We start from the raw sequence: 114,456 nt of genomic DNA, 5'->3' as shown, positions 1-114,456 counted from the left end.
GCCCGCGGGTGAGCGCTCGAAGATCAAGGGCTATCTGAACTTCGACATGATCGGCTCCCCGAACCCGGGCTACTTCGTCTACGACGACGACCCCACGATCGAGAAGACCTTCAAGGACTACTACGGCGGCCTCGACCTCGCCACGGAGCCCGACGAGGAGGGCGACGGCCGCTCGGACCACGCGCCGTTCAAGGACGCGGGCGTGCCGGTCGGCGGACTGTTCAGCGGCGCCGACTACAAGAAGACCGCCGAGCAGGCCCGGAACTGGGGCGGCACGGCCGGTGAGCCGTTCGACAAGTGCTACCACTCCGCGTGCGACTCGGAGTCGAACATCGACGGGACGGCCCTCGACAACAACAGCGACGCGGTGGCGTACGCGGTGTGGGGGCTGTCCGCCTAGGAGGCCCGGTACGCCTCCCCCGTAACCCCCTGGACGCAATTACCTGCGCGTGCATATAGTGCAGGCGCAGGTAATTGCACGGTCCTCGCGGCCGTGCGCCGCCACGCCACACACCCAGGGGGCCCACCATGACCCGCTCGTTCCTCTTCGTTCTCGGCAGCGCCCGTCCCGAGGGCAACACGGAGACACTGGCCCGCAAGGCCGCCGAACAGCTCCCGGCCGACGTGGAGCAGCGCTGGCTGAACCTCGCGGAGCACCCGCTGCCCGACTTCGAGGACCTGCGCCACGACAGCACACGCCCGCGTGCCCGCCCCCGGCCGTCCGGCGACAACGAGGCGCTGCTCCTGGACGCCACCCTCGACGCCACGGACATCGTCATCGTGTCGCCCCTGTACTGGTACTCCCTTTCGGCCACCACCAAGCGCTACCTCGACTACTGGGACGCGTGGCTGGAGGTTCCGGAGGTCGACTTCAAGGCCACCATGAAGGGCCGCACCCTGTGGGGCGTGACGGCGCTCGCCCACAGCGAGGAGGAGGTCGCGGAGCCACTGATCGGCACGCTGAACCACGTGGCCGCCTTCTTCCCGCTGCACTTCGGCGGCGTCCTGCTCGGCAACGGGTCGCGGCCCGGCAACGTGCTCGACGACACCGAGGCCCTCGCCCGCGCCAAGACGTTCTTCGCGCAGGAGCCGCCGCTCGCCCGCTACCCGTACGAGAGCTGACGCGCGCCCCGACGCCCTACACGCCCTACGCCGTGATGTCCTTCGCCCCAAACCTCGCCCATGCCGCCGAGCCGAACAGGGCCGCGTACAGGCCCTGGAGGCCGAGGTTCTTGACCAGCTCGTCCCAGTAGACGGGCTCGCGCATCAGGTCCGCGAAGGACAGCCAGTAGTGCGAGAAGAAGTACGGCTGGATGGCGTGCAGTTGGGGTATCTGGTCGAGGATCTGGATGGTGATCAGCAGGCCTACCGTCGTCGCCATCGCCGCGATGCCGCTGCTGGTCAGCGTCGACACGAAGAGACCGAGCGCCGCCACCCCGATCAGTGACGCGGCGACCACAAGGGCGATGAGCAGGGCACGCAGCAGCCCTTCGCCGAAGCCGATCCGGGTGCCGGAGATCGTGGTGACCTCGCCGACCGGGAAGAGCAGCGCCCCGACGGCGAGCGCGGAGACGGCCACGACGAGGGTCGCGACCAGGCAGAACGTCATCGCTGTCGCGTACTTGGCGAGCAGCAGGCGGGTGCGTCCCGCAGGGGCGACGAGCAGATAGCGCAGCGTCCCCGCGCTCGACTCGCCCGCGATGGAGTCACCCGCGACGACGCCGACCGCCATCGGCAGGAAGAAGGGGAGGGTCGCGGCGAGCGCGGTGAAGACCAGGAACAGGCCGTTGTTGGTCACCTGCGCGATGAACGCCGGGCCCCCCGCCTCACCGCCGCCCCCACCGAGCGTCGAGCCGTCGCTGGTCTCGATCTTGACGGCGACGCCCACGAGGATCGGCACGGCGGCGAGGACGGCAAGCAGCGCGAGGGTCCGCCAGCGGCGGAAGGTGATCCCCAGTTCGCTGCGGAAGAGCCCGAAGGTCCAGATCCGCCGTACTTCTCGCGGCCCACTCACCTCGCGTACATCGTCCCGTACGTCGTCCCCTACCTCGCCCATCTCAGCCCGCGACATCGAACCCCTCCCCCGTCAGCGCCACGAACGCGTCCTCGAGCGAGGCCCGTTCGACGCCGAATCCCCGTACGCGGACGCCCGCACCGACCAGGGCGGCGTTCAGCTCAGCCAGGTCCGTGCCGCTCTCCGCACCCGGCGGTTCGCCCGTCACGCGGTCCTCCGTCACGACGAGATCCGTCACGCCGAGCTCCTTCAGGACACGCACCGCGTCACCCGTGTCCGGCGTCGTGACGACCAGCCGCCCGCGCGCACCCGCGGCGAGTTCGGCGACCGGACCCTGGGTGATCAGCCGGCCCTGGGCCATCACCGCGGCGTGCGTGCAGACCTGCTCGATCTCGTCCAGGAGGTGCGAGGAGAGGAACACGGTCGTGCCCTCCGACGCCAATTCCCTCACCAGCGCCCGGATCTCGCGCATGCCCTGCGGATCGAGGCCGTTGGTCGGCTCGTCGAGCACGAGCAGTCTGCGCGGCTGGAGCAGCGCCGCGGCGAGCCCGAGGCGCTGTTTCATCCCGAGCGAGTACGCCTTCGCCTTCTTGCCCGCGGCAGCCGTCAACCCCACCCGGTCAAGGGCGGAATCGGCGCGGGCACGGCGGGTGCGCGGATCGGCGGTCGGGTCGGCGGCGTCGTACCGCAGGAGGTTGTCGCGGCCGGAGAGGAAGCCGTAGAGCGCGGGGCCTTCGATGAGCGCTCCCACGTGCGGGAGCACGGCGCGGGTCTCGCGCGGCATCGGGCGGCCAAGGACCCGGGCCCGGCCGGAAGTCGGCTCGATCAGGCCCATCAGCATCCGGATGGTGGTCGTCTTACCCGAGCCGTTCGGCCCGAGGAACCCGAAGACGCTGCCCGCGGGGACGGTGAGGCTCAGCTGGTCCACGGCCAGTTGCCTGCCGTAGCGCTTGGTCAGCCCGGAGGTCTCGATGACGCTTTGCGTCGGACTGCCGTCTGTGCGGGGCATTCGTCCTCCCTCACCGGTGCGGCGGGCTCAGGGTTCGTACCCTGAGCCCGCCGCCTGTTCATCTGCTGCGAGTGCTTCGTGGCTGATCGCGCAGTTCCCCGCGCCCCTGAAGGGGCGCTCTAGTTCGCGGCGTCCGCTGCCTTCACCAAAGCTTCCTTGGTCACCGCGCCCGCGTAGACCTTGCCGTCCTCGGTGATGAGGGCGTTGATCAGGCGCGTCTTGAAGACCGTGCCCGAGCCGAAGTCGCCCGACACCTTGTCGCCGAGCGAGTCGAGGAAGCCCTGCGCGTCCTGCGGGATGTCCCCGGAGGCGCCCGTCGGGAGGCCCTGGCCACCCGGCAGTTCGAGCTCGGCGATGGAGTTCCAGCCCTTGCCGATGACGTTCAGACCGTTCAGGTCCTCGCCGCCCTTGAACTCCTTGCCGGCCTTGAACTCCTTGCCGCCGAACTCCTTGCCGCCGTCCTTGAAGCCGTGCTTCTCGGCCTTGGCGTCATCGCCCTCCGTGACCTTCGCGCCCTTGGGCGGCGTGAAGTCGAAGGTCGAAGCGGCCGGCTTGCCGAAGTCGACCTTGGTGAAGCCCGCGTCGACGACCGCGCTGCCGCCGCCGGACGGGGTGAGCGTGAACTTCAGCGGCGTGCCGGTCTCGGAGTCCACGGCGACCGTGATCTGGCCGATCGTCGAGCCCGACTGCTTGGGCTTGATGACCAGGCGGTAGGCGTCGCGGCCGGCGACCTGCGCGGTGCCGTCCACCTTCACCGACGTCGTGTCGTCGACCGCCTTGAGCGCTTCTTCGGCCAGCTCCTTGGGCGTGGACGGGACACCCTTGGGGAGGTCCTTGTCCCCGGAATCCCCGGAATCCTTGGAATCCTTACCGGCGTCCTTGGCCGCCGACTTGGAGTGATACGCCTCGTTCGACTTGCTGTCGTACGCCCACACGTCGTCGCCGTTGTGGATCAGGCTGTACTCGGCGGCGTCGTCCAGGATCGACAGCTTCTGCTTGTCGGGGCCGTCGGCGGCGACGCGCAGCGTGTGCGTGCCGGTCGCCAGCTCCATCAGCTTCGCCTGCGGGTCCGCGGCCGAGCCCTTACCGTCCCCGCTCCCGCCGCCCGAGCCGCCACCAGGGGCGAAGCCACCGGCCATGCCGCCGCCGAGGGACGGGAGGCCGAGGTCGGTGCTGATCTTCACGGTGCCGGAGAGCTGCTCCGTGTCCGACGCGGCGATCTTCTCGATGAGTTCCTGGGCGGTGACGTCGGGCAGCTTGGGGTCGCCCGACGTGGCGAGCGCCGGGACGAGCCCGATGGTCGCCGCCGCCACCCCCGCCACCGCGACGGGGACCACGTAACGCGCCGCCTTGCGACGGCCCGCGCGCAGCTCCCCGCTCTCGCTGGTGTTCTGCTCCGGTTCGTACGGTGCCATTGTGTGCCCTACCTCCGTGGTCGGCGGCGGCCTTCCCAGTACGTGCGTGCGTCCACTCCTCGCCGCCATTCTCACCCGAACAGGTCAGGAGTGGTTGTTCTTGCCGGACCTTGCTTGTCTCCATACGACCAAATCAGCCGACAAGAAGCGTCAGACCCCGGGAGCAACTCCACGTACTGCTGTGGGATGACAAAAAGAGGCGACGCCTCCCCCGACCAGTAGGGGAAGCGCCGCCCGAGCACTCAGGGTTCAGCGCTGCACGAACACGTAGTCCGCCTTGTACGGCACCTCCGCGATGGCGCCCTGTTCGCAGTCTCCCGCCGGTGCGACCCCGCCCACCGTGTTCAGGCGCAGGATCTCCGCGGTGCCGGCGAGCAGCCCGCGCGGCTTGCCCGTCTGCGTGGCCGCCAGGTCGAGTTCGGGGATGTTCTTCTCGCCGTTCGGGGTCCTGGAGATCAGCTTGCCGGTGACCTGGCTGCGGTCGGGGGCGGTCCAGCGCGGAGTGCCCGAGTTGGGGGCGACGAAGTCGTGCGCGATGCCGCCGCCGAGCCTCGCGCGCACGTCACGCTGCGCGAAGGCGAACTTTCCGGAACCGTCCTCGGTCTTCTTGCACTCGTAGATCTGCTTGCCCTTGAGCACCGAGGCCTGGAAGTGGGCCGCCACGTCGCGGAAGTCGACGTCCGTGGTCACCTTGTGGAGCTGTCCGCGGACCGCGCCGCCGGGGAACTCGGTGGTGTGCAGATTGGCGTAGAAGCTGTTCGGGTCGGCCTTCAACTGCCCGAGCAGCGCCGCGTCGTCGACCTTGACCGTGCCCGTGACGCGATGGCCCTTGCTCGTGCCGAGCAGCCCGGTGAAGTCGATCTTGACGCCGCCGTTGGTGCCCTTGGCGCCCTGGTGGATGTGGAGGGCGGTCGGCCTGTCCGTGCCGCGCCACTTGACGCTGACCGACACCCGGTCGCCCTCGACCTCGACGAATTCGAGCGCCCTGCCGTCCTTGTCGCCCACCGCGGGGCCGCCCTGCACCGGCACCTCGTTCGCGCCGTTCATGCTCGCCGCGAAGACGGCTCCCGCACTGCTGGTGCCGCTGCTCGCGTTACTGCTGCCGCTGCTCGCGCTGCCGCTGCCGTCGTGCGCCGCCGCGGTCGGTGCCGCGACCGCCACGCCTCCCGCGGCGGCGACGGCCACACCGGCGGCGAGCAGAGCCCGGCGGCGGCGCGTGAACATGCCGGAAGTACCAAAAGTACCCATGATCAGAAATCTCCCCCGTACCCGAGCCGACGCCCCACTGCGTCAGCTTCCGGACATAGGTACGGATTGGATCCGATCCCGGACTCAATCCAGGGCCGACCCGAAAGTGTGACCTAGGTCACGCACATCGCGCGCGGCGGGAGACTCAGCCCGCCCGGTGCACCACCAGATCGCAGAGCTCGACGAGCGAGGTCTTCGCGTCGCAGTCCCGCAGCGGCGCGAGGGTGTCCCGCGCCTCCTCCGCGAACCGCACGGTGTCCTTGCGCGCCTGCTCCAGGGCCGGGTGGACCCGCAGCCGGGCCAGCGCCTCGGCGTGCCGCGCGTCGTCCGTCAGATCCGAGTCCAGGAGCTCAGACAGGGCGATGTCCTCGGGCAGCCCGAGCTTCTCCACCCGCTCGCGCAGGCGCAGGACCGGAAGGGTGGGGATGCCTTCCCGGAGGTCCGTGCCCGGCGTCTTGCCGGACTCGTGCGAGTCGGAAGCGATGTCCAGTACGTCGTCGGCGAGCTGGAAGGCGACGCCGAGCCGCTCCCCGTACTGGGTCAGGACGTCCACGACGGTCTCGTCGGCGCCGGACATCATGGCGCCGAAACGGCACGCCACGGCGACGAGCGAGCCGGTCTTGCCACCGAGCACGTCGAGGTAGTGGTCGATCGGGTCGCGGCCCTCGGTCGGGCCCGCCGTCTCCAGGATCTGGCCGGTGACCAGGCGTTCGAAGGCCTCCGCCTGGATGCGGACGGCGTCCGGGCCGAGGTCGGCCAGGATGTACGAGGCGCGGGCGAAGAGGAAGTCACCCGTGAGGACGGCGACGGAGTTGCCCCAACGCTGGTTGGCGCTCTCGACGCCGCGGCGCACGTCCGCCTCGTCCATCACGTCGTCGTGGTAGAGCGTCGCGAGGTGCGTGAGCTCGACGACGACGGCGGAGGGCACGACACCCGGCGCGTACGGATCCCCGAACTGCGAGGCGAGCATCACGAGGAGCGGCCTGAACCGCTTGCCGCCCGCGCGCACCAGATGCTGCGCGGCCTCCGTGATGAAGGGGACCCCGCTTTTGGTGGCGTCGAGCAGACCTTCCTCGACGGCCGCCAATCCGGCCTGGACATCGGCTTCGAGAGCCTGGTCCCGCACGCTGAGGCCGAAGGGCCCGACGACGGTCACGAGGGGTTCTCCTGTCTGCTGACGATCACAAGTCGGTCACTCGGTCGATCATCACTCGGTCGATCTTTGCGCGATGACGGGGTCGATGACACGGTTTGTCGATGTGTCGCTGCCCTCGCACAAGTCAGCGTATCCGGTCGCCTTTCGATCACAGTGGGCACCCGCCTGTGCAATGCCGCCCAGGCGGCATGCGAACACCACCGGTATGTTCTTGATCAGCTGATACGCCCCACAAAACCCGATCGCCCCGTAATCCTCGTAATCCACGAAAGCCCCATGCACCACAGAACTACCGGGAGCACAACCTTTGTCCCGCACTGAGGCCGACACCGAACCGCCCGCGGAGCCGCCGACGGAGCCGCCGCCCGGCGACGACCACGCCTTCTTCGGGCAGCCGCGCGGTCTGCTCACCCTGTCGGGTCTCGAGGTCTGGGAGCGCTTCTCGTTCCTCGGCATGCAGGCCATCCTCGTCCTGTACTTCGCGGACTCCGTCGCGAACGACGGAATGGGCATGGATTCCGGGACCGCGGCCTCGGTGTCGGCGGCGTACGGAACACTCGTCTATCTCGTGTCGGTGGCCGGCGGCTGGCTCGCCGACCGCATCTTCGGCTCGTACCGCGCGGTCCTGTGGGGCGGCATCCTCATCGCCTGCGGCCACTACTCGATGGCCGTGCCGACGGCGACGATGACCTGGGTCGGACTTGGCCTGATCAGCGCGGGCACCGGCCTGCTCAAGCCGAACGTCGCCTCGATGGTCGGCAAGCTCTACCGCACCGACGACGACCGGCGTGACGCGGGCTTCGCGCTGTACTACATGGGCATCAACATCGGCGCCTTCGCGGGCCCCCTGATCACCGGCTGGCTCGGCGACCACAAGGGCTGGCACTGGGGCTTCTCGGCGGCCGCCATCGGCATGACGTTCGGCCTGGTCCAGTACGTGCTCGGGCGCCGTCATCTCGCCGGACGCAAGGCGTCGGCGGAATTCGCGCTCCCCAAGGACGCGATGCGCCGCGCGATCGTCCTGATCGTCGTGGGCGTCCTCGTGTTCGCCGCCCTCGCGGGTGTGCTCGCCGCCGTCGGCTGGCTGACGATGGACCGCTTCGTCGACCTGCTCACCGTCATCTCGGTGATCGCGCCGATCGTCTACTTCGCGGTCATGTTCCGCAGCCCACGGGTGACGCCCGAGGAGCGCGGCCGCCTCAAGCCGTACGTGGTGCTCTTCCTCGCCTCGGTCGTCTTCAACTTCATCCTCTTCCAGGCCTACTCGACGATGATCCTGCTCGCGTCGACGAACGCCGAGACCTCGATCCTCGGCTTCACCTTCCCCGCCAGCTGGTACGCCTCCGCGCTCGGCGCCTTCGAGGTCGCGCTCGCCCCCGTCGTCGCCGCGGTCTGGGCCCGGATGGGCCACCGTCAGCCGCACGCCTCCAACAAGATCGCGTTCGGTGTGATCCTGGGCGGCCTGTCGTTCCTGCTGATGGTGCTCCCCACCTCCGGGCACGGCGACGACACGTACAAGATGGCGGTCTGGTGGATCGTCGGCTCGTACCTGCTGCTCGGTCTCGGCGACATCCTCGTGGAGACCTCGGGCATGTCGGCCACGACGAAGCTCGCGCCCCGGGCCTTCGCCAGTCAGACCATGGCTCTCTGGTTCCTCTCGCTCGCCCTCGCCAACGGCATCCAGGCCCAGATCGTGAAGCTGTACGGAGAGGTCTCCAACCCGGCGTACTTCGGCGTGAACGGGGCGATCGCGGTGGCCGCCGGTGTCGCCGTCATCCTGCTCGCCCCGTGGCTCCGCCGCACCATGCACCCCGTCCACTGAGGACACTGAGGTTCCCCCCATGCAGATTCGCCAGTCCTTCCCGTACGAGACCACCCGCGAGGACGTCCAGGTACCCCTCCCGGACGGGACCAAGCTCTACGCGCGCATCTGGCGCCCGGTGACGGACGAACCCGTCCCCGTGCTCCTGGAGTACCTCCCCTACCGGCTGAGCGACTGGACGGCGCCACGCGACTTCCAGCGCCACCCCTGGTACGCGGGCCATGGCTACGCCTCCGTGCGCGTGGACGTCCGCGGTCACGGCAACTCGGAGGGCATGCCGACCGACGAGTACTCCCCGGTCGAGCTGGCCGACGGGGTCGAGGTCGTCAACTGGCTCGCCGCGCAGCCCTGGTGCTCCGGCAAGGTCGGCATGTTCGGCATCTCCTGGGGCGGCTTCAACTCCCTCCAGATCGCGGCCCTCGCGCCCGAGCCGCTCAAGGCGATCGTCACGGTCTGCTCCGCGGACGACCGCTATGACAACGACGTGCACTACATGGGTGGTTCCGTCCTCGCGGTGGACATGCACGCGTGGGCGGCGACCATGCTCGCTTTCGTCTCCCGCCCGCCGGACCCGCTGTTCGTCGGCGACCGCTGGCGGGAGATGTGGCTGAGCCGCCTCGAAGCCGTGGACCCCTTCATCCACACCTGGCTCGACCACCAGACGCGGGACGCCTACTGGCAGCACGGCAGCGTCTGCGAGGACTACGCGGCGATCGGCGCGGCCGTACTCGCGGTGGGCGGCTTCCACGACCCCTACCGGGACACCGTCCTGCGTCTGGTCGAGCATCTTCCGGGCGACGTACGGGGTTTGATCGGCCCGTGGTCGCACCAGTACCCGGATCGGGGTCTTCCGCCGGGTCCGGCGATCGGCTTCCTCCAGGAGACCCTGCGCTGGTGGGACCACCACCTCAAGGGCATCGACACCGGGGTGATGGCCGAACCGAAGCTCCGCTCCTGGATCAGCGAATCCCACCCGCCGGCCACGGTGTACGCCGAGCTGCCGGGCGGCTGGGTCGGCGATCCCTCCTGGCCCTCGCCGAACGTCACCCCGACCCCGTACGCCCTCCAGGGCGCGCCGGTGATCGTGAACTCCCCCCAGCACACGGGCCTGGACGCGGGGCGCTACTTCCCCTTCGGCAACGACGCCGACCTGCCGCCGGACCAGCGGGACGAGGACGCCAGGTCGGCGTGCTTCGAGTTCGAGGTCCCCTCGGCCGTACGCATCCTGGGCCGGCCCAAGGTGAAGCTGCGCCTGGCGCTGGACACCCCGTCCGGCCAGGCGATCGCGCGGGTGTGCGACGTGGCACCGGACGGCTCGTCGACGCTGGTCACGCGCGGCGTTCTGAACCTCTCCGCCCGCAACGGCAGGGACCGGGTGGACCCGTGGCCGGTGGGCGAGACGGAAGACGTCACCTTCGAGCTGAACGCGATCGGCCACACGTTCCCGCCCGGCCACAAGATCAGGCTCGCGGTGTCGTCCGCGTACTGGCCGTGGATCTGGCCGCAGGCGGACACGGCGGGCTTCGTCCTCGACCCGGCGGGCAGCGCCCTTGAACTCCCGGTACGGGAGGGCGACCTGGACCCGACGATCACTTTCGAGGCGCCCGAGCAGTCGGAGCCGCTCGGAGTGGTGTACCCGGCGACACTCGACGAGCCGCGCCCCGAGCGCCTGGTCGTACGCGATGTGGCGAAGGGCGAGTGGCGCCTTGAGGTGGACCCGCGCTACGGCGGTACGCGCGTCTACCCGGACGGCCTCGAATTCACCGAGGACGCGGTGGAGGCGTACACGATCAACGAGTCCGATCCGCTCTCCGCCCGCACCCGCTCCGACTGGTTCATCCGGTTGCACCGCCCCGAGCTCGGCTGGGACGCGACGGTCGAGTCACGCTCCGAGATCACGTGCGACGCGACGGACTTCATCACGTCGAACGAGGTGGTGTGCAAGGACGGCGGCGAGGTCGTCTTCCACCGCACGTGGGAGAAGCGGATCCCGCGGACGGCGGGCTAGCGGGCCCCCATAGGACGGCGGGCTAGCGGGCACCCTGAGGGCGGCGGCCCCGCTCCCCCGCACGGAGCAAGCGCTCGAGCACGACGGCCACCCCGTCCTCCTCGTTGGAGCAAGTCACCTCGTCGGCGGCCGACTTGAGGTCGGGGTGGGCGTTGGCCATGGCGATGCCGCGGGCCGCCCACACGAACATCGGCACGTCGTTGGGCATGTCCCCGAAGGCGATGGTGTCCTCGGAGGCCATCCCGAGCCGCTCGGCGGCGAGGGCGAGCCCGGTCGCCTTGGTCACCCCGCGCGGCTGGAGCTCGACGGTGCCGGGCCCTGACATGGTGACGGTGGCAAGCGACCCGACGGCGTCACGGGCGACGGCGGCCAACTCGTCGTCGGTCAGCTCGGGATGGCGCAGGAGGACCTTGCTGATGGGTTCGGCCCAGAGCGCGTCACGCTTGTGGACGCGCACGGCGGGCAACGTGGGGTGCGGCATCAGATACCCGGGCTCGATGAGGGTGAGCCCGTCCACGCCGTCCTGGTCGACGGCGGCGTACACCTCCCCCACCTCGGCCTCGATCTTCCCGAGCGCGGCCTCGGCCAGCTCACGGTCGAGCGTCACGGACCAGATCATGCGGTCGGCCCCGGAGTCGTACAACTGCGCCCCCTGACCGCAGACGGCGAGGCCGCCGTTGCCCAGGTCGTCGAGGAGCGGCTTCACCCGGGGCGCCGGCCGCCCGGTCACCACCAGGTGATGCGCCCCCACCGCGGCCGCCGCCGACAGCGCGGCCAACGACCGGTCGGAGACGGTGTCGTCGCCGCGCAGCAGCGTTCCGTCCAGGTCAGTGGCGATGAGTGAATATGCGAGGGGTGCAGCCATGATCCAGAGAATACGGATCCCGGGCGATGCCGAAAGCAACGTCACAAGAGCTGTGACGAGCGGAGTGCGCTGGTCGCACAACCGGCGCTCGCGGGATTCACCGAGACGTGTCGCCGCGAACCGTCCCTAAGGTATGACTTGGCCCGGAACGCACACCGGAGACGCCATGACGCACGAGTCGACGCACAAACCCACCCAGGAGCGTCCGCACACGCCCCGCACGCCCCGCGCGCCCCTGCCGAGATCAGCATTCGTGACGGAGGGGGCGTCGCCGCCCGTTCAGCCGTGCGCCCGCGCCAGATGCCCCGCCAGCCGCGGTGACGCGAACTCCGTGCCGCACACGAAGCGCATCACCGGGCCGTACGACGCCGCCGCCGGGAGGCCCGTGAAGTACAGGCCCGGGACCGACGAGACGTAGCCCGCGCCCAGCTTGGGGGTGCCTCGGCTCACCGCAAGGCGGGCGCGGAGGGCGGGGCCGAGGAAGTCCATCGCTTCGATGTCCACGCGGTAGCCCGTCGCCGCTATGACGTGATCCGCGGAGAGTTCGCGGATGCGGCCGCCCAGGGTCTCCACCCGCAGGACGGGGCTGCTGTCCCGGACGTCCGCCGACATGACGCGGCGGACCTCGCGCTTGTCGACCTTGCCCTCGAAGCGCTCGCGCAGCCACCACGCGCCCAGCGGCCCGAGTATGCGGCGGACCAGGTAGTGCCGGGCCTGCGGGGGCAGATAGCGGTAGGGGTGGGGGTAGTAGCTGATCGCGTAGAGCGACCAGGCGCGGCCGAACGGCGACTCGGGGCGCAGCTTCGGCTGCTCCCACGGGGGCGACCCGAAGGCCACCGAACTCCTGCCGCGCGCCACCACCTTGACGCTCGCGCCCGCCTCGGCGGCGAGCGCGGCCGTCTCCAGGGCCGACTGCCCCGCGCCGACCACGATCAGCTCGCGCCCCGCGAACCGTGACAGGTCGCCGTGCTGCGAGCTGTGCGAGACGGGCCCGGCGGGGGACGGCCCGTCCGGCACGGCGGCGGCGAGCGCCGGCGGCAGCTGCGCGAGCCCCGAGAGGCCGCTCGCGACCACGACCGCGCGGGCCGTGAACTGCTCGCCGGAGTCCAGCTTCAGGTCGAAGCCCGCCGTGCCCTTGCGGTCCACGGAGACCACCCGCACCTGCTCCAGGTCGGGCACGAGTCTCTCCTTGAACCACTCCCCGTAGGCGACGAAGGTCTCGATCGGGATGATGTCCTCGTCGGTGACCAGACGCCGGACGCCCGCCGCGTCGCAGTAGTCGACGAGGTCGTGGCCGCGCTGCGGCGCGTCGATGTTCGAGGCCGCGGGGGTCGATTTCAGGAGCATGCCCGCGGGCATGTGCGCCCGCCAGCTCACCATCGGGTCGCCGAAGACCCGCACCGGAATCCCGCGGGCCCGCAGATGGGCCGCGGTGGACAGGCCGAACGGCCCCGCCCCGATCACTGCTACCGGATGGATCACGAAGTCCCTCCCCAGGACGTCACTTACCGCGTGTGCCTACTTCGTGGGTGGTGAACGGGCCCGACCGGTCGGCCAGGGCCCGCGTGCCGTGTCTAACTCGTGCTGCTGCCACGGCGGTTGGTCCGCCACAGTTGGTAGAGGTGCTTCGCCCCGGGCCGCACGAAACGCGCGAGCATCGTGAAGAACGGCTTCATGTCGTCCGCCGCGAGCCACGCCAGTTCCGTGCCACTCGCGCGTGGGGGCGCGTGCGGAGTCGTATAGCCGCTGCGGCGGTAGGCGAGGAGGGCGGGCAGGTCGATGTTCTCCACGACATACCGGTGCCCGGCGCGCTGTTCCCCCTTGGGAACCGGGCGCCCCGTCAGGTGCAGATGCATGGCGCGAACCACATCGATCCCGGACTCGCTCTCGAAGAGCCGGAATTGCGCACCCATACGGGGGTTGAAGTCGAGCAGCTTGTACTGACCGTCACGCCGATCGAAGCGAAGGTCGAGGTCGATGACGCCGGTAAAGCCGATCTGCTTGATGAAACGTGCGGCGAGGTCCGCGAGTTCCGGATTGTCGACGACGTACGCATGCGCCGTCATCCCCGCGTGCGGCGGCCAGGAGCGCACCTTGACGCCCGTGAACATCGCGCGCGGCGCCGAGTCCGCGTCGAAGTACGCGTGCACGATCCAGTCCTCGGCCTGCTCCCGCGGCAGATACTCCTGGAGGATCACCCCGGGCCGCTCGCCCCAGCCACGGGCGAGGCAGAGCAGACCCTCCGGGGTCTCGATGCGCGTCGTCCCGTTCACCGCGGGCCGGGAGCGGCGCGTGAACGCCTCGCGGTTCTTGGCGACCACCGGGAAGAGCGCCTGGGCGGCGAACTCCTCGATGTCCCGGTAGCTCTCGGGGAAGGACGCGGCCGGCGAGGCGATGCCGTGCTCCACGCACAGCTCGTGCAGGCCCTGCTTGCTGGCGAGGCGCCGGGGCAACCGCGGCTCCACGCGCGGGAAAAGGAAGCCCGCCGCGGACAGCGGCTCCTGGTGCTCGGCGATGAGCACGGCCGCTTCCTCGTCGGTCGGGATCAGGACCGTGGGTCTGCCGATCCGGCGCGCGATGCGCAGCATCCCCTCGACGAGCCGCCGCGGCTCCTCCAGGCCGGTGGTCGGCCAGGGAAACGCGCCGGTCAGATGGCGGGAGGCCGCCGCCGGTGTGTAACGGTCCTCCGTGATCGCGTACATGGGCACGCCGAGCCGTCCGAGGCTGCGGATCGCGCCGACGCCGCCGTGGTGCAGCGGATAGTTTCCGAACTTCACGATCAGGCCGGGCACCTCACGGTCCACCGCGAAGGACACGCTGTCATTCCTCATGGCCACGGGTCCCCCCACGTGTCCCTCCGTATGACCCGGACCCACCCCGTCCGCGTCCCCCCAAAGGACGCTAAGCCGGAACTGACCACTCCAGCAAGGTTTATTCGGACATTGCGAACTCTTTAGACACTGCCCCAACCGGGGGTTCCCACGTAACGTGTGGCACACCCATATGGAAAGCGAGGCAGGTACGCATGTCCGAGCACACCCCGCTCGATCCGGCCGGGAGCGACCCTTCCGTCCGCTCCGTAGGCGACCCCTTCGCTCTCGCGGAGGGTGATCCCTTCGGGCCGCACAACCTCCCGTACGGCGTGTTCTCCCTGGCCACAGACGCGGGAAGCACGTCCGCGGCCGGAGAGCGCCGCGTCGGCGTACGGCTCGGCGATCACGTCCTCGACGCGGGCGCGGCGGCCGCCGCGCTCGGCTCGCCCTATGTCTCGCTGCTCGCCGGACCCACTCTCAATCCACTGCTCGCCGCGGGCCGCACGGCCTGGTCGGACGTACGGCGCGCGCTCACGGCCTGGGTGACGATCCCGGCGCACCGCGAGGTCGTGCGCCCCCTCATGTACCCCCTGTCCGACGTCTCGCTGCACCTCCCGTTCGAGGTCGCCGACTACGTGGACTTCTACGCGTCCGAGCACCACGCGACACACCTGGGCCAGATCTTCCGTCCGGACGCGCCGTCCCCGCTGACCCCCAACTGGAAGCACCTCCCCATCGGTTACCACGGCCGGTCCGGCACCGTTGTGGTCTCCGGCACCGAGGTGGTACGCCCCTCGGGACAGCGCAAGGCTCCCGCGGAGACGGCCCCGGTCTTCGGGCCCTCCGTCCGTCTCGACATCGAGGCCGAGGTCGGCTTCGTCGTGGGTACGCCGTCGGACCTCGGCACGCCGGTGCCGCTCGCGGACTTCCGGGAGCACGTCTTCGGGCTGACCCTCCTCAACGACTGGTCGGCGCGCGACATCCAGGCGTGGGAGTACGTTCCGCTCGGGCCTTTCCTCGGCAAGTCCTTCTGCACCTCGGTCTCGGCGTGGATCACCCCCCTCGAGGCCCTGGACGCGGCGCGGGTCGCCCCGCCGGAGCGCACGCATGAACTCCTGCCCTACCTGGACGACTCGGCGGAGTCCGTCGCCGACGAACCCTGCGGCTACGACCTCCGCATCACCGTGACCCTGAACGGCCACGTCATCTCCGAACCGCCCTTCTCCACCGTCTACTGGACGGCCGCCCAGCAGCTGGCCCACATGACGGCGAACGGCGCGTCCCTGCGGACGGGCGACCTGTACGGCTCGGGCACCGTGAGCGGGCCCTCCGAGGGGCAGTACGGCTCCCTGATCGAGATCACCTGGAACGGCCGCGACGCCCTTGTCCTTCCGGACGGGAAGCGGACGTTCCTCGAGGACGGGGACGAGGTGACCCTCTCGGCGTGGGCCCCGGGCCCGGACGGAACCCGGGTGGGCCTCGGTGAGGTTTCTGGCAGGGTCGCCTCAGCGCGGTGAGATTCTGGCCGGGGGTGGGGTCACCCCCGGCTCCCTGCGCTCCGGATTCGTCTGCGGCGCCATCGTGGCTGGGTGCGCAGTTCCCCGCGCCCCCAAGGGGCCCGGCTAGCTGCTCAGAAGTCCTCCGGCGGCTCCGGCCACTCCTCCTCCGGGGGCTCCGAGGCCTGCGGGGGCACCGGAGCCGCCGCCGGTGCCGGAGCTGCCGAGCCGCCGAGCCCCGCCAGGACCTCCAGCACGCCCTCCCCGTACGTCGCCAGCTTCTTCTCACCGAGCCCGCTGATGCCGCCGAGCTCCGACAGGAACGAGGGCCGCAGCGTGGCGATCTCCCGCAGCGTGGCGTCGTGGAAGATCACGTACGCAGGCAGGCCCAGCTCCTTGGCCTGCGCACCGCGCCACGCCCGCAGCGCCTCGAACACCGGCACCGCTTCCTGAGGCAGCTCGGCCACGGCGGCCGCCGTCTTCGCCTTCCGCTCCCCCTTCGAGGCCCGGGCGGCAGCCGCGCGCTTCGGCTCCTTGCGCAACCGCACCTCCCGCTCCCGGCCGAGGACCGAACCGCTCTCCTCGGTCAGGACCAGCGTGCCGTACTCCCCCTCGACCGCGAGGAGCCCCTGAGCCAGCAACTGCCGCACCACGCCGCGCCATTCGGCCTCCGCGAGCTCCTCGCCGATGCCGAAGACCGAGAGCTGGTCGTGGTCGAACTGGATGACCTTGGCGGTCTTCTTGCCGAGCAGGATGTCGATGATCTGGCCCGCGCCGAACTTCTGGTTGCGCTCGCGCTGGAGCCGCACGATCGTGGAGAGGACCTTCTGGGCCGGGACCGTGCCGTCCCAGGTCTCCGGGGGCGTCAGGCACGTGTCGCAGTTGCCGCAGGACGGGGCGTCCGCGTCCTGGCCGAAGTACGTGAGGAGTTGGGCCCGGCGGCACTGGGCCGTCTCGCACAGGGCCAGCATCGAGTCCAGATGCGAGGCAGCCCGGCGGCGGAACGCCTCGTCGCCCTCGCTGCCCTGGATCATCTTCCGCTGCTGGACGACGTCCTGCAGGCCGTACGCCATCCAGGCCGTGGAGGGCAGTCCGTCGCGGCCCGCGCGGCCCGTCTCCTGGTAGTACCCCTCGACCGACTTCGGCAGGTCCAGGTGGGCGACGAACCGGACGTCCGGCTTGTCGATGCCCATGCCGAAGGCGATCGTGGCGCAGACGACCAGGCCCTCCTCCCGGAGGAAGCGGGACTGGTGCCTCGCGCGCGTCCCGCCGTCCAGGCCCGCGTGGTACGGAACGGCCTCGATGCCGTTCTTGCACAGGAACTCGGCGGTCTTCTCCACCGAATTGCGCGAGAGGCAGTAGACGATGCCCGCGTCGCCCGCGTGCTCCTCTTTGAGGAAAGCCAGGAGCTGCTTCTTCGGCTCGGCCTTCGGCACGATGCGGTACTGGATGTTGGGCCGGTCGAAGCTCGCCACGAAGTGCTTGGCGTCCGGCATGCCGAGCCGCTCGGTGATCTCCCGGTGCGTGGCGTGCGTCGCCGTGGCCGTCAGCGCGATCCGCGGCACGTCCGGCCAGCGCTCGCCGAGGAGGGAGAGTGCCAGGTAGTCGGGGCGGAAGTCGTGGCCCCACTGCGCGACGCAGTGCGCCTCGTCGATCGCGAAGACAGAGATCTTGGCGCGGGAGAGCAGATCGAGCGTCCCCTCCAGGCGCAGCCGCTCCGGCGCCAGATACAGCACGTCGAGCTCCCCCGCGAGGAACTCGGCCTCCATCACGCGCCGCTCGTCGAAGTCCTGCGTGGAGTTGATGAACCCGGCCCGCACGCCGAGGGCCCGCAGCGCGTCCACCTGGTCCTGCATGAGCGCGATGAGGGGGGAGATGACGACGCCGGTGCCGGGCCGCACCAGGGCCGGGATCTGATAGCAGAGCGACTTGCCGCCACCGGTGGGCATCAGCACGACGGAGTCCCCGCCCGCGACCACGTGGTCGATGATCGCTTCCTGCTCACCGCGGAACGCGTCATACCCGAAGACGCGGTGCAGCGTCCGCAGTGCGTCACTCTCCGCCACCACGCCACTCTCCGCCACCGCGCTCGGTACGGTCACCTCACTCATGCCATCGATCCCATCCATCGCCCTGCCCCCGTACGTCGCGCTTCGACCACAGACTCCACGATAGGGCTCCGGACCGACACCTCAGGAAGTTATCCACAGGCCGCCGCCCGGCACCCCTGTCGGACGGGGTGCCGGGCGGCGGCGAAGCGAACAGGTGGACTACCGGACGAAGACCCCCGCCTGGTTCGCCAGATCCAGGAAGTACTGCGGGGCCACGCCCAGGACCAGCGTCACCGCGACGCCCACGCCGATCGCCGTCATCGTCAGCGGCGAGGGCACGGCGACCGTCGGGCCGTCCGCCTTCGGTTCGCTGAAGAACATGAGCACGATCACGCGGATGTAGAAGAACGCCGCGATCGCGGACGAGATCACACCGACCACGACCAGCGCTCCCGCGCCACCCTCCGCCGCCGCCTTGAACACCGCGAACTTCCCGGAGAACCCGGAGGTCAGCGGAATGCCGGCGAAGGCGAGCAGGAACACCGCGAAGACCGCGGCGACCAGCGGCGAGCGCCGTCCGAGCCCTGCCCACTTCGACAGGTGCGTGGCCTCGCCGCCCGCGTCCCGCACCAGCGTGACCACCGCGAACGCGCCGATCGTCACGAAGGAGTAGGCCCCCAGGTAGAAGAGGACCGACGAGATGCCGTCCGGGGTCATGGCGATGACACCGGCGAGGATGAAGCCCGCGTGGGCGATCGAGGAGTAGGCGAGCAGGCGCTTGATGTCGGTCTGGGTGATCGCGACGATCGCGCCGGCCAGCATCGTGAGGATCACGACGCCCCACATCACGGGCCGCCAGTCCCAGCGAAGGCCCGGCAGGACCACGTAGAGGAGCCGGAGCAGCGCACCGAAGGCGGCCACCTTCGTGGCCGCGGCCATGAAGCCGGTGACCGGGGTGGGCGCGCCTTCGTACACGTCCGGGGTCCACATGTGGAACGGCACCGCGCCGACCTTGAAGAGCAGACCCATGACGATCATCGCGGCGCCGATCAGGAGCAGCGCGTCGTTGCCCATGGTGTCGGCGAGCGCCGGGTTGACCTCCTGGACGCTGCCGTCGATGACCTTGGCGATCGTCCCGTACGACACCGAGCCCGCGTACCCGTAGAGCAGGGCGATCCCGAAGAGCAGGAACGCCGAGGAGAACGAGCCGAGCAGGAAGTACTTGACGGCGGCTTCCTGCGACATCAGGCGCTTGCGGCGGGCGAGCGCGCACAGCAGGTAGAGCGGCAGCGAGAAGACCTCAAGGGCGATGAAGAGCGTCAGGAGGTCGTTCGCCGACGGGAAGACGAGCATCCCGCCGATCGCGAAGAGCGCGAGCGGGAACACCTCGGTGGTGGTGAACCCGGCCTTGGTGGCGGCCTTTTCGCCCTCACTTCCCGGCGTCGCTCCGGCCTGCGCGACGAACGAGTCGACGCGGTTGCCGTGCGCCACCGGGTCGAGCCGCCGCTCGGCGAAGGTGAAGATCGCGACGAGTCCCGCGAGGAGGATCGTGCCCTGGAGGAAGAGCGCCGGTCCGTCGACCGCGATGGCGCCCATCGCCGCGATGTGCGCCTTCGTCGTGCCGTACCCGGTGGCCGCGAGCCCGACGACCGCGGCGAAGGCAGCGGTGAGGGCGACGACGGCCACGAACACCTGCGCGTAGTAACGGGCCTTGCGCGGCACGAAGGCCTCGATGAGGATCCCGAGGACCGCCGCGCCGATGACGATCAACGTCGGCGACAGTTGCGCGTACTCGATCGTGGGAGTGTCGATCTTGTCGATCTGATCTTGGGGCGCCGCGGCCGACGCCATTGTCCACAGGCTGTGGACAGCCGATGCGCTCACTTGGCCGCCTCCACGTCGGGCTTCGGGTCCTTCTGCTGTACGTCGGACATGGTGTGCTTGACCGCCGGGTTGACCAGGTCGGTGAGCGGCTTCGGGTAGACGCCGAGGCCGATCAGGAGCGCGATCAGCGGTGTGACGACGAGGAGTTCACGCACCCGCAGGTCCGGCATGGCCGAGACCTCCGGCTTCACCGGGCCCGTCATCGTCCGCTGGTAGAGGACCAGGGTGTAGAGCGCGGCGAGCACGATGCCGATCGTGGCGATGATCCCGACCACCGGGTAGCGCGCGAAGGCGCCGACCAGGACCAGGAACTCACTCACGAACGGCGCCAGGCCAGGCAGCGAGAGCGTCGCGAGACCACCGATCAGGAAGGTGCCCGCGAGCACCGGTGCGACCTTCTGCACCCCTCCGTAGTCCGCGATGAGCCGCGAACCGCGCCGCGAGATCAGGAAGCCGGCCACCAGCATCAGGGCGGCGGTCGAGATCCCGTGGTTGACCATGTAGAGCGTCGCGCCGGACTGGCCCTGCGAGGTCATCGCGAAGATGCCGAGAATGATGAACCCGAAGTGCGAGATGGACGCGTACGCCACCAGGCGCTTGATGTCGCGCTGGCCGACCGCGAGCAGCGCGCCGTAGATGATGCTGACCAGCGCGAGCACGAGGATGACCGGCGTCGCCCACTTGCTCGCCTCGGGGAAGAGCCCGAGGCAGAAGCGCAGCATCGCGAAGGTGCCGACCTTGTCGACGACTGCCGTGATCAGTACGGCGACCGGGGCCGTGGCCTCGCCCATCGCGTTCGGCAGCCAGGTGTGCAGCGGCCACAGCGGAGCCTTCACCGCGAAGGCGAAGAAGAAGCCGAGGAACAGCCACCGCTCGGTGCTCGTCGCCATCTCGAGCGTGCCGTTGGCCCGCGCCTCGGTGATCTCCTGGAGCGAGAAGTTCCCCGCCACCACGTAGAGCCCGATGACCGCGGCCAGCATGATCAGGCCGCCGACGAGGTTGTAGAGGAGGAACTTCACGGCCGCGTACGAGCGTTGCGCCGAGGCGTTCTCGTCCGTGCCCGCGTGGGCACGGTCCCCGAAGCCGCCGATGAGGAAGTACATCGGGATGAGCATGGCTTCGAAGAAGATGTAGAAGAGGAAGACGTCGGTGGCCTCGAAGGAGAGGATCACCATCGCCTCGACGGCCAGGATCAGGGCGAAGAAGCCCTGGGTCGGCCGCCAGCGCGAGGACTTCGTCTCGAGGGGGTCGGCGTCGTGCCAGCCCGCCAGGATGATGAAGGGCATCAGGAGAGCGGTGAGCGCGATGAGGGCGACACCGATGCCGTCCACACCCAGTTCGTACCGCACGCCGAATTCCGCGATCCACGAGCGGGACTCGGTGAGTTGGTAGCGGGCCCCGTCGGGGTCGAACCGCACGAGCACGGTCACGGCGAGCGCGAGCGTGGCGAGCGACACGAGCAGCGCGAGCCACTTGGCGGCGGTACGCCGGGCGGCCGGAACGGCTGCCGTGGCGATCGCGCCGAGCGCGGGCAGGGCCGCCGTCGCTGTCAGCAGAGGAAAGGACATCGGTATCAGACCGCCCTCATCAGCAGGGTCGCGGCGATGAGTACCGCAACGCCGCCGAACATCGAGACCGCGTAGGAGCGGGCATAGCCGTTCTGCATCTTGCGCAGCCGTCCGGAGAACCCGCCGACCGAGGCCGCCGTGCCGTTGACGACTCCGTCGACCAGGGTGTGGTCGACGTAGACCAGGGAGCGGGTGAGGTGCTCTCCGCCGCGGACCAGGACGACGTGGTTGAAGTCGTCCTGGAGGAGGTCGCGCCGGGCCGCCCGGGTGAGCACCGAACCGCGCGGGGCGGTGACCGGGACGGGACGGCGGCCGTACTGGAAGTAGGCGAGGGCCACACCGATGAGCAGGACCACCATGGTGGCGCCCGTGACCGTGGCGGCGCTCAGCGGAGAGTGCCCGTGGTCGTGCTGGGTGACCGGCTCCAGCCAGTGCATGAAGCGGTCGCCGATGCTGAAGAACCCACCCGCGAAAACCGACCCGAAGGCCAGCACGATCATGGGGATCGTCATGGACCTGGGCGACTCGTGCGGGTGCGGCTCGTGGCCGTCCGCGTCGGGCTGCCAGCGCTTCTCGCCGAAGAACGTCATGATCATTACGCGTGTCATGTAGAACGCGGTGATCGCGGCGCCGAGCAGCGCGACCGAGCCGAGGATCCAGCCCTCCGTGCCGCCCTTGGCGAACGCCGCCTCGATGATCTTGTCCTTGGAGAAGAAGCCGGACAGGCCGGGGAAGCCGATGATCGCCAGATAGCCGAGACCGAACGTGACGAAGGTGACCGGCATGTACTTCCTGAGGCCGCCGTACTTCCGCATGTCGACCTCGTCGTTCATGCCGTGCATGACCGAACCGGCCCCGAGGAAGAGCCCGGCCTTGAAGAAGCCGTGCGTCACCAGGTGCATGATCGCGAAGACGTAGCCGATGGGGCCGAGGCCCGCGGCCAGGATCATGTACCCGATCTGGGACATGGTCGACCCTGCGAGGGCCTTCTTGATGTCGTCCTTCGCGCAACCGACGATCGCACCAAAGAGGAGCGTGACCGCACCCACGACGGTGACGACGAGTTGCGCGTCCGGGGCGCCGTTGAAGATCGCGCCGGAGCGGACGATCAAGTACACGCCGGCGGTCACCATCGTCGCCGCGTGGATGAGGGCCGAGACCGGGGTCGGGCCCTCCATCGCGTCGCCGAGCCAGGACTGCAGCGGCACCTGGGCCGACTTGCCGCACGCCGCGAGCAGCAGCATCAGGCCGATGGCCGTCAGCTTGCCCTCCGACGTCTCACCCGTGGCCTCCAGGACGGGCCCGAAGGCGAACGTCCCGAACGTGGTGAACATCAGCATGATGGCGATCGAGAGGCCCATGTCGCCGACCCGGTTGACCAGGAAGGCCTTCTTCGCGGCGGTGGCCGCGCTGGGCTTGTGCTGCCAGAAGCCGATCAGGAGGTAGGAGGCGAGGCCGACGCCCTCCCATCCGACGTACAGGAGCAGGTAGTTGTCGGCGAGGACGAGGATGAGCATCGCCGCGAGGAACAGGTTCAGATAGCCGAAGAAGCGGCGGCGCCGCTCGTCGTGCTCCATGTACCCGATGGAGTAGATGTGGATCAGGGTGCCCACACCGGTGATCAGCAGGACGAACGTCATCGACAGCTGGTCGAGCTGGAAGGCGACGTCCGCCTGGAATCCCTCCACGGGGATCCAGCTGAACACGTGCTGCGACAGGGAGCGCTCCTCGGCGCCCCTGCCCAGCATGTCGGCGAAGAGCATCACACCGATGACGAAGGAGGCGGCCGCGAGCAGCGTGCCGAGCCAGTGGCCCACACGGTCCAACCGCCGCCCGCCGCACAGCAGTACGGCCGCTCCGAGCAGAGGCGCCGCTACGAGCAGCGCGATCAGGTTCTCCACTTTTCAGCGACCCCTTACAGCTTCATCAGGCTGGCGTCGTCGACCGAGGCCGAGTGACGGGAGCGGAACAGCGACACGATGATCGCGAGGCCGACCACGACTTCCGCCGCGGCGACGACCATCGTGAAGAAGGCGATGATCTGGCCGTCGAGATTGCCGTGCAGCCGGGAGAAGGCCACGAAGGCGAGGTTGCACGCGTTGAGCATCAGCTCGATACACATGAACACCACGATCGCGTTCCGCCGGATCAGTACGCCGGTGGCGCCGATCGCGAACAACAGCGCCGCGAGATACAGGTAGTTGACCGGATTCACTTCGACGCCTCCTCGGTCTTGGTCGACCGCTCCAGACGCTCCGATGAGCGCTGTTCGAGGGCCCGCAGATCGTCCAGTGCCTCGTCCGACACATCGCGGATCTGGCCGCGCTCACGCAGCGTCTTGTTGACCGTGAGCTCGGAGGGGGTGCCGTCGGGGAGGAGACCCGCGACGTCCACGGCGTTGTGCCGGGCGTAGACACCGGGGGCGGGCAGCGGAGGCAGGTGCTTGCCGCGCACGCGCTCCTCGGACATCTCGCGCTGCGTCTTGGCGCGCTCCGTGCGCTCGCGGTGGGTGAGCACCATCGCGCCGACGGTGGCGGTGATGAGCAGCGCGCCGGTGATCTCGAAGGCGAAGACGTACTTCGTGAAGATGGCCTCGGCGAGACCCTCCACGTTGCCGCCCGCGTTCGCCTTGCCGAGCCCGGTGAAGTCGTTCACCGAGGCGTTCCCGATGCCGGCGAAGAGCAGGATGGCGAAGCCGAAGCCACACAGGCCGGCCAGCCAGCGCTGCCCCTTGATGGTCTCTTTCAGGGAGTCGGCGGCGGTGACACCGACGAGCATGACCACGAAGAGGAACAGCATCATGATCGCGCCGGTGTAGACGACGACCTGGACGATGCCCAGGAAGTACGCCCCGTTGGCGAGGTAGAAGACCGCGAGGATGATCATGGTCCCGGCGAGGCAGAGCGCGCTGTGCACGGCCTTCTTCATGAGGATCGTGCACAGGGCGCCGATCACGGCGACCGTGCCGAGCACCCAGAACTGGACGGCCTCACCGGTGGATGTGGTGTAGGCGGCGAGCTGCGTCATCGGTTGATCACCTCCCCCGACGCGGGTTCGGAGTCCCCGAAGGTGGAAGCGGCCTCCTGGGGCGTCTCCCCCTTGGAGAGGGCCACTTGAGGCACCGTGCCCGGAGCGGCCTCGGTCACCAGACCGCGGTAGTAGTCCTGCTCGTCCGTGCCGGGGAAGATCGAGTGCGGTGACTCGACCATGCCTTCCTCCAGGCCCGCGAGCAGCTGCTCCTTGGTGAAGATGAGCTTCTCGCGGCTGCTGTCGGCCAGCTCGAACTCGTTCGTCATCGTCAGCGCGCGCGTGGGGCACGCCTCGATGCACAGCCCGCACAGGATGCAGCGGGCGTAATTGATCTGGTAAACGCGGCCGTACCGCTCGCCCGGGGAGTAGCGCTCCTCCTCGGTGTTGTCCGCGCCCTCCACGTAGATCGCGTCCGCGGGGCAGGCCCAGGCGCAGAGCTCACAGCCGATGCACTTCTCCAGGCCGTCCGGATGGCGGTTGAGCTGGTGCCTGCCGTGGAAGCGGGGAGCGGTGATCTTCTCCTGCTCCGGATACTGCTCGGTCAGCCGCTTCTTGAACATGGCCTTGAAGGTCACGCCGAAGCCCGCGACGGGGTTCTGGAAACCCTGCTTCGATTGGTTCGACTCGTGGGGCTCGTGCTGCGGCTCTTTCTTCGACTCAGCCATCGGACGCCTCCTTTCCGTCACTTCGGGTTCCGTCACTTTGAGTATCCGGTCCACCACTGACAATCAACTCGCGCTCGTGGCGCGGGCGTCGTCGCGGAACGGGCGGCAGGCTCTGTCCGGGCAGCGGCGGGACGGGGAATCCACCGGCCATCGGGTCGAAGGCGACGGGCTCCTCGCTCTCGGACCGCACCGCCGCTTCCTTCTCGCGCTTGTCGCGGAAGATGTCGACGACGACGGAGAGCAACAGGAGCGCGATGACTCCGCCGCCCACATAGAGCGCGATCGAGGTGAAGTCGTACTCCTCGTTCCGCATCGCCCTGACCGTCGCCACGAGCATCAGCCAGACGACCGAGACGGGGATCAGGACCTTCCAGCCGAGCTTCATCAGCTGGTCGTAGCGGACGCGTGGCAGCGTGCCGCGCAGCCAGATGAAGAAGAACAGCAGCAGCTGGACCTTGATCACGAACCAGAGCATCGGCCACCAGCCGTGGTTCGCGCCCTCCCAGAAGGTGCTGATCGGGTACGGGGCCCGCCAGCCGCCCAGGAAGAGGGTGACCGAGACCGCCGAGACGGTGACCATGTTGACGTACTCGGCGAGCATGAACAGCGCGAACTTGATCGACGAGTACTCGGTGTTGAAGCCGCCGACGAGGTCGCCCTCGGACTCCGGCATGTCGAACGGCGCGCGGTTGGTCTCACCGATCATCGTCACGATGTAGATCAGGAACGAGACCGGCAGCAGCAGGACGTACCAGCGGTCCGCCTGCGCCTCCACGATCGCCGAGGTCGACATCGACCCGGAGTAGAGGAACACCGAGGCGAACGCGGCGCCCATCGCGATCTCGTACGAGATCATCTGCGCGCAGGAGCGCAGGCCGCCGAGGAGCGGATACGTGGACCCGGAGCTCCAGCCCGCGAGGACGATGCCGTAGATGCCGACCGAAGCGACCGCGAGGATGTAGAGCATCGCGATCGGCAGGTCGGTGAGCTGCATCGTCGTGCGCTGGCCGAAGATCGAGATCTCGTTGCCCGCGGGTCCGAACGGGATCACCGCGATCGCCATGAAGGCCGGGATGGCCGCGACGATCGGCGCGAGGATGTACACCACCTTGTCCGCGCGCTTGACGATCAGATCTTCCTTGAGCATCAGCTTGATGCCGTCCGCGAGGGACTGCAGCATGCCCCAGGGACCGTGCCGGTTGGGCCCGATGCGCAGCTGCATCCAGGCGACGACCTTGCGCTCCCACACGATGGAGAAGAGCACCGTCACCATCAGGAACGCGAAGCAGAACACCGCCTTGATCGCGACGAGCCACCACGGGTCACGGCCGAACATGGACAGGTCTTCCGCCGCAAGCGGCACCATGTGGTGCATCACGACGTCACCTCCGGGGCCTCAGAGGGCTCCGGCAGGAGCGCCGGGCCGATGCGGACGAGGTCGCCGGGGCGCGCACCGGTGTCGGAAGTGACGCCTCCCCCGGTCGAGTTCAGCGGCAGCCACACCACACGGTCGGGCATCTCGGTGACCTGGAGCGGCAGTTCGGTCGCTCCCGCGGGCCCGGCGACGGCAAGGACGTCACCGTCCTTGACGCCGGCCTCGGCCGCTGTGGCCGCGGAGAGCCGGGCCACCGCGGCGTGCCGCGTGCCGGCAAGGGCTTCGTCGCCGTCCTGGAGGCGTCCCCGGTCGAGCAGCAACCGGTGCCCCGCGAGAACAGCCTCTCCGGAGGCGGGCCTCGGCGGCTGAGCACCCGTCTCCAGGGGCTCCGTGGCATGCGGGCCGTCCCAGCCGCCGAGCCGGTCCAGCTCGCGCCGGACGCTCGCCAGGTCGGGAAGGGCCAGGTGTACGTCCCCGGCGTCGGCCAGCATGTGCAGCACCCGCGCGTCCGTCGGGGCGAGCGTGCGCGTCATGTGGTCGGGCTTGAGCGAGGCGTCGAACATCCGCGCCCTGCCCTCCCAGTTGAGGAAGGTGCCGGGCTTCTCCGCGACCGCGGCCACGGGGAGTACGACATCGGCGTGCTCCGTGACCTCACTGGGCCGCAGCTCCAGGGAGACCAGGAAACCGACCTCGGAGAGTGCCGCACGCGCGCGTGCCGGGTCGGGGAGGTCGGCGACCTCCACACCCGCCACCAGGAGAGCGCCCAGTTCGCCGGTCGCCGCCGCCTCGATGATCTGGCCGGTGTCGCGGCCGTAGCGGTGCGGGAGTTCGGCGACGCGCCAGACGGCCGCGACCTCGTCCCGCGCGCGCGGGTCGGTGGACGGGCGCCCGCCGGGGAGCAGCGAGGGCAGCGCGCCGGCCTCGATGGCACCGCGCTCCCCCGCCCGGCGCGGAATCCACACCAGCCGCGCACCGGTCGCGGAAGCGACCCGTACGGCGGCGGTGAGGCCGCCCGGCACGGACGCGAGGCGCTCGCCGACCACGATCACCGCACCCGGAGCGCGCAGCGCCTCGGATGCCTTGGCACCGTCGCCCTCGAGGCCGACCTCACCGGAGAGTGCGTCGAGCCACTCCGTCTCGGTGCCGGGAGCGGCCGGCAGCAGCGTGCCGCCCGCCTTCTCCAGGCCCCGGGTCTGATGCGTGGCAAGGGAGAACGTCCGCTGGCCGTGCTTGCGCCAGGCCTTGCGAAGCCGCAGGAAGACCCCGGGGGCCTCCTCCTCGGCCTCGAAGCCGACGAGCAGCACCGCGGGTGCCTTCTCCACTTCCGCGTACGTGACCCCGGCGCCGTCGAGATCCCGGCCACGGCCCGCGACACGGGCGGCGAGGAAGTCGGCCTCCTCGCTGCTGTGCACGCGCGCGCGGAAGTCGATGTCGTTCGTGTCGAGCGCCACGCGCGCGTACTTGCTGTACGCGTAGGCGTCCTCCACGGTGAGGCGCCCGCCGGTCAGCACACCGGCACGGCCGCGCGCGGCGGCGAGCCCGGCGGCGGCGGCTTCGAGAGCCTCCGGCCAACTGGCGGTCTCCAACTCACCCGTCTCCGCGTTGCGCACCAGCGGCGTGGTGAGCCGGTCCGGCTTCTGCGCGTAACGGAAGCCGAAGCGCCCCTTGTCGCACAGCCACTCCTCGTTGACCTCGGGGTCGTCCGCCGCCAGGCGCCGCATGACCTTGCCGCGCCGGTGGTCGGTGCGGGTCGCGCAGCCGCCCGCGCAGTGCTCGCACACCGAAGGCGACGACACCAGGTCGAAGGGCCGCGAGCGGAAGCGATACGCCGCCGATGTCAGCGCGCCGACCGGACAGATCTGGATGGTGTTCCCGGAGAAGTACGACTCGAAGGGGTCGCCCTCGCCCGTGCCGACCTGCTGGAGCGCGCCGCGCTCGATCAGCTCGATCATCGGGTCGCCCGCGATCTGGTTCGAGAACCGGGTGCAGCGCGCGCACAGCACGCACCGCTCCCGGTCGAGAAGCACCTGCGTGGAGATCGGCACCGGCTTCTCGTACGTCCGCTTCTTGCCCTCGAAGCGGCTGTCCGGGTCGCCGACCTGCATCGCCTGGTTCTGCAGCGGGCACTCGCCGCCCTTGTCGCAGACCGGGCAGTCCAGCGGGTGGTTGATGAGGAGCAGCTCCATCACCCCGCGCTGGGCCTTCTCGGCGACCGGCGAGGAGAGCTGCGACTTCACGACCATGCCGTCGGTGCAGGTGATGGTGCAGGAGGCCATCGGCTTGCGCTGGCCCTCCACCTCGACGATGCACTGGCGGCAGGCGCCCGCCGGGTCGAGCAGCGGGTGGTCGCAGAACCTCGGGATCTCGATGCCGAGGAGCTCGGCGGCCCGGATGACCAGAGTCCCCTTGGGGACGCTGATCTCGATGCCGTCGATCGTCAGCGACACGAGGTCTTCCGGCGGAACCGCCGCCTCACCGCCCCCGGAGGGAGCGCTGTTGGTGGTCACTGTCATGCGTTCACCTCCGAATGTGCGGCGGGCCGGTCGGCCCAGAGAGTCGACTTGGCCGGGTCGAAGGGGCAGCCCTTGCCGGTGATGTGCTGCTCGTACTCCTCGCGGAAGTACTTGAGCGAGGAGAAGATCGGCGACGCGGCGCCGTCACCCAGCGCGCAGAACGACTTGCCGTTGATGTTGTCGGCGATGTCGTTCAGCTTGTCCAGGTCGGACATGACGCCCTTGCCGGCCTCGATGTCGCGGAGCAACTGCACCAGCCAGTACGTCCCTTCGCGGCAGGGCGTGCACTTGCCGCAGGACTCGTGGGCGTAGAACTCGGTCCAGCGGGTGACCGCACGCACCACGCACGTCGTCTCGTCGAAGCACTGCAGCGCCTTGGTGCCGAGCATCGAGCCGGCGGCGCCCACTCCCTCGTAGTCCAGCGGGACGTCGAGGTGCTCGTCGGTGAACATCGGCGTCGAGGAACCGCCGGGCGTCCAGAACTTGAGCCGGTGGCCCGCCCTGATCCCGCCGCTCATCTCGAGCAGCTGGCGCAGGGTGATGCCGAGCGGGGCCTCGTACTGGCCGGGGCTGGTGACGTGGCCGCTCAGCGAATAGAGCGTGAAGCCGGGGGACTTCTCGCTTCCCATCGACTTGAACCAGTCTTTTCCGCGATTCAGGATCGCGGGAACCGACGCGATGGACTCGACGTTGTTGACAACAGTGGGGCATGCGTAGAGGCCCGCGACGGCCGGGAAAGGGGGACGCAGTCGCGGCTGGCCACGGCGGCCTTCGAGCGAGTCGAGCAGCGCGGTCTCCTCACCACAGATGTACGCGCCCGCACCCGCGTGCACGGTGAGTTCGAGGTCGAGTCCGCTGCCCAGAATGTTCTCGCCCAGGAATCCCGCCTCTTTCGCCTCACGCACGGCCTCGTGCAACCGCCTGAGCACGGGGACGACTTCACCGCGCAGGTAGATGAAGGCATGCGAAGAACGGATCGCGTAACACGCGATCACGATCCCCTCGATGAGGGAATGCGGGTTCGCGAAGAGGAGCGGGATATCCTTGCAGGTCCCCGGCTCCGATTCGTCGGCGTTGACAACTAGATAGTGCGGCTTTCCGTCGCCCTGCGGAATGAACTGCCACTTCATTCCGGTGGGGAATCCGGCGCCGCCCCTGCCGCGCAGACCGGAGTCCTTCACGTAGGCGATGAGGTCGTCCGGCGCCATGGCCAGGGCCTTGCGCAGGCCCTCGTACCCCTCGTGCCGTCGGTAGGTCTCCAGCGTCCAGGACTTCTCCTCGTCCCAGAACGCCGAGAGCACCGGCGCGAGCAGCTTCTCGGGGCTCGTCTCGTTGTCGATCTCGGCTGCCAAGGTCATCACTCCCCCTCCTCGGCGGTCGGTCCGGCCGGGTGGGCCGGGTCGGATGCCGAGGTCTCCTGCGGTGCGTCGTGCGAGCTGAGGTGCTCGGCAGGCGCCTCGTCCTGCGGGCCGCCCGCGCGCGGGTGGACCACCCGCGGCTGCGGCAACTCGCCCTTGGCCAGGCGGAGTCCGATCAGCGAGGCCGGGCCCGCGCCGCCGCTCGCCTCGACGGCGCCGGCGCGCTCGTCGGGGAAGCCCGCCAGGATCCGGGCCGTCTCCTTGTACGTGCACAAGGGGGCGCCGCGGGTCGGCTCGACCTGCACGCCCGCGCGCAGGTCGTCGACGAGCCGCTTGGCGGTCTCGGGAGTCTGGTTGTCGAAGAACTCCCAGTTGACCATCACGACGGGCGCGAAGTCGCAGGCCGCGTTGCACTCGATGTGCTCCAGCGTGACCTTGCCGTCCTCCGTGGTCCCTTCGTTGCCGACGCCCAGGTGTTCCTGGAGGGATTCGAAGATCGCGTCGCCGCCCATGACGGCACACAGCGTGTTGGTGCAGACGCCGACCTGGTAGTCACCGGACGGCTTGCGCCGGTACATCGTGTAGAACGTCGCGACCGCGGTGACCTCTGCGGTGGTCAGGCCGAGGACCTCCGCGCAGAAGGCCATGCCCGTGCGCGTGACGTGGCCCTCCTCCGACTGCACCAGGTGCAGCAGCGGGAGCAGCGCGGACCGCGAGTCCGGGTAGCGGGAGATGACCTCCTTGGCGTCCGCGTCGAGCCTGGCCCGTACGTCGGCCGGGAAGTCGGGGGCGGGGAGTTGGGGCATGCCCAGGCTGACGCCCGTGCCCTGCTCCGAAGAGGGAGTGGTGGTCACCGGTCGACGCCTCCCATCACGGGGTCGATGGACGCGACGGCGACGATGACGTCGGCGACCTGGCCGCCCTCACACATCGCCGCCATGGCCTGCAGGTTGGTGAAGGACGGGTCGCGGAAGTGGACCCGGTAGGGGCGGGTGCCGCCGTCGGAGACGACATGCACCCCGAGCTCGCCCTTGGGCGACTCGACCGCGGTGTACGCCTGACCGGCCGGGACCCTGAAGCCCTCGGTCACCAGCTTGAAGTGGTGGATCAGGGCCTCCATGGAGGTGCCCATGATCTTCTTGATGTGATCGAGCGAGTTGCCGAGGCCGTCCGGGCCGAGCGCCAGTTGCGCGGGCCAGGCGATCTTCTTGTCGCCGACCATGACCGGGCCCGGCGCGAGCCGGTCGAGGCACTGCTCGACGATGCGCAGCGACTGGCGCATCTCCTCCAGGCGGATCAGGAAGCGTCCGTAGGAGTCGCAGGTGTCGGCGGTCGGCACGTCGAACTCGTAGTTCTCGTACCCGCAGTAGGGCTGCGCCTTGCGCAGGTCGTGCGGCAGACCGGCCGAGCGCAGGACCGGTCCCGTGGCGCCGAGAGCCATGCAGCCCGCGAGGTCGAGATAGCCGACGTCCTGCATACGGGCCTTGAAGATGGGGTTGCCGGTGGCGAGCTTGTCGTACTCGCCGAGGTTCTTGCTCATCTTCTTCACGAACTCGCGGATCTGGTCCACCGCGCCCGGGGGCAGGTCCTGGGCGAGTCCGCCGGGCCGGATGTACGCGTGGTTCATGCGCAGTCCGGTGATCAGCTCGAAGATGTCGAGAACGAGTTCACGATCCCGGAAGCCGTAGATCATGATCGTCGTCGCGCCCAGCTCCATGCCGCCGGTGGCGATGCACACCAGGTGCGAGGAGAGGCGGTTGAGCTCCATCAGGAGCACGCGGATGATCGACGCGCGGTCCGGGATCTGGTCCTCGATGCCGAGGAGCTTCTCGACGCCGAGGCAGTACGCCGCCTCGTTGAAGAACGGCGTCAGGTAGTCCATGCGCGTGACGAACGTCGTGCCCTGCGTCCACGTGCGGTACTCGAGGTTCTTCTCGATGCCCGTGTGCAGATAGCCGATGCCGCAGCGGGCCTCGGAGACGGTCTCGCCCTCGATCTCCAGGATGAGCCGGAGCACACCGTGGGTGGAGGGGTGCTGCGGACCCATGTTGACGATGATGCGCTCGTCGTCGGACCGGGCGGCGGACTGGACGACCTCGTCCCAGTCGCCGCCGGTGACTGTATATACAGTCCCCTCGGTCGTCTCACGGGCGGAGGCATGTGAAGTGGACATCAGCTGTACGACCTCCGCTGGTCCGGAGCCGGGATCTGGGCGCCCTTGTACTCGACGGCGATGCCGCCGAGGGGGTAGTCCTTGCGCTGCGGGAAGCCCTGCCAGTCGTCCGGCATCATGATCCGCGTAAGGGCTGGGTGACCGTCGAAGATCAGGCCGAAAAAGTCGTACGCCTCGCGCTCGTGCCAGTCGTTCGTCGGATAGACGGCGACCAGCGAGGGGACGTGCGGATCGGCGTCAGGGGCACTGACTTCGAGCCGGATCAGGCGGTTGTGGGTGATCGAGCGCAGGTGGTAGACGGCGTGCAGCTCGCGGCCCTTGTCCTCGAGGAAGTGCACGCCGCAGACGCCCGTGCAGAGCTCGAAGCGCAGGGCCGGGTCGTCGCGCAGGGTCTGCGCGACCCGGACGAGGTGCTCGCGCGCGATGTGGAAGGTGAGCTCGTCGCGGTCGACGACCGTCTTCTCGATCGCGTTCTCCGGAAGGAGACCCTGCTCTTCCAGGGCTCCTTCCAGCTCGTCCGCGACTTCGTCGAACCAGCCTCCGTACGGGCGCGCGGAGGCGCCGGGCAGGGTGACCGTGCGCACCAGGCCGCCGTAACCGGACGTGTCGCCGCCGTTGTTGGCGCCGAACATGCCCCTGCGGACGCCGATGACCTTGCCGGCCTCGTCGCGGGGAGCGGGGACGCCGTTCCCGTCTCGGTGCTCGTCGTGTTCGTCGTGCGCGTCGCTCACCGCAGCAGCCCCTTCATCTCGATGGTGGGGAGGGCCTTGAGGGCCGCCTCCTCCGCCTCGCGGGCCGCTTCCTCCGCGTTGACCCCGAGCTTGCCGCCCTGGATCTTCTGGTGGAGCTTGAGGATCGCGTCCATCAACATCTCGGGCCGCGGCGGACAGCCGGGCAAATAGATGTCAACAGGGACAATGTGGTCCACGCCCTGCACAATCGCGTAATTGTTGAACATCCCGCCCGATGAAGCGCAAACCCCCATGGAAATGACCCACTTGGGGTTGGGCATCTGGTCATAGACCTGCCGCAGGACCGGCGCCATCTTCTGGCTCACCCGCCCGGCCACGATCATCAGATCGGCCTGCCGCGGCGAACCGCGGAAGACCTCCATGCCGAAGCGAGCCAGGTCATAGCGCCCGGCTCCCGTCGTCATCATCTCGATGGCGCAGCACGCGAGGCCGAAGGTCGCGGGGAAGACGGATGACTTGCGCACCCAGCCCGCGGCTTGTTCGACGGTGGTCAGCAGAAAACCGCTCGGCAGTTTCTCTTCGAGTCCCATGCTCTTTGGCCCCTCAGACCTTTAGTCCCATTCCAGGCCGCCACGCCGCCATACGTACGCGTACGCGACGAAGACGGTGAGCACGAAGAGCAGCATCTCCACGAGCCCGAAAATCCCCAGCGCGTCGAAGGTGACGGCCCAGGGGTAAAGGAAGACGATCTCGATGTCGAAGACGATGAAGAGCATCGCCGTCAGGTAGTACTTGATGGGAAATCGCCCGCCGCCGGCCGGAGTCGGCGTCGGCTCGATACCGCACTCATACGCCTCGAGCTTGGCGCGGTTGTACCGCTTTGGACCGATAAGCGTGGCCATGACCACGGAGAAGATCGCAAAGCCTGCCCCGAGGGCTCCCAGCACGAGGATGGGCGCATAGGCGTTCACGCTCCTCGCTCCTCTCAGTCGGCACTGACTGTTGGCGGTTGCATCGGACCGCGGCCCACCCCACGAAGATCGCGTTCATGTGAAGCAGGTCACAAGCCCAACTGCCGTGCATCTTATGCCCGCCGGTCTGTGATCTGCGACACGGGGTGCGACAACGGCTTTGTGATCTCCACCACCTGACGAAGGATCATGAAGTCGGATGAGCGGTGATCTTCATACGCGAAGCGCCTGAGTGATCACCAGAGGTGACATCTCGGCGAGTTACCGCTGGTCGGGAGGGGGTCGCCCTATCAAGCGATGGCCGCCGCAGGCAAATTGGCGCTGGACGCCCTGGCTTGATAGTGGCGGCTCATTCACACTTTGGCGGGAGGGGCATGGATGAAGGTGGACAGCCACGCGCGCGTGCACAGATTCACGAGCCACCGAAGCGGCACCTTCGCGGCGGCCGGACCGACAACCGCAGCGACAACCCCACGGCGAGCGAAGTGAAACCTTCACCACGATCGAAGCGTCACCTTTATGACGAGGCGATCGAAGCATCACCTTTATGACGATCGGATCGACACACGCGCGAGAGTCATCGGATCGGCATACGCGCGAGAGCCGGTCGGCCGCGCGAGAGTCGACCAGCACCCCCGCCGACACGGAGCCGTCGTCGATCCGCCGTCGATTCCTCGTCGATCCGTCACCGATCCCCCATACGGACAACACCCCTGATTTCTTCGGGAGATCTCAGGAAGGTCTCGGTGTGATCTCAGGGAGATCCCCTAGGGTTTCTCATGTGACCTGCGCCACACGCCAATGCACGGCAAAGAAACCGGGCTTGGCCAACCGGCTCAACCGGTGGTAGTCCGCGGGCAATTCGGGCGTATCGCAGAAAACCCATGATCACAGGCGTGATCGCCGTTGTCCGCATTGCCCGTTACGGCGTCAATAAGAAGTGACACGCCCGGGATTCGAGGCCGTCGCGGGCAACTGTGGCGCACCCCACGTTTCTTGATGGGAACCCTGACTCCCTGATAGCGGTTGTTCTCATGTCCCACACCGCTCACATACCCAGCCACCGGAAGCCCCGTCGTAGCGCCACGAAGCAGGCCCTGCGCGCCGGAGTTGCCGGTGGCGTCCTCAGCACCCTGGCAGTGGCCGCGGCAGCTGGCACGGCGACCGCCGCCGAGCCGGTGACCGAGACCATCGAAATGCCTACGCTCACCGCGGATCTCTCCACGCAGATCGCGCAGTCCGCTGAGGCCACCCAGCAGACCGCCGACAGCTACGAGCTCCGCGCCGAGCAGGACGCGGCCGCCGTGAAGGCCGCCAAGCAGGCCAAGGAAGACCAGGCCGCCGCCGAGAAGAAGGCGGAGGCCAAGGCGAAGGCCGAGGCCGCCGCCAAGAAGAAGGCCGAGGAGGAGCGCGCCTCGCGTTCCGCCGAGCGCACGACGCTCAGCGCCTCGGGCTCCGGCTCCGGCGTCACCGCCGAGGCGCCCGCCCCGGCCAGCGGCAGCGTCGGCACGGTCATCAGCTTCCTCAAGGCCCAGCTCGGCGACGCGTACGTCATGGGTGCCTCCGGACCCAACGCCTGGGACTGCTCCAGCCTCGTCCAGGCCGCGTTCAAGCAGGCGGGCGTGGACCTTCCGCGCGTCTCGCAGGACCAGTCGGTGTCCGGCACGCCGGTCTCGCTCTCCAACGTCCAGGTGGGCGACATCCTTTACTGGGGTGGCGCGGGCTCCGCGTACCACGTGGGTGTGTACATCGGTAACGGTCAGTACCTCGACGCCGCCAACCCCAGCAAGGGCGTTGTCGTCCAGGATCTGTCGGGCTACCCCGCCGACGGCGCCGTGCGCGTCCTCTGAGGGCCCCTCACAGCAACCCAGAAGGGCCGGGAACCCCCCAGCGGGGTTCCCGGCCCTTCCGTGCGCCCTGAGCGCCTCACGTGAAGCTGTGCGCCTCACGTGAAACTGTGCGCCCCGCGTGAAGAGAGGCGTGGGCGTTTCAGCCCTTCGGCGACAACTCGCCCATCTCGGACCAGCTGCTGCCCGGGATCTCGGTGTGGATGATCTCGGGGGTCGACGCGATCAACCCGGACATCGTCTCCATGCCGGCCTTGAAGTGGTCGGAGCCGACGTGCGCCGCGCCCGCCTCCTGGGAGGCGAAGCCCTCCAGGAGGACGAACTGGTTGGGGTCGTCGACGCTGCGGGACCAGTCGTAGAAGAGGTTGCCCTCCTCCGCACGCGTGGCCCGCGTGAACTCGGCGGTCCGCTCCAGCCAGCTGTCGGCGTACTCGGGGCGGACGGTGAACTTGACTGCGATGAAAATCATGCGACCAGCCTCGTACCACCCACGGGGCGAGGGCAAATCGGACAGACGCTCACGCCTTCGGGGCCACCTTGCTCAGGCCGTTGATGATGCGGTCCATCGCGTCGCCGCCCGTCGGGTCGGTGAGGTTGGCCAGCATCTTCAGCGTGAACCGCATCAGCATCGGGTGCGTCAGACCGCGCTGCGTGGCGATCTTCATGACCTTCGGGTTGCCGATGAGCTTCACGAAGGCGCGGCCCAGCGTGTAGTAGCCGCCGTAGGTGTCCTTGAGGACCTTCGGGTAGCGCTGGAGGGCGAGTTCGCGCTGGCCGGGGGTCTGGCGGGCGTGCGCCTGGACGATGACGTCCGCCGCGATCTGCCCGGACTCCATGGCGTACGCGATGCCCTCGCCGTTGAAGGGGTTCACCATGCCGCCCGCGTCGCCCACCAGGAGCAGGCCCTTGGTGTAGTGCGGCTGGCGGTTGAAGGCCATCGGCAGGGCGGCGCCGCGGATCGGCATCGTCATGTTGTCCGGGGTGTAGCCCCACTCCTCCGGCATCGAGGCGCACCAGGCCTTCAACACCTCGCGCCAGTCCAGCTCCTTGTAGGCGGAGGAGGAGTCGAGGATGCCGAGCCCGACGTTCGACGTGCCGTCGCCCATGCCGAAGACCCAGCCGTAGCCGGGAAGGAGCCGGTCCTCGGCGCCGCGGCGGTCCCACAGCTCCAGCCAGGACTCCAGGTAGTCGTCGTCGTGGCGGGGCGAGGTGAAGTACGTACGGACCGCGACACCCATCGGGCGGTCCTCGCGGCGGTGCAGGCCCATCGCGAGGGAGAGCCGGGTCGAGTTGCCGTCGGCGGCGACCACCAGCGGGGCGTGGAAGGTGACCGGGGTCTTCTCCTCGCCGAGCTTGGCGTGCACGCCGGTGATGCGGCCCGTGCGGTCGTCGATGATCGGGGCACCGACGTTGCAGCGCTGGTGCAGGCGGGCGCCCGCCTTCTGCGCCTGGTTGGCGAGCTGCTCGTCGAAGTCGTCGCGCTTACGGACCAGGCCGTAGTTGGGGTAGGCGGCGAGTTCCGGCCAGTCGAGCTGGAGCCGGACGCCGCCCCCGATGATGCGCAGGCCCTTGTTCCGCAGCCAGCCCGCCTCCTCGGAGATGTCGATCCCCATGGACACCAGCTGCTTGGTGGCGCGCGGCGTCAGGCCGTCGCCGCAGACCTTCTCCCTGGGGAACGCGGTCTTCTCCAGGAGCAGGACGTCGAGTCCGGCCTTCGCCAGGTAATAGGCGGTCGTGGAACCGGCTGGCCCGGCCCCGACGACGATCACATCAGCGGTGTGTTCGGTGAGGGGCTGGGGCTCGGTCACGGCGGGTTCTCCCCAAGGCTCGAAATCTGTGTGCCGACGGGCACGGGTTATGGGCAGTCTATGCAGCGGTACCGATCAGCCAGCCGAAGGGCCACCCGTGACAAAGCAGGCACTGCCGACCAAGACCCTGCCCGCCGTACAGCTGCGTGTCCCGACCCACGAGGACGCGTTCGTCTGGCACCGGCTCTTCGACGACCCGGAGGTCATGCAATTCTTCGGCACCGGCGCGTCGGCCGAGCTCTCCGTGTACGAGGAGCTGACCGCCCGGCAGCGCAGACACGACGCCGAACTCGGCTTCTGCTTCTGGACGTTGCTCGACGCGGACGGCGAGCCGATCGGCTTCACCGGAGCGCAGCCCTGGCCGCACGAATGGGGACCCAAGGGCGCGATCGAGATCGGCTGGCGGCTCACCCGCGCCGCCTGGGGCAAGGGATACGCGACCGCCGCCGCGGAGGCCACCCTGGAGCGGGTGCGGGCCGCGGGCGTGCGGGACGTGGTGGCGATGGTCGACGTCCGCAACGCACGATCCGCGGCCGTGACCCGGCGGCTCGGCATGGAGCTGGCCGAGACCTTCACGACGCCCTCGAAGCGGGAGGCCCACACCTTCCGCCTCGTGCTGTAGTGCCGCAGGCCCCCCGCCCCAGGGCGGGGGGCCTGGCACCTCAGCCGTTGATCCGCCAGTTCTCGAGAGCGACCCGGTGGTTCTCCTCGCCCTCACCCGCGGGCCAATGGTCCGCGCGCCACGAGAGCTGGATGGCGTACTCGGTGCCGTTGTCCGCGACGTAACTCTGGTTCACCGCGTGGATCTCGCGGCCCGCCGTGTCGGTGTACGTGTACTCCCAGATCGCGCCGCTGCGCCCCTGGAAGGTGTTCGGCTCAAGCCGCAACCGCTGGTAGTCCGACTTCTTCGGGTCCTTCTTGGCGTCCTTCTCGATGGTCGTGAAGTTCTCGTACGAGGTGTACGGGGCGTTCGGGACCACGCCGACGATGAACTGCTCCGGGCCGGTCGACCCTGCGTACACGACCTGGCCGGGACGCTCCTCACCCTGCCGGGACCAGCCGTCGGGCACCGCGAACTCGAAGCCGCTCACGTCGGACACCAGATCGAAGCCCGCGGGCGGTTCGGGAGCGTCGTCCACGGTGTCCGGGCTCGCGCTCGGCTCCACCTCCGGGTCCTCCGTGCTGTCCGTCGGGAGGTCCGAGGGGGACGGCGTGGGCGCCGGGGTGGGGTCCTGGCTGCGGCTGACGGCGGGCTTGTCGTCCTTGCCTCCCGCCTTGTCGGCGGAACCGTCGTTGTTGTCCTGCCAGAGCAGGACGCCGGCCGCGATGCCGCTGCCGATGACGAAGGCGGCGGTGAGCGTGGCGACCCAGAGGGCGGTGCGGCGCTCGGGCGGGGCGGGCGGCTGCTGGTGCAGCTGGAAGGCGTGGGGGTCGTAGCCCGTGGGGGCGTAGGCGGGGTTCGCGGCCGGGTCGTACGCGGGCTGGAGTGCCGGGGTGGCTCCCGGGGCCGGGGCAACTCCCGGCGTCTGCTTGTCCATTGAGACCGGTCCCACGACACCGATGGCGCTCTCGGTGGGCGCGGTGGCCACCGAACCAGGTGCGTCGGGGGCGCCCGACGCGCCCGCGGCGCCGCTCGGCAGTGGCGGGACCGACGGCATCGGCACCACGCCGAATCCCGGCCGCTGCCCCGCGAGTTGCAGCAGGAACGGCGCGACGAGCACCGCGGCGAACACCCAGAGCAGCCCGAACAGCAGCGCGTCCGGCACGCTCACGCCCACCTCGAAGCTGCCGTCGCCCGAGCCGCTCCCGCCTCCGCCGCCGCCGAACTCCGACGAGGCGCTGCCGGTCGCGTCGACGCTCAACCCGCCGACCCCGGCGAGGAGCAGGAACAGCCCGAAGAAGATACCGCCGGCGAGCAGTTGCTCTCCCCGGTGCGCGGAGCGCCGCGCGGCGAGCAGGCCGATGACCAGCGCGCACACGAGGCCGAGCGCCAGCGCCCCGACGACGGCCCAGTCGTTGGCGACGTCCCCCAGCTCGGAGAGCCCGAAGGACTCGCTCTCGCGGCCACCGCCGTACGCCGAACTGCTCCCCTCCACCGAAGCACCGAACGGCGCTCCCCAGCCGAGGCCGAGGGCGGCGACGCCCAGGTTCGGCAGCAGGAGCAGGGCGATGAGCAGGGGGGACACATCGGTGTCGTCGAGGTCGGCTAGGCCTTCGAGGTCGTCGATCTGGGCGAGGCTGATGAACGCGACGAGCGAGCAGACGACGAGGACGATGGCGAGCGCGCGCAGCGCGGTGCCGGTGGCGCGGAACGCCGCCTGCAGGGCCGGGCGTTGGGCGAGCCACGGGCCAAGGTCGTCGCGGTGCAGCACACCGCAGGAGACGGCGAGACCGAGCACGAGCGCGCCGAGCGCGGCGAGCGCCGGGGACGAGGAGAGCTCGACGCCCTCGATCTCGGGCTGCGCGAAGAGGCTGAGCGTCAGCGTGCCCGCGGTCACCAACAGGGTGACGCGCACAGCGGCTTCGAGCCCGGCCGTGCCGCCACCGAGGCCCCCGGCGCGCAGGAGGACACGGGTGCGCAGGAGGCGTACGCCGATGAAGAGGGCCCCGATCCACAGGGCGGTGACGGTGAGCGGAATGAGATGCAGCGCGGCACTGCCGTCGAAGGCGACGTCCACGCTGGAGCTCTCATCTCCGAAGAGGGACGACTGCTGCCGCTCGCTCCCGGAGATCTCGAAGCCGCCGCCCACTGCCTGGAGCAGCGTCGCGAGGGCGATCCGAAGCCGGTCGCCGAACCCGACGACGACGTCACCGTCGCCCTGCCCGTAGGTGGGAAGGGCGAGCGCGACGGCCGCGACGAGCACAAGGCCGACCGGCCACAGCGCGGCCTGCGCGGCCCCGGCCCAGTCCCCGCGGAACGCCCGCCCGAGGAAGGCGCCGAGCGGCGAGGGCCCGGCGGGCGCCCCCGGTACGTACGCGGGTGGGGGCGGGGGCGGGGGAAGTGCGGGCGCGGGGTGGTCGGTTGGGGGAAGTGCGGGCGCGGGGTGGTCAGTTGCGGTGAAGCCAGGCCCTTCGGGGGTGCTTTCAGGCGCGGTTTCAGACGTACTTGCGGGCTCGCTCTCGGGCTTGCTTGCAGGTTTGCTTGCAGGCTTGCTCTCGGGCTCACTTGCAGGCGTACGTCTGGAGTCCGACGCCTCGCCCGCGGATTCGCCCGCGGGTTCACCCGCACGCTCACCGGTCTCGGGTTCCACCGGCGCCGCGTCCGCGGAGGTCGGCTCCCCCAGCTCCGCCGCGGGCATGTCCACGGGCCCCGCGTCCACCGTCGTGTCACGCGGACGCTCTCGCCCGCACTTCATGCAGAAGCGGGCCTCATCAGGAGTGGGTGCCCCGCAGTGAGGGCAATGCGACGCCATGGGAACGCTCCGTCAGTGGGGAGATGACCGGAAAGGCCGACCCGTGCCGAACGGTCCCGCGGCGGCCGACGCGAAAGAGCGGCTTCGCGTCGACACCGCCGCGTCGGCGGAGTCGTACCACAACGGACACATCTTGCCCGGCGGCTGGTTCCCGTCAACTCGGTTCACGGCGAGGGAATCTCCGCATTCCCTGTCCCTCCGGAGAAAACGGCAGGCCTAGGCCTTGAACCCCCGGTGCAGCGCCACGACGCCGCCCGTCAGATTCCGCCACGCCACCTTCGACCAGCCCGCCTCCTGCAACCGCGCGGCCAGCGTCGGCTGGTCGGGCCAGGAGCGGATGGACTCCGCGAGATAGACGTACGCGTCGGGGTTGGAGGAGACCGTGCGCGCCACCGGCGGCAGCGCCCGCATCAGGTACTCCTCGTAGACCGTGCGGAACGGCGCCCACGTCGCGTGCGAGAACTCGCAGATGACGACCCGGCCGCCCGGCTTCGTCACGCGGTACATCTCCCGCAGTGCCTGGACCGTCTCGTTGACGTTGCGCAGGCCGAAGGAGATCGTGACGGCGTCGAACGTGTCGTCCTTGAACGGCAGCTTCGTCGCGTCCCCCGCCGTGAACGGCATCCAGGGGTGGCGTGCCTTGCCGACCTGCAGCATGCCGAGCGAGAAGTCGCAGGGCACGACGTACGCGCCCGCCTGCGCGAAGGGCTGCGACGAGGTGGCGGTGCCCGCGGCCAGGTCCAGGACCTTCTGCGCGGGGCGCGCGTCGACGGCCTTCGCGACCTCCTTGCGCCACAGCCTGGCCTGCCCGAGCGACAGCACGTCGTTCGTGAGGTCGTACCGTTCCGCCACGTCGTCGAACATCGAGGCGACTTCGTGCGGCTGCTTGTCCAGAGATGCGCGGGTCACCCGGCCATTGTGTCAGGCCGGTCTTCTGTCTTGGCGGCGGCCCGCTTCGCCTGCGGCGGGCTTCTTCGCCTGCGGCGGGCTACTTCGCCTGCGGCGGCCTCTCTCGCAGGAGCGTCTGCCCGGGGCGGGGCGTCCGGCGGGTGCGGGTGGGGTGTGGTTGCTCGCGCAGTTCCCCGCGCCCCTATGGGCGGCTCTTCGCCTGCGGCAGGCTTTTCGCGGGAGCGTCTGCCCGGGGCGGGGTGACCGGCGGGTGCGGGTGGGGTGTGGTTGCTCGCGCAGTTCCCCGCGCCCCTATGGGCGGCTCTTCGCCTGCGGCGGGCTTTTCGCGGGAGCGTCTGCCCGGGGCGGGGTGACCGGCGGGTGCGGGTGGGGTGTGGTTGCTCGCGCAGTTCCCCGCGCCCCTGAGGGCGGCTCTTCGCCTGCGGCAGGCTTTTCGCGGGGGCGGCTGCCCGGGGCGGGGCGTCCGGCGGGTGCGGGTGGGGTGTGGTTGCTCGCGCAGTTCCCCGCGCCCCTGAGGGCGCCCCTTCGGGGCTGCCCTCAGGCTGGGCTGTTCTCAGCTGGCTCGGTACACCATTCTGCCGCCCACCACCGTTGCCACACATGCTCCCGCGCCCTGCCGCACCAGATCGGCCCGATCGGTCACGTCGAAGATCGCGAAGCGGGCGGGGGCGCCCGTCGTCAGGGGCGGCAGGAGGACCAGGGGGGTCGGCGACAGGGACGCGGGGCCCGGCAGCCGATCCGGGCGCCGGCCCACCGCGAGGCCCGCCCTGCGGACGGTGTCCAGGACGGGTCGGGCCTTCAGTTCGCCCGCGACGGCCACCGTGCCGTGCGCGAAGAGCCGCTGTACACCCCGGCGCGCGCTGGCGCCCAGGCGGGACGGGTCGGCGCGGAAGATCGCCCGCGCACGCTCCCCGCCGATGGGCTCCGTGCCGAGCCGGTCGGCCTCCCGCGGGTCGGGGTGGTAGGTGGCCTCCAGGAGCTCGGGGCCGTACACGTTGAGCAGGCCCGGGGTGAGGATGCCGGGCCAGCGCCGGACGCGGGCCGCCGGGTGCGCGGCGGCCAGCTCCTCGTACGGGCCGACGGCGGCGATGCTCGCCCCGTCGACCAGGACCGCCGCCTCCGGTGTCCCCTCGGCGACGTGAAGTGTGCGCAAGACGGCCTCAGTTGGTGGCGAGGAGCTTCAGCTCGGGGTGAGCCGTGCCGCCCTCGATCGCTGTTGAGGAGATGTGCGAGGCGACGCGTTCGTCGGTCGGGTCGTTCGCCGGGTCGTCGTGCACGACGAGGTGCTCGTACGTCGTGGCGCGCTGGGCCGGGACACGGTCCGCGGTGCGGATCATGTCGATCATGTCGCGCAGGTTGTTGCGGTGCTTGGCACCGGCGGAGGAGACGACGTTCTCCTCCAGCATCACCGAACCGAGGTCGTCCGCGCCGTAGTGCAGGGTCAGCTGCCCTGCCTCCTTGCCGGTGGTCAGCCAGGAACCCTGGATGTGGGCCACGTTGTCGAGGAAGATCCGCGAGATCGCGATCATGCGGATGTACTCGAAGATGCTGGCCTGGGTCCGGCCCTTGAGGTGGTTGTTCTCCGGCTGGTACGTGTACGGGATGAAGGCCCGGAAGCCTCCGGTCCGGTCCTGCAGGTCGCGGATCATCCGCAGGTGCTCGATGCGCTCGGCGTTGGTCTCGCCCGTACCCATGAGCATCGTGGACGTCGACTCGACGCCGAGGTCGTGCGCGATCCCCATGATCTCGAGCCAGCGCTCGCCGCTCTCCTTGAGCGGGGCGATGGCCTTGCGCGGGCGGGCCGGCAGCAGCTCGGCGCCGGCACCGGCGAAGGAGTCGAGCCCGGCGGCGTGGATGCGCTGGATCGCCTCCTCGGCGGAGACCTTCGAGATGCGGGCCATGTGCTCGACCTCGGAGGCGCCGAGGGAGTGGATGACCAGCTGCGGGAAGTTCTTCTTGATCGCCGAGAAGTGCTCTTCGTAGTACTCGACGCCGAAGTCCGGGTGGTGCCCGCCCTGGAACATGACCTGCGTGCCACCGAGCTCGACGGTCTCGGCGCAGCGCCGCAGGATGTCGTCGAGGTCGCGCGTCCAGCCCTTCTTCGTGTCCTTCGGGGCGGCGTAGAAGGCGCAGAACTTGCACGCCGTCACGCAGACGTTCGTGTAGTTGATGTTCCGCTCGATGATGTACGTCGCGATGTGCTCGGTCCCGGCGTACCGGCGGCGGCGGATCGCGTCGGCGGCTGCGCCGAGCGCGTGCAGCGGGGCATCGCGGTAGAGGTCGAGCGCCTCTTCGGCGCTGATCCGCCCGCCTTCGGCGGCACGGTCGAGGACGGACTGAAGGTCGGCCTTCTCGGTCACCGGGGCGTCCCTTTCGTAAGGGTTCTTGACGGACTGATTCAGCGTACGCCAGCCCGTCCGGCCGCCTGACGTCAGGCGGCGTACGCCCCGGCGAGCAGCCCAAGGAGCGCCCCGCCGATCAGGAAGGGCCCGAACGGGATCGCCGTCTTGCGCCCGGCGCGGCGAGCGACGACCAGGAATCCGCCGTACAGCGCGGCCAGCAGGAACCCGGCGAAGGTGCCGAGCAGCACCCCGCCCCAGCCGTACCAGCCGAGGACGGCACCGAGGCCGAGCGCCAGCTTCACGTCGCCGAAGCCCATGCCGTTCGGGCTGATGAGGAAGAGCACGAAGTACGCGCCGCCGAGCGCGAGCCCTCCGTAGAGCGCGTGGATCCAGGACCCGGCGTGCTCGGGGAGCAGCGCCGCGCCCCCGAGGAGCACGAGCGCGGCCCCGGCGAGCGGCAGGGTCAGCACGTCGGGCAGCCGGTGCACCCCGAAGTCCACGACGGCGAGCAGCACCCCGAAGGGCGCGAGCAGGAGCCAGACGGCCAGCTCGGGCCGGGGGCCCGTGGCGGCGGCGAGGGCGGCGCAGACGAGCGCGGTGGCGAGGGCGACGGTCGTGGTCCGGGGCCCGTAGCGGGTCCCGTCGTCCCCGCACCGCGCGAGCCCGACCCAGCCGCCGACGGGATGCCCGTCGGGGCAACTCGCCCGCCACGCCTCGTCGGGCGCCACGGAGAGGCGGTAGGCGGCACGGGGCACGAGGAGCCCGGCGGCGGCGCCCCAGAGGGCGCCGCCGAGGACGAGGATCAGCAACAAGAGGTCGACTTCCCGTTCCGATTCAGCGGGGTGTCAGCTGACCGCGGTGAGGCCACTGCGCCAGGTAGGAAGCAGCTCGTCCAGCAAAGCTTCCGTACGGGGTGGCACACCCCGCGCCCCACTCCGCGCGACAAGATCGGCGGCAACCCGCTGAAGGCGGGCAGGATCACCCACCGCGTGAGTCCCCCGCAGCAACTCGTTCCAGAGCCGCTCGTCCCCCGGCGCGGAATTCAGCGAGGCGTTCAACGCCTCGATGGCCTTCTCCGCGCGCCCCTTCTCCAGGTGGAACTCGGAGAGCGCGAGCCCGATGTCGGCCACAAGCAGCGGCAGCTGCGCGTCGATGATCTCGTGGGTGAGCCACCCGTACCGCCCCTGCGGCCGGTCCGAGAGCAGCGGCCCGCGTACGAGCACCAGCGCGTCGGTGAGCATCCGCCCGCGCACGGCCCGGCTGTTGGCCCCGCGCCCCTGAGTCGCCTCGTGGTACAGCGACCGCAGCACATCCAGGTCGGAGACCACGGACTTGGCGAGCGTGAGCCGCCCGCTCCGGTCCGCCTTCAGCCGCGGCGTGCCGTCCGGCTCGGTGCCGAGCCAGCCCCGCAGCCGCTCGATGAGCGCGTCCCGTACGTCCTCGGTGGCGCCACGCGGCCACAGCGCGGAGGAGAGCACCCGCGGGTGCACGCCCTCGCGGTGCAGCAGGAGCAGCGCGAGCGCCTCGTGCATCAGCGGGCTGCGCTCGCCGTCCGGCGTGTCGAGGCCGATGATCTCGTACGTGCCGACGAGGCGTGCGTAGACCGCGGGCCGCCCCTGCTCGGTGACGTCGACGAGGAACGGCGGTGCGGCCGCCGTACGCCCGGAACCGGAACTTGAAGTGCCGCCCTCACCGGGATCGGCGTCGACGAACAGCTCCACGACGGCACGCTGCTGTGCCTCGGGCAGCGCCTGCGCCTCCAGCTCGAGGCCGAGCAGCGGGGCGAGGAGCTTGCCCTCGGGGGTGATCTCCATCTCCCAGGCGGCACCCGGCAGGTCACCGGACTCGGTGCCGACCAGGTACCCGATGCCCAACCGGCCCGCGTCGGCGGCCAGTTCGGCGAGCTTCACCGCGTCGTCCCCTTCGGGCTCCGCGGCGAGCAGCACCAGATGCGGCGCCCAGCGGGTGTGCTGGGCGGGCCCCGTACGGCCGGTGAGCACGGAGTCGTGCCCGGCCGCCCCGAGGGCCCCGCGCCGCTGCCGCGTCTCGGCCTCCATCGTCTCGATGAGCGCCTCGATGTCGTCGAGGTGGCGCAGCCGGTTGGGCGCGAGCGGCGTCAGGTCCTGCCCGAAGCCGACGAGGGTGATGGTCATGCGGTCGGACCAGCCGTTGGTGGCGAGCTCGGCGGCCACGGAGGCGAAGACGGCGGCACGGTCGGCCTCGCGCCCGCTCAGCGAGACGACACCGGGCACGGCTTCGAGGTTGAGCAGCAGCCGCGAGTCGTCGAGTGTGCCGAGGCTGACGAGCCCCGGGTAGGGAGCGGCGGTGTCCACGTCCTCGTACCGCTCGGCATCGGTCCGCGCCAGCATCCAGAACGTCTGGTCCTGCCCCAACTGCCAAGGAGCGGGCGGCCGTCCCGCGGGCTGCGCGAGCTGGAGGTGCAGGTCGCCGTTGCTGAGCCAGGCCGCGTAGACGGTCGGCAGAGGCCGCGACTCCTCGGCGAGGGCGGCGGCGAGGCCGCGGAGCGACAGATCAAGCAGCCGTACGCCCTCGGGGTCGGCCCCCACGAGCAGCGCGTCCTGCACATCGGCGGCGCCCCCGGTCGGCGTCGGCGGCTCCATGCCGCGACGCCCGCCGACGGCACCCATGGCCGACTGCCACAGCGCGTGACGGCGACGGCGTCCGAGCGCGCCGAGCAGACCGGCGGCGAGGAGAGGCGCACCGATGAGGGCCTCGGGCAGCCCGAAGGAGAACCCTTCCGACTCGCTGCCGCTGCCGGCGACGGGGGCTTCCTGCTGCCCTTGCCCGGCGCCGTCGGAAGGCCGCTGCTCGGGAATCGTGATGTGCGCGGTGTCGCGGTCGACGGATCCACCGCCGCCCTGCTCCTTGGCGCCGCCACCCTGCTGCCCGCCGCCCTGCTGGTGATCCCCGGACTTGGCGTAGTCGGAGATCTGCTCCTTCACGTCCTGCGAGACCTTGGGCGCCTCGTCGGGCATCTCGACGAGCTCGCCGCCGTGCGCGTCCGCCGGCATCTCCATGATCCAGCCGGGCCGGATGAGGCTGGCCTCGGACAGGCGGGAACCGTCGGGCTGCTCCCGGTCCTTGTTGAGCTGGTAGATCTCCTTGTACCGCCGCCCGTCCCCGAGGTGCCGCTCGGCGATCTCCCACATGGAGTCGTGGTGACGGCCTTCGGGCGGCTGGATCCGGTAGTACTTGGTGTCCCCGTCCTTGGCGCTGGTGCCCGCCCGCTCGGCGGCCTGCTCGGCCTGCTCGGCGACGGCACCGGCGGCGCTCCCGGCCTGCTCCTGCCCGAAGAGACCACCCGGCGTCTGCTGGGCGGAAGCGGCGCTCGCCGGCTTCTGATTCCCCTCCAGCGACTGCCCGAACTGCGAGAGCCCCGGCGCGAAGCTGGCGGCGGTGGCGCCCACCAGGAGCAGGGCGGCGACGAGTTGGCGGGCCAGGAGCTGGCTGCCGCCGGCGCCGGGAACGCGACCCGGCATCCCCACTCCGGAGAGCGCGGCCTTGACCTCCACCAGCACGCAGGCGGTGAACTGGGCCCAGGCGAGCCAGACGACGACGGTCAGTACGTTGATGAACGTCCCGACCGTGATCTCCTGCTGCAACCAGTCCAGCGAGGGCATACCGCCCGGAAGCGGCCACCCCACGGCGATCGCGAGGGCACCAGGCACGCCGAAGACGAGCGCGGCCAACGCGACAAAGGCGAGGAACGCCTTGACGAAGTCCCCGAACGTACGACGACGCCGGGGCAGCGGCTGCGGCGTCCGGTTCCGTGGAGCCGACGGGCCGCCTGTCGAACTTGAAGTGGTGCGCGCCATGGCGGGTGTCCTGTTGTCCTCTGAGAGGGAGCGGTTAGGGATCAGCGGTCAGCGGTCTGTGCCGCGATGGGCTGAGCGTACTGAGGCGATGGTACGGAAGGGGCCGAAGGTCAGACAGGGGCAGCGGGTTCCGCTAGCTCCCCTTGGGGCCATACGGCCGCCCGTTTACGCCCGAGTTGGGCGGAAGGTGCAACTCCGGCCCACTCCCCGCCCTCCCGCTCAGGGCAGGCGGCACCAGCCATTCACCCCCGGGCGTCACAGTTCCGGCACGGGTTCGCTGCGTCCCCGTAGCACTTGAAGACCCTTCGCTTCCGTCACCGCACGGAACGCGAGAGCCTTCACAAGTCCCACCAGTACTGGTAACCCACACCTGATAACTTCGTTCGGCTTCATTTTCTCGTGCACACACGCCGAACTCCGCCTTTCCTGCACGCACGTCGAACTCCGCCGACTCAGCCAACCCTGGGGGACTGCAATCGTGGCCCGTCGTTCCATGCCCGCCCTCGCCGCCCTGGCAGCGAGCACGACCTTGCTGCTGACTGCCTGCGGGGGCGGCGGGAGCGACGACTCCTCGGACAAGATCGAGGGGGCGGGGCAGGGGTCGAACAAGCCGTCCGCCACCGCCTCGCCGTCGTCGGACGTCAACCGTCCCAAGATCACACTGCCGGAGTCCTTCAAGGCTGACTTCGCGGGCTGGACCGACAGCGACCCGAAGATCCAGTCGATCCTGGACGACGGCAAGGAGCGGCTCCGCGGGACGTATGCCGCGATCGGTGAGGCCGACCCCAAGGCCGGCTACTTGGCCTTCTACAGCGCCCGGTCCGCCCTCGCCACCGGCGAGGAGTGGGTCGCGGGCTACAAGGGGATGACGATCACCGGCGAGGTCAAGGCCTACAGCCCCGAGGCAGAGATCCGCGAGAAGGGCCGGGCGACGCTCTTCTACTGCGTGGACGAGAGCAAGGGCTACAGCAAGGACCTCAAGACCGGCAAGAAGGAGGGGACCCCCGAGGGCGAGTCCCCCAAGGTCCAGTACCGCACCGCTCTGGAGAAGGGCGACAACGGCGTCTGGAAGACCACCTCGGTGGAGACCGACCCAGGGGGATGCTGATCATGCGCTCCACTCGCAGCACCATACGCACCACCGTCGTACGGGTGATCACACCCTTGGCGATCGTCTCCGCTCTCGTTCCCTCGCCCGCGTTCGCGCTGGGCGGACCGGGCCACGAAGGCGGGAGCGTGGACGACGAAGGCAACCTCGGGGCCGGTGTCACGCACTCCTCGATCAAGATCTCTTACAAGGGCGGAGGGGGAGGAGGCGGCAAGAAGGGGAACCTGGCGCCGATCGACCCCAACTGGGAGCCTCCGGTCTGCTGGTACGAGCCCGCCTACACGCCCGAGCAGCTCAAGAAGGCCGCGGAAGCCGGAGACGTCAACGACGCCGGCATCCACGAGTTCTGGTCGGACGCGATCTTCATCGATCACTACGACAAGGGCGAGGCCAACGACAACTTCGACGACGAGAACAGCTACGCAGAGGGCTACAAGAACTACAACATCGGCAAGGACGGCTACTTCTGGCGCGGCGTCGCACCGGACGACACCCACCCGGATTCCTGGGACTGCGGCCGCATCATGTTCTGGCAGGACGCGGGAACGGTCCCCGACATCCCGAACGCGCCAACGCCGGAGATGCTCGCTGAGTACGCCTACGACAAGGTGAAGGTCCCCGACACCAAGGTCGAGCTGAAGCCGGAGGCCAAGTCGACGGTGAATCTGCCCACTTGGGTCTGGCTGGACAAGGGCACTTTCAAGGACGTCAAGGTGCGCGCGGACCTCCCGCACACCAACCTCTGGGCGGAAACCACGGCGAAGCCGAAGAGCCTTCACCTCGAACCCGGTACGGCTGACGCGGAGACCTTCCCCGCATCGGGCGAATGCGAGATCAACGAAGACGGCAGCATCGGTACGCCCTACACCAAGGGCAAGTCGAAGCAGGACCCGCCGTGCGGCATCAGCTACCTCCGCGCCACGGACGGCAAGCCGTACGAGCTGAAGGCGTCGATCACCTGGGAGATCAGCTGGGAGGGCTCGGACAACGACGGCAAGCACATGCTGCCGGAGGGCACCTTCGAGACGACCCAGGACATGGACGTCCAGGAAGTCCAGTCGATCAACCGCTGACCGTCCAGGACCTCCACACCATGGACACCAGCGCCACCCTGACCCGCCGACGCTCACCATGGGTCGTCTTCGCACGACACGACGACCCATGGCTGAGCACGGAGACCGCCTCGCTCCAGAAGCTGGGCGGCCGAGTGATCCGCCTGGACGGCAGAGAACTGCGAAAGCCGACCGCCCTGTTCGCCGCCTTCGCCGAAAGGCTTTCCTTCCCCGCCTACTTCGGCCACAACTGGGACGCCCTCGTGGACTGCCTCCACGACTGGCACGGCCACGGCGGCGAGACGAAGGACGTCGCGGTCCTGATCGACCACGCCGACGACCTTCTGCACGCCGACTTCCTGGGGCGGTTCGTCTCAGTCCTCTGCCAGGCGGCATGGAGGGCCAACCTCCAACTCGACGCAGACGGAACCCCGGACGAAGACACACCCCCCTTCACCCTCCACTTCGCCTTCCTCCTCGACACCAGCCCACCGGCCGCCTTCGCCAGCGCAGCCGCGAAAGGCATGGACGTCGCCGTGAACCACGAGGAGGGACGCCTGACGGCGACATTGACCGGCGCGGACTGGCCAGACGGCGCCCCGGAACCGTACAGATCACCACCGGCGTCCCAATAGCAACACGGGTGCGATAGCTTCGTATGCGCTTTCGAGTGCAAGCACTGCAGGTTCTGCGGGGGTTGTGGAATGGCGGGGAATCGTCCGGCGGATTGGCACGTCCTGGACTTGGACAAGGACCCAACCCCCGGTTATCCGGACCGCGTCCGCAAGCTTGCGAAGAACCTGCATGATTTCGCCGACGATGTATCCAGGGTCCTGCGCGACATCAAGGGGATGGCGGGAGAAGACGCGATCCTCTCCAGAACGGTTCATGGCTGACTTTCCTACCCATGGCCTGAGTAACCTCGCTTCATTACCCATCTGTCTCGCACACCCCGACGAGGAACAATGATCAAGGTCGCAGGTTTTTTCGAAGAGCTCTCACCAGGATGGGGATTCCCTACGTCCGGCTCCATCCGGGAATTCACCCACCGAGTGAGCATTCCGGACCAAGATCGCGTCCTCTCCTACCTTCGCAGCGGCACGGGCATTTGGAGCGAGATGAGCGCGGGTCCCGACGTCCTGGACCCTGACGCACCGCTTCTTTCCGGTATCGGCTCTCTCTACACTGATGGCGAATGGCTGTGGCGCGAAGACCTCGCCTATTACGTCGAGACACATCACATCGACCTGCCCGCTGAATTCCTGTCACGCATCAGGTCTTTCGACTACAGGCCGCCGGAAATTGAGAAGAGCAGGCTGCTTTCGATTATGACCGATGATTTGCGTATCCCTATGTCGTGATCTGATGCCAGCTACCAAGCATAGTTGTTGACCCGGCGAATATGCCCACACCAAGAAGAGAAAAGTCCCCATGAGCAGCCCGACTCCCCGGCCCTCAGCGCCAGTTGGCCTCTCCCTCTCCGTGCCGGATTCCTGGTGGGAGTTCGACATTCGTCCCGAAGGTCGCGAAGGCACCATCCGCGCCCTTGTCGACGAGCGAGTCCGCGAAATTCCTGACCTAGGCGCGCATCGTGCTGACTTGACCAACATCCTTCGCAAAATGGCGAAGGAAGCCCACGATTCTGGTGCCCTCTACATGGGCTGCATGGCGGAGAACTTCGACGGGGTTCCGCTCACCGCGACTGTCACCGTCTCCGTCATCGGCGCCAAAAATAAGCAAGGCGTGGCTCTTTCAACCGATCCCAGGGCGATCGCCGACAGCTTGCGTACCATCACACCCCGCCGCGAAGGCGATGCCTGGCGCACCGTGACAACCGTCGACATCCCCGAAGTAGGCATGGCCGCCCGCACCGTCGGTGTCGAGGACGTCCCCGTCGCCCCAGGCGACACCCGCACCCTGCGCATGGCCCTGACCCAGACGTATATTCCCGTCCCCGGAACCATCGAACAGGTCATAATCGTCTCGGGAGCCAGCCCCGTCCTTGACCTGGCCGAGGCCTTCCACGACATCTTCGATGCGGTGACAGGTACGTTCCGTTTCGTATAGCAGCAGCCGTGAGGGACTGAGGGGGACACGGAATGGCAGGCAAGGGCAAGAGCGACCTCGCGCTTCCGCTCAGCGATCTTGAGGACTACGGGAGCCGGCTGCGGTCCGTGAAGGACCGCATGAACCGCACGAAGAAGACCTTCGAGTCCTACAAGGACGACATCGGCGACGGCGGTGTGTACGACGCGCTCGAGGACTTCGAGTCCAACTGGGAAGACGGCCGCGAGGACATCACCCAGCAGCTGACCGCGCTGGCGGACATGTCCGACGCCGTCGTCCGCGAATTCAAGAAACTGGACGACAAGCTGGCGAAGGACGTCTCGGAGGGCGTGAAGGAGAAGAAGGGCGGCAAGGGCGGTAAGGGCGAGGGGGATTAGCCACCCCGCGACCCTTGTGCACTTCCGCACCTCCGCGCCCCACCCCGCCCTCACAGTTCGACCCCACCCGCACAACGGGGCAAGAACCAACGAGGGGGGCGGTTCGGGGATGAGTGGTTTGTCCTGGGAGGCGCGAACGGCTCGGCTACTGCGTACAGATGGACACCACCGCGAAGAACGCGGATGCCCACCCGGCTCCACCGCCTTTCAAGGTCGCCGTCACCGATCGGCTGTGGGGTAAAGCTGTCGTGTAGTCCTCAGGGGCACCCCACTCGGGCAACCGACCTCTCAGGCCCCTTCCGTACCATGGCTCCCAACGATTCGGGGAGGATCCACCATGGACGAGCTGGCGCCGGACGACGCCCGCGAGATCGACGGATACCGGCTGCGCGCCCGCCTGGGCGAGGGCGGTATGGGCGTCGTCTACCTGTCGCACACGCGCGGCGGTCAGCCCGTGGCCCTGAAGGTCGTACGGCGGGAGTACGCGCAGGACCCCGAGTTCCGGCAGCGCTTCACGCAGGAAGTCGCCGCCGCCCGCCGCGTGCAGGGGCCCTACACCGCGCCCGTCCTGGACAGCTTCACCGACGGGCCCGAGCCGTGGCTCGCCGTCAGCTACGTTCCCGGGCCCTCCCTCTCCTCCGCCGTGTACCAGCACGGCGTACTTCCCGTACCGACCGTCCTGCAGCTGATGGCCGGCATCGCCGAAGCCCTGCAGACCATCCACGCCGCGGGTGTCATCCACCGCGACCTCAAGCCCTCGAACGTCCTGCTGGCCGCCGACGGCCCCCGCGTCATCGACTTCGGCATCGCCCGCGCCGCCGACACCACCGCGCTGACCGGCACGGACGTACGGCTCGGCACGCCCGCCTACATGGCCCCCGAGCAGGCCATGGGCGGCGAGGTCACCCCGGCCCTCGACGTCTTCGCCCTCGGCCTCGTGGCGTACTTCGCCGCGACCCGGCAGCACCCGTTCGGCGACGGCTCCTCGCACGCGCTGCTCTACCGCATCGTCTCCAACGAGCCCGATCTCACCTCCTGCCCGGAGCAGTTGCGCCCTCTGATCGCCGCCTGCCTCGCCAAGGAGCCCGGCTCCCGACCGACCCCGGCCCAGCTCATCGAGGCGTGCGCGTCGCTCGCGGGTACGTCCGGGCTCGCCCGGCAGGAGGGGTGGTGGCTGCCGCCCGCCGTCGCGCAGCAGATCGCGCAGCAGGAGCGGGAACAGACGATGCTGCTGCAGAGCGGCGCATCCTCCGGTGCGCCCGCCTCACCCGGTATACCGGGTTCCTTCGGTGCGCCCGGCGGCCCCTTCACCGCGCCGCCTGTTCCGACGCAGCCCGCCCACTCCCCCGGCGCCGCGTACGCCGCCGCCGTCCCGACCCAGCCCGCTCAGAGCCCGGGTGCCGCCTTTGCCGCCGCCGCACCGACCCGGCCTGCGCAGGCCCCGGCCCAGCAGCCAGGGCAGCAAACCGGCAAGCGCCGTCGTCCGTTGCTCGTTCCCGTGCTCGCCGTCGTCGGAGTACTCGCTGTGGGCGGCGGCTCCTTCGCCGCGTATCAACTGATGGGCGACAGCGACGACAAGGGCAATACTCCCAACGACAGTTCGGCGGGGAGCGGCGCGGGCTCCAAGACCGGGAACAAGCCTGATACGGGCAGCGAGGCCGAGAGCGGCGCCGACAAGGGCCCTGCGGGTCCGAAGACCGAGGCGGGGTGGCAGATCACCGCCCAGAACAAACCGCTGACTCTGCGGGCGCCCAAGTACGACCCCAACTCCGAGGACATCGGCTATGACGCCGGGTGCCGGCCCGCAGACGTCACCGAACTCAACATCAATGACCTGGAGCTCTACCTGCACCAGAAGGCCTCGCCGTCCTCCAGCCCCAAGCTCGCCTACGAGGACTGCGCGGCCCCCCTCAGCGCCAACGGCTTCCGCCTCGCCGACGACAGCGGGGCATTCAGCAGCACCGCCGAGAAGCGCCCCACCCCCACCGCGTGCCGGGACACCGCGCGCAAGGCGAATCTGCCCAACCCCATCCCGCTCAGCAAGATCCGGAACGACTCGGTCCTCAAGGTGAACACCGGCCTCTGCGTCGAGTCCAGCGACGGGCCCGTCACGCACCTGTGGATCAACAAGGTCATCAAGGAGCCGGAGAACGACAATCTCCGCACGTACGTGGTGACAGCGACCCAGTGGAAGACCGAGTGAAGCGGCGCTGAGGACAGCGCGGTGAGGCCCGAGCAGCCGGAGCGGCCCAGTCAGCCGACTGCGTTCTCCGCGACCGCGGTTCCGTGGACCGTTACGTCCCCGCCGTAGAACATCCCGGTGAACACGGGGCTGTAGGTCATCTGGACTTCGACCTCGACCTGTTCGGCGTTGGCCGTCACGCAGTGCGTCGCCGCGACGTCCGCGCCACGCAAGCCCGTCGAGCGTGCGTACTCCTGTGCCCGCGCGCCGCAGTTCTCGTAGTTGATGGGCGCTCCCTTGGCGCCTTCGTATATGCCCTCGCGGTCTATGTCCTGCGCCGCGTAACGCGCTGCCTGTTCCGCGATGTCGGCGGCCCGCTCCCGCTTGGAGATGGACAGGCCGCCGTCGATGACGAACGCCGAGAGCGCGAGGAAAACGAGCGCGAAGATGATGACCGCGCCTGCTCCCGAGCCGCGGTCGTCGAGGCGTTCGCGGCGCGCGGCGACCCATTCCCGTATGCGAGGACTGATGGTCACGCAGCCCTCCTGAGCGGGTCAAGTGAAGAGCTGAACTCGGCCTTCAGTGTCGTCTCCATGTCGAGGCCGAGGATCGCCAAGCCCCTTACCTGACAGCTCACTTCGACCGAGAAGAACGTGCCGGGCTCGAAGCCCGCACTCGTCTGATTGACGGTGACCGGTCCGACGCACATGCCCTCCAGGTCGGCCACCGCTGCCGCCCGCGCCTCGGCCATCGCCGTGCCCGGGTCCTTCTGGATCGAACCGGCACGCGCGGCGTCACGCGCCGCCCCGTCAACGCCTCCCCGGGCGTCGACAAGCTGACCGAAGGCCACCAGGAGCAGGATGAAGAGGATCATCACGGGGGCGAGGATGACCACCTCGATGGTCGAGAGCCCTCGGTCCAGTCCTCGGTCCGAGCCACGTCCATACGCGCGCATCCCGGAGAGGACAGCACGGGTCCATGCGTTCCTCATCAGCCGTTGTCCTCCACGAACCGCTCGACCGGGCCCGCCGACCGCGCGCGCACCGTCATGTCGAGTCCGGGAAACACGGACGGCACCTTCGCGGTGATCTCCACGCCGACCGTGTTCGCCTTCGGCTCGACCGTCTTCACGTCCGGTCGGAGAACCAACTGCGGTCCCAGCTGCTGGATGTAGGCGTCGACCACGTCACGGGCGTCGCCCCGCCATCCGCCCGGGTTCTCGTCGGCCGTCGCGCGGGCCTTCCGCGCGCCCGCCTGCGCCGCCGCCTGGGCGACATGGTCCGCGAAGAAGTACAGAGCGAACTGCACCGTCGCGAAGATCATGAAGAACAGCACCGGGGTGAGCAGGACGAACTCGATCGCGGTCATGCCGGATTCACCGCGGGTGGAGGCTGCCTCCACCCTGCGGTTCACCCATCGCTTCACGCACCCACGCACTCGTGTCCGCCTTCGCTCCCCGGTCTACAGCTGATCAGCAGGTGCCGTCCGCGCTCGCGCCCTCGATGCAGTTCTTGACGTCTTCCGCGCCACCCTTCAGCGCGCCGTTGATGACGGCGGCGACCACACCGACGATCGCCACGACGACCGCCGAGATGATGACCCACTCGACCGCGGACGCACCGCGGTCGAGCTCGCCGGAGCGGGCACGCTGCACGCGGCCCTGCAGGAAGGTGATCACGAGGTCCAGACCGGGGTTGCCGGTGCTGAAGTTCCGTCCGTTCATGGTGAGTTGTCCTCTCAGGAGTGGGGGGAGGTTGTCGGGCCGCCCCCGTCGGCCGGCCCGTCCGTCGCCGTAAGTTCGCTAGACCTGGAACACGCGCATCGCCGCCGGGAAGATGAGGAAGACCAGGAAGCCCGCGCAGAGGAGCAGCTGGGCGACGAGCATCGACTGCGACTTCTCGCCCGCGCTGCCCTCGATCTCGGCCATTTCGCGGTGTCGCATCGTCTCCGCACGGGAGGCGAGCGACTCGCGCACCTTCGCGCCGTCGTCCGCCACCAGCGCGAGCGAGGCCGACAGGTCCTTGAGCTCTTCGATGCCCAGCTCCTCGCCGAGCGAGCCGAGCGCCTGCCACTGACTGATGCCGGTGATACGCGCATCGGCCAGAGCGCTTCGGATGCGTTGCGTCGCCCAGCCGTCGGAGATCTCCGCCGCCGCCATCAGGGCCTCGGGGAGGCCGCGGCCGCCCGCCAGGCTCATCGACACCAGGTCCAGATAGGCGCCGATGACGCGCCGCAGGTCGCGCCGCTTGTCCGCGGCGTCCCGCCGCACTTCGAGGTCGGGAAGAAAGAAGAAGATGACGCCGAACATCAACGCGAGCCACACAGGAATGATCGGGCTCTTGCCGACGCCCATCGTCCAGATGATGACGAACATGAACGGCCCGAAGAACACTCCCGCGGCCGCCAGCAGCGTCTTGGTCGCCAGGAACTTCTCCCAGCTGCGGTCGAGCACCGCCAGGTCGGCCCGCAGCGAGCGCTGTTCCCAGCCCTGCTGGAGGTAGAACTCGGCCATCCGCGCGCCTACGCGGCCGCGCGTGGAATCCAGCCGGCCGGCACCCTTCTTGCCGTCACCGGACGGCGCGCGATGCGACTCATACGCCGCCCCCCTCGCCCGCAACGCATCGATCCGCGCAACGGTCGAGACCGCGCTCCGCTTGGAAGGCATCAGGGCACGGACGAGGGCGTAGATGCCCAGGCCCATGATGGCGCCGATCACTATCGGCATCGTCAGGCTCATCGACGTACCCCCTCAGGATTCCCGTAGGCCTGACCAGGCTGCGACGGCGGCTGCCCGTACGGACCCGACTGACCCGTCAGCGGCGCCTGGTCACCCGCACCCGCACCCGCCCCAGGAACAGCACCCGCACCCGGACCCCGCGGCCGCACGAACTGCACGCCGGGCTCGTCCCGGACCAGGAAGCGGTCCGGCGTCTCCACCGTCGACAGCTTGCGCAGCCACCAGAAGCCGAGCGCGAACAGGCCGCAGACGCAGGCGAGTACGAGCTGGCCGACCGCCGTGCCGTACGGCGAGACGAAGTCGCGGTTGAAGATCGACAGGCCGAGCACGAACGCGATCGACACCGCGACCACGATCTGCACCGAGCGCCGCGTCGACGCGCGCTGCGACATCACGCGCTGACGCATGTCGACCTCTTCGCGCGCCGACTTGGCGAGCGCGCCGAGTACCTGGCGCAGACCCGGACCGCGCAGCTTCGCGTTCAGGATCAGTGCCGCCACGATGATGTCGGCCGAGGCGTCGTCGATCTCGTCGGCCAGGATCTGCAGGGCCTCGGGAAGCGGCGTACGCGCACGCAGCCGGTCCACCAGGGCGTCCAGGTGCGGACGGAGCACCGGAGCCGCCGCCCGCGCCGAAGCGGGGATCGCCTGCTCCAGGCCGACCGCGCCCGCGATGGTGTCGCGCAGGGACTCCGTCCAGGCGGCCAGGGCCTCGACGCGCTTCATCTGCGCGCGCTCCTCCTTGGCGCCGCCGAACAGCTTGTCCCAGAAGAAGACGAGGATGCCGGACGCGATGCCCGCCACCGCCCACCGGGTGAGGAGCAGCACCACCAGGCCCACGCCGATGGCGAGCGAGCCGCGCTGGCCCGCGAACCGGATGAGTTCGCTCATCCGCTGGCTGGCCTTCTGCTTCTCGTGCTCCGGTTTCACCGGCAGACCGCGCAGCGCGATCGCGAGGACCGCGAGGCCACCGCCGACCGCGATGCCGCAGCCCAGTGCGTACAGGACGGGCAGCGAGAAAAGGCCGCCCATCGAGCCGAGTGAGTTCATGTCGTGCTCACCCCCATTGCCCGGCGGGGCGGTAGCCGAACGCGGCCAGGTCGTCCATGCAGGCGATCGGCGCGTGTGCGACGACCTGCCCGTTCGCGGCCTCCGCGAAGACCTCGCTGGACAGGACGCGGCCATCGACGCCGTTGACCTCGCGGACCGAGGTCACCATGCGCTGGAGCTTGCCGCCGGTCTGGTAGTTGTTGCGCCGCTGGATGAAGACGACGAAGTTGACGGCTCCGGCCACGAGCATCTGGCTGGCCTCGATGGGCAGCCGCTCGGTGGCCTGGAGGGCGTACGTCGAGATGCGGTTGAAGACCTCACTCGAACTGTTGGCGTGGATCGTGGAGAGCGAGCCGTCGTTGCCCTGCGACATCGCGTTCAGCATCGTCACGATCTCGTCGCCGAGGACCTCACCGACGATGACGCGTGAGGGGTTCATACGGAGCGAACGGCGCACCAGCTCCGCCATCGAGATCATGCCCTGGCCCTCGGAGTTGGGCAGGCGCTCCTCGAAGGCGACGACGTTCGGGTGCAGGTCGGCGAACTGGTCGAGGCCGAGCTCCAGGGCGCGCTCCACGGTCACCAGACGCTCGTGCGGCGGGATCTCGTTGGCGAGCGCCCTCAGCAGAGTGGTCTTTCCGGCGTTCGTCGCGCCCGCGATCATGATGTTCTTGCGGGCCCGCACCGCGCACGCCATGAAGTGCGCGACCTCGGGCGTCAGCGTGCCGTTGCCCACCAGGTCCGACATGAAGACCTTGCCCATGCGGGCACGTCGGATGGAGAGCGCGGGGCGCCGCGTGACGTCCATGACGGCCGACAGACGTGAGCCGTCGGGGAGCCGGAGGTCGAGCTGCGGGTTGGCGGAGTCGAAGGGGCGCGAGGAGAGCCCGGAGTACGCGCCGAGGATCTGGATGAGCTCGACGAGCTCCTCGTCGGTCTCGGCGACCGGATCGGCCTTGCTCTCACGGCCGTTGGCGTATCCGACGAAGACCTGGTCGCACCCGTTGATGTCTATGTTCTCGACCTCGGGGTCGTCGAGCAGCGGCTGGAGCCGTCCGACGCCGAAGAGCGCCGCGTGCACCGCGGCCGCGTACTTCTCCTCGGTCTCGGCGTCCAGCGGGGTCCGCCCGGCGTTGATCTCCGTCCGGGCGTACTCCTCCAGGATCTGGGCGATGACGGCGCGGGCGTACTGCCGCTCGTCCTCGCCCGACATGGGGGTGACGCCGGAGACCTGGTCCAGGCGGCGCTGCTCGGCGATGCGGTCACCGGCGTCCTGCCGGAACCGCTTCACGAGCTGGTGATCGACGGGAACGCTCATCGGCCCGCCCCGCGCGTGCCCGCGGTCGGGTTGGCCCATGCGGCGCCGTACTGCTGGTAGAGGTCGACGGTCACCTTGCGGGCCGAGCGGATCAGCATCGACTTGTCGAGACGCCCGCGCTTGCGCCCCGCCAACTGCTCGGCCCCCGCCGGGTCTTCGGCGAGGGTGCCGACGACGCGGGCACCGGTCTGCGCGGCCATCAGCATGTCGTCGACCTGGTGGACGAGCTTGCCGGACGTCGAGGGGTCGGCGATCAGGAGTACGCCGATGAGCGGGGTCGCGAGCGACGCGGCCCCACGCGATCCGCCGTGCAGCTTGGTGGCGAGCGCGGCGGCACGGTCACGTACGCGCGCGATGGCCTCGGGCTCGGTCCGCGAGACGAGCAGCACGAGGGCCGCCTGCGGGAAGAGCTCGACGGCCGGGGTGTCCCCGCTGATGCGGCCGCAGTCGGCGATGACGTCGGCGGGCGCGTTCGGGGAGTCGGCGAGCTGCGAGAAAGCGCGGCCGAGGGTCGGCCAGAGTCCGGCGAGACCGGCCGCCTGCTCGGCGATGCCGAGCCCGACGAGCACCTCGAGTCCACCGCTCAACGGCTGCGTGTGGTCCCAGAGTTGATCGGGCACGAGGCCGCGACGAGCGGTCGCCGCGATGCTGAGCATCCCGGTGTTGGGGTTGAGCGGGCCGCCGTGCGCGGCGGCACTGCGGTAGACCAGGTCGCCGCCGGCGGGGTCGGTCTCCGCGACGAGGACGCGCCGCGGCCAGACGGCTGCGAGCGCGACGGCCGCGGTTGTGACTCCGGGAGATCCCTTGTCCGCGGCGAGAGCAATGAGCGCCATGTCTCTTCTACTCGCCTCTAGTTGCCGTTGGGAGACACTTGGACGAGCGAGACGGCACCGGCGGACGCGGCCCTGGTGACGGCGGCGGCGTCGGCGGTGTCCACCTGGAGCGTGACGCCGAGGGCGCCGGTGCTCACGGTGGCGTCGCTCTTGGCGGCGACGTTGCTGACGCGGGCGGCCGAGACGATGGGCGAGTCGCTCGCACTCGAACCGGCCGAGCCGCCGGTCTCCTTGTCGCCGGCCCCGGAGGACGCGGAGTCGCCGACCTGGTAGACGTCCACCGTGTCGCCGGCCTTCAGGCCGGACGCGGGGTACTGCCCCTCCTTGAGGGAGACGCCGACCGCGGACTTGCCCGCGGGCAGGCCGCCCTTGCCGGAGAACATCTCACCCACGGCGACGGCACCCTTGGGGATGGTGTTGGTCGCCTTGAGCTTCTTCAGCTGCCCGATCTGCGACCACTTCACGTAGTTGATGCTCGCGTCGTCGGCGACCATGACGGAAGTGGTGTTGTCGTCGCTCACCGACTCCCCGGCGGGGATCTCCGCCGTCACCTTGACGACCTCGATCCGGTCCCCGGCGCGCAGCACGAGGACGGTGGCACCGAGGGCGCCGATGAGGATGAGCAGAACGGCCAGGGCGGCGAGTGCCGGTTTGCGCTCGCGAGGCGGCGCGGGAAGGCGCTCACCGACCGCTGGCTGAACCGGCGCGGCGGAACGGCTGTTGCCCGCCCCCGTACGCTCTTGGATCTTCACGCAACTGCTCCCCGCACGCCCAAGAAGATTCGGTCATTTTCAGACACTCGCGACTCTCTTCGCCCGCCTCGGGCGGGCTATTCAGCCCCAGGCACAGTGTCAAGTCATCGCACCGTATCAGCAGCACATAAGCCCCTCAAGGCGCGTTAAGACTGCTGCGGCCCGCACCCCTCATCGTTATCCACGCGCAATCCGTACTCCATGGTTCCCACGCATTCCGGGACGTGGAGGAGATGACGAGAATGTGCGTACGCGAATAATTGCCCTTTGCGCAACGGGCGTCGCAGGGCGCGGTGATGAGGAACACCAACCTGCCGGTGACCGATCAGCGGCTGATCGTTCAGCCGCACGGATGACGCCGGGAGGGGCGGGGGTGGTTCCCGGTTGGGCGAGGTTCGGCCATGTGTGGATGAGGGCGCTGGGGTGGGGGCGGGGCTGGGGCCGGGCGGGGGCCAGGGCTGGGCCCTGAGCGGGACCTGGGGCAGGGAAGCGGGGCGGGGGAAACGGGGCAGGGAAACGGGACGTCAGTCAGTTCCGCTTGAACTCGTCCTCGACGTAGACGAGAAAGCCCTTCAGGCCACTCGCAATGCCGCCCGTAGGGCTACTCGCAAGGCCAGCCGCGAGGCCTTCGGCGAGGATCTCCACATTCTCCGCACAGTGGTAGATGTCGCCCTCAACTCGCGCCGACGGCAGCCGATACACGGTCGCCCCATCCGTACGACTGAGCGCGAAGAGCGCCCCGCCTCCATCGGACCCGAAGACGACGACGGAGTCGTCGAGAGCACCCGCGAGCCGCGTGGGCAAGTCGCCGCGAAGCCCGGCCGCGGTCTGCCGCACGGAATGCACGAAGATCCCGACGCCCACGTCCGGCAGGCTGAGGTGATCCATATGGCGATAGAGGAGCGCGAGTTCTGAGGAGACGGCACGGACTTCGCCGTGCTCCGGGCCGCGGGACTCCTCGGCCCCCCGTGCCTTCCCGGCAATCGCTACCGAGTTGAAGTCGGGCGGATAGCCGAAGCGAGCCTCGAACTCTCCGAGGTATACGACGAGATGCTCCCGCACGCGGGGAATCCAGGCGTCAATCCACGCGCCGGTGAGGGCCGCTGATGCCGCCGAGCCCAACCGCCTCGGCGCCGGGCCCCCCTCTCGACATCCCACTGCCCCCCAATGAACCCCCACGCACCCTCCCTCGTCTCACAGTCCGGCGCGGCGCGGCGCACCGCATCTCACGGCACCACATCGCACCGCAGCAAGAACTGCTCTGTCTGCTCGACACGGAAGAGAAATTCAGCCCCCATGAGACTTTCCTTTCCCTCACGTCTCTCGCACGTACGACGTACGCCAGCGGCGTCACGCAGGACGACGGCGTCACGCAAGACCATGGCGGCAGCCGGCATAACCACGGCGGCGCTGGCCATGCTGGCAACCAACACACCCGCGGCACACGCCATCATCGGCGGCACCGAAGTGTCCAACGACGCCTACCCCTTCATGGCGGCCGTCATGGACAAGGGCTCGGGCAGCGCGCTCGACCGCCAGTTCTGCGGCGGCAGCCTCGTGACGGCGGACACGGTCATGACGGCGGCACACTGCCTGGTGGACGACGCGGGCAAGCCCGTGAAGCCGAAGAAGCTCCAGGTGGCGGTGGGCCGCACGGTCCTCTCGAAGGCCGGCCAGGGCCAGATACGCAACGTGGCCAAGGGCGGGGTGGTGGTACATCCCCGCTACCTCAAGGGCCAGGAGGCGTACGACGTAGCGTTCATCCAGCTCAGCAAGCCGGTCCGCGGGATCTCCCCGGTCGCCCTGCCCACCCAGGGCACGGACGCCCTGATCCGCCCGGGCCAGAAGGCAACGGTCGCGGGCTGGGGGAACACGGACACGGAACTCCCCAACACCCCGGACCGCCTCCGCGAGGTAAAGGTCCCGATCCTCTCGCACGCGGAATGCGGCACGAGCTACGCCGAGTACAACTCAAAGGTCAACTTCTGCGCGGGAGTCGAGACCAAGGACTCCTGCCAGGGCGACAGCGGCGGCCCCATCTTCCGCAACGTCCCCGGCCGCAGGGCCCCGATCCAGATAGGCGTCGTCTCGTACGGCGACGGCTGCGGCGCCCAGGGCGCTCCGGGCGTATACGCGTCCACAAGCTCGTCGAAGCTGTGGAAGACGCTGGACGAGTCGGCGGCGGGGAAGAAGATCAAGCGGTCGATGAACCGCCGCTGAGCCCGCATTGAACTCGGCCCGGTCGCGAAGCCGGGCCGAGCTTCGGCCGGCTTGTCACACCCCCGGTGCGGGGAGACGCGCTTCCGCCGCGGTCCGCCCACAGAGCACCGCCTCAAGCGCGGCCCGCTGTACGTCGGGGAGGCGCTCCCCGAGAGGCTCGCTCCGGGGGCTGTGCTCGCCGTCGCAGATCCAGCTTCGCTCATCGGCGTCGTACGTCCAGGTCTCGGCACCCCACATGGGATGCCCCTCCAGCAACCGGACGGCCAACGCCTCGCAGTCGGACGGGGCGCCCTGCGCGACGAGCGCTTCGACGATCGCCTCTATGGCCTCGGGTGGTGCGTCCGCGTCTCCCAGTACGGGGAGAAGGAGGAGCAACCGGGCGTGGGGATCGGTGACTCCGGCGGCTCCCGCCGGGGCGGCGATCAGGGCCGCCAGCTCGGGCCAGCACAGGCCCGGCCCGATGCGGTCCTGATCATCGGAGGCGAGGACGAGGTCGCGGGAGTCGGGCCAGTCCCGGTGCGTGAGGAAGTAGTCCGTGGTCGTGAACTCCTCGCCACTGTTGTAATGCAAGATAATCGCGAAGCCCCCGGCCAACGGCACGGTGAACACCGGCCAGGCCGCCCGGTCGTGCAGCCGCTCAAGGGCCGCCCCGGCATCCGCGGCGTCGACGCCGAAGGCTTCCGCGGGAAAGCCTTCGCCGAGGTCAGCGAGATGAGCGGCCCAGAAGCCTGGGTCGTCCAGCAGGGGCAGACCGTCCGTGACGGGGGCGGATGCGTACCAGTGCCGTGCCATCATCATGCGTCCGGCGGAAAGAGTCGAGGCGGACGGTATCCACTCGCCACTATCTCGAAGAAGGTACTTGCGCTGCTGCCGTACTGGTAGATGTCCGCGTCCCTGCCACCGTAGAACTGGCCGTTCTCGCCCAGGTAGATGGTCACATGGAAGCTGTTTCGCGCGACAGGACAGACACCCACTCCCACGGCTTCGCACAATACATAACGAACGGCATCATGGCTTCGTAGGCGAAGTCACTGTGCTTGATGTCCGTAAAGCTGGTGACCTGCCGTCCGTTGATGACTGCGGAGGGGGCATGTACGAGGTGCAGGTCCGCGTACTCGGCCATGAATTTCGCCGCAGGGGCGTTCACCGAGATTCCCACGGACTCCAGCTCCGAGACCTTCGACGCGATGTCCACGCGCCGCCCGGGGAACCACCCAGCCTCCCGAAGCATGTCTGCTGCCACTGAACTCAGTCCATCCATGTCACAACCCCTGCGAAAGATCGGCCGCGCCCAGCCTGACCAGGACACTCTGGCACGACAAGCAGGCCGCTTCCGGAAGTCCGGAAGCGACGTTGACGGTCAGGAACTCAATCTCTTGGAACGGCTGCATCGCGTCGTCCAAATGTTGCATATCGAATCCGTTGTCTGCGATCAGCTGGTTCACTGCCCTGATCTCGGCACAGTTGGCCGCATCCCAGTCCTGCGTACGGAGGATGAAAAGGCGGCAGGGCCGCGTGGCGTCAGGCCCTTAACTCGCTTGTTCCGCGAAGCGGAACGTCGACGTCACCGCGTCGAAGATGTCGAAGAACGACTCCGCCAGGTCCAGGACCTGGCTGCTCCCCGCCACCAGGGCGACCTTGCCCTCCTGGCCCGGAACCGGGATGAACGTCTGCATCAGCACGACGCGCATCGTGCGGTCGTCGCCGGGGACCGAGACGTCCTCGATGCCGTACGTGCGGGCCGCCGGCCCCACGCCCGGTATCTCGACCGTCTTCACCTTCCGGTAGGTGTCGCCCTCGCGCTTGGCCTCCCGTACGCCGAGCTGGGCCACGATCGCGGCGGGGTCGGTCGGCATCACGTCGCCGTTCGACGTGCGGGCGCCGACCAGGGAAACCGTGACCGAGCCGGTTATCGGCACCTCGCCGCCGAAGCTCTCCGCCATGCAGCCGCAGTACAGGGCGCCCGACTGCCAGGCCTCCTTGGACGCCTTGCGCAGGAAGCCCTCGAAGGTGTTGCGGTGCGGCTCGAGCTCGGGGCGTTCGCGTACGCGGTCGTTGATCATCTGCCGGATGCTGGCGTCACGTGACTCCGGGCGGACGTCGAACTCCCACCAGGTCTCCGGCACCTTGATGCTGAATCCGCCGCGGGCGATGGTCTGCGCTTCGGTGTAGCGGGCCATGCTGTTGTCCCCGTCCCCTTTGTTGGCTCTTGCTGATCAGCGTACGAGGCGGAATTCCATTCGTGGGTGGGGGTGCGGGCGGGGGGGCTCTGAGTGCGGTGGCTTGGCGCTCGATTGCAGAAAATCCCACCAGCGCTGGCTCGTACCGCTACCCGAGCGGGATTTCTCTGCACTCATCCCCCGACGAAGACGGCGCACCACACCGAGGAGAGCGACGAATCGTGGTGCAGGCTGAGCATTCGTCGGCGTGATGGGTTCGTGTGATGCCTCGACGGCGTCCCCGACGTCGTCGGGTTCGAGTCATTGACCACCACCCGGCGGATGACGGTCGTGACCTTCGCCGCCGCACATTGCGCACCGAGGAACCGCACCGAGCTAGCTCCATAGCCCCTTCCCGTACCAGAAGCCCCGTGGAAACACCTCCGTCGCGACAGTAAAGTGCGCCCAATGAGCTACGGGGTGGGACGACGCGTGAGCGGGGCGGGGAGCAAGGGTTACGAGGGGGCAGAGGGCGCCGCCGGTATACCGCGCGTCAGCCGTCGCGGACGGCGCCTCCTCGCGTCGCTTGCCACCCTTTGTTCCGTCCTCCTGTTCGCCCCCGGCGCCGGCCCCGCCTCCGCGGCACCCGGCGACGCGGCACCCGACGACGCGGCATCCGCCGTGGAGGACGGCACCGCCCCCACCCAAGCCGCCGCCCTCGCCGACCTCCTGCGCTCCGATCCCGTCCACGTCACCGACCAGCTGCCCCGCGACCTACCCCGCTCCACCGCCCCGCAGTTCAAGAAGCTGGCCCAGCGGACCAAGGTGCCCACCTATGTCCTCGTACTGCCCAGCCAGAGCGGCAGCGGCGACCGGCTGCTCGCGGCCGTGCATGATCGGCTCGGGCGGGACGGGTTGTACGTCCTCGTCGACGACATGGGCGTCGCCGACGCCGCCGCCTTCGGGGTGCGCGCGCCCGCCGATGACGCGTCCACCGTGGCGCTCTATGAACTCCCGTACGACGCCGGGCCCTTGCTCAGCTTCGAGCGGTTCACCGACGTCATCGCGCTCGGCAGCAAGAAGGCCGCCGAGCGCGCGGAGGCCGCCCGCACGAAGTACGGCGGCGACACCGGTGAAGAAGTCGACGAGATGCACATCGACCCCGTCGACCGCGACAACCAGTCCTTCGTCACCGGGATCGCCCTCACCGGCGTACCGCTGCTGATCCTCGCCCTCAGTCCGTATATACGGCGCTACGTACGCCGATCGCGTCGGCGGCAGCAGCAGCACTCGCCTGCTGGCAGCGGCAGTGATCAATCCAGTGCTCCCCGACCGCACTTCACCCCCTTCCGCGTCGAAGCCTGCGTAGCCCTCCTCGTCGCCGTGGCCATCGCCCTCTCCGCGTTCCTCGCCTTCCACCAGGACACGGCCGGCTCCTCGCCGCCGCCCACCGCCTCGGACCTGTCGAGCCGCGTCGAGCGGGTCGCCGCCGGGCTGAAGCAGGACGGGCCCATCTACAGCGATCCCGAGAGTCCGCAGCCGCTCGACTCCGATCAGCAGGCCCAACTCCGGGATCGGATCGGGGAGTTCGACCGCGGACCCGTTCATGTCGTCCTCGCGCCGCAGCTCAGCGAGGACGAGTCCGGGGGTGAGTCCGAGATCTTCGTGGAGGCCGTGCGGCAGAAGATGGGGGCGAAGGGCGACCACGGCGTGTACGTCGTCGCGGATCCTCTGAGCGGGTCCATCGACGTCGTCACCTACGACGTACGCATCGACGCGAATCTCATCGCCTTCGACATCCCCGACTCCATCCGTTACGGCGATGACGACGACCGCTCCACCGACTACCGGCTCGGCAAGCGGCTCGACGACCTGATGACATTCCTGGACAAGGCGCCGCGTACCACCCACCCGGAGACCTCCTCCCTCGGCATGGACGACGCCCCTGAGCCCATCGAGGAGGACACGCTCCCGCCTCTCTTCTCCGGCGACTTCTGGCCGGGTCTCCTCGTCGGCGCGTTCGCCGCGACGCTGCTCTTCGGGGTCGTCGCCGCCGTGCTCGGCCTGTTGCGCCTTGCGGTTCCGGGGCTCAGGCGGACGCCGGTCAGCACCGTCTCTCCCGAGGGAGTCCTCACCTTCACCGCACCGCCCGATCCCTCCCTCGGCTACTTGCGCCAGGCGGCTCGCGACGAACTGGACGCGCTGGCGCGCGAGTTCGACGCGGACGCCGGGCTCAGGTCCGCCGTCCGGACCCGCGTCTGGGACTGCCTCGACACCGCGACGCTCCTCGCCGACCGCGACCCCGACGGCCACGTCGACCGCGACACCACGCCCGCCGACCTCGCCGCCGCGATCGTCCTCGCGCGGGTCGGCCGGAGCGCACTCGTCGGTGCGGACAAGCCCTGCTGTGCGCTCAATCCACTGCACGGGCCTGCTTCGGGGTGGCGCGACGCGCAGTATTCGGCGGACGAACAGCGGCTGCGCACCATCCCGGTCTGCGCGGAATGCCGCGTCCTGGTCGGCGTGCAGCCACGCCTCGCCTACACGCTCCGGCTGACGTTGCCGGGGGAGGGCCGCGCGGGGCGTGTGCCGTACGAGGAGGCGACGGGACCGTTGCCCGCCATAGTCAACGGAGTCCCTCAACTCATCCGCCAGGTACGGGAGTACGCCGGTGTTCAGTGACCTGAAGCGTCTCAGCGCAGTGGCGGCCGTCACCCTGGGCTGCCTGCTGGCCGCCGCACCCGCACCCGCGGAAGCCCAGGCCCAGGCCCGACCATCGTTCCAATCCCAGTCACCTGCCGCCCCCAGCCCCGGCCAGAAAGTCGCCGACGCCCTGCGCAAGTCACCGGTGTACGTCGATGCCGCGTACGCCGACTCCGTTCCACCCGCCCGCCAGAAGCAGCTCGTCCGGCAGATCGAGAAGACCGGTCTGCCGATCAAGGTGGCCTTGGTGCCGCTGGTCCAGGGCGATGCGTACGACGGTGAGTCCGATGCCTTCGCCGAGGTCGTGCGCGACCGCCTCGCGCAGCGCGAGCTCATCCTCGTCACGGGCGGCGACAGGTGGACCGGCGATCTGCACGGCTTCGAGTGGCCGGAGGAGAAGCAGCAGGCAGCCGACGCGGTGAGCACCGTCGGCTTCCTGGACGAGATGAAGGACGCGGGGCTCGCCGAGCAGACGGAGAAGGCGATCGAGCTGATCGCGCGGGGCGATGGCACGAAGGCGTACGAGGAGGCGACGGCCGACCTGGGGAAGGCCACCAGCGGCGGGAGCGGCAGCGGCAGCCACCCGGAGGCCGGGAACGAGGAGGAGGGCAGCTCTTCCTGGCTGCTGCCGACCGCCATCGCTCTCGCGGCAGCGCTTGCCGTCGGCGGGCTCTTCTTCGTGGGCGTACGCCGCCGGGGGCGCGGCAGGCGGAACCGGTATCCGAGCGCCACCGGCTCGCCCTTCGCCTTCCCCAAGGCGGTGTTCGCGGCGGCGCGAGCGGCGGACGAGGAGGCGTTGCGCCGTCAGACGGAGGCGGAGGTCACTGCCCTGGGTGAGACGGCAGCGGAGGCCGACCCCGCATCAACGCCCGCCCTGCAGCGTGCACTTGATGCCTACGCGGCCGCCGGCAAAGTCCTGGACTCGGCGCGCGGGCTGCCTGATCTGGCGGGCGTCCTCGCGCTGGTCGCGGAGGGCCGGGACGCGTTGGCCCCGGCGGACGGGACGGCCCCCTCGCCGCTCCCCCTCTGCTTCTTCCATCCCCTGCACGGCCGGGCGGCCCTCCGCCTCCGCTGGCGTCCGCTGGGCCGCCGCGATCAGCTGAACGTGGCGGCATGCGACGAATGCGCGACGGCAGTCCGATCGCGCCGAGCCCCAGAGGTGCTCACCGACACCCACGAGGGCCGCGCGCTCCCGTACTTCGAGGTACCGCCCGAGCAGAGCCTGTGGGCAGCCACGGGGTACGGATCCCTGCTCCGGGACACGGAACGCGATGGGCTCGCGGCACGGGTGGGGCGAGGGGAGTTTCCCCGAGGGCGGGGCCACGGGCGGGAGTGAGGTGGTGGGTGAGGTGGTGGGTGAGATCGAGGGTAAGCGGGAGCGGGAGGGTGAGGGTGAGCGGGAGGGTGAGCCGCTGCCGGGTCAGCCGATCGGGCCCCAGTCCCGTCGGGGACGCGGCGGCTCGGCCGGGGCAGGCGGCGTACCTCGCCGCGGTGCGCGGGCCAGGATCCGTGGTCCCGTCGCCACGGCGATGATCACCGGCAGGCACAACATCGCCGCGAACCCGAGCGCGAACCAGCCGCCGTCATTGCCCCCGGACAGCTGGCGCACGCCGGTGACGACGAACGACACGAACAGAACCACGTAAGGCAGCGCCCACGGCCAGGGGTTGGGCTCCGGCACCGGTTCCGCGCGGCGGCCCTGGCAGAAGGCGGCGTACCAGTAGCGGGCGCACCACCAGGCGACCGTGTACGTCGAGACCGCCCCTACCCCCATGCCGACCCGCATGAGCACTCCGACCTCGCTGTTGAGTGCCGTGGCCGTCATTCCCACGCCCAGCATGAGCATGATGAGGAACAGCATCGTGCCGAGAGCGAGCCGGTGGCCGCGGCCGCCTTCCGTTGCGCGAGGTGAGATATACATGCGGGCCACCCTAGGAGGAGCCGCTCGGCTCCCGCGCCGCACCTTCCCGGGCCCGGCACTCGGGACCGCTGATCGCGTGGGGCTGCACGAAGGGAGCGCCTTGGGTGCCTAGGGCGCCTAGAGCGCCTTGGGTGTTGGCGTCACGACACGATGACAGTCCGCGGGAATCCGGTGAATCACGCCGATTCCTCCCCTGGTGGAGGGAAGAACCCCACAGCTAACGTCATCCACTCCATCCCCACACGCCCCTCACCCCCACCGGGAGCCCCAGTGAACGGCCGCACGCTGCCCAACTCCGTTTCCCTCACCGCAGCAGCCACGCTCCTTCTGACGGCGACACTGACGCTGACGCTGACGGCCTGCGGAAGCGGCGAAGAGGACAAGGGAGAGGGAGGCAAGGACAAGGGCAAGGGCTCCGACAGGGCGGCGGGCTCCTCCGCGCCTTCCGCGGAGAAGAAGCCCACCAAGACGGCCGCGCAACTCGCTCTCACCAAGAACGAAGTGCCTGCCCACGCCGTGGTGGAGCCCTCCGACAACTTCGTCTTCGCGAAGTCGAGGGACACCATCAAGCTCGACAAGACCGCCTGCGCCTCGCTCGGGTACGCGATGAACCAGTTCCCCGTCGGCGACGCCCAGGACAGCTTCGTCCGCGTCGCCGAGAAGAAGGAGTTCGACGGCGCCTTCACCTACGTCACACTCGCCACCTACGCGCCCGGGAAGGCGCAGGAGGCCATGGCCGACATGACCAAGGCGGTCGGCGCGTGCAAGGGCGGCTTCACGGCGAAGGGGGACAAGGCCTCCAGCAAGTACGAGTCCATCACCCCCGAGACCACCGGAATCGCACCTACCCCCGGCGCCGACGACTCCCTGGCCTTCAGGACCACATCCACGTACAAGGGCGACACGCACACCATGCGCACCCAGGCCACCCGCCACGGCGACACCATCGCCCTCTACTACGCGGTGGACGGCAACGCGTTCATGCAGTCCCGCTCCGGCGACGCGAAGCTCTTCCCGGCAGTGGTCAAGTCGCAGGAAGAGAAGCTCGGTTGACGTCGCCGCGGGAGCGGCCGGGGGCCCCGCACAGTGGCTTCGCGCGCGTCACGACACGATGACAGTTCACCGAAATGGGATGTCTTGCCCCGCTATCGACTCTGGTGGAACCAGCAACCCCACCGATAACGTCGGCGCTTTGGAGACCCCCTCGCCCCACCGGGAGCCGACCGTGAATCGCCGCACCATGCCTGTCGCCACCGCGCTCGCCGCGACCGCAGCCCTGCTCTTGACCGCTTGTGGCAGCGGAGACGACGGCTCCAAGGACAACGACAAGATCGCCGGCGCCGACCAGGGGAAGCCGAAGAAGTCGTCGGAGCCGTCGGCCTCTCCGGCGGAGGAGAAGCCGGACGGGGTGGATCTGACGCTGCCGAAGGACATCAACCTTGTCTTCGACTGGAAGAAGCCGAACGACAAGGACGAGGCCGCGGCACTGGATGATGCCCGGCACTTCGTGCAGTCGATCTATCGGGGAGTCGCGGAGCAGAAGGCCAACGACCCGGCCGTCTCCGCCTACGCGATGGACAAGGGGCTCAGTTACGCCCGCACCCAGATCCAGGGCCGCATCGACGCAGGGCTGACCTCCACGGGCACTCGGCGCCACTTCCAGGAGAAGGTGCGGAAGTCACCGAACGGCAATGCGGTCGAGGTCTCCTTCTGCGTGGACTCCAGCAAGTTCTACTCGAAGGAAGTGAAGTCGAAGAAGGTGCGCAAGGGGGCGCCCGGAGCAGCTTCGTACGACTTCTTCAAGATTATTATGTCCAAGTTTCCGGGGGATGATGACTTGTGGCGCGCTTCGGTCGTATACGTGACGGAAAAGGCGGGCCAGTGCGCCTGAACCGAGCCGCGATCACCTGCCTGACTCTGTCCGTCGCCATCAGCGGTCTCCTGGCGAGCGGGGTCGCCCACGCCGACGAGGACTTCGGCAACGGCAAGGGCGGTGAAAAGGAAGCGCAGGGCGGCAGCGACAGCACCGGCATCTACGCCGCCGCCACGGTCAAGTACTCCGGCGCCGTCACCAAGGACGGCAGCAGCGGAAACGTCACCTCTGCCGACGTCAACTGGGACCCGCCGCCCTGCTGGTACGCCCCGTACCTCGGTGCCAAGGACTTCAAGAAGAAGATGTCCGCGGACATCAAGGATCAGCTGGACACCCCCGGACTGGGTTCGGGGGGCACCGCCCTGGGGCAGCTCCAGCGCCACTACGAGGACAACTACGGCTGGACGGACACCCCCGGCTACAAGGACTACAACGTCGAGAAGGACGGCGAGGGGATGTTCTGGGCGGGCGTCGAGAACCCCAATGAGCCGGACGCCCTCGCGCGGATGTCGTGCTCCGACATTCCCTTCTGGGTCGACAACGGTGAGCCGCCGCCGCCCCAGCACGAGGAGGCCATCACCCCGGAGATGCTCGCGGCGCTCGCCTACCAGCACATGGAGCTGCCGGGCACCAAGGTCACCCTCGCGCCCGAGGCTGTCACCAAGGTGAATCTGCCCACGTGGGCCTGGCTCGACAAGGCCGTCTTCGACGACGTCAAGGCGACGGCGGAGATCAACGTCCCCGGCTTCAACCTTCAGGCGACCACGACCGCCACCCCCAAGTCCCTCACGCTCGACCCCGGCACCAAGGACGCCACCACGATCCCCGCGAACGGCGAATGCCCCATCGTCGACGGCAAGATCGGCGAGCCCTACGCCAAGGGCAAGTCCAAGGAAACCCCGCCCTGCGGCATCACGTACCGCCGCTCCTCCGGCGGCGACACGTACCCGCTCAAGGCCTCCCTCACGTGGGAGATCAGCTGGACAGGGACGGGCCAGGCGAATGCGGTGGGCATGCCCAACGGCACGATCGAGGCGGTCCAGAACATCGAGGTCGAGGAAATCCAGTCCATCAACCGGTAGACCCGACACCCGCCCTCGGGTCAGTACGAGGGCGGGTCAGGTGCGGGTCGGGCCGAAACAGGGGGCGGAGGTTAGCGTGCCTTCCGGCTCTTTCCTCTGCCCTTCTTTCGCAGCTTTCGCAGTCGTGTCTGGTGTGCGGCTCGGCGTTGTTCCTCGCGGGTCGAGCGGAATCGGTGGGTTGCCCAGGCCAGGGCCGCGGCAGTGACGGCGTAGGCGAGGAGAGCCGGGAAAGCGCCGTCGATCTCGCGGCAAGTGGTGCTGGAGGAGCTGCAGTTGCGGCCCGGCAGTGCTGAGATGATGTACGCCGTCACGATCACCGGCAGTGCCCAGCACACGCTCGCGGCGACTCGACGCGCGATACGCCTCGGGGTCTCGTCGCCCTGCAGTGCGTCGGCTGCCCACAGGCCGCCGCAGGCCCCGGCCACCGCCAGGACCCCGGCCATGATTCCGAAGACCCACGCGCCGCCGGGCCACTCCGCGATCAGATCCGGTGCCTCGCGGATCACCGTGCGCCAGGCACCCTTCGCCCAGAGGAAGCCGGCGACCAGGGCGGCGAGCACGACGACGAAGGCCGCGATGCCAAAGCCGTCGCGGGTCCGGGAGCGGCGGGTGCCGTCGGTGGGCGTCATCGTCAGTCCCAGTGCAGCGTGCCGGCCACCACGTCGAACAGCTCCACCATCTGGTCCGCGAGCGGGTCAACGGGGGTGGAGAAGTTCAGGAGCAGCCAGCTCTTGGTGGCGGGGATCGGCACGTAGTACGTGACGAGCGTGTTCGGCAAGGTGCTGCCCAACTGGGCGGACGCGTCCGACAGTTCCCTGCGGCGCTGGCGCACGGCGCGGCCCGCCGCCGCCAGGGTCACCACACCCAGCTCGGCCGTCTCGTCCTGCGGCTCGTCGGAACCGTCCTTGCTCGCCAGGTGCTCCGCCAGCTCCTCGGGGCCCGAGATCGTCGGCCACTCGTCGGGGCCCGGGATGCTGATCAGGAGCGAGGAGGCCAGCGGGAGCTGACCGACCGCCAGGGTGGAGATGTAGAGCTCGGTGCCGCCGATGCCGTAGGCACCCTTGGCTTTGCGCTGCATCTCCCGCATGAACTGCTTCTTGATGTGCGGGGCGTTGTCCACGCCCCGGAACTGCTGGTCCGCGAGCGCCATGATGCCCTGGTCGCGCTGCTCGGGCGCGAGCGGCAGCTGGAACCAGCCGTCGGGGACGATGACGTTGTAGTCGGAGGGCGGCGAAGTGAATTCGCTGGCGTTCTTCATCGGGTTCTGGCTCTCGAATTCACTCAGGGGTGTCCGGATTCCGGCTTCGGGCCGGTCTCGTTTCCGGTGCCGTTTCCGGTCTCGCTTCCGGTGCCGTTTCCGGTCCCGTTACCGATCTCGTTTCCGTTCTCGTCCACCAGGTCCAGCCTCAGCGTCGGGACGATCTCGTCCACCCGCTGCGTGTTCTCCTCCGTCACCTGGATGTTCTCCCACGTCGCCGTCACCACGACGAGGCTCTGCATGCCGGGCGGAAACACCGCGTACTTCACGAACTCGGTGATGCGGCGGCCCAGGCCGAGCATCCGCTTGATCTTCAGAGTCGCCTGGACCCGCAGCGCGGGGCCCGCCGCCAGCTCCAGGCGGGTCACCTCCGGCTCCCCCACGACCTCGCCGTTCTCCCACTCCAGGAGCAGGGGCAGCACCTCGTCCGCCGTGGGACGCGGCACTCCCTCGTCCCCGTACGAGTCGACCACGAGGCTGATCAGGCCCTCGCCGCTCTCGGAGTAGTACGCAGCCGCCAGCGCCGGAGCGTCGTCGTTGAGGTTGAGCGCCCGCTCCGCCATGTCGTCGAAGACCGCGCTCTTCTCGATCTCCAGGGAGAGCGGGTTGAGCTCGTTGACGGTCTTCGTGGCGAGCGCCTTCGCCTCCGCCTTCGAGACCTCGCGCAGCGTCAGGTCGACCCAGCCGGGCTGGAGGTCGATGCGGACCGCGAAATCCTCGGACAGCGCCGGGATGTCGTCGTCAGGTGTGTTCACTGCGTTCCTTCTTCGGTGGGGACTCAGGCCACGAGTTCTCGGGTGTGGGCTCAGGCCACGAGCGGGTTGAGATTACCGTCAAGGCCGAGTCCGGCCAGCGTGATGCCCGCTCCGGTGACCCCCAGACGCGTCGCCGTCTTCGAGATCTGGCTGACGGCATTGACGTCGAAGTTGCCGAGTCCTGCCGCTCCCGACTTGATGGCCTTCAGGTCGGACGCGACACCGGGGTCGGCCATGGAGAACGACTTCCCGATGCCCTTGAAGGCACTTCCGCCGCCCCGCTCCGCCAGTTCGTTCCTGGCGGCCGCGAAGTTCCCTCCGCCCGGCTTGAGGGTCTTGAGATTCTTGCTCCAGGCGGCCTTCGAGAACGGCTCGGTGAAGGGCTCCTTGAGGGATTTCCAGCCCTCGCCCTTCTGCAGCTTGAATTTCTTGCCGGAGAGCTTGCGCAGGTTCTTGTTCGCCCTGGTGACCTGCTTCGTGGTCCGCGCCGCTCCGGCCCGGCCCATCTTGCTGAGCGCCGTCTTGGCGAACTTCCCCGCCACCTTCGAGAAGGCCTTGCCCACGCCCATCAGCAGGAAGCCGACCGCCGCAAGACCCACGTCCATCCAGTCGGCGTTGCCCTGGAAGACCTGGATGATGGTGCAGATCGTGGTGATCAGTGTGGCGATCATGGCTATCGCGCCCAGCACGCCGGCCAACGCCTGCCCGATGACGGGGATCCAGCCGACCACGAGAGAAAGGATTCCGCAGACGGTGGAGATCAGCTCCGTCACCGACTTGATGTCGTCGACGAGGGTCTCCCAGAAGCCGTCCTTCAGGGAGTCGTCGGCGATGACGTCCTCGATCGCGTCACGCGCCCGCTTCGCCGCGTCGTCACGGACCTTCCTGGCCTGGTCGATCTTCTTCCTGGCGGCCTCGATCTCGTCGCCCGCGGCGTCCCGCGCCTCCTCCAGCTTCTTCTTGTCGTCCTTCCCGTCGGCCTTGTCCTTGTCCTTGTCCTTGTCCTTGTCGGAAAGGCCGTCGAGGCTCTTCTGACTCGCGCTCTTGCGCTCGTCCGCGTCCTGCGCCTCCTTGAGCGCCAGGTCCGCCATCTCCTGGGCCCGGTTCAGGTCCGACGCGTAGTTCTTCGGCTTGGCGTGCAGCTTGTCGTCGAACCTGCCGCCGACCTCCGTGACCTCGCTGCCGAAGGCGTCCGCCGCCGTGTCGTAGCGCTTGAAGGCGGCTTCCAGCTTCTTTACGTTGCCCTGGGCCTTCTCGCGGAACTCCTTGCCCGCCTTGCTGTCCCAGGCCTCCACCTCGGAGACCGCCTTGATGTTCCTGATCTGCTTCTCGAGCTCGTCGGCGGTCTTGCGGAGCTTCTTCCCCAGGTTCGCTACCCGGTCGGCGTCACCGGGGATGGGGTCGTTGTCCGCGACCGGGTGCCAATCGCGTGGGCGTCCGGCCATGGGTCAGCCCTTCTTCTTCGACTTGGGGTCGTCCGCACCGCGGATCGCCTCGGCCAGCTGATGGTCGATGTCCTCGTACGCTTCGGCGGCGGCCTTGGCGATCTGTGCGAGCGCGTCGACCTCGTCCGTCAGCCTTTTGCGGCTCAACTTCCAGTTGTCGGCGAAATCACCGAATTTGTCGGCGAGATCGCCGTTCCCGAAGTCGTCCTCGTACTGACCGCCGAGATCCTCCAGGCCGTCGAAGGCCTTCTTCACATTGTTGAGCCCGGTGCCCATACCCTTGATCACATCAAGGTCCAGCTTGGCCCGGTCGCCACCGCCACCCACAGCGCCCCCATGCATCGCACTACCGACATACGACCGGTGCGATGGGCCGCCACGGAATGCGGCGGCCCATCGCACCGGGTTGCTCACCTGCCCGAGGGCCGGATCTCTCGTCCTGGGGCCGGATCACCCGCCCCAGGGCAGGATCACTTGCCCTTGACGCCCTTGGCGAGGTCGTCGTCCAGGTCCTCGTACGCCTTCGCGGCGCTGGTCAGGAACTTGCCCATGCCCGTGAGGCCCTCGATGGTGTCCTTGGCGCCCTTCTTGAACTCCTTGAAGGAGTCCTCGAAGGCCTGCGAACCCTTGCGAGTCGTGTAGCCGTTCTTCACCAGGTTCTCGACGAAACGCTCAAGAGCGTCGAGCTTCTCGTCGATCTTGTCCTTGGCGTCGTTCAGCTTGCCCGCCGCGGTCCGCATCTCCTCATAGGTGATATCGGCGTCTTTGGCCATGTGGCTTCACATCCAATCCAACTCGCCGCAGGGCCATCCCCCTTGGCTCCTCCGTGCGGGCCGCGCGAAGGCCGTCCGGCCGTTCATGCGATCTTCCGCTCTTGGGGCAGCAGCTTACGGGTGGGGCAGAAGTGAGCACACCCCGGTTGAGTCACAGGTCTGCTATGAGCTGGTGCACAGCCCGTTGCCTGCGGGAAGGGTGGAGCGGCTATCGTCACAGGCACTGTGGACAGCCTCACAGGCACTGTGGACCAGCCGCTGTGACCGCGTTCCGGAAGCGGTCAAAAGGGGCTCAAGGGGAGGACGATCGTGCGCCTGACTCTGACCGTCGTCGATCCGCTCGGCGGCGCGAACGCCGACGTCGTGCTCGACGCCGATCCTGAGTCCTCCGTGGGGGACATCGCCAAGGAGCTGGCCGCACAGGTGGGGTACGGCGGCGGCGACGCCCAGATCATCCCCATCGGCGGGCATCAACTCCAGCCCGGCACCGGCCAGGGCGGCGCGCCGATCGTCTTCGTGGACGGCTATCCCATCGACGCCGCCGCGACCATCGGGACGTCTCCGCTGCGCGAGGGCGCCGTCGTCAGCCTGCACGATCCGGCGGGCTGCCTGCCCGGCGAACCCACCGGCCTGGTCGAACTGCGCATCGCCGGCGGCCCTTCGGCCGGCGCGGTGCACCGGCTCGGGATCGGGCGCTACGACATCGGCAGCGGCCCCGCCTCGTACATCCGCGTCGATGACCCGGAACTGCCCTCGCGCGCGCTGACGTTGTCAGTTGCAACCGATGGCACCTGCCAAGTCGCCGTACATGGTGACAAAGACGGCGTGACCCTCGACGGCAAGAGGTACGACGAACTCGAAGAAGAGGCCGAGAAGAACGAAAAGGGCAACAAGCCGGGAAAGAAGAAGAAGCGCGACACCGCCGACAGCAGCGACGAGAATACTTCGGGCGGGAATACGTGGAAGAAAGGGGAATGGCCGCTCGGCGCACAGATCGCGGTCGGCAACACCCTTTTCGAACTCGACCGCTATACGCCGCCCAATGCCGCTCTGAAGTGGTCGGAGGACGGCGCGGGACTTGATTACAACCGGCCGCCCCGACTCCGTCCCCCCGAGCGTCAGACGAAATTCAGGCTGCCGAGTCCGGTACGTGATTTCGAGGCGCGCCCGCTGCCCTGGCTGATGGCGCTCACGCCGCTCGTCGGTGCCGTCGTATCCGTGATGATCTTCGGGCGCTGGTACTACCTGATCATGGCGCTGCTCAGCCCGCTGATCCTGTTCGGCAACTACTTCATGGACAAGAAGCACGGGCGCAAGTCCCATGCCAAGCAGGTCAAGGAGTACAACGAACACAAGGAGCGGATCGAGAAGGACGCCCAGGAAGCCCTCGTCGCCGAGCGGCTCGACAAGCGGCAGGCCATCCTCAGCCCGGCGGGCATCCTCTCCCTCAGCACCGGCCCCCGCACACGGCTGTGGGAGCGGCGGCGTACCGACGGGGACCATCTGCTGATCCGCGTCGGCACCGGGCGCATCGACTCCGAGGTCGTCCTCGACGACCCCGAGCAGGACGACCACAAGCGCGAGGTCACGTGGAAGATCGAGGACGCGCCCGTCGCGCTCTCGCTGCGCGACCTCGGCGTGATCGGCATGGCAGGACCCGGTGACTCCGCGCAGGCGCTCGGCCGTTGGGCGGTCGCGCAGGCCGCGGTCCTGCACAGCCCGCTGGACGTCCAGTTCTACGTCCTGACCGAGAACTCCGCACGCGAGACCTGGGACTGGACGCGCTGGCTGCCGCACTCGCGGCCCTCCGGGGCGCAGGACGCCAACGTACTGATCGGGACGGACGCCGAGACCGTCGGCTCCCGCATCGGCGAGCTGACCCAGATACTCGCCGCCCGCCAGAAGGCCGCCAAGGAGAACAACCGCGGCGGCGCGGCCTCCTTCGGAGACCCCGACATCGTCGTGGTGTGGGACGGGTCCCGGCGGCTGCGGTCCATGCCCGGTGTGGTGAAGCTGCTGCGCGAGGGCCCCGCCGTGTCGATGTACGCGCTCTGCCTCGACGACGAGGAGCGGTTCCTGCCCGGCGAGTGCCAGGCCGTCGTGGTCGCCGAGCCGCGGCCGGAGGAGATGAGCCTGCCGGCCCGCCCCAACGCGTCGGCCCCGGAGCCCGTCCCGGCAGCACCCGGCGGCTTCCCCTCCTTCCAGGCCTGGCACCAGAGCGCCGACGACAGCGAGCAGGGCTCCGACAAGCCCCTCGAACTGCGGCTGCGCGTCGAGCGGACCGACGCCGCCCGCATCCGTTCCGTACGCCCCGACTTCGTGTCCCCCGCCTGGTGCGGACGTCTCGCCCGGGCGCTCTCGCCGCTGCGCGACATCAGCGGCGAGACCGAGGACTCGGCGCTGCCCGGGTCGAGCCGGCTGCTCGACGTGCTCCAGCTCGAACCGCCGACGGCCGACCAGATCACCGCGCGCTGGCAGGTGAGCGGCCAGTCGACGATGGCCGTCATCGGTGAGTCGTACGACGGGCCCTTCGGCATCGACATGCGCCGTGACGGGCCGCACGGCCTGATCGCCGGTACGACCGGTTCCGGTAAGTCGGAGCTCCTTCAGACCATCGTGGCGGCGCTCGCGGTGGCCAACACCCCCGAGAACATGACCTTCGTCCTCGTGGACTACAAGGGTGGCTCCGCGTTCAAGGACTGCGTGAAGCTGCCGCACACGGTGGGCATGGTCACCGACCTCGACGCGCACCTCGTGGAGCGTGCCCTGGAGTCGCTCGGCGCCGAGCTGAAGCGGCGCGAGCACATCCTGGCCGCCGCCGACGCCAAGGACATCGAGGACTACCAGGACCTGGTGCGCCGCGACCCCTCGCACCCGCCCGTGCCCCGGCTCCTCATCGTCATCGACGAGTTCGCCTCCATGGTCCGTGACCTGCCCGACTTCGTGACGGGTCTGGTCAACATCGCCCAGCGTGGCCGTTCCCTCGGCATCCACCTGCTGCTCGCCACGCAGCGGCCCTCCGGTGTCGTGTCGCCCGAGATCCGCGCCAACACCAACCTCCGCATCGCCCTGCGCGTGACGGACGGCGCCGAGTCCGCCGACGTCATCGACGACCCGGCGGCAGGACACATCGCCAAGAGCACGCCCGGCCGCGCCTACGTCCGCCTCGGTCACGCCTCGCTCGTCCCCTTCCAGTCGGGCCGCGTCGGTGGCCGGAGGCCCGGCGCCACCGACCCCGCGCTGCTCGCGCCGTGGGCGGGCCCGCTCGGCTGGGAGGACCTCGGCCGTGCCGCGCTCGTGAAGCCCAAGGCGCAGGCGCGTGAGGAGGAGGAGATCACCGACCTCAAGGTCCTCGTGGACGCCGTGCGCGACGCCAACGCGACGATGGGCATCCCCGCCCAGCACAGCCCGTGGCTGCCGGCGCTCTCCGAGACGCTCCAGCTCGACGAGATCCCGCGGCCCCTCGCGAGCGACAAGCCGGGCGCGCTCGCACCCGCGCCGTTCGGCCTCGAGGACATCCCCTCCGACCAGGCACGCCGCCCGGTCGCGGTCAACTTCGACACGTTCGGGCATCTGCTCATCGGCGGCGCCCCGCGCAGTGGCCGCTCGCAGATCCTGCGTACGATCGCGGGCTCCATCGCCCGTACGCACTCGTCCGCCGACGTCCACCTCTACGGCATCGACTGCGGCAACGGCGCGCTCAACGCGCTGACCCGGCTCCCGCACTGCGGCGCCGTCGTCAGCCGTAACCAGACCGAGCGCGCGGTGCGGCTCATCACCCGCCTCAAGGGTGAGGTCACCCGCCGCCAGGACCTCCTCGCCGACAAGGGCTTCGCCGACATCGGCGAGCAGCGGGCCGCGGTGCCCGAGGAGGAGCGGCTCGCGCACATCGTCGTGCTCCTCGACCGCTGGGAGGGCTGGCTGCCGACCCTCGGCGAGTACGACCACGGTGAGCTGACCGACGAACTGCAGGCGATGATGCGCGAGGGCGCGAGCGTCGGCATCCACCTGGTCATCACCGGTGACCGCCAGGTCCTCATCGGCCGCATGGCCTCGCTCACCGAGGACAAGTACGGCCTGCGGCTCGCCGACCGCTCCGACTTCACGATGCTCGGCATGAACGCGCGCAAGGTGCCGGAGGAGATCCCGCCGGGCCGCGGCTTCAAGAACGAGCACGGCACGGAGACGCAGTTCGCCCTCCTCGCCGAGGACTCCACGGGCCAGGGCCAGGCCGCGGCGCTCTCCGAGATCGGCGAGGCGGCGGCCGCTCGGGACGCGGACGTGCCGCGCGCCCGCAAGCCGTTCCGCGTGGACAGCCTGCCGAGCCGCATCGGTTTCGCCGACGCGTGGGAGATGCGGGACCCGGACGCCTCGCGCTCCAAGCTGTGGGCGCTCGCGGGCATCGGCGGCGACGACATCATGGGGTTCGGCCCCGACCTCGCGCAGGGCGTGCCGACCTTCGTCGTCGCGGGCCCGGCCAAGTCGGGCCGCAGCACGACGCTGATGAACATCGCGCGGTCGTACATGACACAGGGCGTACGCCTGGTCATCGCGGCCCCGCGTCCTTCGCCGCTGCGGGAACTGGATGGCCAGGAGGGTGTTCTGAAGGTCTTCGTCGACGACGACATCGAGAGCGACGACTTCAAGGAGGTCGTGGAGTCCGCGTCCCCCGAGGACCCGATCATCTGGATCATCGACGACGGCGAGGTCCTGGAGGACTGCGACGCCGAACGCGAGTTCAAGCGCCTGGTCCAGCGCGGCTCCGAGCGGGGCCTCGGTCTCGTCATCGGCGGCGACGAGGAGGAGGTGTGCGGCGGCTTCTCCGGCTGGCAGGTGGAGGCGAAGAAGGGCCGCCGGGGCATCCTGCTCTCCCCGCAGGACTCCTCCAGCGGCGAACTGATCGGCATCCGGACCACCCGGAGCATGGTCGGCGGCCCCATCGCGCCGGGCAAGGGCCTCCTGCACACGGGCAGCGGGGAGCCGATCACCGTCACCACGCCGATGTGACGGAGGCCGGGCTCCGGGCCGACGGGCGGCGGCCCGCGTGGGCAGCCGCTCGTCAGGTCACGGGAGTGAGGCTCGTCAGGTCGCGCGGGTGAGGCTCGTCAGGGCACGCGGGTGAGGGTGGCCTCCGGGTTGCCGGACTCCTCGTTCTCGGAGAGGTAGCGGAGGGTGTCGCCCTTCGGGCGCAGGCGCACCGTGTGCGTGTTCTTCGTGCACTGGGCGGCGCCCTTCGCCTGGCCCTTCCCCTCGGCCACGATCTCCTTGTCCGACACCGACTTCAGGGTCAGGTCCACCGCGCAGACACCGCCCAACTGGTCGGTCTGCGTCATGACGGCGAAGCGCTCGCCGACCTTGCCGCGCTCGACCTTCAGGCTGAACGTGCCCATCGGGACGGCGCCGTTCGCCGCGGTCGCCGGGCCTTCCCAGGTGCCGCGGTAGGAGGCGGGGACCTCGTCGGGGCCCTGGTCCGCGCCGTCGCCGGGCTGCTCGCTCGCGGTCGCGGCCGGGGGCCGCTGTCCCGCGTCGCTCGGCCTGTCGTTGTCGTTGCCCGGAAGCAGGCCGAAGACGAAGACCGACCCGACGGTCACCGCGGCGAGCGCGCCCGCCACGCCGAGGACCAGCGTGCAACTGACCTTGCGGCCGCGCCCGTCGGCGCCGCTCGGCGTGGACGTCGCGGCGACCGAGACGGTCATCCTGCCGGGCGTCCCCGAGGGCGCTGACGTCTGTGTGGGGACGTATGCGGGAGGGGCGGGAGTAGGTGTGGAGGGAGCAGGGGTGGGTGTGGCGGGAGCAGGGGTGGAGGGGGCGGGGAACTGGGCGTATGACGGGTCCGGGGGGCCGAACGTGTTGTTGCTCCCCTGCGCCTCATGCGCCTCATGTGCCTCGTGCGCCTTGTGCGCCTTGTGCGCCTTGTGCGCCTCGTGCGCCTCGTGCGCCTCGTGCGCCTCGTGCGCGGGAGCGTGTGCGCTCGGCGGGCCGAACGGCACCGGGCCCGACTGCTGTTCCGCGACCCCGGCCCCCTCCGTCTCCAGGTCGAGGAGCCGCACCGCGCTCCTGCTGACCCGCTCGACCAGCGGGCCCGGCAGCCAGCCGGCCGCCACCAGACCGGCCACACCCGAGGGCGCGAGTCGCCGTGCGATCTCCTCGGGCGCGGGGCGTGCTGCCGGATCCTTGACCAGGCACAGCCGGGCGATGTCCCGCAGCTCCCCTTCCAGGGGCCCGAGTTCCGGTTCCTCGTGTACGACCTTGTAGAGCAGCGAGGCGGACGAGTCACCCGGGAACGGTGACGCCCCCGTCGCCGCGAACACCAGGACCGCCCCCAGCGAGAAGACGTCCGCCGCCCCGGCCACCCCCTTGCCGAGGATCTGCTCCGGCGCCATGTAGCCGGGCGAACCGACGGAGACTCCCGTCGACGTGAGCGAGGCCGTGCCGTCCGTCGCCCGTGCGATGCCGAAGTCGATGAGCCGGGGCCCGTCCATCGTGAGCATGACGTTCGACGGCTTCACGTCACGGTGGACAAGGCCCAGACCGTGCACGTGGGCGAGCGCCTCGGCCAGGCCCGCCACCAGTACGCGTACGGAATGGGCGGGAAGCGGGGACCGGTCGCGTACGGCCTCCGTGAGCGAGGGACCCGCCGCGTACCCCGTGGCGACCCACGGGACCGGCCCCTCCGGATCGGCGTCCAGGACCGGCGCGGTCCAGTCGCCGCCCACCCGCCGCGCCGCCTCCACCTCGCGCCGGAAGCGGGCGCGGAACTCCTCGTCGAGCGCGAAGTGCGGATGGACGACCTTCACCGCGACCGTACGGCCGCCCGCGCTGCGACCCAGGTAGACCCGGCCCATGCCGCCCGAGCCGAGGCGGCCGAGCAGTCGGTAGGGCCCGATGGCGGTCGGTTCGCCGGGATCGAGCGGGTGCATGACGAAGGCCTCCCCCGGACGCGCCGCACGGCCGCGGCCACCGAGCCGCGCGCACTGTCTGCAGCTCAGGGTAGTGCGCGGGCACGACGCGTGGTCCCGACGTACCTCACCGCGTATCGCCTACTACGGCCGCGCCCCCAGCAGCTCCACCCGCACGTCCGCGGGGAACCCGGTCGTGTCGCCCACGCGGCGCGCGAACTCCGCGACGCCCTCCAACTGCGCGCTGCCGAACCGGAAGTCGAGCGTCGTGAAGTACTTCTCCAGGACCCCCGCGTCGAAGGCCTCCCAGCGCGCGGCCTGCTCGGAGACCTTGCCGACCTCGTCCAGCGAGAGGTCGCGGGAGGCGAGGAACGCCTTGTGCACCGCGCTCACCACGGCCGGCTCGCGCGCCGCGTAGTCCTTGCGCGCCGCCCAGACCGCGAAGACGAACGGCAGCCCCGTCCAGTCCTTCCACATCTGGCCCAGGTCGTATACGTCGAGACCGAGCCGCGGCCCGTCGATCAGGTTGGCCCGCAGCGCGGCGTCCCCGATGAGTACGGCGGCGTCCGCCTCCTGCATCATCACGCCGAGGTCCGGCGGGCACGTGTAGTAGTCGGGGCGCACGCCGTGGCGCTCGGCGAGCAGCAGCTGTGCCAGGCGCACGGAGGTGCGCGAGGTCGAGCCGAGCGCGACCCTCGCGCCGTCCAGCTGGTCGAGCGGTACCTGCGAGACGATCACGCAGGACATCACCGGGCCGTCGCAGCCGACCGCGAGATCGGGGAAAGCGACGAGGTCGTCGGCGTTCTTGAGGAACTCGACGAGAGTCACGGGCGCGATATCGAGATCGCCCCGCACCAACTGCTCGCTGAGCTTCTCGGGGGTGTCCTTCGTGAGCTCGAAGTCGAGCAGCGTGCCGGTCCGCGCGAGCCCCCAGTACAGAGGCATGCAGTTCAGGAACTGAATGTGACCGACACGCGGCCGGGGGGTGCGGCGGTGACCGGGGAGCTGATCTGAGCCCTCCCCGGCGATGGCGTCAACGGGAGAATTGTCCACATCGGGGAGGCTAGCCCCCTTGCGGTACGGTGCAGAAAGCGGGGCCCCGATCCCGCTCTTGTCAAGAGCTTTCGACCTGGCCCGTCAACCCCTCTGGGGGGTCCGTCAAACATCCGGGTGACGTGATCTTGCCCCCTATTGCATTCGGCTGCCTGCGTGCTAAGCTCGCCGCAAGTTGCAGTTTGGTTTCCCTTGCAGTACAGAGCCTGCGGAGCATGTAACCCGCAGGCTCTCGTCGTTTTCAGACTTATGCAGTTGTTTCAACAATCGCAGGTTCTGGAGCAGGGCAACCCTTTGGCCCAAGGAGGGCTTATGGCTACCGGAACCGTGAAGTGGTTCAACGCCGAAAAGGGCTTTGGATTCATCGCCCAGGAAGGCGGAGGCCCCGACGTCTTCGTCCACTACTCCGCGATCAACGCAAACGGCTTCCGCTCCCTTGAGGAGAACCAGGCCGTGAGCTTCGACGTCACGCAGGGCCCGAAGGGTCCGCAGGCGGAGAACGTCACCCCCATGTAGTGGGGCGCCCCATGCGAGTGGGGCGTGTGACAGTTCCGGTGACTTGATCCGGACATGGATAGCAGTACCTAAGGGGCCCTGCCTTTCCGCGTGAGCGGGGGGCGGGGCCCCTGCCTTTTCTGGCCCCTGGGCCTTGGGGGTCTTTGGGGCTTGGGGGGCCTTGGGGGTTGGGGGCTCTGGGAGTTGGGGGGCTTGGGGGATTCTTCTCTGCGGGTGGGTGGGGGCTGGTCGCGCAGTTCCCCGCGCCCCCTACGGGCGCAGACCCGTCCTTCAACTGCCGCTCCGTCGTGGCCGGTCGCGCCGTTCCCCGCGCCCCTTCAGGGCGCAGACCCGCCCGTCCTTCAACTGTCGCGGCGTCGTGGCTGAGCGCGCCGTTCCCCGCGCCCCTTCAGGGGGTCTCACGTCTCGTCACTGCCGTGCCTGGCGGCTTAGATGTGTTGCATGATCAGCACGAACGCCGTTCCCGGTTCCAGTGCCTCGTATACGTGGGGGACGTCTCCCCGGTACGACATGTAGTCGCCGGCGGACAATTCCACCGTTTCGCCGCTCGGGCCTGCCAGGAGGCGGCCCGTGCTGACCACCAAGTGCTCCACCGAGCCGGGGATGTGCGGGTCGGACTCCCGCGCGGAACCCGGCTCCATCGCCCCGTGGTAGATGTCGCGCCGCACACCTGCGGGCCCCGCCGACAGCAGCGTCCCCGCGTACGAGGCGCGTTCGGCGTGCATCGTGGGCCCCTGCCCGGCCCGGATCACCGTCACCTCCGGCGCGGGCGACTCCACCAGCACGCTGAAGGGCACGCCCAGCGCCACCGCCAAGGCCCACAGCGTCTCGATGCCGGGGTTGCCCGTGGCCGCCTCCAGCTGGGACAGCGTCGACTTCGCGACGCCCGCCCGCTTGGCCAGCTCGGAGAGGGAGAGCCCCGCCCTGGCCCGCTCCCGGCGCAACGCGGCCGCGACCCACTCGCGGGGCAGCCGGGACCGGACGGTGCGGTCGGCGCCGTCGGCGCCGCCTCGCTCGGCGTCAGTCATGCCCTTAGCGCTCCCTCACCTCGACGTTCGCTGTAGCGGACCAAACGTTCGCCTTGACGAACAGCACCCGCTCCACCCATCCTACGACGTATGCGTTCGCCACACCGAACAGACGGCCCACCCCACCGAACGAACGACGGTTTCGTACGCCTCTCCCACCTCCCCCGCGGCGTCCTGCGCGACATCGCCCTCGTCTGGCTGGCCGACGCCGTCGTCGGCGTCTCCTTCGGCGCGATCGCCGTCGCGGGCGGCCTCCCGGTCTGGGTGCCCGTCCTGATGTCACTGCTCGTGTACGCGGGCTCCGCCCAGTTCAGCGCCGTCGGAATCCTCGCGGCGGGCGGCGGCCCGGTGGCCGCCGCCGCGACCGGCCTGCTGCTCAACTCCCGCACGGCGGCCTTCAGTCTGGCCGTCGCCGACAGCCTGGGCCGGTCCTGGGCCGCGCGCCTCCTCGGCGCGCACCTGATCACCGACGAGACCGCGGCCTTCGTCCTGGCCCAGCCCGACCAGAAGCGACGCAAGGCGGCGTTCTGGATATCCGGGCTCGGCCTGTTCGCCGTATGGAACGTCAGCGTCCTCGGGGGCGCGCTCGCCGGGTCCGCGCTGGGTGACACCAACCGCTTTGGACTCGACGCCGCGTTCCCCGCGGTGCTGCTCGCCCTGGTGCTGCCCGCGCTGCGCGGCGACAGCATGACGCGGCGGGCCGCGGCCACCGGTGCGGTGATCGCCGTGGCCGCCGCTCCCTGGCTGCCCGCCGGGGTGCCGGTGCTCCTCGCCCTGCTTGGACTCCTCGCGGCGCGGCGCGGACCGGGGCGTCCCGCACGTCCTTCCCGCCTCTCCGAGAGGAGCGCCTCATGAACGCCTACCTCGCCTGCGTCCTCGTCCTCGCCGCCGGAACGTACGCCTTCCGCCTCGCGGGCCCCCTGCTGCACGGGCGGGTCGAACTGCCCGCCCGGGTGCAGGAGTTGCTGGCCGTCGGCGCGACGGTTCTGCTCGTCGCGCTGCTCGCCACCGGAGCACTCACCGAAGGACACGGTTTCGCCGGGTGGGCGCGGCCCATCGGCGTCCTCGCGGGCGGGGTGCTCGCCTGGCGGAAGGCTCCCTTCGCTGTGGTCGTGATCGGCGCGGCGGCGACTACGGCGCTGCTGCGGCTGGCGGGGGTTTCGTAGCCATCGGCTCCGGCTCCGGATGGGTATCGGCCGGCCGCTCCCGCCTCCCCTCGCCCTTTCCGCCCTTCCCGTAGAGATCCTCGACCACCCCCGCGTACCGCTCCGTCACCGCGTGCCTGCGTACCTTCAGGCTTGGGGTGAGCAGGCCCGCCTCCACCGTGAAGTCCTCGTCAAGCAGGGCGAAATCGCGGATGCGGGCCGGGCGGGAGACCGTCGCGTTCGCCGCGTCCACCACCTCCTGGACGAGGGCGCGGACGCGGGGGTCCCGGGAGGGCGGCCCGGTCAGCTCCACACCCTCCCGGCTCACCCAGCCGCCGATCTCCTCCCCGTCCAGGGTGATCAGGGCCACCGGGTAGGGGCGCTTGTCGCCGACCATCACCGCGCGTGACACGAAACGCGATTGCTGCAGGGCCAGTTCACTGAGGGACGGGGTGAGGTTCTTGCCGCCCGACGTGATGATCAGGTCCTTCTTGCGGCCGGTGATGCTGAGATAGCCGTCGGCGTCCAGGGCACCCAGGTCGCCGGTGTGCAGCCAGCCTTCGTCGTCGACGGTGTCGCGCGTGGCCGCGGGGTTCCCGTGGTAGCCGGGGAAGACCATCTCGCCCCGGGCCAGCACCTCTCCGTCGTCGGCGATACGGACCTCGCAGCCCTCGACGGGACGGCCGACCGTGCCGTACCGGACCGCGCCGGGGTGGTTCAGGCTGATCACGCCGGCCGACTCCGTCATCCCGTACCCCTCGTAGACCGCGATTCCGCAGGCCCGCAGGAAGTCGATGACGTGCGGTGCGATGGGCGCGCCGCCGGTCAGCGCCCACCTCACGCGGCCCCCGAGCGCCTGCCGGACCAGTCCGTAGAGGGCCTTGTCCGCTTCCTCATACGCGTCCCGGAGGTCGGGCGGCAGGGCGCCGTCCGCCGCGAGGACCCCGATCCGTATCGCCTCCTCGAACCGCTCGCGGCCCCCGTCCTGGGACTCCGCGAGGGACAGCACCACCGAGTACACCTTCTCGAACAGGCGCGGTACGGACGGCAGATGCGTGGGCTTCGCCTCCGCCAGTTCGGCGACGACGTTCTCGATCTTCCCGCCGAAGAAGCAGAGCTCGCCGCCCTCGATGAGGGTCGTGAACTCGATGAGCTGGGCCAGGAGATGGGCGAGGGGGAGGTAGAGATACGTCGAGTCGCCGGGGCCCGCCTCGATCAGGGGGAGGGTGGCGGACAGTACGGCGCCGAGGTTGCCGTGGGTGAGCAGGCAGCCCTTGGGCAGGCCGGTGGTGCCGGAGGTGTAGATGATGGTGGCGAGGTCGCCGGGGACTCGGCCCCGCGCGCGTTCCAGCAGGGCGTCGGACGCATCGGACGCGCCGGGTGCGTCGGGTGCGTCGGGTTCGCGGTTCCTGTCGGTCCCCTTCTCCCCCTCCCTCATCAGCAGCACATGCCGAACGCCCGGCAGCCCTGGCCGCAGGCGCTCGATCTTCGTGGCCTGCGCGGCGTTCTCACAGATCACGACCGAGGCGTCGGAGTCCTTGACGACCCACTCGACCTCGTCGTCACCCGCCGTCGGGTAGACGGGGACGACCACCGCGCCCGCCGCGAAGACGGCGAAGTGGGCGTACGTCCACTCGGGGCGGGTCTCGGCGAGGATCGCCACGCGGTCGTCCGGTCGCACCCCGGCGGCCAGTAGCCGCGCACCGAACTCACGCACTCGGGCGCGCAGTTCGTCGTACGAGACCTCCTGCCACGCCCCGCCTTCGGACTTGAACCGGAGGGCCGGCAGCTTGCCGTGTCGGTCGGCCGCCCACTCGGTGAGGACGGCCAGGGTCTCGGGGCGCTCCGTCGGCTGCATGCGTACGACGCTAGGGACAGTGCGGGCCGTCGGGGGATGACGGGAAGCGTCAGCGGAGTTGGCCGCGGAGCTCAGCCCGAACGCCCGAAGACCCTCCCAAATCCATCTGAAGATCCTCTCCAAGGCCCTCTGGAGACCCTCTGAAGATCCTCAAAAGTATTGTTGTCCCGGGGGCCACCGCACCAGTATCCCTCCCAAGCCCGACGCCAGACCGCCCCTGACCAGGGCGGTGTCGACCGGCGTCGGCCATCGCGTCGCGATGAACCAAAAAGAGGGGGAACACACATGTCCACATCGAGAAGCGTCGTCTGACCCATGGAGACCACTTTCAAGGCTTCCTTCATGGTGGCCGTCGCCGTGCAGATCGTCCTGATCGCCGTCCTGGTCTTCCAGGTCTGGCGCAAAGAGCGGCACGGCAGCACGGCACCGCTGGTGTTCACCGGCGACGACGCGCTGGCCGGTGCCTCTCTGTTCGGGGGCGCGATGACGCTCACCGCGCTGCTGTCCGACGGCTGGAGCGGAGTGTCGGCCACCGACACCCTGCTGTACGCCGTGACGTTCGGCATCGTCACCGCGGGCTTCGCGACCTACCTGCGGCGAGCGGACAAGCGGCGGCCCGAGTACGGGCGCATCGCCTTCCTGCTGCCCGTCGGCTTCGGGGTGCTCGCGGGCCTGGCCGGCGTCTGACCGTCGGGAGGGGGCGGGGCCCTGTGCCGCCCCGCCCCGGCCGCCGTCGCCCCACGGACAAGAGTCGGAGTTCGAGGAGGCCGGGTACGGGGAAGTAACCCCCATGCCCAGCCGGACCATCACCGTCCACCACGTCCGTGCCATGCTGCACGGCGCCGAGCGCCACAGCATCGACACCGTCCCGCTGCTCCGCACCGCCCAGATCCCCCCGCTCCTGCTCGGCGACGACCGGGCCCGCATCACCGAGGTCCAGTTCGCCCGCCTCTTCCGGGAGCTGTACCGCGCCACCGGCGACGAGTTCCTCGGCCTCGGCCCGGCGGTCAGCAGGCCCGGCACCTTCGCGATGATGTGCCAGGCGTCCCTCGGCTGCCGTGACCTGGGCGCCGCGATGAAGCGGGGCGTCACCTTCTACGGGCTGTTCCCCGGCGGCCCCGACCTCACGCTGGAGCACCGCGAGACGGGCGGCGCCGTCTTCGCCGTACGCAACGATCTCGAACGGGACTACTTCCTCGCCGAGTGCCTCGTGATCATCTGGCACCGCCTGTGCAGCTGGCTGATCGGCCGCCGCATCCCGCTCCACTGGGCCGAGTTCGGGCACCCACCGCCCCCGCACAAGGACGAGTACGAGCTCCTCTTCGGCTGTCCGGTCCGCTTCGGCGCGGCGCGCACGGGTGCCGCGTTCGACGAGCGCTGGCTGGCCGCGCCGCTGATCCGGGACGAGGCGGCGCTGGAGGGAATGCTGGAGCGGGCGCCGTTCGACCTCCTGTCGCGGCGCGAGTACGGGACGACGGTCGCCGAACAGGTGCGGCGCGCCCTGGCCCGCGCGCTGCGGACCTCGCCCCGCCTGCCCTCCCTGGGCGAGATCGCCGCCCGCCTCGCGGTGAGCCCCGCGACGCTGCGCCGCCGCCTGGCCCAGGAGTCCACGTCGTACCAGCAGTTGAAGGACGCCGTTCGGCGTGACGCCGCGATCGCGGGCCTGGCCGAGGGCACGGAACCCATTGCCGACCTTGCCGCACGGCTCGGCTTCTCCGAGGACACGGCCTTCCACCGTGCGTTCCGGCGGTGGACAGGGACGACGCCGGGGGCCTACCGGGTGGCGCATCCCTACGACGACTCGTGGGCGCCGGGGCCCGGGACGGAGCCAGGTTCGGGCTCGGGTCCGGGATCGGCGTCAAGCTGGGGGTGATCATCCGCCGATGTCCCCCACCGGTGGGAGTACGCGACGTGCGACTGCTCCAGCTGCCCCTGGGCCGCGAGGGCGTCGCCCATGTCCTTCAGGGCCGCGGCGTACGAACCGGGGTCGGTCTCCGGGTCCACCAGGGCGAGCACGGCCTGGTACACGGTCACCGCCTCCGCGTAGGCGCCGTCGACACCCTTGTCCCCCAACTGCTCATAGGTGAGGCCCACGTTGTGGAGGTATGAGGCTCGCCCGGCGGTTTCGGGGAAGCTCAGCAGCTCCCCGGTGATCTGCCGCAGCACGGCTGCCGCCTCGGCCAGTTCCCCCATGACGACCAGACAGTTGGCGAGCGCGTTCATGGTGACGACGAGCTCGGCCGGCTGGTCGGCGCGGCGGCGGTACGAGATGGCCTGCTGGTAGTACTCGACCGCCTCCGCCAGGCGCCCGGCGCCGCGATACGTGTCCGCGATGTCGTGCAAGGTGCCGCCATGGACGCCCGGGGACTCCTCGGGGTCGGTCAGCGCGCGGGCCTCCTCGAAGCAGGCGAGGGCCTGCGCGTGCCAGACGGAGGGCCCGGCGAGGTTCCGGTTCGCGTACCGGAACTGCGGGCTTCCGCCGCTGAGGTGCTGGCGTCCCCGGTCGACGAGGCCGCCGACGAGCACGGCCGCCGTCGCCAGGGTCTCCGCGTGATCGGGGCCGAGGACGCGCCGCAGGTCGGCGAGGACCTGCCGGTAGGCGATGACGGAGCCCGCCGTGTCCCCCGCGACGCCCCAGGTGTAGCCGAGGCTGCGGCGGGTGGTGAGGGTGTCGAGGTGATCGGCGCCCAGGACGCGGTCCATGTCGGACACGAGCAGCTCGAAGGTGACCAGGGCAGTGGTCACGTCACCGGAGTCCCTTTGCCAGTAGGCGAGTTCGCGGCGGGTGCCGAGGGTCTCCGCGTGGTCTGGGCCAAGGACGCGGACCCGGTCGGCGAGCAGCTGCCGGTACGCGGCCACGGCTCCCTTCTTGTCCCCTTCCTCGCCCCGGTAGAGGGCGAGGTTGTGGCGGGCCCGGAAGAGGTCGGGGTGGTCGCGGCCCAGCACGCGCTCGCGGTCGACGATGAGCTGTTCAAGGGCGGCGATGGCACCCGCCGTGTCCCCCGCGTCGCCCCACCACAGGGCGAGTGAGCCCCGGGTGTCGAGAGTTTCGGGGTGGTCGTCGCCGAGGACCCACTGCCGCACCACGAGGATCTGCTCCAGCCTTGCCAGGGCGCCCGCGACGTTCACCACGAGGCCGTGGGCGTGGGCCAGTTCGTGCCGGGCGCGCAGCGTGTCGCGGTCGTGCGGGCCAAGGACCCGCTCGCAGTCGACCAATGCCTCCCGCAACCCGGTGAGCGCCTCGTCCGGGTAGCCCGCCATGCCGCGCAGGTCGGCCAGCTGGAGCCGGATGCGCAGGGTCTGGCGATGGTCGGGCCCGAGCCGGTCGTGGGCGAGCCGCCCCAGGGTGCGGAAGTAGACGAGGGCGGCCGTGACCTGGCCGCTCTCCTGGACGCTGTCTCCGGCCAGGAGGAGCACGGGGTGGATGCCGCACCGCCACAGGGCGGGCTCGGCCACCCGTCGTACGGCATCGGCGTTGGCCCGGAGGACCTGGGAGAGCGCCGTGTCGCGTTCGACGTCGGGCCACGCGGCGACGAGCGCGTCGGCGGCCACGACGGCGGTGTCCGCCAGGGCGCCCGGCCGCAGGGATTCGCGGAAGGTGCGCTGGATGAGCTGGTGCACGCGGACGGCCTGGTGCGGGACGCCGGGCGTGTGGTCGACCAGGCTCATGCGGTGCAGGGCGCGCAGCGCTCCGACGGCGTCCTCCGCGGTCACCGGGTGCGGCGTGTGCGGGGTGCGGTGGGCGGCGAGGTGGGCGAGGGCGGGTGGGCTGGTGAGGACGGCCGCCGGTATGCCGTTCGGGTCGAGCAGCGCGATGAGGGCGAGCATGGGCCGGGCGAGACCTCGGGGCCGCATGGCGTCGGCGCGCTCGGCGGAGAGGGACCAGGTGGCGGTCACGGTGACGGTCTGGGTATCGGGCAGCATGCCACGCTCGGGAAAGAGGCGTTCCAACTCCCGGCTGCGCATGCGCAGTTGACGCCGGTACTCGGCACAGGTCACATCCCTGGCCTCCAGCAGATAGGCGGCGGCCTGGGAGAGGGCAAGCGGCAGATCCCCGAGATCCTCGGCAAGGTGGGCCACGCAGCCGGGCGGATCATGCCGAGCGGGACAACCCGTACCCGAACATGCGTCACCGTCACCCCCGGCATCCCTCTGTCCCGCGCTGCCGCACCCCGCATCCAGCACCCGGGTCAGATAGTTGACCGACTCCTCCCTCGCGAAGAGGCCCACCTCGATGCTTCGGCGTCCGTGGCCCGTCAGGACCGCGTCCCTTCGCCGTGTGGTGATCAGCGTCCGGCCCAGTGGGCTTGCCGGGGGCCACAGGCCGCCTCGGTTCAGGGACGGGTCCGCCAGGAGGTCGACCGGGTCGGCCAGGTCGTCAAGGACGATCAGCCAGCGCGGGCCGCCCGCCGGGCGTGGTTCGAGCCAGGCCAGGAAGCGGGCCGCCGCTTGTTCGGAGTCCGCGCGGGCCAGGCCGAGCCACTCCTCGGCAGCCTGGGCGTACGCGGTGACGACAGCCTCGCGGTTGACCGCGGTGACCCACAGGAGCAGGTCGATCTCACCGCTGTCCCGCAGTTCACGCGCATACCGCGCCGCCAGCTGGGTCTTGCCCACACCGCCGGTCCCGGCGAGCACCTGGCCGAGCACGGCCGTTCCCCCGGCGGCCATCTCCCGGGCGAGGCGCCCACCGACCGCACGCCCCTGGAAGCAGTGCGCCTCCTGGGGCAGCACGCCGACCAGATGCGGCCACTCCCGTGCGGGCGGGCCCGCGGCAGCCGGTCCGCTCAGCCCTGCGGCGGATCCGGCGGGGTAGGGCCCGCGGGGGCGGGGGCTCCTTGCCACAGCCCCCCGTGCACCTCGCTGATGTTGATTGTCGCGCCATGGCTCTCGTACGGCCCGACCACGGAGGTCGCGCCGGGCCCCGCGACCGAGATCCCGCCGATGTCCGGCGCGGCGCCGTGCCTCTCGACGAGCGCCTGCAACTGGGCCACCGCCTCACGGCGCCGCGCCTCGTCCAGGGACTCGAGGAGCATCTCGAAGCGCGTACGCCACGAGACCTCTTCGTCGCTGCGGGCCCGCAGGGCGGCATCACCGCCGGGCCCGGTCAGCGCCACCGCCGTCCGGTCGAGACGCGCGAGCTCCGCCCGCTCCCGCTCCTCGTCGCCGCGCCCGAACCACCGGGCCACGGCCTGCCGTATCCCGGCCCACGCGTCCGTTCCCGCTGCCTGCGCCACGGCCAGACCGCCCGCCGCGGCCAATGCCGTCATCGTGCTGTCGAGCATCCCCCCGCCCTTCCTCGCCCACTCGAAGTGCGCCCGAAGGCTCCCCCCTCGAACGTAGCGCCGGAACGGTGCCGGAGACACAGAGTCAACCAAGCTGAGCGGTCCCGTCAGCGCGAAACCTGCTCCCGCGTCACTACCGTCAACGCCTGCACGGCGCACACAGAAGGAACACCCCAGCCATTGAGGACTGTTGGGAGAGCCGCATGCACGTTCGTACCAGCGCAAGAGCCCTGGCCGTGGTGGCCGCGCTCGGACTTTCGGTCGTCACCCCGGTGACGGCGCAGGCCGCCCCGGCGGCGGAGGCCGCCGCCCCCGGCGACATCGTCAGCTCCGCACCGAGCAGCTTCCATCCGCTGCCGGGCCAGCCGACCCACACCAAGGCGTGGAAGATCAACTACCGCTCGACGACGGCGCGGGGCGAGCCGAACACCGTCTCCGGCACGGTCATCGTGCCGCAGGACGGCAGGAAGGGCCCCCGCCCCCTCATCACGTACGCCGTCGGGACGATCGGCATGGGCGACCACTGCGCCCCGAGCGCGGGCTTCCCTCGCGGCACGACCCTCGAAGCCAACCTCATCCAGCAACTCACGCTGCGCGGCTGGGCGGTCGCCGTCACGGACTACGAGGGTCTCGGCACCCCCGGCGACCACACCTACACGGTCGGCAGGGCCGAGGGGCACGCCATGCTCGACGCCGCCCGAGCCGCGATCCGCCTCCCGGAGGCGGGGCTCGGCGCGGACACCCCGGTCGGCGTCATGGGCTACTCGCAGGGCGGGCAGGCGGCGAGCTGGGCGGCCGAGCTGCACGGGTCGTACGCCCCCGACCTGAAGGTCAAGGGCACGGCGGCCGGTGGCATCCCGGGCGACCTGATGAGGGTGGCGGACTTCAACGACGGTTCGTACGGCTCCGGCCTGATCTTCATGGCCGCGATCGGCCAGAACGCGGCCTTCCCCGAGCTGAACCTGGAGTCGTACCTGAACCCGGCGGGCAAGAAGCTGATCGGCGCCCTGCGCAACAGCTGCGTGGCCGACGGCGCGGTGCTCGGCGCCTTCAAGAAGATCGACGACATGACGGTGAAGAACCCCCTCGACCAGCCCGACTGGCAGCAGCGCCTTCGCGAGTCGCAGGTCGGCACGCGGGCTCCGGACGCACCGGTGTACCAATACCACGTGATCACCGACGAGTTGATCCCGTACGGCGTCGGCAAGCAGGTCCGCAAGGACTGGTGCGCCAAGGGCGCGAACGTGGAGTGGCACACGGTCCTGCTGGGCGAGCACGTCTCGGGGGTCATCACGCAGTCACCCCTGGCGGCGAACTGGCTGGCGGACCGGTTCGCGGGGAAGCCGGCGCGGGGGAACTGCTGAACGGTGCGGAGGGCTGAGGGCGGAGGGCGAGGGCTGTGGGCTGAGGGCTCGCGGCGGCTTCGGAAAGGAAGCCGCCGCGAGTCACTGCTGCTCAGCCGGCCGTCCGCTCCACCGGAATCCACAGCTCCGCGTCCGCGTCCGTCCCGTCGTCCGACAGGCGGGTCCGCAGGATCTCGGGCCCCGGCCTGCTCTGGTACGGATTCGACGGGAACCACTGCGTGAACACGTCCCGCCACATGTACTGAAGCGTCTGCGGAAACGGCCCCGAGCTCTCGAACACGGCCCAGCTCCCCGCGGGAACGGCGAGCGCGTCCATGTCCTCCGGCACCGCGGCACTGCTCACCACACCGTGCCAGTAGTCGAGTTCGGTCCCCTCGGCGCGGCTCTCGTCGAGCTTGTCGCTCACCGAGATGATCCCCTCCGGCTCCTGGTCGGACAGGCTCTCGATGCGCTGCAGCGTCTCCCTCCCGAGCCCACGGATGAACGCGGCGATGTCCGGGTTCACGCCTTCATGCACGAGCGGCACCCGCGCCTTCCGTCCGACGACACGGAACTCGTCCTTGTCCACGACCTTGTACCGCATGCTGCTGTTCCCTTCGACGATGAGACGGAAGGACATCCGAGGCTGGGACCGCAGCGTCGCCCCGCCCCGCCTGGCCTCACCGGGCCCGACCCCGTGCATGCCGCGGAACGCCCGCGCGAACGCCTCGCCCGACGAGTAGCCGTAGCGCACGGCCACTTCGAGCAGCGTCCGCTCCCCGTCGAGCACCTCGGCCCCCGCGACCGTCAGCCGCCTGCGCCGGATGTACTCCGACAGCGGCATCCCCGCCAGCGCGGAGAACAGCCGCCGGAAGTGGTACTCCGACGTCACCGCCGTCCGCGCCAGGTCGGCCACGTCGATCTGCCCGTCGAGGCGGGCCTCGATGTGCTCCATGGCCTGGTTCAACCGCTCCAGCACCCGGTTCTCCTTCCCTTGCGTCACTCACGTTAGGAAGGTCCCACCCTGCCGGACCCGACATCCTGTGCCCGGTCCGGTCGGGCTCACAGGGCGCGTGGCGCGTGCGCGTGCGCGAGGCGCTCGGAGCTCGGAGCTCGGAGCTCGGAGCTCGGACATGGCCGACTTGACAGGCAACCAAATGGTTGCCAATTTTGAAGGGAGGGGGTTGGATGACATGGACGAGGTGTTCAAAGCACTCGCGGACACGAGCCGAAGGCTGCTGCTCGACCGGCTGAACGAGCGTGCCGGGCAGAGTCTGCGCGAGCTGTGCGCCGGGCTCGAGATGTCCAGGCAGGCGGTGTCCAAGCACCTGGCAGTGCTGGAGGGCGCGGGCCTGGTCACGGTGGTCCGGCACGGCCGGGAGAGGCTGCACTACCTCAACCCCGTACCCATCCACGACATTGCCGACCGCTGGATAGACCAGTACGAGCGGGGCCGGATGGCCGCGCTCGGCGATCTGAAGCACGCCCTGGAAGGAACGGCGATGAGCAAGCCCGAGTTCGTCTACACGATCTACATCCACACCACGCCCGAGAAGCTCTGGGAGGGTCTGACCAGCCCGGAGTTCCTGAAGCAGTACCACGGCGGCTGGGCGCCCTCCTCCGACTGGCAGGTCGGCTCGAAGGTGCTGTGGCCGGTCGAGGACGGCGGCGAGCCGCAGGACCTCGGCCAGGTCGTCACCGAGTCGGAGCCCGGCAAGCGGCTCGCCTACACCTGGCACACGCTGCAGCCGATGCACCAGGAGATGTTCGGCATGGGCGACGAGGAGTTCGCCGAGGCGGCCAAGGAGCGCTCGAAGGTCACCTTCGACATCGAGCCCTCCGAGGAGCCGGAGCTGGGCGTGAAACTGACCATCACGCACGACGGCTTCACCTCGGCCGACTCCAAGATGCTCGAGGGCGTCAGGGAAGGCTGGACCATGATGCTGTCGGAGCTGAAGACGATCCTCGAGAAGGCCTGAGCTCGCGCTTCCGGGGCGTCCGGGGCGTTCGGCTCGATCAGCGCGATCGGCGCTTCCGTCGCTTCAGGTGCTTTCGGCGCTTCAGGCGGGGAGCCGTGGCTCCCCGTGCCACCGCCACGACGTGAGCCGGTCCCGCCCCGCCAACTCCCCGCGCCCGGTGGCCCACAGCAGAGTCGGCCACGGTTCCGCGCCCGAGCCCGAGCCCGAGGGGGCGTCCGGGAACAGGCGGTGGAGGACACGGGCGCACACATCGGCGGGCGGGTTCCACTTCAGCCCCAGGCCCGCGGCCAAGTCGTACGTGTGGACCAGGGTTTCCACGACCCCCATCGCCGCGAAGCCCTCCGGGTCGGACACCCCGAAGCCGTGGTACGCCCGCGTCGTCGGCGGGGCCGTGCGCACCATCGCGATCAGCAGCGCGCCGCTCGACTCCAGCACCTGGAGGAGGCCTGCCGGGCCCGCCGTACGGTTCGCGTGGATGGCGTTGGACGGGCCGCCCGGCCTGCGCGGCTCCCAGATGAAGGGGACCTCGTCCGTCAACGGCGGCTGTCGCGGGCCGAGTTGAGCCGCGTACGCGAAGAGGTCGTCGGCGAGGTGCTCGACCGTCTCCCAGCAGTCCCACTCCAGCGTGCCCGCCTTGCCGTCCCAGGCGGCCGGGGGCGCTTCTCGGAGCGTGGCGAGGGCGAGCTGGACCGCGCGGTCGAGGTCGTCGGGGGTTACGGAGCCGGGCGTTGCGGGTTCTTGTTCGGCTTGTCGGCGCATGCGGGAACGGTAGCCGCGCGTCGGGGGCAGGGGCAGCGGAGGGGCAGGGCAGGGGCTGGGCAGGGGCGCTGCGGGGGTTGCAGGAAAATCCCGGTTGGGGAGGGCTTTTCGGGGCCTTGGGCGGGATTTTTCTGCAATCGGGGGGGCGCGGACCGGCCACACACACGGACGGGCCTCCCACGGACCGGCCTCCCACGAGCTGGCCCCCACGGACCGGCCTCCCACGGACTGTCCCCCGCTCAGCGGCGGCCGTCCCTCGGCAGGAGCCATGCCGCGAGGGCCGTCGTGGCGCACAGGAGCAGACCCACCGCGAGGAGCGCCTCCCGCATTCCCGTGACCGAGAAGCCCGTCCCGCCGTCCGCTGCCAGGAGCGCGCCGAACAGCGCCACCGCCATCGCGCCGCCCGTCTGACGAAGCGCGTTGAGGAGGCCGGATGCCGTGCCCGCGCGGTGGGCGGGTACGGCGTCCATCAGCAGGGCGGTCAGCGCGGGCACCGCGAACGCGCCGCCCATGCCCGTGGGGATGAGCAGGACGAGCACCAGCCAGAGCGGGGTGTCCGCGGCCAGCGGCAGGAGCACGAACATCGCGAGCGCGAGCACCGCCTGGCCCGCCACGATGACCCTGCGGCGGCCGACGCGCTCGGCCATGCGCGGCGAGACGAGGTTCGTCGACGTGATGATGACCGCGAGAGGCACGAACATCAGGCCTGCCGCGATCGCCGACATCCCGCGCAGTTGCTGGAAGTAGAGGCCGAGCAGGAACACGATCCCGTAGAAGCCCGCGTTGACGGCGAAGCCGATGGCCAGCGAGACGCCGACCCTCCGCTCCCGCAGCAGCCCGAGCGGGACCATGGGCGCGCGGTGCCGCTTCTCGGCGGCGTAGAAGCCGAGGCCCGCCGCGACGGCGAGGGCGGCGGCGCCGAGCACCGGCGCACTCGTCCACCCCAGGTGACCGCCCTCGATGACCGCGAACGCGAGCCCCGCGAGGGCGAGTACGGCGGTGGCCTGACCGGCGACGTCGATGGGCGCGGGGCGCCGCGCGGAGGGAGCGGTGCGGGCGAGGAGGGCCAGGATCACGGCCCCTATCGGCAAGTTGAGGAGGAAGACGGCACGCCAGCCGGCCGCCTCGGTGAGTACGCCGCCGAGTACCGGCCCGGCGGCCATGGCCACGGAGCCGCCCACCGTCCACAGCGCGATGGCGCGGGCACGGCGGCGCGGGTCGTCGTACGCCTGCCGGATCAGCGCGAGCGATGCGGGCATGACGATCGCCGCGGCCCCGCCCTGCGCCACGCGGGCGGCGATGAGGGCACCGATGCCGGGGGCAAGGGCGCAGGCGAGCGAGGCGAGGGTGAAGAGGCCGACGCCCCAGGCGTACGCACGCCGAGCCCCCGCCCGGTCGGCGAGGGCCCCCGCGGAGAGCATGAGGGCGGCGAACATCAGCGTGTACGCGTCCACGACCCACTGGAGCCCAGCCATGCCGCCGTGGAGGGAGGCGCGGATGGCGGGCAGGGCGATGTTCACGGCGGACACGTCGACGGTGATGACGGTGAAACCGAGGAGAGAGGCGAGGAGGGGGGCGAGGGTCGGGGAGCGGTGGGGGGTGGTGGGCGGCTTGGTGCTGAGGGATGCGGGGGTGGAGGCGGGGACGACGAGGGAGGACGGCATGACTGATGACTCCGGGGCAATCGGCCGGGTGGGCGGGAAAGGCCTGTTCGGCAAGGTGGCACTGCGGGGCAAACGGGCGGGTGGGCGGGAAAGGCCTGTTCGGCAAGCAGGCACTGCAGGGCAAACGGGCGGGTGGGCGGGAAAGGCCTGTTCGGCAAGCAGGCACTGCAGGGTGACCGGGCGGGTGGGCGGGAGAGGTCCTTGGGGCAACCACAGCCACGGAGCACAGCGCAACCGGCAGCACCCCAAGCCTCCACCCAGGCCCGCCGCCCAGGCAGACCGCAGCGTTCCTGGCCCTGACACGGCCCCCCACACCCCGCCCCCACCGGGGACAATGGACGGATGGCGAAAGCAGAGGGCACGGGTACGGAACTGGGCAGGTATCTGCGGGCGAGGCGCGCGCAGGTGACGCCCTCCGAAGCCGGCCTCCCGCAAGGGACAGGCCTGCGCCGCACCCCCGGCCTCCGCCGCGAGGAACTCGCCACCCTCGCCGGGGTCAGCGTCGACTACTACACCCGCCTGGAGCGGGGCCGCGAGACGAACCCCTCCCCCTCCGTCGTGGACGCCCTGGCCCGCGCCCTGCGCCTCAGCGGCGACGCCCACGAGCGCCTGCACGAACTGGCCGAGCTGGCGTCGGGCCGCCTCACGGAGCCGCACCCCACCCCCGGGGACACGGTCCGCCCGAGCATCCAGCGCATGCTGGAGAACCTCAGCCCGTCGCCCGCGTACGTGGTCAGCCGCCACAGCTATATGCTGGCCGCGAACCCGGCCGGACGCCGCCTCCTGCCGGGTCTGTGGGACTGGCCCGCGGAGAAGCGCAACGTCACGCGCTATCTGTTCCTCCACCCCGTGGGCCGCGTGCTCTACCAGCCCTGGGAGGAGACCGTCGCCACGTCCGTCGCGCACCTGCGCGCGGTCGGCGGCGTCGACGTGGACTCGCCCCAGCTGGCCGCACTGGTCGGCGAACTGCTCCTGAAGTCACCGGACTTCGCCCGCATCTGGGAGCGCTACGAAGTCAAGGAGCGCGGCGGCGGCACCAAGACGTTCGACCACCCGAAGGTGGGCGCGATGACGCTCACGTACGAGGTGATGAGGCTGGCGAGGACGGACGGCCAGCGCCTGGTGGTCTACCAGGCCGAGCCGGGCAGCGCGGACGAGGAAGCGATGCTGCGCCTCGACCCGGCGGCCCGCACCACCCGCTGACCACGAGCTACGCACGAGCCGCCGTCACTCCTCAATCGGCACTCCGCACCTCACCCCTCGCCCCCACCCCTCACTCCTCTCACCGTCACTCCTCCTCTTCCACCCCGCACGAGCTCCCGGTCCTCGGCATCTCCCCGTACAGCAGGAACCCGTCCACCTTGTCCCGCACGCACTTCGAACCGGCGTAACCGGTGTGTCCGTCACCCTTGTTGTCGAGTACGACGGCGGCGGAGCCGAGCCGCTCGGCGGTCTCCTCGGTCCAGCGGTACGGCGTGGCCGGGTCGCCCCGGGTGCCGACGAGGAGGAAGTCGGGGCTCTTGACGTCGCGTACGTCGTCACGGATGTAGTCCGTCCCCGCGGGGCGGCCGTAGCAGAACAGCACCGGCATCAGCATCGACTGACCGAAGATCGCGGAGGTCGACTCGAACTCCTTCTGGAGCTTGCCCACTTCCTTTTCGAGGCTGTCCGCGTCCGGGCGGTCCGGGTCGTCGGCGCAGTTCACGGCCATGAGCGCGGCGGCCATGTTGTCGGCGGGGATGTCATGCGGCGCCTTGACCTGCTGCTCCAGGGAACCGCTCATCCGCAGCAGCGCCCTGGGGTCACCGTCCGCCAGCAACGCGCCGAGCGCCTGCGAGAGCGCGGGCCACGACTGCCTGCTGTAGAGCGCCTGTCCGAGTACGTCCACGACGTCCTGCCCGGTGAACTCCGCGCCGTCCTGCGACTGGAGCGGATACGTGTCGAGCCCCTTGATCAGCTCGACCATGTTGCCGCGTGCCGCACGCGAGTCGGTCCCGAGGACACAACCCGGGTTGCCCGTGCACCACTTGACGAAGTTGTCGAGGGCCGTCTGGCGTCCTTCCGCACTCGCCAGGGCCTGCTCGGCGACGTCCTCGGTCAGCGTGTCCACGCCGTCGAGGACCATCCGCCCGACGTTCTTCGGGAACTGGGCGGTGTATACGGCACCGAGCCGCGTCCCGTACGAGAAGCCCAGGTAGTTGAGCTTCTTGTCGCCGAGCACCTGCCGCATGACGTCCATGTCACGCGAGACGTTGACGGTCCCGACGTACGGAAGGACGGGACCGGAGTTCTTCTTGCACTCCTCGGCCATCTTGCGCATCTCGTCGAGTACGGCGCCGGGGTCGTCGGAGTCCTGCTGCATCTCCGGCTCCCGCGCCTCGGCGTCCCCGCAGCTGACGGGCGAGCTCTCGCCCACACCGCGGGGATCGAAGGAGACCACGTCGTATCCCTTGCCGAGATACTCGAACTCCTTCTGCGAGTTGAGGAGCCCGGAGACCCCGGCGCCACCGGGGCCCCCGAAGTTCAGGAGGAGCGAGCCGCGGGGCTCGCCGCTGGACTTGACGCGGACCATGGCGATCTTGACCGTGCCGCGCCCCGGCTTCGCGTAGTCGAGGGGGACGGTGATCTTGCCGCACTGGACGTTCTTGTCGTTGGCCACAGGGGTGGCGTCGGGGTCGGCCATGAGGCCCGCCCCGCCGTCCTCGCAGGCGCCCCATTTGATCTTCTGCGTGTAGAAGCGGGAGAGGTTGGGCGAGGGCTCGGACGAAGACTCGGACGAGGGCTCGGACGTCGGACGCCCGGCACTCGATCCCGCGCCCGCTCCCGTACTCGTACGGGTACCCGTACTCGTACCCGAACCCGCGCTCGCGCCCGGCAGCCAGGCCCCTGTCCCCATGACGGCCAGCGCTGTCACGCCGGCGAGTGCAACTGCTCCACGCACGGCAACCTCCCTGGGTCTGCCCCTCGATCACCCTAAGCGCGGGGCAGCGACCCCGCCCGTCCAGGTAACAGCGAGTGACATCCGCTACCGTGCGTTACCTCCGTGCCCGTAAAGCCCTTCGATCTCCTCCGCGAAGTCCCGCTCGATGGCGTCCCGCTTCAGCTTCAGGGACGGCGTCAGATGGCCGCTCTCCTCGGTGAAGTCCACCGGCAGTACGGCGAACCGCCGGATGGACTCGGCGCGCGACACGAGCTTGTTGGCCTCGTCGACGGCGCGCTGCAGGGTCTCGCGCAGATCGGCGTCGTCCACGAGGTCGGCCAGACCCGTGTGTGCCTTCTTCTTCATGCGGCACCAGTGCTCGATGCCGTCCGCCTCCAGCGTGAGCAGGGCGGTGATGTACGTCCTGCCGTCGCCGACGACCATGCACTGGCCGACCAGCGGGTGGGCGCGCAGCCAGTCCTCGAGCGGGGCCGGGGCCACGTTCTTGCCGCCGGTGGTGATGAGGATGTCCTTCTTGCGCCCCGTGATGGAGAGGTATCCGTCGGCGTCCAGGGCGCCGATGTCCCCCGTGGCGAACCACTCGCCCCGCGCGGGCACGGCACGCCCCGCCTGCCCGTCCCAGTACCCGCCGAAGACCTGCCTCCCGGCGAGCAGCACCTCACCGTCGTCCGCGATCCGCACACGGGTGCCCGGCAGCGGCCAGCCCACCGTGCCGAGCTTCGGCTTCAGCGGGGGTGTCACGGTGGCCGCGGCGGTGGTCTCGGTCAGCCCGTAGCCCTCGAAGATCTCGATGCCCGCGCCCGCGTAGAACGCGGCGAGGCGGCGCCCCAGCGGTGAGCCGCCGCAGATCGCGTACCGCACCTTGCCGCCGAGCGCCGCGCGGATACGCCGGTAGACCAGCGGGTCGTACAGCGCGCGGGCCAGCCGCAGCCCGAAGGACGGCCCGGGGCCCGTGCCGTGCTGCCGGGCCTCGACCGCCTCGCCGTAGCGGACGGCGATACGGGCCGCGCGGTCGAAGGAGGAGGCGCGGCCCATCTTCTCCGCGGTGGCACGCCCGGTGTTGAAGACCTTTTCCAGGACGTACGGGATGGCGAGCAGGAAGGTGGGCCGGAACCCGCTGAGATCCGTCAGCAGATCCTCGGTCTGGATGCTGGGCGCGTGCCCGAGCCGTACCCGGGCGCGCAGACAGCCGATGGCGACCATGCGTCCGAAGACGTGCGAGAGCGGCAGGAAGAGCAGCGTGGACGCGGGCTCCTTGCTGACGGACTTGAAGACGGGATGGAGCAGTTCGATGGCGTTGTCGACCTCGGCGAAGAAGTTGCCGTGCGTCAGGACGCAGCCCTTGGGCCGCCCGGTGGTGCCGGAGGTGTAGATGAGCGTCGCGACGGAATCGGGCCTCAACTCGGCGCGCCTGCTGTCCACTTCCTCGTCGGGGATCTCCGCCTGCCGCCCCAGCTCGGCGAGCCGCCGTACGTCCCCCTTCTCGAAGCACCACAGGTGTGCCAGATCGGGCATCCGGTCCCGCTCGGGCCCGAGCGAGGCGGCGAGCGCCGAGGTCTCCACGGCGAGCGCGACGGCGCCGGAGTCCTGGAGTATCCACCGGGTCTGATAGGCGGAGGAGGTCGGATAGACCGGCACGGTGACGAGCCCTGCCGCCCAGGCCGCGAAGTCGAGCAGCGTCCACTCGTACGTCGTACGCGCCATGATGGCGAGCCGGTCCCCCGGAGCAAGCCCTTCGGCGATCAACCCCTTGGCCACGGCGCGGACTTCCCCGGCGAAGTCCGCGGCGGACACGTCCCGCCACCGCCCGTCGTCGCCCTTGCGGGACAGCACGGCTTCGGCGGGCGCCTCACGGGCGTTGTCGAAGGGGATGTCGGCGAGGGACCCGCTGTCGGCGACCGCGGCGAACGGCGGCACGGAGACTTCGCGCACGACGCCGTCGAGATGGCGCAGGTGGGGTTCCACGAGGGCGGGCTGGGGGGCGACGGGGGGCATGGGGGCGACTCCTTGTCGGTGAGGGGGCGGGGCGGGGAGGCGGTCCCTCCGGGGTGGGGGGACGGGAGAAGGCGGTCCCTCCGGCGCTCGTGGAACGTGGCGTGAGCGAGGCGGGGCGGGCTCGGGGAGTCGGTAGAGAGAGGCGGGGAGCCGGGGGGAGCGGTGGGGAGCGCGTCACCCGCGCTCCAGGATCGCCGTCACCCCCTGCCCGCCCGCCGCGCAGATCGAGATCAGCCCGCGCCCGGGAGTGCCCCGCTCGGCGAGCAGCTTCGCCAGGGTGGCGACGATCCGCGCACCCGTGGCGGCGAAGGGGTGCCCCGTGGCGAGCGAGGAGCCGGCGACGTTGAGCCGGTCCCGGTCCACGACGCCGAGGCCCCGCTTCTCCCACGCGGCCAGCGTGGCGAGCACCTGCGAGGCGAACGCCTCGTGGATCTCGACGAAGTCGAAGTCCGCGAGCCCGAGCCCCGCCCGCTCCAGCATCCGGGGCACGGCGTACGCGGGCGCCATCAGAAGCCCGTCCTCACCCCCGGCGACATCACCCCCGACGAAGTCGACCGCGGCGGTCTCGTACGCGGTGAGGTAGGCCTGCGGTTCGAGTCCGCGCGCCCCGGCCCACTCCTCGCTCGCGAGCAGCGCGACGGCGGCGCCGTCGGTCAAGGGCGTCGAGTTCCCCGCGGTCATCGTCGGGCCGGCGCCCGCCACCCCGAACACGGGCTTCAGCTTCCCCAGCTTCTCGACGCTCGACCCTGGCCGCAGATTCTGGTCCCGCTCAAGACCCCTGAACGGCACGACGAGCCCGTCCAGGAACCCCCTGTCGTACGCGGCGGCCAGCCGCTGATGGCTGGTGGCGGCCAGTTCGTCCTGCGCCTCGCGCGTGACGCCCCACGCCCGGGCGGTCACGGCCGCGTGCTCGCCCATCGAGAGCCCGGTGCGGGGCTCGGCGTTGCGCGGGATGTCGGGCACGAGATGCGAGGGCCGCACGCGGGCGAGCACCTTGACCCGCTCCCCCGCCGTCTTGGCGCGGCGCGCGGACAGGAGGATCTTGCGCAGGGAGTCGTTGACGCCGAGCGGGGCATCGCTCGCGGTGTCGGCGCCGCCCGCCACGGCGGACTCCGTCTGCCCCAGCATGATCTTGTTGGCGGCTGCGACGACGGCTTGCAGGCCGGTGCCGCAGGCCTGCTGGATGTCGTACGCGGGGGTGGTCGGCGCGAGGCGCGACCCGATGACGGTCTCGCGGGCGAGGTTGAAGTCCCGGCTGTGCTTGAGCACGGCGCCGGCGACGAACTCCCCCACGGCGCCGTCGCCCTCTAGTCCGTAGCGCTCGACGAGGCCGTCGACGGCGGCGGTCAACATCTCCTGGTTGGACGCGGTCGCGTACGGGCCGTCGGAGCGCGCGAAGGGGATGCGGCTGCCGCCGATGACCGCCACGCGGCGGGTGGTGGGCAGTTTCATGTCTCGACCAGCTCCTGACCGTTGAGTAACCTTACTCTGAAGTAAATTTACGACCGAGCTGGGAGTTGGACAATGGCCGACCGCTATCTGAACTTCACGGGCACCGCACCCGGCCGCTTCCTCACCCGCAGGCTCGGCCTGCCCCAGCCGTCGGCGCTGCGCCGCTGGACGCCGGAACGCCCTCACCTGGAGGGCGAGTTGCTGCTCCTGACGGCGGGCGAGTCCGCTCACGCGGCGGACTTGCGGCCGATCCTGGAGCGCACGAAACTGCGCATCACATCTGACTCCCCCCATTCGGCTTCCTCCCGCCCGGCTTCCTCCCGTCCGACGGCGATCGTGGTGGACGCAACGGGCATTCGCGACACCCCGGGCCTCACCCTCGTGCACGCGGCACTGCATCCCGTGGTGCGGTCGGTGGCGGAGAACGGCCGCGTGGTGGTGCTCGGCGCCCCCGTCTCGGCGTCGGACCACCACCAGGCGGCGGCACAACAGGCGTTGGAGGGCTTCGTGCGCTCCCTCGGCAAGGAGCTGGGCAAGGGCCGCACGGCGACGCTGGTCCGCATGCGCTCGGCGGCTGCCGCGGAGTCGACGCTGCGTTTCCTGCTCTCACCGAGGTCGGCGTACGTGAGCGGCCAGGTGATCGAGACAGGGGAGGCGCAGGGGACGGAAGCGCAAGGGGAGGAGGCGCAGGGGGAGCGTCCTGTTCTCGACTGGGAGCGCCCCCTTGCCGGCCGCACGGCGCTCGTCACCGGGGCGGCGCGGGGGATCGGCGAGGCGGTGGCAGAGGTGCTCGCGCGGGACGGCGCGCGGGTGGTCGTACTCGATGTGCCGTCCGCGCAGGCGGACTTGGTACGGGTCGCGGACCGGCTCGGCGGTACGGCGCTGCCGCTGGACATCACGGCGGACGACGCCGGGGAGCGCATGGCCTCGGCGCTGGCCCCCGGCGGCCTGGACATCCTCGTGCACAACGCGGGGATCACGAGGGACCGCAAGCTGGCCAACATGCCGGCGGACCGCTGGAATCCGGTCCTGGACGTGAACCTGACGAGCGTGCTGCGTACGACGGACGCGTTGCTCAAGTCCGGGACGCTGAACCGGGGTGGGAGCGTCGTCGCCACGGCGTCGATCGCGGGGATCGCGGGGAACGTCGGCCAAACGAACTACGCCGCGAGCAAGGCGGGGATCATCGGCCTGGTGCGGGCTCTGGCGCCGGGGGCGCTCGCCGAGTACGGGGTGAGTGTGAACGCGGTGGCGCCCGGGTTCATCGAGACGAAGATGACGGCGGCGGTTCCTCTCTTCATCCGTGAGGCGGGCCGCCGGATGAATTCCCTCGCCCAGGGGGGTCTGCCGGTGGACGTGGCGGAAACCACGGCCTGGCTCGCCTGCCCGGCTTCGGCGGCCGTCAACGGTCAGGTGATCCGGGTCTGCGGCCAAAGCCTTCTCGGGGCGTAAGCCTTCTCGGGGCGTAACCGTCATCCCTTGCCGTCCGGCGGTTTGCCCCGACTGGTCGCGCGCGTCGAGCAGATCCGACCGCCCGGCCGATCGCCCCGGGTCCTCGCCTCCCGCACAGGCCTTCCCGCCCACCCACCCGATTGCCCCGCAGCCTCGCTCCCCGAACAAGCCTTTCCCACCCACCCGCCCGATTGCCCCGCAGCGTCCGCTAGCGAACAAGCAAGGCAGCAGCCCTCACGCACCCGCAGTCGGCAACGCTCGCGGGGCGGGGGTGGGGGACGTGCCGCGCTGTCTGCCCGGCGCACAGCTCGCGACGCTCCCCCGCCGCAGTAACCCGCGGCCCCCGACGGACGACGACGGGGCCGGGCATACCGGCACGCCCCCGCACCCACACACGAGCCGACACCACACCGCACAGTCCCAAGGAGTCGCGCCAGAGGGACGCTAGCCCGGCCAGACCCCGCCGCACCGCCTCGCCCCCAGCCCCAGCCCCAGCCCCCCAACTCCCAACCCCCGAAAGGACCCCCATGCTCGCCCCCCTCCTCCTCCGTGGCGCGCTCCTCTCCCCGCTCAAGCGGCCCCGTCCCGACGCGCCCCTCCCCGCCTCGTGCCCGACCCTCGGCGGCATACGTCCCAGCAGTGAGCACCTCGCCGCCTACTCCCGCCTCTGCGGGTACCGCACCACTCCGCACACCCTCCCCCTCACGTATCCCCACGTCCTCAGCTTTCCGCTGGCCATGCGCCTCATGACCACCCGGGCCTTTCCGCTCCCGCTCCTCGGGCTCGTCCACACGTCCATCGAGATCGACCAGCAGCGCGCCCTGACCACGGCGGACACCCTGGAACTCTCCGTACGTGCAACCCAGTTGACCCCGCACCACCGCGGAACCGAAGCCACCCTCGTCACCGAGGCCCGTGTCGACGGCGCCACCGTATGGACGTCCAGCAGCACCTACCTGGCCCGCCACCGCACCGACACCAGCACCCCCACCAAGGCCCCCGTCGAAAGCGCCCCGCTCCCCGCCCTCGCCGAGTGGCCCCTGCCCGGCGACCTCGGCCGCCGCTACGGCGCCGTCTCAGGTGACCGCAACCCCATCCACCTGTACCCCCTGACCGCACGCCTGCTCGGCTTCCCCCGGGCCATCGCCCACGGCATGTGGACCGTGGCCCGCTGCCTGGCGGAGTACGGCACACCCGAATCCGCCCACGTACGCGCCGACTTCAAGGCGCCCGTCCTGCTTCCCGGCACGGTCACCTACGCGGCCGACGGCTCAGCCTTCGAACTCCGCGGCACCGGCGACAAGACCCGAGAGAGCCGCAAGAGCCGCGAGAACCGCGAGGCCCACAAGACCCACCTCACCGGAACCGTGACCCTCCGCTAGGCGCAGGCAGCCCCAGCCACAGCCGTGGCCACGGCCACCCCCACCGCTACGGCACCCACCGCCGCCCCTCCATCAGCTCACCGAGCCCCGCCCACGCGAAGTTCATCAGCGTCGCCGCCGCCTCCTTCGCGGACACCGACGCGTCCCCGTTCGCCCAGCCGGCGAGCGACTCCGCCGCCCCCACCAACGCCTGGGCCAGCCCCGCGACCTCACGCTCCGCCAGCTCCGGCTTGCGGTGCGCCTCCCGTGCCGCCTCCGCGATCAGTGACGTCACGAACGCCACGATCTCCTCGCGCATCCCGCTGACCTCGGCAGCGAACGGCTCGCCCTGCGTGCGCGCCTGGTGATGCAGGACCACCCATGCGTCGGGCCGCTCGGCGGTGTGCGTGAAGAAGGCCCGCAGCCCGGCCCACAGCTGCCGGTCGGCGGGTCCGCCGCCGCTCACCCCGCTCCGCACCGCCGCGACCAGCGCCGCGGCCTCCCGCCGGATGCACGCGGTGAACAGCTCTTCCTTGGAGTTCAGATACAGGTACACCAGCGGCTTCGAGACCCCCGCGACCTCCGCGATCTCGTCCATGGAAGCCGCCCGGTACCCCCGCTGCCCGAAGATCCGCACGGCCGCGTCCAGCATCTGCTGCTCGCGCACGGCCCTCGGCATCCGCTTCTGCCGCTTCCCCACCGCGCTCCCCGCGCCCCCATCGGCCACCCCGGCCTTCATGTCGCCCACCCCGGCGCCCACCTTCCACACAACTTGTGCACAGAAGGGCCAGCCTACGGTCAGCCCCGGAACGGCATCGCACCCCATGACGCCCGCACGACATCACCTGGCGCCACCTGGCGCCAGATGACGCCAGATGACGCCACGTGGCGCCATCAAGCGTCGCCACACCTCCCGCCCGAGACCTCGACTCCCCCCTGGCGCCACAATGACCCACACCCACCCCCTCTCATTCCTGCAGGTCAGAGCCTTACGCGTCAAACGATCCGCTCATCCGCCCCACCTGCGACGCCATTACGGTTGCGCATGGCGCCATGATGGTGCCAAGATGACGTCATGGACCTCACCCCGTATGTCGACACCCTCCGCCGTGAACTCGCGGTGGCCGCCGAGGCCGGCGGGGAAGAAGCCCGCGAGCTGGCCGACCGCCTCACCGCTCCCCTGGAGTCGGCGACCCGGCTGACCATGCTGAACGTGCTCTCGGCCGCGATGGACGAGATCACCCGCGAGCTCGCCCCCGGCTCCGTCGACGTACGGCTGCGCGGCCTCGACCCCGACTTCGTCGTGACGCTGCCGCCCACCGACAGCGACACCACCGACCCGATCCCGGCCACCTACGCCCCCGCACACGCCTCCGCATCCGCCGACCCGCTCAAGGCGCACGCCTCCACCCCCGCCGACGGCGACGACGGCGGCACCGCCCGCGTCAACCTGCGCCTGCCCGCCCACCTCAAGGTCCGCGCCGAGGAGGCAGCCGGCCGCGAGGGCCTCTCGGTCAACGCCTGGCTGATCCGCGCCGTCTCGGCCGCGGTCGACGGCGACGCCCGGCCGCGTGCGGCACAGAAGTCCCGTACGACCGGACAGAGCATCACGGGCTGGGTGCGCTAGCCACGCGCCGGCCCCGCCCCCTCTCAGCACGTCACCCACATCACGTCCCACCAGCGGGGACGACCCGAAGACCCAAGAGGACGGGACAGCCATGCCTTCTTTCGACACCCCCGAACCGATCTCGGCCACGACGCACGTGGGCGCGGGCTCCATCCAGTTCACCGCGAGCGACCGCACCGACACCGTCGTCGAGGTCAAGCCGCAGGACCCGAAGCGGGACAAGGACGTACGGGCCGCCGAGCAGACCGAGGTCACGTACGGCAGCGGCGTCCTGACCATCAAGACCAAGGAGCGCCGCCTCATCGGCCCGTCCGGCGCCGTCGATGTGACGGTCGACCTGCCCACCGGCTCGCACGTCGAGGTGGGCGGCTCCGTGACGCAGGTGTACGGCGACGGCCGGCTCGGCGAGGTCCACGTGAAGGCCTCCGTCGGTGACGTCCGCCTCGACACGACCGGACCGGTCCAGCTGACCGCCTCCCACGGGTCGATCACCGTCGACCGGGTGGAGGGCGCGGCCGAGATCACCACCAGCTCCGGCAACGTGCGCGTCGGCCTCGTCGACGGCCCCGCCGTACTGAAGAACTCGCACGGCAGCACGACCATCGGCGCCGCGATCGGCGATCTGCGGGTGAGCGGTGCCAACGGCGCCATCGACATCGAGCGCGCCGAGGGCTCGGTCACCGCGACCAACGCCTACGGCACCCTGCGCGTCGGTGAAGCCGTCCGCGGGACGGTCCAGTTGGAGACCAACTACGGCGCCATCGAGGTGGGTGTCCGTGAGGGCACGGCCGCCTGGCTGGACGTCAGCTCCGACAAGGGGCAAGTGCGCAACACGCTCACCGCGTCGGAGAGCCCGGCGGAGTCCGAGGAGACCGTCAAGATCCGCGCCCGCACCAAGCACGGCAACATCGAGATCCGCCGCGCCCGCGCCTGAGTTCCGCGCCGGCCCCCGGCTACGGCGGACCACCAACTCCCGCGCCGCTCAGACCAGTTGATCGTCGCCACCGCCACCACCTCTCCCCCTCACCGCACCCCACCCCACCCCACCAGCCTTCGATCGGGAGGGCCCCATGCCTTCATCTGTCATGTCCACATCCAGCCAGAGCAACGGCAATCCGCCCCCGGCCGCCGTCTCCGCCGCCGGACTGCGCAAGTCCTACGGCGACAAGACGGTCCTGGACGGCGTCGATCTGCGTATCCCCGCCGGATCGGTGTTCGCGCTGCTCGGCCCCAACGGCGCCGGCAAGACCACCGCCGTGAAGATCCTCTCCACCCTCATCCGCGCCGACGGCGGGCAGGCGCAGGTCGCGGGCCACGACATCGCCACGTCACCGGACGGGGTCCGCGCCGCGATCGGCGTCACCGGCCAGTTCTCCGCGGTCGACGGGCTGATCACCGGCGAGGAGAACATGCTCCTGATGGCCGACCTGCACCATCTCTCCAAGAGCGAGGGGCGGCGGGTGGCCGCCGAGCTCCTGGAGCGCTTCGACCTCACCGAAGCCGCCAAGAAGCCCGCCTCGACCTACTCCGGCGGCATGAAGCGCCGCCTGGACATCGCCATGACGCTGGTCGGCAGCCCGCGCATCATCTTCCTCGACGAGCCCACCACCGGCCTCGACCCCCGCTCCCGCCACAACATGTGGGCCATCATCCGCGAACTCGTCTCCGACGGCGTCACCGTCTTCCTCACCACCCAGTACCTGGAAGAAGCCGACGAACTCGCCGACCGCATCGCCGTCCTGAACAACGGCAAGATCGCCGCCGAAGGCACCGCCGAAGAACTCAAGCGACTGATCCCCGGCGGCCACGTACGCCTGCGCTTCACCGACCCCGACGCCTACAAAGCAGCCGCCTCCGCCCTCCACGAGTCCACTCGCGACGACGAGGCCCTCTCACTGTCCATCCCCAGCGACGGCAGCCAGCGCGAACTCCGCTCCATCCTCGACTGGCTGGACGCGGCCGATGTCGAGGCCGACGAGCTCACCGTCCACACCCCCGACCTCGACGACGTCTTCTTCGCACTGACCGGCCCCGCCGACGTCCCCGCGCAGCACGCCCAGACCAAGGAGAACGCCCGATGAGCTCCCTCGCCCTCGCCATGCGCGACTCGTCCACGATGCTGCGCCGCAACCTCCTGCACGCCCGGCGCTACCCGTC

100 protein-coding genes and 1 pseudogene (2 of these 101 running past the window's edge) are annotated in these 114,456 nt (G+C 70.0%); 36 read left to right on the top strand and 65 right to left on the bottom strand.

Translation table 11 applies throughout. The features are described 5' to 3' along the window. Together ACWGIH_RS17165 and ACWGIH_RS17160 are read left to right on the top strand one after the other, a co-directional pair. Positions 1-400 carry the end of a M28 family metallopeptidase gene (locus tag ACWGIH_RS17165; RefSeq protein WP_453451992.1) on the top strand. 542 nt of this gene lie to the left of the window's left edge, so only the last 400 of its 942 coding nucleotides appear in the window; its start codon lies off the left edge, out of view; its stop codon occupies positions 398-400. A 128-nt stretch (positions 401-528) separates the two neighbouring features. After that, entirely contained in the window at positions 529-1,122 is a 594-nt protein-coding gene (locus tag ACWGIH_RS17160; RefSeq protein WP_453451991.1) for a flavodoxin family protein, read from the top strand. Positions 1,123-1,147: 25 nt separating this feature from the next. Here ACWGIH_RS17160 and ACWGIH_RS17155 read toward each other — a convergent pair whose 3' ends face one another. From ACWGIH_RS17155 to ACWGIH_RS17135, 5 genes are all read right to left on the bottom strand, one after another. Further along, the gene (locus tag ACWGIH_RS17155; protein WP_453451990.1) at positions 1,148-2,071 is read right to left on the bottom strand and encodes an ABC transporter permease; all 924 of its coding nucleotides are present in this window, start codon (positions 2,069-2,071) and stop codon (positions 1,148-1,150) included. Continuing rightward, positions 2,058-3,023 carry an ABC transporter ATP-binding protein gene (locus ACWGIH_RS17150; RefSeq protein ID WP_453451989.1) on the bottom strand — a complete coding sequence of 322 codons (966 nt, stop codon included), beginning with the start codon at positions 3,021-3,023 and terminating at the stop codon, positions 2,058-2,060. Before ACWGIH_RS17150 ends, ACWGIH_RS17155 begins: the two co-directional genes overlap by 14 nt. Before the next feature lie 119 nt (positions 3,024-3,142). After that, positions 3,143-4,438 carry a LolA family protein gene (locus ACWGIH_RS17145; RefSeq protein WP_453452544.1) on the bottom strand — a complete coding sequence of 432 codons (1,296 nt, stop codon included), beginning with the start codon at positions 4,436-4,438 and terminating at the stop codon, positions 3,143-3,145. 249 nt (positions 4,439-4,687) lie between these two features. Further along, on the bottom strand, positions 4,688-5,686 hold the full coding sequence (locus ACWGIH_RS17140; RefSeq protein ID WP_453452546.1) for a CHRD domain-containing protein: 999 nt from the start codon (positions 5,684-5,686) through the stop codon (positions 4,688-4,690). A 145-nt stretch (positions 5,687-5,831) separates the two neighbouring features. Beyond that, complete coding sequence (locus tag ACWGIH_RS17135) at positions 5,832-6,842, bottom strand: polyprenyl synthetase family protein (RefSeq protein WP_365823639.1); 1,011 nt, start codon at positions 6,840-6,842, stop codon at positions 5,832-5,834. A 307-nt stretch (positions 6,843-7,149) separates the two neighbouring features. Here ACWGIH_RS17135 and ACWGIH_RS17130 point away from each other — a divergent pair, with 307 nt between their 5' ends. Both ACWGIH_RS17130 and ACWGIH_RS17125 read left to right on the top strand, forming a co-directional pair. Beyond that, positions 7,150-8,664 (top strand): peptide MFS transporter, encoded by a 1,515-nt coding sequence (locus tag ACWGIH_RS17130; protein WP_453452548.1) that lies wholly within the window; start codon positions 7,150-7,152, stop codon positions 8,662-8,664. 19 nt (positions 8,665-8,683) lie between these two features. Continuing rightward, a complete protein-coding gene (locus ACWGIH_RS17125) occupies positions 8,684-10,672 on the top strand; it encodes a CocE/NonD family hydrolase (protein ID WP_453452550.1) in 1,989 nt (662 codons plus the stop codon). A gap of 22 nt (positions 10,673-10,694) precedes the next feature. Here ACWGIH_RS17125 and ACWGIH_RS17120 read toward each other — a convergent pair whose 3' ends face one another. From ACWGIH_RS17120 to ACWGIH_RS17110, 3 genes are all read right to left on the bottom strand, one after another. Continuing rightward, positions 10,695-11,537, bottom strand: coding sequence for an HAD family hydrolase (locus ACWGIH_RS17120; protein WP_453452551.1), 843 nt, complete (start codon positions 11,535-11,537; stop codon positions 10,695-10,697). A gap of 279 nt (positions 11,538-11,816) precedes the next feature. Then, positions 11,817-13,019: an FAD-dependent oxidoreductase gene (locus ACWGIH_RS17115; RefSeq protein WP_453452553.1), complete on the bottom strand. Its 1,203-nt coding sequence runs from the start codon at positions 13,017-13,019 to the stop codon at positions 11,817-11,819. Positions 13,020-13,111: 92 nt separating this feature from the next. Further along, positions 13,112-14,368, bottom strand: coding sequence for a carboxylate--amine ligase (locus ACWGIH_RS17110; RefSeq protein ID WP_453452555.1), 1,257 nt, complete (start codon positions 14,366-14,368; stop codon positions 13,112-13,114). A gap of 194 nt (positions 14,369-14,562) precedes the next feature. On the opposite strand from ACWGIH_RS17110, the gene fahA reads away from it, so the two are divergent. Next, positions 14,563-15,867 carry a fumarylacetoacetase gene (gene fahA, locus ACWGIH_RS17105; protein WP_453452557.1) on the top strand — a complete coding sequence of 435 codons (1,305 nt, stop codon included), beginning with the start codon at positions 14,563-14,565 and terminating at the stop codon, positions 15,865-15,867. Positions 15,868-15,980: 113 nt separating this feature from the next. Here the strand turns inward: fahA and recQ are convergent, their stop codons facing one another. From recQ to ACWGIH_RS17030, 15 genes are all read right to left on the bottom strand, one after another. Continuing rightward, complete coding sequence (gene recQ, locus ACWGIH_RS17100) at positions 15,981-17,957, bottom strand: DNA helicase RecQ (protein WP_453452559.1); 1,977 nt, start codon at positions 17,955-17,957, stop codon at positions 15,981-15,983. A gap of 159 nt (positions 17,958-18,116) precedes the next feature. Continuing rightward, positions 18,117-19,781 (bottom strand): NADH-quinone oxidoreductase subunit NuoN, encoded by a 1,665-nt coding sequence (gene nuoN, locus ACWGIH_RS17095; protein WP_453445725.1) that lies wholly within the window; start codon positions 19,779-19,781, stop codon positions 18,117-18,119. Further along, complete coding sequence (locus tag ACWGIH_RS17090) at positions 19,778-21,349, bottom strand: NADH-quinone oxidoreductase subunit M (RefSeq protein ID WP_453445727.1); 1,572 nt, start codon at positions 21,347-21,349, stop codon at positions 19,778-19,780. The genes nuoN and ACWGIH_RS17090 overlap by 4 nt, the downstream gene beginning before the upstream one ends. Before the next feature lie 5 nt (positions 21,350-21,354). Further along, on the bottom strand, positions 21,355-23,250 hold the full coding sequence (gene nuoL / locus ACWGIH_RS17085; protein WP_453445729.1) for an NADH-quinone oxidoreductase subunit L: 1,896 nt from the start codon (positions 23,248-23,250) through the stop codon (positions 21,355-21,357). Positions 23,251-23,264: 14 nt separating this feature from the next. Continuing rightward, positions 23,265-23,564: an NADH-quinone oxidoreductase subunit NuoK gene (gene nuoK, locus ACWGIH_RS17080; RefSeq protein ID WP_016640174.1), complete on the bottom strand. Its 300-nt coding sequence runs from the start codon at positions 23,562-23,564 to the stop codon at positions 23,265-23,267. Continuing rightward, entirely contained in the window at positions 23,561-24,376 is an 816-nt protein-coding gene (locus ACWGIH_RS17075) for an NADH-quinone oxidoreductase subunit J (RefSeq protein ID WP_453445730.1), read from the bottom strand. The genes nuoK and ACWGIH_RS17075 overlap by 4 nt, the downstream gene beginning before the upstream one ends. Further along, positions 24,373-25,044 carry an NADH-quinone oxidoreductase subunit NuoI gene (gene nuoI / locus ACWGIH_RS17070; protein WP_453445732.1) on the bottom strand — a complete coding sequence of 224 codons (672 nt, stop codon included), beginning with the start codon at positions 25,042-25,044 and terminating at the stop codon, positions 24,373-24,375. Before nuoI ends, ACWGIH_RS17075 begins: the two co-directional genes overlap by 4 nt. After that, complete coding sequence (gene nuoH / locus ACWGIH_RS17065) at positions 25,037-26,410, bottom strand: NADH-quinone oxidoreductase subunit NuoH (protein WP_453445924.1); 1,374 nt, start codon at positions 26,408-26,410, stop codon at positions 25,037-25,039. Before nuoH ends, nuoI begins: the two co-directional genes overlap by 8 nt. 8 nt (positions 26,411-26,418) lie before the next feature. Continuing rightward, positions 26,419-28,932: an NADH-quinone oxidoreductase subunit G gene (locus ACWGIH_RS17060; protein WP_453445734.1), complete on the bottom strand. Its 2,514-nt coding sequence runs from the start codon at positions 28,930-28,932 to the stop codon at positions 26,419-26,421. Beyond that, positions 28,929-30,290, bottom strand: coding sequence for an NADH-quinone oxidoreductase subunit NuoF (nuoF, locus tag ACWGIH_RS17055; protein ID WP_365823666.1), 1,362 nt, complete (start codon positions 30,288-30,290; stop codon positions 28,929-28,931). The genes ACWGIH_RS17060 and nuoF overlap by 4 nt, the downstream gene beginning before the upstream one ends. After that, complete coding sequence (gene nuoE / locus ACWGIH_RS17050; protein ID WP_365823813.1) at positions 30,290-31,096, bottom strand: NADH-quinone oxidoreductase subunit NuoE; 807 nt, start codon at positions 31,094-31,096, stop codon at positions 30,290-30,292. Before nuoE ends, nuoF begins: the two co-directional genes overlap by 1 nt. Before the next feature lie 44 nt (positions 31,097-31,140). Next, positions 31,141-32,463 carry an NADH-quinone oxidoreductase subunit D gene (locus ACWGIH_RS17045; RefSeq protein WP_451219920.1) on the bottom strand — a complete coding sequence of 441 codons (1,323 nt, stop codon included), beginning with the start codon at positions 32,461-32,463 and terminating at the stop codon, positions 31,141-31,143. Next, on the bottom strand, positions 32,463-33,194 hold the full coding sequence (locus ACWGIH_RS17040; RefSeq protein ID WP_453445736.1) for an NADH-quinone oxidoreductase subunit C: 732 nt from the start codon (positions 33,192-33,194) through the stop codon (positions 32,463-32,465). Before ACWGIH_RS17040 ends, ACWGIH_RS17045 begins: the two co-directional genes overlap by 1 nt. Beyond that, on the bottom strand, positions 33,191-33,745 hold the full coding sequence (locus tag ACWGIH_RS17035) for a NuoB/complex I 20 kDa subunit family protein (protein WP_160506582.1): 555 nt from the start codon (positions 33,743-33,745) through the stop codon (positions 33,191-33,193). The genes ACWGIH_RS17040 and ACWGIH_RS17035 overlap by 4 nt, the downstream gene beginning before the upstream one ends. A gap of 21 nt (positions 33,746-33,766) precedes the next feature. Next, positions 33,767-34,126 (bottom strand): NADH-quinone oxidoreductase subunit A, encoded by a 360-nt coding sequence (locus ACWGIH_RS17030; protein WP_003992243.1) that lies wholly within the window; start codon positions 34,124-34,126, stop codon positions 33,767-33,769. A 1,034-nt stretch (positions 34,127-35,160) separates the two neighbouring features. On the opposite strand from ACWGIH_RS17030, the gene ACWGIH_RS17025 reads away from it, so the two are divergent. Further along, positions 35,161-35,976, top strand: coding sequence for a C40 family peptidase (locus ACWGIH_RS17025; protein ID WP_453445737.1), 816 nt, complete (start codon positions 35,161-35,163; stop codon positions 35,974-35,976). A gap of 139 nt (positions 35,977-36,115) precedes the next feature. Here the strand turns inward: ACWGIH_RS17025 and ACWGIH_RS17020 are convergent, their stop codons facing one another. Both ACWGIH_RS17020 and ACWGIH_RS17015 read right to left on the bottom strand, forming a co-directional pair. Further along, positions 36,116-36,442, bottom strand: coding sequence for a putative quinol monooxygenase (locus ACWGIH_RS17020; RefSeq protein WP_453445739.1), 327 nt, complete (start codon positions 36,440-36,442; stop codon positions 36,116-36,118). A 49-nt stretch (positions 36,443-36,491) separates the two neighbouring features. Further along, complete coding sequence (locus ACWGIH_RS17015; RefSeq protein ID WP_453445741.1) at positions 36,492-37,781, bottom strand: geranylgeranyl reductase family protein; 1,290 nt, start codon at positions 37,779-37,781, stop codon at positions 36,492-36,494. 97 nt (positions 37,782-37,878) lie between these two features. On the opposite strand from ACWGIH_RS17015, the gene ACWGIH_RS17010 reads away from it, so the two are divergent. Then, positions 37,879-38,403 carry a GNAT family N-acetyltransferase gene (locus tag ACWGIH_RS17010; RefSeq protein ID WP_453445742.1) on the top strand — a complete coding sequence of 175 codons (525 nt, stop codon included), beginning with the start codon at positions 37,879-37,881 and terminating at the stop codon, positions 38,401-38,403. Positions 38,404-38,443: 40 nt separating this feature from the next. Here the strand turns inward: ACWGIH_RS17010 and ACWGIH_RS17005 are convergent, their stop codons facing one another. The 6 genes from ACWGIH_RS17005 to ACWGIH_RS16980 all read right to left on the bottom strand — a co-directional run bounded on the left by ACWGIH_RS17005 (position 38,444) and on the right by ACWGIH_RS16980 (position 48,281). After that, positions 38,444-41,194 (bottom strand): zinc-ribbon domain-containing protein, encoded by a 2,751-nt coding sequence (locus ACWGIH_RS17005; protein ID WP_453445744.1) that lies wholly within the window; start codon positions 41,192-41,194, stop codon positions 38,444-38,446. 216 nt (positions 41,195-41,410) lie between these two features. Continuing rightward, positions 41,411-42,103, bottom strand: coding sequence for a demethylmenaquinone methyltransferase (locus ACWGIH_RS17000; RefSeq protein ID WP_453445746.1), 693 nt, complete (start codon positions 42,101-42,103; stop codon positions 41,411-41,413). Between the two features lie 553 nt (positions 42,104-42,656). After that, positions 42,657-43,256, bottom strand: a complete 600-nt coding sequence (locus ACWGIH_RS16995; RefSeq protein ID WP_453445748.1) for an imidazolonepropionase-like domain-containing protein — start codon at positions 43,254-43,256, stop codon at positions 42,657-42,659. 7 nt (positions 43,257-43,263) lie between these two features. Next, entirely contained in the window at positions 43,264-44,463 is a 1,200-nt protein-coding gene (gene mqnC / locus ACWGIH_RS16990; RefSeq protein ID WP_453445750.1) for a cyclic dehypoxanthinyl futalosine synthase, read from the bottom strand. Between the two features lie 71 nt (positions 44,464-44,534). After that, positions 44,535-45,257 (bottom strand): prepilin peptidase, encoded by a 723-nt coding sequence (locus ACWGIH_RS16985; protein ID WP_453445752.1) that lies wholly within the window; start codon positions 45,255-45,257, stop codon positions 44,535-44,537. A 33-nt stretch (positions 45,258-45,290) separates the two neighbouring features. Further along, positions 45,291-48,281 (bottom strand): BTAD domain-containing putative transcriptional regulator, encoded by a 2,991-nt coding sequence (locus ACWGIH_RS16980; RefSeq protein WP_453445754.1) that lies wholly within the window; start codon positions 48,279-48,281, stop codon positions 45,291-45,293. Positions 48,282-48,759: 478 nt separating this feature from the next. On the opposite strand from ACWGIH_RS16980, the gene ACWGIH_RS16975 reads away from it, so the two are divergent. From ACWGIH_RS16975 to ACWGIH_RS16940, 8 genes and pseudogenes are all read left to right on the top strand, one after another. Further along, positions 48,760-49,389 carry a hypothetical protein gene (locus ACWGIH_RS16975; RefSeq protein WP_453445756.1) on the top strand — a complete coding sequence of 210 codons (630 nt, stop codon included), beginning with the start codon at positions 48,760-48,762 and terminating at the stop codon, positions 49,387-49,389. A 2-nt stretch (positions 49,390-49,391) separates the two neighbouring features. Continuing rightward, on the top strand, positions 49,392-50,462 hold the full coding sequence (locus ACWGIH_RS16970) for a hypothetical protein (RefSeq protein ID WP_453445758.1): 1,071 nt from the start codon (positions 49,392-49,394) through the stop codon (positions 50,460-50,462). A gap of 20 nt (positions 50,463-50,482) precedes the next feature. Next, on the top strand, positions 50,483-51,076 hold the full coding sequence (locus ACWGIH_RS16965) for a barstar family protein (protein ID WP_453445760.1): 594 nt from the start codon (positions 50,483-50,485) through the stop codon (positions 51,074-51,076). A 69-nt stretch (positions 51,077-51,145) separates the two neighbouring features. Next, positions 51,146-51,316 (top strand): annotated as a pseudogene (locus ACWGIH_RS16960) (putative T7SS-secreted protein); the annotation flags it as partial. Positions 51,317-51,406: 90 nt separating this feature from the next. Further along, the gene (locus ACWGIH_RS16955; RefSeq protein ID WP_453445762.1) at positions 51,407-51,802 is read left to right on the top strand and encodes a hypothetical protein; all 396 of its coding nucleotides are present in this window, start codon (positions 51,407-51,409) and stop codon (positions 51,800-51,802) included. Between the two features lie 70 nt (positions 51,803-51,872). Beyond that, positions 51,873-52,508 carry a hypothetical protein gene (locus ACWGIH_RS16950; RefSeq protein ID WP_453445764.1) on the top strand — a complete coding sequence of 212 codons (636 nt, stop codon included), beginning with the start codon at positions 51,873-51,875 and terminating at the stop codon, positions 52,506-52,508. 32 nt (positions 52,509-52,540) lie between these two features. Then, positions 52,541-52,885, top strand: a complete 345-nt coding sequence (locus tag ACWGIH_RS16945; RefSeq protein ID WP_453445766.1) for a hypothetical protein — start codon at positions 52,541-52,543, stop codon at positions 52,883-52,885. A 337-nt stretch (positions 52,886-53,222) separates the two neighbouring features. Further along, entirely contained in the window at positions 53,223-55,088 is a 1,866-nt protein-coding gene (locus tag ACWGIH_RS16940) for a serine/threonine protein kinase (RefSeq protein ID WP_453445767.1), read from the top strand. 50 nt (positions 55,089-55,138) lie between these two features. Here ACWGIH_RS16940 and ACWGIH_RS16935 read toward each other — a convergent pair whose 3' ends face one another. The 10 genes from ACWGIH_RS16935 to ACWGIH_RS16890 form a co-directional block, all read right to left on the bottom strand. Beyond that, positions 55,139-55,603: a TadE/TadG family type IV pilus assembly protein gene (locus tag ACWGIH_RS16935; RefSeq protein WP_453445769.1), complete on the bottom strand. Its 465-nt coding sequence runs from the start codon at positions 55,601-55,603 to the stop codon at positions 55,139-55,141. Then, positions 55,600-56,022: a TadE/TadG family type IV pilus assembly protein gene (locus tag ACWGIH_RS16930; protein ID WP_453445926.1), complete on the bottom strand. Its 423-nt coding sequence runs from the start codon at positions 56,020-56,022 to the stop codon at positions 55,600-55,602. Before ACWGIH_RS16930 ends, ACWGIH_RS16935 begins: the two co-directional genes overlap by 4 nt. A 35-nt stretch (positions 56,023-56,057) precedes the next feature. Then, the gene (locus ACWGIH_RS16925) at positions 56,058-56,435 is read right to left on the bottom strand and encodes a TadE family protein (RefSeq protein WP_190085978.1); all 378 of its coding nucleotides are present in this window, start codon (positions 56,433-56,435) and stop codon (positions 56,058-56,060) included. Positions 56,436-56,538: 103 nt separating this feature from the next. After that, a complete protein-coding gene (locus ACWGIH_RS16920; protein ID WP_453445771.1) occupies positions 56,539-56,790 on the bottom strand; it encodes a hypothetical protein in 252 nt (83 codons plus the stop codon). 78 nt (positions 56,791-56,868) lie between these two features. Next, positions 56,869-57,804: a type II secretion system F family protein gene (locus ACWGIH_RS16915; RefSeq protein ID WP_453445773.1), complete on the bottom strand. Its 936-nt coding sequence runs from the start codon at positions 57,802-57,804 to the stop codon at positions 56,869-56,871. Next, a complete protein-coding gene (locus tag ACWGIH_RS16910; RefSeq protein ID WP_453445775.1) occupies positions 57,801-58,853 on the bottom strand; it encodes a type II secretion system F family protein in 1,053 nt (350 codons plus the stop codon). Before ACWGIH_RS16910 ends, ACWGIH_RS16915 begins: the two co-directional genes overlap by 4 nt. A 7-nt stretch (positions 58,854-58,860) precedes the next feature. Beyond that, the gene (locus tag ACWGIH_RS16905) at positions 58,861-60,171 is read right to left on the bottom strand and encodes a CpaF family protein (protein WP_453445777.1); all 1,311 of its coding nucleotides are present in this window, start codon (positions 60,169-60,171) and stop codon (positions 58,861-58,863) included. Beyond that, complete coding sequence (locus ACWGIH_RS16900; protein WP_453445779.1) at positions 60,168-61,004, bottom strand: hypothetical protein; 837 nt, start codon at positions 61,002-61,004, stop codon at positions 60,168-60,170. The genes ACWGIH_RS16905 and ACWGIH_RS16900 overlap by 4 nt, the downstream gene beginning before the upstream one ends. A 17-nt stretch (positions 61,005-61,021) precedes the next feature. Then, entirely contained in the window at positions 61,022-61,756 is a 735-nt protein-coding gene (locus ACWGIH_RS16895; protein WP_453445781.1) for an RcpC/CpaB family pilus assembly protein, read from the bottom strand. 528 nt (positions 61,757-62,284) lie between these two features. Next, positions 62,285-62,818, bottom strand: a complete 534-nt coding sequence (locus tag ACWGIH_RS16890; protein ID WP_453445783.1) for a hypothetical protein — start codon at positions 62,816-62,818, stop codon at positions 62,285-62,287. Between the two features lie 354 nt (positions 62,819-63,172). On the opposite strand from ACWGIH_RS16890, the gene ACWGIH_RS16885 reads away from it, so the two are divergent. After that, positions 63,173-63,976, top strand: a complete 804-nt coding sequence (locus ACWGIH_RS16885) for a S1 family peptidase (RefSeq protein WP_453445785.1) — start codon at positions 63,173-63,175, stop codon at positions 63,974-63,976. A gap of 54 nt (positions 63,977-64,030) precedes the next feature. Here ACWGIH_RS16885 and ACWGIH_RS16880 read toward each other — a convergent pair whose 3' ends face one another. From ACWGIH_RS16880 to ACWGIH_RS16865, 4 genes are all read right to left on the bottom strand, one after another. Further along, positions 64,031-64,774 (bottom strand): hypothetical protein, encoded by a 744-nt coding sequence (locus ACWGIH_RS16880; RefSeq protein WP_453445787.1) that lies wholly within the window; start codon positions 64,772-64,774, stop codon positions 64,031-64,033. A 136-nt stretch (positions 64,775-64,910) separates the two neighbouring features. Then, complete coding sequence (locus ACWGIH_RS16875) at positions 64,911-65,219, bottom strand: SUKH-3 domain-containing protein (RefSeq protein WP_453445789.1); 309 nt, start codon at positions 65,217-65,219, stop codon at positions 64,911-64,913. 19 nt (positions 65,220-65,238) lie between these two features. Continuing rightward, entirely contained in the window at positions 65,239-65,421 is a 183-nt protein-coding gene (locus ACWGIH_RS16870; RefSeq protein WP_453445791.1) for a hypothetical protein, read from the bottom strand. Positions 65,422-65,505: 84 nt separating this feature from the next. Then, positions 65,506-66,156, bottom strand: coding sequence for a hypothetical protein (locus tag ACWGIH_RS16865; protein WP_453445793.1), 651 nt, complete (start codon positions 66,154-66,156; stop codon positions 65,506-65,508). 447 nt (positions 66,157-66,603) lie between these two features. Here ACWGIH_RS16865 and ACWGIH_RS16860 point away from each other — a divergent pair, with 447 nt between their 5' ends. Together ACWGIH_RS16860 and ACWGIH_RS16855 are read left to right on the top strand one after the other, a co-directional pair. After that, positions 66,604-68,817, top strand: a complete 2,214-nt coding sequence (locus tag ACWGIH_RS16860) for a hypothetical protein (protein ID WP_453445794.1) — start codon at positions 66,604-66,606, stop codon at positions 68,815-68,817. Then, the gene (locus tag ACWGIH_RS16855) at positions 68,807-70,174 is read left to right on the top strand and encodes a hypothetical protein (protein ID WP_453445796.1); all 1,368 of its coding nucleotides are present in this window, start codon (positions 68,807-68,809) and stop codon (positions 70,172-70,174) included. The genes ACWGIH_RS16860 and ACWGIH_RS16855 overlap by 11 nt, the downstream gene beginning before the upstream one ends. Positions 70,175-70,258: 84 nt before the next feature. Here ACWGIH_RS16855 and ACWGIH_RS16850 read toward each other — a convergent pair whose 3' ends face one another. Continuing rightward, entirely contained in the window at positions 70,259-70,759 is a 501-nt protein-coding gene (locus tag ACWGIH_RS16850; protein ID WP_453445797.1) for a hypothetical protein, read from the bottom strand. A gap of 270 nt (positions 70,760-71,029) precedes the next feature. On the opposite strand from ACWGIH_RS16850, the gene ACWGIH_RS16845 reads away from it, so the two are divergent. The 3 genes from ACWGIH_RS16845 (at position 71,030) to ACWGIH_RS16835 (ending at position 73,714) form a co-directional block, all read left to right on the top strand. After that, entirely contained in the window at positions 71,030-71,812 is a 783-nt protein-coding gene (locus tag ACWGIH_RS16845) for a hypothetical protein (RefSeq protein ID WP_453445798.1), read from the top strand. Between the two features lie 172 nt (positions 71,813-71,984). Continuing rightward, positions 71,985-72,650: a hypothetical protein gene (locus tag ACWGIH_RS16840; RefSeq protein WP_453445799.1), complete on the top strand. Its 666-nt coding sequence runs from the start codon at positions 71,985-71,987 to the stop codon at positions 72,648-72,650. After that, positions 72,647-73,714, top strand: coding sequence for a hypothetical protein (locus tag ACWGIH_RS16835; RefSeq protein ID WP_453445928.1), 1,068 nt, complete (start codon positions 72,647-72,649; stop codon positions 73,712-73,714). The genes ACWGIH_RS16840 and ACWGIH_RS16835 overlap by 4 nt, the downstream gene beginning before the upstream one ends. 71 nt (positions 73,715-73,785) lie before the next feature. Here the strand turns inward: ACWGIH_RS16835 and ACWGIH_RS16830 are convergent, their stop codons facing one another. From ACWGIH_RS16830 to ACWGIH_RS16805, 6 genes are all read right to left on the bottom strand, one after another. Continuing rightward, the gene (locus tag ACWGIH_RS16830) at positions 73,786-74,343 is read right to left on the bottom strand and encodes a hypothetical protein (protein ID WP_453445800.1); all 558 of its coding nucleotides are present in this window, start codon (positions 74,341-74,343) and stop codon (positions 73,786-73,788) included. 2 nt (positions 74,344-74,345) lie between these two features. Continuing rightward, positions 74,346-74,972 carry a hypothetical protein gene (locus ACWGIH_RS16825; RefSeq protein ID WP_453445801.1) on the bottom strand — a complete coding sequence of 209 codons (627 nt, stop codon included), beginning with the start codon at positions 74,970-74,972 and terminating at the stop codon, positions 74,346-74,348. Positions 74,973-74,995: 23 nt separating this feature from the next. Next, positions 74,996-75,727 (bottom strand): hypothetical protein, encoded by a 732-nt coding sequence (locus ACWGIH_RS16820; RefSeq protein ID WP_453445802.1) that lies wholly within the window; start codon positions 75,725-75,727, stop codon positions 74,996-74,998. 50 nt (positions 75,728-75,777) lie between these two features. After that, the gene (locus tag ACWGIH_RS16815; RefSeq protein ID WP_453445803.1) at positions 75,778-77,172 is read right to left on the bottom strand and encodes a hypothetical protein; all 1,395 of its coding nucleotides are present in this window, start codon (positions 77,170-77,172) and stop codon (positions 75,778-75,780) included. Between the two features lie 3 nt (positions 77,173-77,175). Beyond that, a complete protein-coding gene (locus tag ACWGIH_RS16810; RefSeq protein ID WP_237330736.1) occupies positions 77,176-77,448 on the bottom strand; it encodes a hypothetical protein in 273 nt (90 codons plus the stop codon). Positions 77,449-77,642: 194 nt separating this feature from the next. Continuing rightward, entirely contained in the window at positions 77,643-77,945 is a 303-nt protein-coding gene (locus ACWGIH_RS16805; RefSeq protein WP_365823753.1) for a WXG100 family type VII secretion target, read from the bottom strand. A gap of 309 nt (positions 77,946-78,254) precedes the next feature. Here ACWGIH_RS16805 and ACWGIH_RS16800 point away from each other — a divergent pair, with 309 nt between their 5' ends. Beyond that, entirely contained in the window at positions 78,255-82,952 is a 4,698-nt protein-coding gene (locus ACWGIH_RS16800) for an FtsK/SpoIIIE domain-containing protein (protein ID WP_453445806.1), read from the top strand. 98 nt (positions 82,953-83,050) lie between these two features. On the opposite strand, the gene ACWGIH_RS16795 is transcribed toward ACWGIH_RS16800, so the two are convergent. Then, the gene (locus ACWGIH_RS16795) at positions 83,051-84,865 is read right to left on the bottom strand and encodes a serine/threonine-protein kinase (protein WP_453445807.1); all 1,815 of its coding nucleotides are present in this window, start codon (positions 84,863-84,865) and stop codon (positions 83,051-83,053) included. A 123-nt stretch (positions 84,866-84,988) separates the two neighbouring features. Beyond that, on the bottom strand, positions 84,989-85,873 hold the full coding sequence (locus ACWGIH_RS16790) for a menaquinone biosynthetic enzyme MqnA/MqnD family protein (RefSeq protein WP_453445930.1): 885 nt from the start codon (positions 85,871-85,873) through the stop codon (positions 84,989-84,991). A 336-nt stretch (positions 85,874-86,209) separates the two neighbouring features. Between ACWGIH_RS16790 and ACWGIH_RS16785 the strand changes: the two genes are divergently transcribed. After that, a complete protein-coding gene (locus ACWGIH_RS16785; protein WP_006138897.1) occupies positions 86,210-86,413 on the top strand; it encodes a cold-shock protein in 204 nt (67 codons plus the stop codon). A gap of 428 nt (positions 86,414-86,841) precedes the next feature. Here the strand turns inward: ACWGIH_RS16785 and ACWGIH_RS16780 are convergent, their stop codons facing one another. Beyond that, on the bottom strand, positions 86,842-87,441 hold the full coding sequence (locus ACWGIH_RS16780; RefSeq protein ID WP_453445808.1) for a helix-turn-helix domain-containing protein: 600 nt from the start codon (positions 87,439-87,441) through the stop codon (positions 86,842-86,844). 90 nt (positions 87,442-87,531) lie between these two features. On the opposite strand from ACWGIH_RS16780, the gene ACWGIH_RS16775 reads away from it, so the two are divergent. Together ACWGIH_RS16775 and ACWGIH_RS16770 are read left to right on the top strand one after the other, a co-directional pair. After that, positions 87,532-88,296: an AzlC family ABC transporter permease gene (locus tag ACWGIH_RS16775; RefSeq protein ID WP_453510280.1), complete on the top strand. Its 765-nt coding sequence runs from the start codon at positions 87,532-87,534 to the stop codon at positions 88,294-88,296. Then, on the top strand, positions 88,293-88,607 hold the full coding sequence (locus ACWGIH_RS16770; protein WP_453445810.1) for an AzlD domain-containing protein: 315 nt from the start codon (positions 88,293-88,295) through the stop codon (positions 88,605-88,607). The genes ACWGIH_RS16775 and ACWGIH_RS16770 overlap by 4 nt, the downstream gene beginning before the upstream one ends. On the opposite strand, the gene ACWGIH_RS16765 is transcribed toward ACWGIH_RS16770, so the two are convergent. Then, the gene (locus ACWGIH_RS16765) at positions 88,573-90,444 is read right to left on the bottom strand and encodes an AMP-dependent synthetase/ligase (protein WP_453445811.1); all 1,872 of its coding nucleotides are present in this window, start codon (positions 90,442-90,444) and stop codon (positions 88,573-88,575) included. The two genes, ACWGIH_RS16770 and ACWGIH_RS16765, sit on opposite strands and share 35 nt — an antisense overlap. Before the next feature lie 315 nt (positions 90,445-90,759). On the opposite strand from ACWGIH_RS16765, the gene ACWGIH_RS16760 reads away from it, so the two are divergent. Both ACWGIH_RS16760 and ACWGIH_RS16755 read left to right on the top strand, forming a co-directional pair. Then, positions 90,760-91,131 (top strand): hypothetical protein, encoded by a 372-nt coding sequence (locus ACWGIH_RS16760; RefSeq protein ID WP_453445812.1) that lies wholly within the window; start codon positions 90,760-90,762, stop codon positions 91,129-91,131. Positions 91,132-91,234: 103 nt separating this feature from the next. Further along, a complete protein-coding gene (locus ACWGIH_RS16755) occupies positions 91,235-92,317 on the top strand; it encodes an AraC family transcriptional regulator (protein ID WP_453445813.1) in 1,083 nt (360 codons plus the stop codon). On the opposite strand, the gene ACWGIH_RS16750 is transcribed toward ACWGIH_RS16755, so the two are convergent. Together ACWGIH_RS16750 and ACWGIH_RS16745 are read right to left on the bottom strand one after the other, a co-directional pair. Beyond that, positions 92,236-95,286 (bottom strand): tetratricopeptide repeat protein, encoded by a 3,051-nt coding sequence (locus tag ACWGIH_RS16750; RefSeq protein WP_453445815.1) that lies wholly within the window; start codon positions 95,284-95,286, stop codon positions 92,236-92,238. The two genes, ACWGIH_RS16755 and ACWGIH_RS16750, sit on opposite strands and share 82 nt — an antisense overlap. Then, complete coding sequence (locus tag ACWGIH_RS16745) at positions 95,229-95,726, bottom strand: hypothetical protein (protein ID WP_453445817.1); 498 nt, start codon at positions 95,724-95,726, stop codon at positions 95,229-95,231. Before ACWGIH_RS16745 ends, ACWGIH_RS16750 begins: the two co-directional genes overlap by 58 nt. Before the next feature lie 203 nt (positions 95,727-95,929). On the opposite strand from ACWGIH_RS16745, the gene ACWGIH_RS16740 reads away from it, so the two are divergent. Continuing rightward, on the top strand, positions 95,930-97,090 hold the full coding sequence (locus ACWGIH_RS16740) for a lipase family protein (RefSeq protein ID WP_453445819.1): 1,161 nt from the start codon (positions 95,930-95,932) through the stop codon (positions 97,088-97,090). A 91-nt stretch (positions 97,091-97,181) separates the two neighbouring features. Here ACWGIH_RS16740 and ACWGIH_RS16735 read toward each other — a convergent pair whose 3' ends face one another. Then, the gene (locus ACWGIH_RS16735) at positions 97,182-98,048 is read right to left on the bottom strand and encodes an AraC family transcriptional regulator (RefSeq protein ID WP_453445821.1); all 867 of its coding nucleotides are present in this window, start codon (positions 98,046-98,048) and stop codon (positions 97,182-97,184) included. A gap of 214 nt (positions 98,049-98,262) precedes the next feature. Here ACWGIH_RS16735 and ACWGIH_RS16730 point away from each other — a divergent pair, with 214 nt between their 5' ends. Then, positions 98,263-99,048: an ArsR/SmtB family transcription factor gene (locus ACWGIH_RS16730; protein WP_453445823.1), complete on the top strand. Its 786-nt coding sequence runs from the start codon at positions 98,263-98,265 to the stop codon at positions 99,046-99,048. An 81-nt stretch (positions 99,049-99,129) separates the two neighbouring features. Here the strand turns inward: ACWGIH_RS16730 and ACWGIH_RS16725 are convergent, their stop codons facing one another. Both ACWGIH_RS16725 and ACWGIH_RS16720 read right to left on the bottom strand, forming a co-directional pair. After that, positions 99,130-99,807, bottom strand: coding sequence for a maleylpyruvate isomerase N-terminal domain-containing protein (locus ACWGIH_RS16725; protein WP_453445825.1), 678 nt, complete (start codon positions 99,805-99,807; stop codon positions 99,130-99,132). Positions 99,808-100,046: 239 nt separating this feature from the next. Beyond that, a complete protein-coding gene (locus ACWGIH_RS16720; protein WP_453445827.1) occupies positions 100,047-101,471 on the bottom strand; it encodes an MFS transporter in 1,425 nt (474 codons plus the stop codon). Positions 101,472-101,813: 342 nt separating this feature from the next. On the opposite strand from ACWGIH_RS16720, the gene ACWGIH_RS16715 reads away from it, so the two are divergent. Next, positions 101,814-102,674, top strand: coding sequence for a helix-turn-helix transcriptional regulator (locus ACWGIH_RS16715; protein ID WP_453445829.1), 861 nt, complete (start codon positions 101,814-101,816; stop codon positions 102,672-102,674). An 85-nt stretch (positions 102,675-102,759) separates the two neighbouring features. On the opposite strand, the gene ACWGIH_RS16710 is transcribed toward ACWGIH_RS16715, so the two are convergent. The 3 genes from ACWGIH_RS16710 to ACWGIH_RS16700 form a co-directional block, all read right to left on the bottom strand. Then, positions 102,760-104,367 carry an alpha/beta hydrolase gene (locus tag ACWGIH_RS16710; RefSeq protein WP_453445932.1) on the bottom strand — a complete coding sequence of 536 codons (1,608 nt, stop codon included), beginning with the start codon at positions 104,365-104,367 and terminating at the stop codon, positions 102,760-102,762. 129 nt (positions 104,368-104,496) lie between these two features. Continuing rightward, entirely contained in the window at positions 104,497-106,407 is a 1,911-nt protein-coding gene (locus ACWGIH_RS16705; RefSeq protein WP_453445831.1) for an AMP-dependent synthetase/ligase, read from the bottom strand. Between the two features lie 174 nt (positions 106,408-106,581). Continuing rightward, the gene (locus ACWGIH_RS16700) at positions 106,582-107,859 is read right to left on the bottom strand and encodes an acetyl-CoA C-acetyltransferase (RefSeq protein WP_453445832.1); all 1,278 of its coding nucleotides are present in this window, start codon (positions 107,857-107,859) and stop codon (positions 106,582-106,584) included. A gap of 72 nt (positions 107,860-107,931) precedes the next feature. On the opposite strand from ACWGIH_RS16700, the gene ACWGIH_RS16695 reads away from it, so the two are divergent. Both ACWGIH_RS16695 and ACWGIH_RS16690 read left to right on the top strand, forming a co-directional pair. Then, positions 107,932-109,311: a 3-oxoacyl-ACP reductase gene (locus ACWGIH_RS16695; RefSeq protein ID WP_453445834.1), complete on the top strand. Its 1,380-nt coding sequence runs from the start codon at positions 107,932-107,934 to the stop codon at positions 109,309-109,311. Between the two features lie 527 nt (positions 109,312-109,838). Then, positions 109,839-110,693, top strand: a complete 855-nt coding sequence (locus ACWGIH_RS16690) for a MaoC family dehydratase (protein ID WP_453510282.1) — start codon at positions 109,839-109,841, stop codon at positions 110,691-110,693. Positions 110,694-110,739: 46 nt separating this feature from the next. On the opposite strand, the gene ACWGIH_RS16685 is transcribed toward ACWGIH_RS16690, so the two are convergent. Next, on the bottom strand, positions 110,740-111,411 hold the full coding sequence (locus ACWGIH_RS16685; RefSeq protein ID WP_453445934.1) for a TetR/AcrR family transcriptional regulator: 672 nt from the start codon (positions 111,409-111,411) through the stop codon (positions 110,740-110,742). Positions 111,412-111,747: 336 nt separating this feature from the next. Here ACWGIH_RS16685 and ACWGIH_RS16680 point away from each other — a divergent pair, with 336 nt between their 5' ends. The 4 genes from ACWGIH_RS16680 to ACWGIH_RS16665 form a co-directional block, all read left to right on the top strand. Beyond that, positions 111,748-112,299 (top strand): hypothetical protein, encoded by a 552-nt coding sequence (locus ACWGIH_RS16680; RefSeq protein WP_453445836.1) that lies wholly within the window; start codon positions 111,748-111,750, stop codon positions 112,297-112,299. Positions 112,300-112,390: 91 nt separating this feature from the next. Continuing rightward, positions 112,391-113,233, top strand: a complete 843-nt coding sequence (locus tag ACWGIH_RS16675) for a DUF4097 family beta strand repeat-containing protein (protein ID WP_453445838.1) — start codon at positions 112,391-112,393, stop codon at positions 113,231-113,233. Between the two features lie 151 nt (positions 113,234-113,384). Next, positions 113,385-114,380: an ATP-binding cassette domain-containing protein gene (locus ACWGIH_RS16670; protein WP_453445840.1), complete on the top strand. Its 996-nt coding sequence runs from the start codon at positions 113,385-113,387 to the stop codon at positions 114,378-114,380. Then, a protein-coding gene (locus ACWGIH_RS16665) for an ABC transporter permease (protein WP_453445842.1) crosses the window boundary here: on the top strand, positions 114,377-114,456 show its beginning. The gene runs 712 nt beyond the window's last position; only the first 80 of its 792 coding nucleotides appear in the window; its start codon is at positions 114,377-114,379; its stop codon lies off the right edge, out of view. Before ACWGIH_RS16670 ends, ACWGIH_RS16665 begins: the two co-directional genes overlap by 4 nt.

The organism is Streptomyces sp. NPDC054872 (genome assembly GCF_053610705.1).
This window is presented reverse-complemented; position numbering and strand designations above follow the sequence as displayed.

What these genes read in the sequence shown, in the direction of transcription:
- ACWGIH_RS16785 (WP_006138897.1), top strand. Translation starts at nt 86,210, where the DNA reads ATGGCTACCGGAACCGTGAAGTGGTTCAACGCCGAAAAGGGCTTTGGA.
- ACWGIH_RS16765 (WP_453445811.1), bottom strand. Translation starts at nt 90,444, where the DNA reads ATGCAGCCGACGGAGCGCCCCGAGACCCTGGCCGTCCTCACCGAGTGG.
- ACWGIH_RS16705 (WP_453445831.1), bottom strand. Translation starts at nt 106,407, where the DNA reads ATGCCCCCCGTCGCCCCCCAGCCCGCCCTCGTGGAACCCCACCTGCGC.
- ACWGIH_RS16865 (WP_453445793.1), bottom strand. Translation starts at nt 66,156, where the DNA reads ATGGCCCGCTACACCGAAGCGCAGACCATCGCCCGCGGCGGATTCAGC.
- ACWGIH_RS16950 (WP_453445764.1), top strand. Translation starts at nt 51,873, where the DNA reads ATGAGCAGCCCGACTCCCCGGCCCTCAGCGCCAGTTGGCCTCTCCCTC.
- ACWGIH_RS16675 (WP_453445838.1), top strand. Translation starts at nt 112,391, where the DNA reads ATGCCTTCTTTCGACACCCCCGAACCGATCTCGGCCACGACGCACGTG.
- nuoE (WP_365823813.1), bottom strand. Translation starts at nt 31,096, where the DNA reads ATGCCCCAACTCCCCGCCCCCGACTTCCCGGCCGACGTACGGGCCAGG.
- ACWGIH_RS16825 (WP_453445801.1), bottom strand. Translation starts at nt 74,972, where the DNA reads ATGAAGAACGCCAGCGAATTCACTTCGCCGCCCTCCGACTACAACGTC.
- ACWGIH_RS16745 (WP_453445817.1), bottom strand. Translation starts at nt 95,726, where the DNA reads ATGCTCGACAGCACGATGACGGCATTGGCCGCGGCGGGCGGTCTGGCC.
- ACWGIH_RS17120 (WP_453452551.1), bottom strand. Translation starts at nt 11,537, where the DNA reads ATGGCTGCACCCCTCGCATATTCACTCATCGCCACTGACCTGGACGGA.
- ACWGIH_RS17150 (WP_453451989.1), bottom strand. Translation starts at nt 3,023, where the DNA reads ATGCCCCGCACAGACGGCAGTCCGACGCAAAGCGTCATCGAGACCTCC.
- ACWGIH_RS17005 (WP_453445744.1), bottom strand. Translation starts at nt 41,194, where the DNA reads ATGGCGTCGCATTGCCCTCACTGCGGGGCACCCACTCCTGATGAGGCC.
- ACWGIH_RS16690 (WP_453510282.1), top strand. Translation starts at nt 109,839, where the DNA reads ATGCTCGCCCCCCTCCTCCTCCGTGGCGCGCTCCTCTCCCCGCTCAAG.
- ACWGIH_RS16775 (WP_453510280.1), top strand. Translation starts at nt 87,532, where the DNA reads ATGCGTTCGCCACACCGAACAGACGGCCCACCCCACCGAACGAACGAC.
- ACWGIH_RS16685 (WP_453445934.1), bottom strand. Translation starts at nt 111,411, where the DNA reads ATGAAGGCCGGGGTGGCCGATGGGGGCGCGGGGAGCGCGGTGGGGAAG.
- ACWGIH_RS17145 (WP_453452544.1), bottom strand. Translation starts at nt 4,438, where the DNA reads ATGGCACCGTACGAACCGGAGCAGAACACCAGCGAGAGCGGGGAGCTG.
- ACWGIH_RS16730 (WP_453445823.1), top strand. Translation starts at nt 98,263, where the DNA reads ATGGACGAGGTGTTCAAAGCACTCGCGGACACGAGCCGAAGGCTGCTG.
- ACWGIH_RS16760 (WP_453445812.1), top strand. Translation starts at nt 90,760, where the DNA reads ATGGAGACCACTTTCAAGGCTTCCTTCATGGTGGCCGTCGCCGTGCAG.
- nuoI (WP_453445732.1), bottom strand. Translation starts at nt 25,044, where the DNA reads ATGGCTGAGTCGAAGAAAGAGCCGCAGCACGAGCCCCACGAGTCGAAC.
- ACWGIH_RS16815 (WP_453445803.1), bottom strand. Translation starts at nt 77,172, where the DNA reads ATGGCCGGACGCCCACGCGATTGGCACCCGGTCGCGGACAACGACCCC.
- ACWGIH_RS16905 (WP_453445777.1), bottom strand. Translation starts at nt 60,171, where the DNA reads ATGAGCGTTCCCGTCGATCACCAGCTCGTGAAGCGGTTCCGGCAGGAC.
- ACWGIH_RS16680 (WP_453445836.1), top strand. Translation starts at nt 111,748, where the DNA reads ATGGACCTCACCCCGTATGTCGACACCCTCCGCCGTGAACTCGCGGTG.
- ACWGIH_RS16920 (WP_453445771.1), bottom strand. Translation starts at nt 56,790, where the DNA reads ATGAACGGACGGAACTTCAGCACCGGCAACCCCGGTCTGGACCTCGTG.
- ACWGIH_RS17090 (WP_453445727.1), bottom strand. Translation starts at nt 21,349, where the DNA reads ATGTCCTTTCCTCTGCTGACAGCGACGGCGGCCCTGCCCGCGCTCGGC.
- ACWGIH_RS16830 (WP_453445800.1), bottom strand. Translation starts at nt 74,343, where the DNA reads ATGACGCCCACCGACGGCACCCGCCGCTCCCGGACCCGCGACGGCTTT.
- ACWGIH_RS17125 (WP_453452550.1), top strand. Translation starts at nt 8,684, where the DNA reads ATGCAGATTCGCCAGTCCTTCCCGTACGAGACCACCCGCGAGGACGTC.
- ACWGIH_RS16810 (WP_237330736.1), bottom strand. Translation starts at nt 77,448, where the DNA reads ATGGGCACCGGGCTCAACAATGTGAAGAAGGCCTTCGACGGCCTGGAG.
- ACWGIH_RS16740 (WP_453445819.1), top strand. Translation starts at nt 95,930, where the DNA reads ATGCACGTTCGTACCAGCGCAAGAGCCCTGGCCGTGGTGGCCGCGCTC.
- ACWGIH_RS16955 (WP_453445762.1), top strand. Translation starts at nt 51,407, where the DNA reads ATGATCAAGGTCGCAGGTTTTTTCGAAGAGCTCTCACCAGGATGGGGA.
- ACWGIH_RS16700 (WP_453445832.1), bottom strand. Translation starts at nt 107,859, where the DNA reads ATGAAACTGCCCACCACCCGCCGCGTGGCGGTCATCGGCGGCAGCCGC.
- ACWGIH_RS16930 (WP_453445926.1), bottom strand. Translation starts at nt 56,022, where the DNA reads ATGCGCGCGTATGGACGTGGCTCGGACCGAGGACTGGACCGAGGGCTC.
- ACWGIH_RS16885 (WP_453445785.1), top strand. Translation starts at nt 63,173, where the DNA reads ATGCTGGCAACCAACACACCCGCGGCACACGCCATCATCGGCGGCACC.
- ACWGIH_RS16940 (WP_453445767.1), top strand. Translation starts at nt 53,223, where the DNA reads ATGGACGAGCTGGCGCCGGACGACGCCCGCGAGATCGACGGATACCGG.
- recQ (WP_453452559.1), bottom strand. Translation starts at nt 17,957, where the DNA reads ATGAGTGAGGTGACCGTACCGAGCGCGGTGGCGGAGAGTGGCGTGGTG.
- ACWGIH_RS16915 (WP_453445773.1), bottom strand. Translation starts at nt 57,804, where the DNA reads ATGAGCCTGACGATGCCGATAGTGATCGGCGCCATCATGGGCCTGGGC.
- ACWGIH_RS17160 (WP_453451991.1), top strand. Translation starts at nt 529, where the DNA reads ATGACCCGCTCGTTCCTCTTCGTTCTCGGCAGCGCCCGTCCCGAGGGC.
- ACWGIH_RS17025 (WP_453445737.1), top strand. Translation starts at nt 35,161, where the DNA reads ATGTCCCACACCGCTCACATACCCAGCCACCGGAAGCCCCGTCGTAGC.
- ACWGIH_RS16695 (WP_453445834.1), top strand. Translation starts at nt 107,932, where the DNA reads ATGGCCGACCGCTATCTGAACTTCACGGGCACCGCACCCGGCCGCTTC.
- ACWGIH_RS16880 (WP_453445787.1), bottom strand. Translation starts at nt 64,774, where the DNA reads ATGATGATGGCACGGCACTGGTACGCATCCGCCCCCGTCACGGACGGT.
- ACWGIH_RS16710 (WP_453445932.1), bottom strand. Translation starts at nt 104,367, where the DNA reads ATGGGGACAGGGGCCTGGCTGCCGGGCGCGAGCGCGGGTTCGGGTACG.
- ACWGIH_RS16970 (WP_453445758.1), top strand. Translation starts at nt 49,392, where the DNA reads ATGCGCTCCACTCGCAGCACCATACGCACCACCGTCGTACGGGTGATC.
- ACWGIH_RS17075 (WP_453445730.1), bottom strand. Translation starts at nt 24,376, where the DNA reads ATGACGCAGCTCGCCGCCTACACCACATCCACCGGTGAGGCCGTCCAG.
- ACWGIH_RS16725 (WP_453445825.1), bottom strand. Translation starts at nt 99,807, where the DNA reads ATGCGCCGACAAGCCGAACAAGAACCCGCAACGCCCGGCTCCGTAACC.
- ACWGIH_RS17035 (WP_160506582.1), bottom strand. Translation starts at nt 33,745, where the DNA reads ATGGGACTCGAAGAGAAACTGCCGAGCGGTTTTCTGCTGACCACCGTC.
- ACWGIH_RS16670 (WP_453445840.1), top strand. Translation starts at nt 113,385, where the DNA reads ATGTCCACATCCAGCCAGAGCAACGGCAATCCGCCCCCGGCCGCCGTC.
- ACWGIH_RS16805 (WP_365823753.1), bottom strand. Translation starts at nt 77,945, where the DNA reads ATGGCCAAAGACGCCGATATCACCTATGAGGAGATGCGGACCGCGGCG.
- ACWGIH_RS16965 (WP_453445760.1), top strand. Translation starts at nt 50,483, where the DNA reads ATGGACACCAGCGCCACCCTGACCCGCCGACGCTCACCATGGGTCGTC.
- fahA (WP_453452557.1), top strand. Translation starts at nt 14,563, where the DNA reads ATGTCCGAGCACACCCCGCTCGATCCGGCCGGGAGCGACCCTTCCGTC.
- ACWGIH_RS16720 (WP_453445827.1), bottom strand. Translation starts at nt 101,471, where the DNA reads ATGCCGTCCTCCCTCGTCGTCCCCGCCTCCACCCCCGCATCCCTCAGC.
- ACWGIH_RS16715 (WP_453445829.1), top strand. Translation starts at nt 101,814, where the DNA reads ATGGCGAAAGCAGAGGGCACGGGTACGGAACTGGGCAGGTATCTGCGG.
- nuoH (WP_453445924.1), bottom strand. Translation starts at nt 26,410, where the DNA reads ATGGTGCCGCTTGCGGCGGAAGACCTGTCCATGTTCGGCCGTGACCCG.
- ACWGIH_RS17045 (WP_451219920.1), bottom strand. Translation starts at nt 32,463, where the DNA reads ATGTCCACTTCACATGCCTCCGCCCGTGAGACGACCGAGGGGACTGTA.
- ACWGIH_RS16980 (WP_453445754.1), bottom strand. Translation starts at nt 48,281, where the DNA reads ATGGCGCGCACCACTTCAAGTTCGACAGGCGGCCCGTCGGCTCCACGG.
- ACWGIH_RS16945 (WP_453445766.1), top strand. Translation starts at nt 52,541, where the DNA reads ATGGCAGGCAAGGGCAAGAGCGACCTCGCGCTTCCGCTCAGCGATCTT.
- ACWGIH_RS16900 (WP_453445779.1), bottom strand. Translation starts at nt 61,004, where the DNA reads ATGGCGCTCATTGCTCTCGCCGCGGACAAGGGATCTCCCGGAGTCACA.
- ACWGIH_RS17020 (WP_453445739.1), bottom strand. Translation starts at nt 36,442, where the DNA reads ATGATTTTCATCGCAGTCAAGTTCACCGTCCGCCCCGAGTACGCCGAC.
- ACWGIH_RS17110 (WP_453452555.1), bottom strand. Translation starts at nt 14,368, where the DNA reads ATGAGGAATGACAGCGTGTCCTTCGCGGTGGACCGTGAGGTGCCCGGC.
- ACWGIH_RS16780 (WP_453445808.1), bottom strand. Translation starts at nt 87,441, where the DNA reads ATGACTGACGCCGAGCGAGGCGGCGCCGACGGCGCCGACCGCACCGTC.
- ACWGIH_RS16795 (WP_453445807.1), bottom strand. Translation starts at nt 84,865, where the DNA reads ATGCACCCGCTCGATCCCGGCGAACCGACCGCCATCGGGCCCTACCGA.
- ACWGIH_RS16850 (WP_453445797.1), bottom strand. Translation starts at nt 70,759, where the DNA reads ATGTATATCTCACCTCGCGCAACGGAAGGCGGCCGCGGCCACCGGCTC.
- ACWGIH_RS16860 (WP_453445794.1), top strand. Translation starts at nt 66,604, where the DNA reads ATGAGCTACGGGGTGGGACGACGCGTGAGCGGGGCGGGGAGCAAGGGT.
- nuoF (WP_365823666.1), bottom strand. Translation starts at nt 30,290, where the DNA reads ATGACCTTGGCAGCCGAGATCGACAACGAGACGAGCCCCGAGAAGCTG.
- ACWGIH_RS16910 (WP_453445775.1), bottom strand. Translation starts at nt 58,853, where the DNA reads ATGAACTCACTCGGCTCGATGGGCGGCCTTTTCTCGCTGCCCGTCCTG.
- ACWGIH_RS17060 (WP_453445734.1), bottom strand. Translation starts at nt 28,932, where the DNA reads ATGACAGTGACCACCAACAGCGCTCCCTCCGGGGGCGGTGAGGCGGCG.
- ACWGIH_RS16770 (WP_453445810.1), top strand. Translation starts at nt 88,293, where the DNA reads ATGAACGCCTACCTCGCCTGCGTCCTCGTCCTCGCCGCCGGAACGTAC.
- ACWGIH_RS16925 (WP_190085978.1), bottom strand. Translation starts at nt 56,435, where the DNA reads ATGACCGCGATCGAGTTCGTCCTGCTCACCCCGGTGCTGTTCTTCATG.
- ACWGIH_RS17155 (WP_453451990.1), bottom strand. Translation starts at nt 2,071, where the DNA reads ATGTCGCGGGCTGAGATGGGCGAGGTAGGGGACGACGTACGGGACGAT.
- ACWGIH_RS16755 (WP_453445813.1), top strand. Translation starts at nt 91,235, where the DNA reads ATGCCCAGCCGGACCATCACCGTCCACCACGTCCGTGCCATGCTGCAC.
- ACWGIH_RS17140 (WP_453452546.1), bottom strand. Translation starts at nt 5,686, where the DNA reads ATGGGTACTTTTGGTACTTCCGGCATGTTCACGCGCCGCCGCCGGGCT.